The following is a 105,306-nucleotide window of genomic DNA, read 5'->3' on the forward strand; positions in this document are numbered from 1 at the left end:
ATCGGGGCGACCCTCCGCCTTGCGATCGCACGCACCAGACGCCGCCGGGCCTGCCCTTCGGGCAGACGACGCTACTTTCGAAACACGCCCTAGGGGTTCACCCGGTTGCCGCACTACGATCAGTGGAACCGAACGACTCGAACAACGCCCGGACACCGCGAGCACTCGCAGGCCCCGCGCGCACCGCACACCCCGACCGTTCCGCCCCCTTTCCCAGAAGGACAGGCCCCATGGGTTCCGCCAAGAAGGACATCAGCGCGGCGCGCCAGGCGCGCATAGAGGCGATGCGCCGTGCCGAGCGGTCGCGCGAGCGGCGCAACCGGATCCTGACGATCACGGCGAGCGCCCTCGTGGTGGCCGCCCTCGTCGCCGGCACCGTGTTCCTCGTGCGGTCGCAGTCGGACGACACCCCCTCCGGCGACGCCAAGACCTCGGGCAGCTTCGTCACCGGCTCGGACGGCGTGAAGACGTGGAAGGGCACGCTGGGCCGCACCCACGTCACCAAGTCGGTCAGCTACCCGATGGAGCCGCCGGTCGGCGGTGACCACAACCAGGTGTGGATGAACTGCGACGGCGACGTCTACACCGAGGCCCTGAACAACATGAACGCGGTGCACTCGCTGGAGCACGGCGCGGTCTGGGTGACGTACAACAGCAAGGCGCCGAAGGCCGACGTGGACGCACTGGCGGCGAAGGTGAAGAAGACGCCGTACACGCTGATGAGCCCGGACGACAAGCAGGCCGATCCGATCGTGCTGACCGCGTGGGGGCACCAGCGGACGGTGACCGGGGCGAGCGACCCGAACGTGGACACGTTCTTCGAGAAGTACGTGCAGGGCGAGCAGACGCCGGAGCCGGGCGCCGCGTGCACGGGCGGTCTGTCGAAGTGAGGTACGCGGGAGTCGCCGTGGCCGCCGCCGGCGTGCTGGTCGCGGCCGGGGCGATCAGCTACTCCGTCGCCGGGGACAACGGCTCCGAGGCGCCCTCCGCCGGATCCGCGGACGCCGGTTTCGCCCGGGACATGGCGGTGCACCACCAGCAGGCCGTCGAGATGTCGTACATCGTGCGCGACCGCACGAAGGACGAGGAGGTGCGGCGGCTCGCCTACGACATCGCGCAGACGCAGGCCAACCAGCGCGGCATGCTGATCGGCTGGCTCGACCTGTGGAAGCTGCCCAAGGTGTCCTCGGACGAGCCGATGGCCTGGATGGACATGGCCGGCATGGCCTCCGGCGAGGACGGGGCGCTGATGCCGGGCATGGCCACCGACACCGAGATGAAGAAGCTCGGCACGCTGAACGGCAGGCAGGCCGAGATCTTCTACCTCCAGCTGATGACGGAGCACCACCGGGGCGGCGTCCACATGGCCGAGGGCTGTGCCGACAGGTGCACGGTGGGCGTGGAGAAGCGGCTCGCGCAGGGCATGGTCGAGGCCCAGCAGTCGGAGATCCGGCTGATGGCCGACATGCTCACGGCACGGGGGGCCGCACCGCGTCCGTAGGGCACGGGACCGCCCGGCCCGGAGGCGCGGCTACCGGGGCGTTTCGCGGCAGGGCCTCGGGGGACGCGTGGTGCGTGCGGTACGGACCCCGGAGAACAACACCCAGGGGGCGCGGGAACCCAGGTCCCGCGCCCCCTCGCTGCGCGGCCTCGCACCCCCATCGCGTCGCTCTGACGATTACACTGCCCGTGTGTCCGGACCCCTCCCCGTGCCGACGAGACCCCGCGCGCTCGTCCGCCGTGCCCGCCCCCTTCACCCGAGGAAACTCCGTTGAACTTCTGGTCGATCTACCAGCACGGCTTCGCGCGCGTCGCCGCGTGCACCGGCCACACCGTCATCGCGGACCCGCGCGCCAACGCCGAAGCGGTGCTGCGCCAGGCCCGCCGGTGCGCCGACGAGGGGGTCGCCGTCACCGTGTTCCCCGAGATGGTGCTGTGCGGCTACTCCATCGAGGACCTGCTGCTCCAGGACGCGCTGCTCGACCAGGTCGAGGAGGCGCTGGAGGAGGTGGTGGCGGGATCGGCGGAGCTGCTGCCGGTCCTGGTCGTCGGCGCCCCGCTGCGCCACCGCAACCGGGTCTACAACTGCGCGGTGGTCGTGCACCGCGGACGGGTGCTCGGCGTCGTGCCCAAGTCGTACCCGCCGAACTACCGTGAGTTCTACGAGCGTCGGCAGATCGCCGGGGGCGACGACGAACGCGGCGGGACGATCCGGATCGGCGGCCGGGCCGTGCCGTTCGGCGTGGACCTGCTGTTCGAGGCCGCGGACGTCCCCGGGCTGGTGCTGCACGCCGAGGTCTGCGAGGACATGTGGGTCCCGGTGCCGCCGAGCGCCGAGGCCGCGCTCGCGGGTGCGACCGTCCTCGTCAACCTCTCGGGCAGCCCGATCACGGTCGGCAGGGCCGAGGACCGCAAGCTGCTGTGCCGCTCGGCGTCCTCCCGCTGCCTCGCCGCGTACGTCTACGCGGCGGCCGGGCTCGGCGAGTCGACCACCGACCTGTCCTGGGACGGGCAGACCCTGATCTACGAGAACGGGATGCTGCTGGCGGAGTCCGACCGCTTCGCGCTCGACGAGAGTCACGCGGTGGCCGACGTGGACCTCGACCTGCTGCGGCAGGAGCGGATGCGGATGGGCACGTTCGACGACAACCGGCGTACGCACGGCGCGCGGACCGGGGACTTCAGGACGGTGTCCTTCACGCTCGCCCCGCCGGTCGCCGACCTGGGGCTGCGCCGGCGCGTCGAGCGGTTCCCGTTCGTGCCCGCCGACGCCGAGCGGCTCGCCCTGGACTGCTACGAGGCGTACAACATCCAGGTCGCCGGCCTCCAGCAGCGACTGGCCTCGATCGGCGGTCCGAAGGTCGTCATCGGGGTGTCCGGGGGCCTCGACTCCACGCACGCGCTGATCGTCGCCGCCCGCGCGATGGACCGCGCGGGCCGGCCGCGCAGCGACATCCTGGCCTGGACCCTGCCCGGGTTCGCCACCGGCGACCACACCAAGAACAACGCCCACAAGCTGATGCGGGCCCTCGGAGTCACCTCGGCCGAGCTGGACATCACGCCGACCGCGCGGCTGATGCTCCAGGAGATGGGCCATCCGTTCGCCTCCGGCGAGCCGGTGTACGACGTCACCTTCGAGAACGTGCAGGCGGGCCTGCGCACCGACTACCTGTTCCGGCTCGCCAACCAGCGCGGCGGCATCGTGCTGGGCACCGGCGACCTATCGGAGCTGGCGCTCGGCTGGTCCACGTACGGCGTGGGCGACCAGATGAGCCACTACAACGTCAACTCGGGCGTGCCGAAGACGCTGATGCAGCACCTGATCCGCTGGGTCGTCAGCAGCGGGCAGTTCGACGAGGAGACCGGCGAGGTGCTGACCGCGATCCTCGACACCGAGATCAGTCCGGAACTGGTGCCGGGCGAGGAGATGCAGTCCACCGAGTCCAGGATCGGGCCGTACGCGCTGCACGACTTCACCCTCTTCCAGGTGCTGCGCTACGGCTTCCGGCCCTCGAAGATCGCCTTCCTTGCCTGGCACGCCTGGCACGACCCGGAGGGCGGCGCCTGGCCCCCGAACTTCCCGGAGGCCAAGCGGGTGGCGTACGACCTGCCGGAGATCCGGCGCTGGCTGGAGGTGTTCTGCCGCCGCTTCTTCGCGTTCGCGCAGTTCAAGCGGTCGGCCATGCCGAACGGACCGAAGGTCTCGGCCGGGGGTTCGCTCTCCCCGCGCGGCGACTGGCGCGCACCGTCCGACAGCACGGCCGAGGCCTGGCTGCGCGACCTCGCCCGCATCGACGCGGCGGTGGCGGAAGGCTGACCGCGCCCTGGTGAGGGACCGGGCGCCGGGGACTGCTCCCCGGCGCCCGGTTCAGCCCTTGAGCGTTCAGCCCTTGAGCGACGCGACGAAGAGCGCCCAGGCGGCGGCGCCGAGGAGCAGGGCGGGGCCGTGGGGCACTTTGGAGTCCCGGACGGGGACGAGGCCGGGGATGTTGTCGGCTACCTCGACGCACTCCCCGCCGTCGCCGTTGCTGTAGGTGGACTTGCGCCAGAGGGCGGCGCCGGGGAAGTCGGTGGCTACTTCGACGCAGTCGCCGCCGGTTGCGTTGCTGTAGCTGCTCTTGAGCCACAGCGCTTCACTCAAGTCGACCTGGGCGCTTGCCATTTCGATAGTCCTCTGCCGCTGTCCTGATCATGGCCAGGGACGCCTCCGGTGACAGCGCGACGGCCCTGAGGCGATCGTACGACTTGCAGTAGTCCCCCACGAGAGCCGGATCGTCGATGGTGTCACCGCTGTGCAACGCCTCCGTGTAGAACAGCGGCGGGGCATCAGCAAAGGTCATGATCTTCGCCGAGCCGGTCATGAACGGGTGCGCCACACACTTCCGCGGTAGAACCTGCGAAGTGATCCGGCGACGCTCCGCCAACTCCGCGATCCGGTCGAACTGCTCGGCCATCCCCTCGGCTTCCAGAAGCGGATCGCTGATCAGCGACTCATGCAGGATCACCCAGTACTCCGGAGTGCGGTGATCCGCCTCGAAGAGGTCGGCGCGCGCCATTCGGGCGCTGACCTTCTCTTCCACCTCGGCATCGGCGGACAGCGGGAGACCCGCCAGGATGACGGCCCGTGCGTAGGCCGGAGTTTGCAGCAGTCCCGGGATCAGCATCGGGCACCACTCCTCGATGGTCTTGGCGTGCTTCTCCGCCTCCAGGACCTTCTCGAAGTACTCCGCGTGGCCAGCCCGCCGCGCCTTCCGCACATCCTCACAGTGCCGTTCGAAGAACCCGTCGGTCCCCAGTGCCTGGTCCACGTGCCGTGCCAGGTCCAACGGCATCCGGCGCTCGCCGCGTTCGATGTCGCTGAGGTAGGTCTTGCCGTAGAAGCTGCCCTGGAGCAGTCCCTCCAGGGAGAGTCCCGCCGCTTCCCGTTTCCACCTCAACTCCTTGCCGTAGAACGTCGGAACGCTCATCGAGCCGTCGATGTCCTTGCGCCGTGCCACTCGCACACCTTCCGCCGTACCGGTCGCGAACGCGCGACCTCTTCCACCGTAGCCAGCGCGGCGACATTCTGTGAGGAGTTCGTCACACACCGCACAGAAGGTGGCCTCCCCCATGCCCGACCGCTCCCCCACCGCCTACGACGTCACCCTCTGCGTCGAGAACCTGCGCACCGCCCTCGCCCTGCACGGCGTCACGCTGCCGTCCCTGCGGGCGAACCTGCCGAGTCTCGGCGCTGCGTACCCGCCGCCCGCCGGCCTCGTCGCGCTCGGGAACTGCGACACCGCCACGGCCCACGCGCTCGCGGTCGCCCTGCGCGGGACGGCGACCGGGCGATGACCTTCGAACTCGCCCTGCTCGCCACGCCGAAGTCCGTGCCCGAACTGCGCCACCACCTGCGCGCACTCGACTTCGACGTCCTGCTGTGCGCGACGGAGTTGCTGACGAACGTCATCGACCACCTCGGCGAGGGCACCCCGGTGACGGTGCGCGTCACCGGCACGCCCCACGGGCACACCCGCGTCGAGGTCACCGACCCTGACGCGCGCCTCCTCCCCGTCCTGCTGTCGGCCGCCGGCACCGCCGAGTCCGGCCGCGGTCTGGCCCTGATCGACGCGCTCGCCCGGCGCTGGGGCGTGGACCAGGGAGCGGACCACAAGACGGTCTGGTGCGAACTGGCCGTACCGGGGCGCCGGTCGGAGACACCGATCCCGTAGGGCCCTGCCGGGGCCGCGACTTCGGCGGGGCCCGGGAATTCCCGGAATTGTGGCTTCCACCATGGCGAACGCGTGCTCGACCTGGTGAGATCACCGGATGCTCGGTCTCCTCCTGCGCGTTCTGCCCTTCTGGGTCCGCGAACCCCTGCTCATCGCCCTCGGGTCCGTCCTCGGCGTACGCATCACGTACCTAGCCGTCCACGACCATGACCTGGTCGCGGCCGGTATCGGCGCGGTGTTCCTCGTGTTCACCGCGGTACGCGTTCACATGGTGGTCCGGGCGCTGCGCGCGCGCCGGAACCCGGCTCCGGCGGCGTCCCCGGACGGGCCGGCGACCGACGCCGTCGCTCGGGCCTGGGCACAGGCACAGGTGGCGCCGGCGCCGACTCAGGTACCGGCACCGGCACCGGCTCAAGCCGCGGTCGGCCCGCGTCCCGGTCCGGCCGCCGCGGAGAAGGAGCCCAACCCGTGGGGCCAGGCCGTCGCGGCCGTGGCCGTGTTCGCGGCGATCGCGGCCGCACTGTGGCTGGGCCCCGGCATGCTGCCGGCCGACGACGACACACCGCGGGCCGCCTCGTGTTCGGACACGGAGGACGAGAAGCTGCCGGCGGCCTACGCGAAGACACCCCGGCCCGTGACCGGTGACGAGCTGTGCGAGGCGCTCAACCGGCCCGACCTGGCGCGGCTCCTCGGAACGCCCGCGGAGATCGCGACCTCGGCCTCCGGCACCAGTGGTACCGCCGCCCTGACGGACGGGAAGGTCGCCGAGCCGGAGGCCAAGGTCTCGTTCGACACGTACACCGTGAATCTCTCGGCCACGTACAACGACCTGTCGACCGCCCAGTACGTGAAGCTGGTGAAGATCGCGGGCGACGAGGACGAGAAGGACCTCAGGACGCTCACGGTCCTCGGCCGACCGGCGTTCCTCTCCTCGGAGCACACCATGAAGTTCGAGATCAATCTCGGGGGCGAGGGGGCCAGCGCGCCGGTGCAACAGGGTCCCCTGGCCAGGACGCTGTCCGTGGCGCTCGACGGCAAGGACCGGGGCGGCTCCTACGACCTCACCGTCTGGAGCGAGTCCGGAGCCCTCCCCACCGACCAGGCCCTCCTCGGCATCGCCGGGAAGGTCCTGCCGACGGTCCTCGAACGAGGCGCCCACTGAGACACCCTGCACCGGCGCGGGCTGGTCAGACCGCCGGAGCGCCCTCCGCCCCGGTCCGCCTTCGCCCGGCGGTAACAGCTGCGCGGGGACTCCGGACTCACGCCGAATTCCCACCCGAACTCCGCGGTGTACCGCTTCCCGCGCTTGCTTCCCATCCGCGGCACTTCCTCTGGAACCTCATGCTTTGCTCAGGGAATCCGCGGAAGCCAGCAATCCGCGCCATCACGCTGACATGATCTCGACAGCTGCAGATGGAGGCCTTGACCATCCTCCACCTGCTCCCTCACCAAGGAGAATGTCATGCGTATGAAAAACGGGGCCTTCCTTGTTCCGGCTCTTGCCTTACTCGTCATGGCGGGGGCAAGCCCTGCCTCGGCGGAAAATCCCGCCCCTGCTCTGAGCGAGCCGGTCGTCGAAACCGCTCCCCCCACCCAACCGGAGGAGAACGACCTCGTTGAGGGTGCACCCGAAACGGCCGCCCCCGCACCCTCCGACGGCCCTTCACCGGATGACGATCCCACCACGCCTACGTCCAAGCCGAGTGACAAGCCGAATGCTCAGCCCTGCGAGCCGCATTGGTCCTACTACGCGACGAGCAAGAACAAGGACTATCACAAGGGCGTAGGAGCTGAGCAGGCAAACTACAACGGAACGTCCCGCACCGCCAAGTCGACGTTTGTCTCAGAAATCACCGCCTCGGTCGGCATCGCCTTCACCGGAGAATTCAAAGCCGGGGCCAGCATAGCGATCGCTTCGATCGAGCAGAAGTTCAGCGTGAACGTCTCCGCATCGCTCACCGCAAAACTGGGCAACACCATCAGCGTCGACACTCCCGCTCGCAAGACGACCTTCGCTCGCTATGGCGTCTACCGCCTCAAGAGCTACGGCTACAACCAGTACACCTACATCAATTGCACCAAGGGCGTGAAGAAGAACGTCACCATCTATACGCCCCACCGCATCGGCTGGGCCATCTGGGAGAAGTGACATGACTCGCCGGACTCTTGTGGGCATGGGCGTCGCCTGCGTCATGCTGCTCTCCCCACTCACCGCTTGCACTTCGGACGACACCGAGCAGCCCGCGCAGCGCACGCACTCTTCCGAGCCGGGAACACCGACTGCGACTGCATCACCAGCAACGGCTGAGCCTCCTGTTCGGCAACCGCCCGAACTGGACGCTGATGAGACCCTCGCCGGTCAGCAGAGAGCGACCAGCGGGAATGCCGACGTCGAGTTCATCAAGGGTAAGAAGGGCGACGCCCTTGTCGTCGCAGTGCGCTGTCAGGGCCGAGGGAAAATGAACGTTTCGGTGCCCTCGGTTCATGTCTCCTTCCCCCTGGAATGCCTCGCCGGCGAGGTCAGCACCACCTACAACCAGGTTGCTGTGACAGGAGTCGACCGCAGCGGCAACGTCTCCGTCCATGCCCCTTCCTCCGTCCGCTGGTCCATGACCATCGGACGCGGTGCGCCCGTGGCAGAGGAATCACCCGACACTCCGTGAGGCATGTGACCTCGATCCTCATGGCCTCGGCATTCCCGCCGTCCTGAGTTCGGGCTGAGACACAGCGGCAAGCGGTGAAACTGCCGTGTGCACGGCAGTACGGGGCTCCCGACGACCAGTCGGGAGCCCCTGCGCATCGATCGGGTGATGGTGCCGCTGAGGGCGAGGGACTGCAACGCACGAAGCTCCCGTGTCGTTGGAGGAGGTGTTCGAAGACTCAACCCGTCGGCGCAGGAGCCTCGTTGGTTCCCTGTCCTGGCCCACTCAACCTGCCTCACGCCCTGGCCGAGTGGGCCACGATGCTCATCGTCGCCCGTGAAAGCGACCGGCGGTGCAAGCTCCCGCCGCACCAGCATGCACTGGCAGCCCTGGCACACCTGCACCGTCACGACATGCTCACCAGAGCGCCGCCCCCTGGGTCACCTCAGGACTTGAACGACTACCCGGCGGCGAACTCACTCCCACAGCGCACCGTCAACCACGCGCTGCCCAGTCCTGAGTTCCCGTCGAACGCGGCATGGCACGGCTGAAATTCTGGCAGATCTTCCGCAGAGCCCGGATGAGCTTCAACTCCATGACCGTCATCGCCAAGGCCGTCCTCCCCCTGGAGAAGCAACGCTGCAAACGCTCAGTGGTGCAGTACGCCCGACCGCGCGGGCGTGTGAGCGGCGACCACGCGGCCCGTCCGGGCGGAGTCCCGCCGCCGGTCCACCGCGTACGCCACTGCGGCCACCCCGAGGCCCAGGGCCGCCAGTACCGCGCCCGCCAGTGCGGGCGACGTCACGCCGAAGCCCGCCGCGAGGGCCAGGCCACCGATCCAGGCGCCGCCGGCGTTGGCCAGGTTGAACGCGGCCTGGTTGGCGGAGGAGGCCAGTGACGGGCCCGCGGCCGCCTTCTCCATCACCATCATGTTGAGCGGCGAACCCGTCACGAACGCCGCCACGCCCAGCAGGAGCACGGCCAGCGCACCGCCCCACGCCGTCGTCATCAGCAGCGGGAACAGGGCCAGGACGACCACCAGGGACGTCAGGCCGCCGAACAGGGTCGGACGCATCGCGTGGTCGGCGAGCCGTCCGCCCAGCAGGTTGCCGATCGTCGCGCCGACGCCGAACAGCGCCAGCAGCAGGGTCACGCCGGAGGCGGCGTAGCCGGCGCCGTCCGTCAGCATCGGCGTGACGTAGCTGTAGGCGGAGAACAGCGCGCCGAACCCGGCGACCGTCGTGCCGAGCGCCAGCCACACCGGCAGCGAGCGCAGGGCGGCCAGTTCGCCGCGCAGGCCGGTCGTGGGGGCGGCGGCCCGGTCGCGCGGGATCAGCAGGGCCAGCGACGCCGTCGCCACCACGCCGATCGCGCTCACGCCCAGGAAGGTCGCCCGCCAGCCGAGGTGCTGGCCCATGAGGGTGGCGACCGGGACGCCCGCCACGTTGGCCACCGTCAGGCCGAGGAACATCAGCGACACCGAGCGCGCCTTGCGCTCGGGCGCGACCATGTTCGTGGCGACCACCGCGCCCACGCCGAAGAAGGCGCCGTGCGGGAGGCCGCTGAGGAAGCGGGCGGCGAGCAGGGATTCGTTGCCGGGCGCGAACGCGGACAGCGCGTTGCCGGCCACGAACATCCCCATCAGGGACATGAGGACCGTGCGGCGGGACATCCGCGCGGTGACGGCCGCGAGCAGCGGGGCGCCGATGACGACGCCGAGCGCGTAGGCGGAGACCAGGTGCCCGGCGGCCGGGAGGGAGATGCCGAGGTCGTCGGCGACGTCGGGCAGCAAACCCATCATCACGAACTCGGTGGTGCCGATGCCGAAGGCACCCACGGCGAGGGCGAGCAGGGCCAGGGGCATGGAAGATCCTGTGCCTTTCGGGAGAGAGTCCGTCCATCTTATGTTCAAGTACGGAACAAACTCTCTCCCGCCCGGTATTCCGGCAGGTTACGGTGTGGTGACCGTCACGCGAGCCGCGACCGGCAGGTGGTCGCTGGCCGTCCGCGGCAGCGTCCACGAGGTGACCGGCTCCACTCCCGTCACCATGATCTGGTCGATCCGCGCCATCGGGAACGACGCGGGCCAGCTGAAGCCGAACCCGCTGCCCGCGGCGCCCTGCGCGGAGCGCATCTGCGACGTCACGGCGTTGAGCGAGCGGTCGTTCATCGTGCCGTTGAGGTCGCCGAGCAGGACCTTGCGGCTCAGCGGGTCGGCGGCGATCGCCTCGCCCAGCGCGTCCGCGCTCTTGTCGCGCTGCCGGGCGGTGAACCCGGCCTGGAGCTTCACGCGGACCGAGGGGAGGTGGGCGACGTAGAAGCCGACCGGCCCCTCCGGCGTGGTCACCGTGGCGCGCATCGCGCGGACCCAGCCCAGCTTGATGTCGACGGCCGCCACACCGCTCAGCGGGTACCTGCTCCACAGCCCGACCGTGCCCTGCACGGAGTGGTAGCGGTACGTCGCCGCGAGCGCCTTCTCGTACACCGGCACCGCCGACTCGGTCAGCTCCTCCAGGGCCACCACGTCCGCGCCGGAGGCGGCCACGTCGTGCGCGGTGCCGGAGGGGTCGGCGTTGTCGGCGTTGACGTTGTGCGTGGCCACCGTGAGGTCGCCGCCGCCGCCGGTCTTGTCGCCGATCAGCCCGCCGAAGAGGTTCAGCCAGACCACGGCAGGCAGCACCAGGGCGATCAGCGCGGTCGCCGACCTGCGCACGACCGCCAGCAGCAACAGCAGCGGGACGAAGACGCCGAGCCACGGCAGGAACGTCTCGATGAGGCTGCCGAGGTTGCCGAACCGGTTGGGGATGCGCGCGTGCAGCAGCATCACCAGGGCGAGCAGCAGCGCGAGCGCGGCGACGACGAGGCCGCGGCGCCAGATCCGCGGATCACCGCGCCAGCCGGCCGACAGGCGCCCGGCCAGCCGTACGAACAGGCGCCGGCGCCGGGCTCCCGGACGCTCGGGACCCGAGCCGCCGTTGTCCGTCTCCGTCACATACGCCTGCTGCGCCATACCGTCGCCTCACTACCTGCCGTGCACACCGTCTCTCCCCCGTGCGTACGACCCTAGGGGATGAACGGCTCGGTTCCCGCCGTCCCGTGACGGCCCGACGGGCACGAGGACGAACGGAGTGCCGCCGGGGGTTCCGATCGCGGCCCGTCAGGGGTGGTCTGTGACGAAACGCGCACATTCGGGCGAGACCGGCGGGGAACTGACGGACCGTGCGCCGGTGGGGGAACCGCCGGACCGCGGGCGGGTGAGGGCGCCGGCGGGCCGCAGGCCTTCGAGCAGCGTGTCGACGATCCGTTCCGGGAGTCCCTCGGTGAGGTCGGCGTCGGGACGCAGGACGGAACGGACCAGCATGGGCCCGATGAACAGGTCGTTGGCCAGCTCGACGTCGAGGTCGGCGCGGAGTTCACCGGCGCGCTGACCGCGCCGCAGCACCTCGACGCCCAGTCGGCGCCGGGGCGCGATGACCGCGTTGTGGTACGCCTCCCAGATCCTGGGGCTGCTCTTCATCTGGGCCTGGGCGGTGCGCAGGATCGCCGAGGAACGGCTGGCCAGTCCGCGCCGGCGCAGCCACTCCAGCAGCGCCACGAGGTCGTCGCGCATGGAGGTGCCGGGGAGTTCGGGCTCGTCCGGCTCGATGGTCCGCAGGGCGTCGACGAACAGCTCCTCCTTGCCGCTCCACCGGCGGTAGATGGCCGCCTTGCCGACCCCGGCGGTGCGGGCGATCCGCTCGATGGACAGTTCACCGAGCGGCACCCCCTCCTCCAGCAGCCTCATCGTCCCCTCGAGGATGGCCCGTTCGACGGCCTCGCTGCGCGGCCGTCCCCTGGCGGGCTGCGCGGGCCGCCGCGCGGCGGCCCCGTCGTCGGCAGAGGTCTCGGCAGAACTCACGACCGTCCTTTCGTCACGCTCGCAGCATTCTCGCCCAGGGGGTCCGGGAAACGGCCGCGCCCCCGCACGGCCGCCCGCGGCCTACGAGTCGGTGCGCACCAGCTCGCCCTCGTCCGCCGCCGCCTCCGGCTCCTTCGACCGGCCCGGCAGGAACACCGCCACGACGACCGCGCCGACGAGCGCGATCCCGGCCCCGCACAGCGCGGTGACGTGCATGGCGTGCAGGAACGCGTCGTTGGCCGGGCCGACCAGGGCCTCGCCGCGCGGGCCGAGCTTCGCCGCGACGCCCAGGGTCGCCTCGATGGACTCCCCCGCCGTGTCGCGCAGCCCGGCCGGCACCGCGCCGAGGTCGTCCTCGATGCCGGTGCGGTACGCCGTCGACAGCACGGAGCCGAGAACGGCGATGCCGAGCGCGCCGCCGACCTGGCGGAAGGTGTTGCTGAGCGCGGACGCGGACCCGGCCTTCTCGCGGGGCAGCGCCTGCATGATCACGACGCTGGTCGGGGTCATGATGTGGGCCATTCCGGCGCCCATGAGGAAGAAGACGACCTCCAGCAGCCAGATCGGCGTGTCCCGGTCCAGCGTGGCGAACGCGACCAGGGTCGCCACGATGAGGAGCATGCCGCCCGTGGTCGTGGCCTTGTTGCCGAAGCGGTCCACGACCAGCCGGGCCCGCGGCGCGAAGACCAGCTGGGCGACGGCCAGCGGCAGCATCAGCAGGCCGGTCTGGAGCGGGGAGTAGCCGCGCACGCTCTGGGTGTAGAAGACGGAGAAGAAGGTCACGCCCATCAGCGCGAAGAAGACCAGCGCGATGACGCCGATCGCGGCCGAGAACACCTTGTTGCGGAAGTAGCCGATGTCGATGGACGGATGGTCGCTGCGCTTCTCGAACACCACGAACGCGGCGAGGACGACGAGTCCGGCGGCGATCGTCGCCAGCACGGTCGGATCGGTGAAGTCGGCCAGCTCGCCGCCCTTGATGATGCCGTAGACGAGCAGGACCAGGCCGACGACGGACAGGACGACGCCGACGGGGTCGATCCGGCCGGGGGCGGGGTCGCGCGAGTCCGGCACCAGCCACACCATCAGCACGATGGCGGTGATCACGATCGGCACGTTGACGAGGAAGACCGACCCCCACCAGAAGTGGTCGAGGAGGAGGCCGCCGGTGATGGGCCCGATGGCGATGGCGAGGCCGACGCCGCCGGCCCAGATGCCGATCGCCTTGGGCTGCTCCTCGCGCTCGAAGACGTTCATCAGGACGGCGAGGGTCGCGGGCATCACGAAGGCGGCGCCGAGGGCCATCAGGGCGCGGAAGGCGATGAGCTGGGCGGGTGAGCCGGACTCCGCGGCGAGCGCGGAGCCGATGCCGAACACCGCGAGGCCGCCGAGCAGGACCTTCTTGCGGCCCAGCCGGTCGCCCAGCAGACCGGCGGAGAACAGCAGGCCCGCGAAGACGAGCGTGTAGGAGTTGATGGCCCACTCCAGCTCGCTCTGGGTGGCGCCGAGGCCGACCGGGGCCGGGGTGGAGATGGTCTTGATCGCGACGTTCAGGATCGAGTTGTCGAGCACCACGATCAGCAGGCTCAGCATCAGCACGCCGAGGATCGCCCAGCGACGCCGGTGCACCGCTTCCGGTATCCGGGGGGTCGTGGGGACGGCAGGAGTGGTCATGTGCCCGAGGGTAGGCCCATTTCGATACGGGACCGTCTCGTATCGCATTCTCTTACTGAGGTTTTACCCACAGGGGGTGCTCTGGCCCTCCCTGGCACGAGGTGCCACCATGGACGTGGTCCGGGGACGCCGTGAGGGCGCCTCGAGATGACATGAGGAGCCGTTGCAATGACGCAGCTTTCGGCTGCCCAGACGAAGCCTTCCGACGGCAGCAAGGCGCTGTACGGGGGCAAGGGCACACGCCGTATCACCGTCCGCGACATCGCCGCCGCCAAGGAGCGGGGCGAGAAGTGGCCCATGCTCACCGCGTACGACGCGATGACCGCGTCCGTCTTCGACGAGGCCGGGATCCCCGTGATGCTCGTCGGCGACTCGGCCGGCAACTGCCACCTCGGGTACGAGACCACCGTGCCCGTCACCCTCGACGAGATGACCGTGCTCTCGGCGGCCGTCGTCCGGGGCACCCGGCGCGCCCTCATCGTCGGCGACCTGCCCTTCGGGTCGTACCAGGAGGGCCCCGTGCAGGCGCTGCGCAGCGCGACCCGGCTGGTCAAGGAGGCCGGGGTCGGTGCCGTGAAGCTGGAGGGCGGCGAGCGGTCGCACCGGCAGATCGAGCTGCTCGTGGAGTCCGGCATCCCGGTCATGGCCCACATCGGGCTCACCCCGCAGTCCGTGAACGCCATGGGGTACCGCGTCCAGGGCCGCGGCGAGGAGGCCGCCGCACAGCTGCTGCGGGACGCGAAGGCCGTCCAGGACGCGGGGGCGTTCGCCGTCGTGCTGGAGCTGGTGCCGGCGGAGCTGGCGGCCGAGGTCACGCGCGTGCTGCACATCCCCACGGTCGGGATCGGGGCCGGGGCGGAGACGGACGCGCAGGTGCTGGTCTGGACGGACATGATGGGGCTGACCGGCGGCCGCGTGCCGAAGTTCGTGAAGCAGTACGCCGACCTGCGCAAGGTCATGGGCGACGCGGCGAAGGCGTTCGCGGAGGACGTCGTCGGCGGCACGTTCCCGCTGGAGGAGCACTCCGTCCACTGAGCCGTCTTCCGGCCACCGAGCCATCTCCGCACCACGGGCAGCCCGCCGATCGTCCCCCGTCGGCGGGCTGCCTGCTTTTGCGCCTGAGCCGGCGCCGCTCTCGCGGACCTGGTTGCTCCCCGTCGTGGTGGCTCAATCGACGGTCGCCGTGATCGTCAGGAGATTTCCTGTCGGTGATGTCGGTGGCGCGTAGGTGGCTGTCGGTCGGGTGTAGGTCGTCTGTCGGTGGGGGCTGACACCTTCGCTGGCATGACACGCATCGACATGAACCCCGGCGGCGCGGACCACGCCGTCACCGTGCGGGGACTGGTCAAGCACTACGGGGAGACCAAGGCACTGGACGGGGTCGACCTCGACGTGCGGGAGGGCACCGTCATGGGGGTGCTCGGGCCGAACGGCGCCGGCAAGACCACCCTCGTGCGGATCCTGTCCACGCTGCTCGCCCCCGACGCCGGCCGGGCGACCGTCGCCGGCCACGACGTCGTCCGCCAGCCCCGCCGGCTCCGCCGCGTCATCGGGCTGACCGGCCAGTACGCCTCCGTGGACGAGAAGCTCGCCGGCTGGGAGAACCTGTACCTCATCGGCCGACTGCTCGACCTGCCCCGCAAGGAGGCCCGGTCCCGCGCCGACGAGCTGCTGGAGCGGTTCTCGCTCACGGAGGCGGCCCGGCGCCCGGCGGGGACGTACTCCGGCGGCATGCGGCGGCGGCTCGACCTCGCCGCGTCGATGATCGGCCGGCCCGCCGTCCTCTTCCTCGACGAGCCGACCACCGGCCTCGACCCCCGCACCCGCAACGAGGTGTGGACCGAGGTGAAGTCGATGGTCGGCGAGGGGGTGACCGTGCTGCTGACCACCCAGTACATGGAGGAGGCCGAGCAGCTCGCCTCCGAACTGACCGTCGTCGACCGAGGCAAGGTCATCGCCACGGGCGGCATCGAGGAGCTGAAGGCCCGCGTGGGCGGCCGGACCCTGCGGGTGCGCCCGGCCGATCCGGTGCACCTGCGCCCGCTGGCCCGCGCGCTGGACGAGATGGGCGTCACCGGCCTCGCCTCGACCGTCGTGGACACCGAGCGCGGCTCGGTGCTAGTGCCGGTGCTCAGCGACGAGCAGCTCACCGCCGTGGTCGGCGCGGTCACCGCGCGCGGCTTCACGCTCTCCTCCATCACCACCGAACTGCCCAGCCTGGACGAGGTGTTCCTGTCCCTCACCGGTCACCGTGCCGGTGCGCCGCAGGGCACCGTCCCCGCCGACAAGCCCCTCGAGGAGGTCGCCGTATGAGCGCCGCCACCCCACTCGCCCCGGCCGGTCTCCAGGGCGCCGACGCGCCCGTCCCGCTGCGGGCCCACCTGCGGCACACCGGCGCGCTGGTCCGCCGCAACCTGTTGTGGATCCGGCAGGACCCGGAGTCGATGTTCGACGCGATCCTGTTCCCGGTCGTCTTCACCCTGCTGTTCGTGTACGTCTTCGGCGGCTCCATCGGCCGGTCGCTGGGCGGCGGGCAGGAGGAGTACGTCCAGTACGTCATCCCCGGCCTGCTGGCCATGATGGGGATGAACATGGCGCAGGGCGTGGGCACCGGGTTCAACCAGGACTTCAACTCCGGTGTCATGGACCGCTTCCGGTCCCTGCCGATCGGGCGTGGCTCGGTGCTGTTCGCGAAGATCGCGGTCGAGCTGATGCGGATGCTGTTCGCGACGGTGGTGCTGGTGGTCGTCGCGGTGCTGGTCGGCTTCGAGATCACCAGCTGGCCCGGACTGCTGGCCTCCGTGGCGCTGTCCGCGGCCTTCGGGTTCGCGCTGATGTGGGTGTTCCTCACGCTCGGCGTGGTGATGAAGAACGCGCAGTCCGTGCAGGCGATGGGCTTCCTGGTGCTGATGCCCCTCCAGTTCGGCTCGTCGATCTTCGCGCCGACCGCCTCGATGCCGGGCTGGCTGCGCAACTTCACCGAGTTCAATCCCCTGTCGGGCCTCGCGGACGCCGCGCGCGGGCTGATGATCGGCGGTCCGGTCGCGCACGGTCTGTGGGTGACGCTGGCCTGGTCGGCGGGGCTCACCGCGGTGATGGCGCCGGTCGCGATCCACAAGTTCCGCACCAAGAGCTGACCGGTGTCTCACACCAGGGCGGCGGCCTCCTCGTAGGAGAGGCCGCCGCCCTCGGCGTGGGCGGCGGTGTACGCCTCCTCTCCGAGCACGGCACGGACCCGGGCGTGGGCCAGCTCCCGGCACGCGGACTCCAGGCGCGGCGAGACGTGCCGGGGCGGCAGCAGGGCGTCGGCGGCGCCGAGGCAGCGGGCGGCGGCCTCGGCGCGGGCGCCGGCGTCGTCGGCCTCGTCATCGGTCCGCCCGGTGCCGGTGAGGGCGATCGCGGCGATGGTCAGGTAGAAGGGGCGCAGGTACGGGGCGATGGCCGTGGACAGCGGGTCGTTCGCCCGGCCCAGGGCGTCGCGAACGGTGACCAGGGCCTGTTCGTACCGCTCGTCCACCGTGTCCAGCCAGGCCTCCGCGCCGAGGATCAGGGCGTCGAAGACGACGAAGTGCGCGAGGGCGAACTCCTTCCGCAACAGCCGTAGCTGCTCGCGGGCCTCGGGGGTGCGGCCGGTCAGGGCGAGATGGCCGGAGAGGAAGAGCCGGGCGGCGGGCATGGCCTCGTTGACGGTGCCGTCGACGCGGTCGATGACCTCGCGCAGGACGCGTTCGCCGCGCTCCTCCTCGCCGGCCTCCAGCAGCGCGCTGCCCAGCCGGGCCGCCAGGACCGCCGACTGGCTGCGGGCGTCGAGTTCCTCGGCGTGGACCATGGCCGCCTCGTAGTCGGCGGCGGCCAGCCGGTAGGCGCCCATCCGCTCATGGGCCTCGGCGCGCGCGGAGAGGGCCTCGGCGGTGCCCCAGGCGTCCCCGAGGCGGCGGAAGATCTCCAGGGACTCGTCGGCGTCCCGGGTCGCTTCGCCCGCCCAGTCGGAGCGGTTGGCCAGTACGTTGGCGCGCATCTGGAGGCAGACGGCCAGCTCCCACGCGTAGCCGGGGGTCTCGCGGGCGGTGCGGATGTTGGCGTCGACGATGACGCGGATGCGTTCCATGTCGCCGGTGAGCATGACGGCGTAGAACCAGAGCAGGCCGGGGGTGCGGCAGGTCTGCGGGAGGCCGGGGACGTAGGTGTCGACGATCGCCCGCAGTTTGGCCTGGGCCGCCGGGGTCTGCCAGGCGTCCAGCTCGGTGTCCATGCAGGCGAGATGGGCGAGGTGGACACCGCGCCGGGCCTCCGCGAGGACCTCGCCGGTCATCGGCGGCGGGGCCTCGGTGCAGGGTTTCCAGAGCGGGGCGGCGGGACGCACCGGAGCGGCGAAGGGGTCGGGGCCGAGGGACATCACCTCGCGGCACCAGGTGCGGGCCTCGATGCGCAGGTCGCGCATCTGCCAGTACGTGACGAGGGACAGGACGAGGCAGAGCGCCTCCTGCTCGTCGCGCTCGGCGACGGCCCGGCGCAGCGCGGTGCGCAGGTTCTCGTACTCGAGCTGGAACCGGTCGATGGCGGCGCGCTGTCCCCGGCCGCGCAGCGACGGCTCGGTGGTGCGGGCGAGTTCGCGGTAGTACGTCAGATGCGCGCGCTCGGCGCGGGGGCGGGCGCCGGACTCGTCGAGGCGGGCGGCGGAGTACTCGGCGACGGTCTCCAGGAGCCGGTAGCGCATGGCGCCGTCGGGGGCCGGGGCGGCCACGACGAGGGACTTGTCGACGAGGGAGCCGAGCGCGTCGAGGGCGGCCGGACCGCAGACGGCCTCGGCGGCGGCGAGGTCGCAGCCGCGGGCGAAGACCGACAGCCGGCCGAGGACCTCGCGCTCGTCCTCGTCGAGCAGGTCCCAGGACCAGTCGACGACGGCCCGCAGGGTCTGCTGACGGGGCAGGACGGTACGGCTGCCGGAGGTCAGCAGCCGGAAGCGGTCGTCGAGCCGGTCCGCGATCTGGCGCGGCGACAGCATGCGCAGCCGGGCGGCGGCCAGCTCGATGGCGAGCGGCAGGCCGTCCAGGCGGCGGCAGATCTCGGCACAGGCCTCGGGGTCGTCGTCGACGCGGAAGCCGGGACGGGCGGCCGCTCCGCGCTCGGCGAGCAGCCGCAGCGCGGCCGGCTCGGGCAGCGGCTCCACGGGGCGCAGCAACTCGCCGGGCACGCCGAGGGGTTCGCGGCTGGTGGCGAGGACGGTCAGCTCCGGGCAGCGCTTGAGCAGGTGCTCGACCAGGCGGGCGGCGCTCTCGACGACGTGCTCGCAGTTGTCGAGGACGATCAGCATGCGGCGGCGCGCGCAGTGCTCGACGAGGCGTTCCACAGGGTCGTCGTGCCGTTCGGCGACCGCCACCCGCAGTTCCTCGGCACCGGCGCCGTAGAGCACGGTCTCGCGGGCTCCGACGGCGGTGAGGACGGCCTGGGGTACGGCGTCGGGGTCGGCGACCGGTGCCAGTTCGGCGAGCCACACCCCGTCCCGGGCGGTCTCCCCCGCGGTCTCGGCGGCCTCCTGCGACAGCCGCGTCTTGCCGGCCCCGCCGGGCCCGAGCAGTGTGACCAGCCGGGCTCCGTCCAGGTCCCCGTGGATGGCCGCGATGTCTTCTTCCCGCCCGACGAAGGAGGTGAGCCGGGCGCGGAGGTTGCCGGGGGGCGGGGCGGGATGGACGGGGGCCGGGCCGGGATCGGCGGCGGCCGGGGCCGGAGAGGCGGCGGCCGGAGCCGGGCGGGTCGCCGGGGGCGGGGGTTCGGCCGGGGTGAGGAGTTCCGCGTGGAGGGCGCGGAGTTCGGGGCCGGGGTCGGAGCCGAGGCGGGTGGCGAGCAGGCGTCGTACGGACTCGTAGGCGGCCAGGGCCTCGGCGGTGCGGCCCGCGTCGCGCAGGGCGCGCAGGCGCAGGGCCTGGAGGGGCTCGTCCAGGGGGTGGACGTCGCACAGGGCGGTCAGCTCGGGCAGGGACTGCCTGGCGTGACCGAGGGCGAGGGCCGCGGTGTGACGGGCGCGTATCGCGTCCAGGCGGCGGGCCTGGCGGCGGACCGCCTCGGCGGTGCGGTCGGGCAGGTCGGCGAGGGCCGGATCCTGCCAGAGGGCGAGGGCGTCGTCGAGCAGCGCGGCCGCCCCGGCGGGGTCGCCGTCGGCGAGCGCGCGCAGTCCTTCGGCGGTCAGCCGCTCGAAACGGTGCAGGTCGATGGCGTCGGGCGGGGCGGTGAGCCGGTAGCCGCCGTCCGCCGAGGCGACGGCGTCCGCGCCGAGTGCCCGGCGCAGCCGGCCGACCAGCGCCTGCAGCGCGGCGGGCGCGTCGGCGGGCGGCTCACCGCCGGCCCAGACCTCCTCCACCAGCAGTCCCGCGGGCACGCTGCGGCCGGCCCGCAGCGCCAGCACGGTCAGCAGGGCGCGCAGCCGCGCCCCGCCGACGGCGACGGGGGTGCCGTCGGTCCGGAGTGCCTGGGTGGTGCCGAGGATGCGGTAGCGCACGGGGTCATTCTCTCCGGTGGGGGCGGCCGGGGTCACGGCGCCCGGGCCGGTGGTGCGCCCGGGAGGATCGCCCCGCTCCGCCCGGAACCGACGACCGGTCGCGAGACGTTTCCCCCTTGCGCCCGGTACGGTCGGGCAGCCGGACACCCGGTCCCGACATCGCACCCCAGGAGCGTCCGCCGATGACCACCGCCCTCTCCCGCCACAGCGACCGGCGGATCAGCCCCGTCTTCCTCGGGATACTGGCCGTCACGGCGGTCACCGGCTGGGCCACCTGGACCGGTTTCGCCGAACAGCCCGGTGTGGCCGTGTTCCTGTTCGTGACCGGCGCCTGGATCGTCTCGCTCTGCCTGCACGAGTACGCGCACGCGCGCACCGCCCTGCACAGCGGTGACATCTCGGTCGGCACGAAGGGGTACCTGACGCTCAATCCCCTCAAGTACACGCACGCGCTGCTGAGCGTCGTGCTGCCGGTGCTGTTCGTGATCATGGGCGGGATCGGCCTGCCGGGCGGCGCCGTCTTCATCGAGCGCGGCCGGATCCGGGGGCGCTGGCGGCACAGCCTGATCTCGGCGGCGGGCCCGCTGACGAACGTGCTGTTCGCCGTCGTGTGCACCGCCCCGTTCTGGCTGGACGCGCTGGACGGCGTGCCGGCCGACTTCCGGTTCGCGCTCGCGTTCCTCGCCCTCCTCCAGGTCACGGCGGCGATCCTGAACTTCCTGCCGGTGCCGGGCCTGGACGGCTACGGCGTCATCGAGCCCTGGCTGTCGTACGGCGTGAAGCGGCAGGTGGAGCCGTTCGCGCCGTTCGGCCTGCTGTTCGTGTTCGCGCTGCTGTGGGTGCCGGCGGTCAACGGCGCGTTCTTCGACGTGGTCGACTCGGTGCTGGGCGGTCTCGGCATCGGTGACTTCGAGACCTACTGCGGCCAGGCGCTGTACCGCTTCTGGGAGGGCACCCCGGAGATCTGCTCCGTCAGCCCGTGACGGACCGGCGGATCTTCTCGCGCTTGACGTAGTACCAGGTCATGTTGGACGACAGGCCGGCCAGCAGCACCCACACGACGCCCAGGAAGCTGCCCTGGACGAACGAGACGACCGCCGCCGCGACCGCGAGGACGCAGACGATCAGGGAGTAGACGGCGAGACGGGGCATGGGGCTGGCTCCTGTCGGGGGACACTGCTGCACTGCGGGTACGGCCGGTCGCGTGGCGGGCCGTACGGCCGGTGCCGTCCAGTGTCCCCCATCCGCTCAGACGTCGGTGACGCGGAGCCCGGCGTGCGCCTTGTAGCGGCGGTTGACGGAGATCAGGTTGGCGACCAGGGCCTCGACCTGGTGGGCGTTGCGCAGCCGCCCGGCGAAGACGCCCCGCATGCCGGGGATGCGGCCGGCCAGGGCCTGCACGATCTCCACGTCGGCGCGCTCCTCGCCCAGCACCATCACGTCGGTGTCGATCTCGTCGATGTCCGGGTCCTGGAGGAGGACCGCCGACAGGTGGTGGAAGGCGGCCGTGACCCGCGAGCCGGGCAGCAGGGCGGCGGCCTGCTCGGCGGCGCTGCCCTCCTCCGGCTTCAGCGCGTAGGCGCCCTTCTTGTCGAAGCCGAGCGGGTTGACGCAGTCGACGACGAGCTTGCCCGTCAGTTCCTCGCGCAGCGACTCCAGGGTCTTGCCGTGGCCCTCCCACGGCACGGCGACGATGACGATGTCGCTGCGGCGGGCGGTCTCGGCGTTGTCGGCGCCCTCGACGCCGTGCCCGAGCTCCTCGGCGGCGGCCCGCGCGCGGTCGGCGGCACGCGAGCCGATGATCACCTTCTGGCCTGCCCTGGCGAGGCGGTGGGCGAGCCCCTTGCCCTGCGGCCCGGTCCCGCCGAGGACGCCGACGACCAGCCCCGAGACGTCGGGAAGGTCCCACGGGTCCTTGGCGGGTGCCTTCGCGGGGGCGTTGTGTGCACTGTCGCTAGAGGTCATGGGCCGACTTTACGTCCGCGGGGGCCGTCCCACCGGGCGGGGTGGCGGCCCCCGCGGCCGCCGGGCGGGTCCCCGGTTCGGGGGAATCGGCGGCGAACGCCCGGCCGCGGGCGCCCGGTTGGGGCAGGATGCGGTCGCATGGACGCCGTACGGGTCGCGCTGCTGCGCGACGTGCTCGCCGGGACGCAGTGGCTCGGGGCCACCCGCAGGTTCGCCGGGGTGCTGCGGGGGTCGGTGGTGTCGCACGGGGGCGGGCTGCTGCTGGTGGGCACCGCCGCGTACGAACCGTGGCACCTGGCCGCCCACCTGGTCGACGAGGCCGCCTGGTCCGGTACGCCGGAGCTGGCCCCCACGCTGGTGCGGCACGGCGCCCGTCCCTCGGACCCGGCGCACCTCGCGGTGGGCCTCGGCCGCATCGAGGCGGCCCGGCGGGGCGAGACCCTGCTGGTGGTGGCGCCGGAGGGGGACGCACCCCTGCTGGAGCGGATGTCGGACGCCCGGCGGACCGGGGTGACCGTGCTGGCCCTGGGCCCCGTCGAGGGCGAGCTGACGGACCTGGCCCACGAGACGCTGGCCGTGCCGGACGGCTCGGAGCTGGACCTGGACACGGTGCAGCACCTGGTGAGCGCGGCGGCGGGCGAGCAGACGGTGCCCTCCCCGAGGGGCCCCCGCCGCCTGCGCGACCGGCTGTCCCGGCTGGCGGAGTCCCTGACGGCGCCGCCCCCGGCTCCCTGGTGAGGCGAGGGGGCCGGGGGCGGGGCGGGCGCGGTCAGTCGTCGTCCGCGGCGCCCGCCGGGGCGTCGTGCCACTTGGGGTCGTTCTCCCACTGCAGGTTGCGCTCCCGGGCCGTCTGCATGGCGTGCTCGGCCTCCGCGCGGGTGGCGTAGGGGCCGAACCGGTCCTTGGCCGGGCACTCGGGCCCTTCCTCGACCTTCTTGTGCTCCAGGCAGTAGTACCACTCGCCCGGCTTGCCGACCGTGCGCTTCTTGAACAGGGCCATGACCAGCTCCTCTCGCCACCGTCATGTTCCCCCATGGCCGCTGGTTAGACTCGCTGGCATGTCTGGCCAGTCGCTGCTTGCGCCCGGGGAGCTGTCCCCCACCCGTTCCGTGCCCGGAAACATCCGCCGTCCCGAGTACGTCGGCAAGCCCGCGCCGACCCCGTACACCGGGCCCGAGGTGCAGACCCCCGAGACGGTGGAGGCGATGCGCGTCGCCGGCCGGATCGCCGCGCGGGCGATGGCGGCGGCCGCCGAGCGGATCGCGCCGGGCGTCACCACCGACGAACTGGACAGGGTGGCGCACGAGTACCTGTGCGACCACGGCGCCTACCCCTCGACGCTGGGCTACCGCGGTTTCCCCAAGTCCCTGTGCACGTCCGTCAACGAGGTGATCTGCCACGGCATCCCGGACTCGACGGTGCTGCGGGACGGCGACATCGTCAACCTGGACGTGACGGCGTACATCGGCGGGGTGCACGGCGACAACAACGCGACGTACCTGGTGGGTGACGTCGACGAGGAGAGCCGGCTGCTGGTGGAACGGACCCGGGAGTCGCTGGACCGGGCGATCAAGGCGGTGCGGCCGGGCCGGCAGATCAACATCATCGGCCGGGTCATCGAGTCGTACGCCAAGCGGTTCGGGTACGGCGTCGTGCGGGACTTCACGGGGCACGGCATCAACTCGTCGTTCCACTCCGGGCTGATCGTCCCCCACTACGACAGCCCGCACGCGACGACCGTGATCCAGCCCGGCATGACGTTCACGATCGAGCCGATGCTGACGCTCGGGACGCACGAGTACGACATGTGGGACGACGGCTGGACGGTCGTGACGAAGGACCGCAGGCGGACGGCCCAGTTCGAGCACACGCTGGTGGTGACGGACACCGGGGCGGAGATCCTCACGCTGCCCTGAGCCCGCCGCCCCCTGCCCGCGAAGCCCGCCCTCTCCCCGGAGGGCGGGCTTCCCGCCGTCCGGGCGGGTTTTTTACCGACGGACTGTCGGAAAAGTTGCCGACAGGAGGTCGGCAAAACATTGACTCAGGTATGCCTCACCACGAGACTCGCCCCATGGACTCCTTCTCGACAGTCATCCGGACCGCGTCCCACGAGCAGCACGTGGAGGCGGAGACCTCCACGTTCATGAGCGACCTGCTCGGCGGCGGGCTCGGCGTCGACGCGTACGCGCGCTACACCGAACAGCTGTGGTTCGTGTACGAGGCGCTGGAGGACGGGGCCGGGCGGCTGGCGTCGGATCCGGTGGCGGGGCCGTTCATACGGCCGGAGCTGTTCCGGCGGGACGCGCTGGAGCGGGACCTGACGCATCTGCGGGGTGCCGGATGGCGGGCGGGGCTCTCCGCGCTGCCGGCGACGCTGGCGTACGCGGAGCGGGTGCGCGCGTGCGCGCGGTCCTGGCCGGGCGGGTACGTCGCCCACCACTACACGCGCTACCTCGGCGACCTCTCCGGCGGGCAGATCATCCGCGACCGGGCCGAGAAGGCGTGGGGCTTCGAGAAGAAGGGAGACGGCGTCCGCTTCTACGTCTTCGAGGAGGTCGGCAACCCGGCCGCCTTCAAGCGGGAGTACCGGGAGCTGCTGGACGCGGTGCGCGCGGACGACCTGGAGAAGCAGCGGATCGTGGCGGAGTGCAGGAAGGCGTTCGCCCTGAACACGGGCATGTTCCGGGCGCTGGGCGAGGAGTTCCCGCTGTCGGCGTGAGGTCCCCGGTCACGTGCACGGGGCCGGGCCCGCCCCCCGGTCACGAGGAGGGCGGGCCCGGGAGCCGTGTCAGTCGTCGTCGCCGTCCGAGTGGTCGTGACCGACGGCGTACTCCGAGCACTGGGCGCCGCCCCAGAAGAGCTTGCTGGTGACCGTCTCGATCCCGCCGAGGTACGGGCTGCAGACGGCGTGGTCGTCACCCTCGAAGTGCTTGCCCTCGTCGGCGGTGGCGGTCGCGGCGCCGACGGCGCTCAGGGCGACGCCCAGGACGGCTGCGGCCAGGGCAGAACGGATGCGCATGATGCTCCTCTCGCGGTGACTGAACAGTCACCGTGAGTAATCCCCGTTCGTCGCCGCGCCACACGCGGGACCACCCGTACGGAGGGCGCGGGCGCCCGGGGACGTCCGCCGGTTCAGCGCTCCAGGAGGACCCGGCCGCCGATCTCCACCCAGCCGTGCGGCTGCGGCGCGGTCAGGATCTGCGATCCCGCCCCCTGCGTGATGTTCAGGGCCCGGCCGAGGAGGTCGGTGAGGAGCAGGGCCGCCGCGCCGGTGGCCTCGTCCTCGTCGATGCCGTCGTCGCGGCCGGGGAAGGCGCGGGCCCGCACGCGTCCCGCGGGCTCGTCCTCCCAGGCCCAGGCGTAGATCCACTCGCCGGGCGGCGGCACGGGCAGGTCGTCGACCTCCGCGGCGGCGGGGTACTGCCGGAGCGTGCGCGGCGGGACCCATTCGGCCCGCGCCTCGATCCAGCTGAACTCCCCGTCCAGGCGGGCGCCCACCACTCCGGCGGGGGTGACGAGTTCGGGCACGTCGAGCAGCCAGGCCGTGCCCACGCAGGGGTGTCCGGCGAACGGCAGCCGCAGGGTCGGTGTGTAGATGTCGACGACGCCGCGCTCGGGGTCGTCCACGAACACGGTCTCGCTGAAGCCGAGCTTCGCCGCGAGGGCCTGCCGGTCCTCCCGGTCGGGCAGCACCGATCCCTCGCGGATGACGCCCAGTTCGTTGCCGTATCCGCCGTTCGGTGCGCAGAACACGCGGAGCACGTCGTAATCAGTCACCGGGGAATTGAAGCACTGCCTCCGCCCGCGGCGTCGGCCCCGGCCGGGTGGTGGACGGGAACCCGGGGCGGCGGACGGGAACCCGGGGGGGGCGGGAACGAAGGTCCGCGGCCGCGCGAGCAGCGACCTTCGGGCACGCTTCGGCTTCCCTGTGGACGGATTTGACCGATTCTTGGGGCATCTTTTGAGCCACCGTGATCGGACCGTGCTCTTACAGCGTCCATGAGAGCTGAATCACGGTCCGGACGGGCATGACGCAGGTAAGCCTTCGATAAGTTAGGTAAGCCTCACTGAAACCTGTGACCCTGTCACGTAATTTTTCAGCCACGCTGGGAGCCCTCATGCGCGCCGCCAGACTCTCCGTCGCCACAGCCGCCGCTGCCGTCGCGGCCCTGACCGCCGTCACGGGCTGCACCGAGAAGAGCGACGCCGCCGCCGGCGACCGGGTGATCGGCGTGACCGCGACCGACGACACGTGCAAGACCTCCACCGAGGAGATCGCCGCCGGACACGTCGAACTCGCCATCGAGAACAAGGGCTCCAAGGTCACCGAGGTCTACCTGCTGTTCCCGGACGACCGGGTGGTGGCCGAGCGCGAGAACATCGGCCCCGGCACCAAGCAGCGGGTCACCGCTGAGGTGAAGGCCGGCGACTACCTGATCGCCTGCAAGCCGGGCATGAAGGGCGACGGCATCCGCCAGGACCTCAAGGTCACCGGCGGCGGCACGACCGCCGAGCGCGACCCGCGCCTGGACAAGGCCGTCGCCGCCTACCGGGCCTACACGCAGCAGCAGGCCGACGAGACGCTGCCCAAGGTCCAGGCCTTCGTGAAGGCGGTGAAGGCCGGTGACCTGGAGGCGGCGAAGAAGGCGTACGCGCTCTCCCGCATCGGCTGGGAACGCACGGAGCCGGTCGCGGAGTCCTTCGGCGACATCGACCCGAAGGTCGACGTCCGCGAGGACGGCCTGGAGGACGGGCAGAAGTTCACCGGCTGGCACCGCCTGGAGAAGGCCCTCTGGCAGGACAAGAAGATCACCGCCGAGGAGAAGGCCCTCGCCGGCCGGCTCGTCACCGATCTGACCGACTGGCAGAAGCGGGTCGGCAAGGCCGAGATCACCCCGACCTCCATGGCCAACGGCGCCAAGGAACTCCTCGACGAGGTCGCCACCGGCAAGGTCACCGGTGAGGAGGAGCGCTACTCGCACACCGACCTGGTCGACTTCAAGGCCAACGTCGAGGGCGCCGAGAAGGCGTTCGAGCTGCTCGAGCCGGTCGCCAAGGAGAACGACGCGGCGCTGGTCACCGAACTGGACAAGCAGTTCACGACCCTGAACACGCTGCTCGACAAGTACCGCCCGAACGCGTCCTCCTACGCGTTCACCTCGTACGACAAGGTCGGCGCCGCCGACCGCAAGGAGCTGTCGGACGCGGTGAACGCACTCGCGGAGCCGCTCTCCAAGCTCGCCGCCGCAGTGGCCAAGTAGCCGGAGGCTCACCGACATGACGGACACGGACCACACCTCGACCGCGCCCACCCGGCGGGCCCTGATCGGCTGGGGCGGAGCAGGCCTCGCGCTCGGCGCCGCCGCGGCCGGCGGCGCGGCCGCGATGACCCGCGCCGGGAACGACGTGGACCCGGCCGGCGCCGCGGCGGGTGCCGCGATCGCCTTCCACGGCACCCACCAGGCGGGCATCGCCACGCCCGTGCAGGACCGGCTGCACTTCGCCGCGTTCGACGTGAAGACCACCGACCGGGCCGCGTTCGTCCAGCTGCTGAAGGACTGGACGCGGGCCGCCCGGCAGATGACCGAGGGCAAGCCGGTCGGGGAGGGCGCGTACGGCGGGCTCGCCGAGGCGCCGCCGGACGACACCGGCGAGGCGCTGGGCCTCAAGCCGTCCCGGCTGACGCTGACGATCGGCTTCGGGCCGTCCCTGTTCGGAAAGTTCGGGCTCGCCGGGCAGCGGCCCGAGGCGCTGGTGGACCTGCCGAAGTTCGCGGGGGACAACCTGGACGCGAACCGCAGCGGCGGCGACCTGTGCGTGCAGGCCTGCGCGGACGACCCGCAGGTCGCGGTGCACGCGATCCGCAACCTGGCCCGCATCGGCATGGGCAAGGCCGTCATCCGCTGGTCGCAGCTCGGCTTCGGCAAGACCTCCTCCACGACGCCCGACGCGCAGACCCCGCGCAACCTGATGGGCTTCAAGGACGGCACCCGCAACATCGCGGGCACCGAGCAGGACCGCCTGGAGAAGTTCGTCTGGGTCGGCGAGAAGGACGGTCCCGCCTGGATGGCGGGCGGCTCCTACCTCGTCGCCCGCCGCATCCGCATGCACATCGAGACCTGGGACCGCACCTCGCTCCAGGAGCAGGAGGACGTCTTCGGCCGCGACAAGGGCGAGGGCGCCCCGGTCGGCAAGGCCAAGGAGCGCGACGAACCGTTCCTGAAGGCCATGAAGCCCGACGCGCACGTGCGGCTCGCCCACCCCGACTCCAACCACGGGGCGACGCTGCTGCGCCGCGGCTACTCCTTCACCGACGGCACCGACGGCCTGGGCCGGCTGGACGCGGGCCTGTTCTTCCTCGCCTACCAGCGCGACGTGCGCAAGGGGTTCATCCCCGTCCAGCGCAACCTCGCGACGGACGCGCTCAACGAGTACATCCAGCACGTGGGTTCGGCCGTCTTCGCGATCCCGCCCGGCGTCCGGGACGCGGACGACTGGTGGGGCCGCACCCTGTTCGCCGAGGAGGCCTAGCCCGTGTTCTCCAACTACCTGATCGGACTGCGCGAGGGCCTGGAGGCCAGTCTCGTCGTCTGCATCCTCATCGCCTACCTGGTGAAGACCGGGCGGCGCGACGCCCTGAAGCCGGTCTGGACGGGCATCGCCGTCGCGGTGCTGCTCGCGCTGGGCTTCGGCTCCGCCCTCGAATTCGGCTCCCAGGAGCTGACGTTCGAGGCGCAGGAGGCGCTGGGCGGCTCGCTGTCGATCCTCGCCGTCGTCCTGGTGACGTGGATGGTGTTCTGGATGCGGCGCACCGCGCGGCACCTGAAGTCGGAGCTGCACGGCAAGCTGGACGCGGCCCTCGCCATGGGCACCGGCGCGCTGGTCGCCACCGCGTTCCTCGCGGTGGGCCGCGAGGGCCTGGAGACGGCCCTGTTCGTGTGGGCGTCCGTGCACGCCGCCGGTGACGGCACCCCGCGCCCGCTGATCGGCGTGGCGCTCGGCCTGGCCACGGCGGTCCTGTTGGGCTGGCTGTTCTACCGCGGCGCGCTGCGCATCAACCTGGCGAAGTTCTTCACCTGGACGGGTGGCATGCTGGTCGTCGTCGCGGCCGGTGTGCTGGCGTACGGCGTCCACGACCTCCAGGAGGCCGACTGGGTGCCGGGCCTGACGGACAAGGCCTTCGACATCAGCGACACGATCCCGCCGGACAGCTGGTACGGCACGCTGCTGAAGGGCGTGTTCAACTTCCAGCCCGACCCGACGGTCCTGCAAGTCACGGTGTGGCTGCTGTACCTGGTCCCGGCCCTCGCGTTCTTCCTCGCCCCGGTAGGGTTCGCCTCCGGGAAGGGGAGGGTGAACGCACCTGATGAGCAGGGAACGCAGCCTGACGACCGGCCGTCCACGGCGCCGCGGGCGTGACCGGGACGCACTGATCGCCGTCTCGCTCACCGTCGTGACACTGACGGCGAGCGGATGTGTCGTGGTGCACGGGGAGCGCACGGTGCTCCCCGCGGCCACGAAGGCGGAAGCCGCCAAGGCGGTCGAGCAGTTCACGACCGCCTACAACAAGGCCGACGCGGCGTACGACCCCTCCCTCGACGCCGCGTACACCACCGGGGCGCTCGGCGCGATCGACGCGGCACGGCTGAAGGCGGGGCGCGTCAATCACCCGGACGGCAACCCGCAGCACAAACCGCTGACGCTGACCGACGTCCACTACACCATCCCCGAGAAGCCCGGCTGGCCCCGCTGGTTCGTCGCCGACGCCCGGGCCAACAAGGGCGGGGACGCGCGCTGGGTGCTGGTCTTCACCCGCGGCGGCCGGTCCGAGCCGTGGCAGGCGGCGTACCTCACGCTGGTGGCGCCGGGCGCACTGCCGGAGTTCCCCAAGGACAAGGACGGCTGGGCCGAGGCCGTGCCGGTGGACAGCGCCGGGCTGACGCGCTCGCCCGCCGGACTGAGCGGTGACTACGCGACGTACCTCAAGGACGGCGGGGACACGTTCGCGGACGGTCCGTACACCAGCGGGCTGCGCTCCACGCGGGCGAAGAACTCCAGCAAGCCGGGCCTGGCCACGCAGTACATCGACGAGCCGCTGACGACCGGCGACTTCGCGCCGCTGGCGCTGCGCACGGCGGACGGCGGGGCGGTGGTGTTCTTCTCCACGCACCACTTCGTGAAGCAGACCGCGGCGGTGGGGGCGGCGGTGCCGGCGCCCAACAAGGACGTCCGGGCGCTGACCACCGGGGAGATCAAGCAGGCGCTGACGATGGAGTTCGTGGCCAACGAGATGGCCGTGGTGCCGGGCGCCTCCGGCGGGGGGAAGGTGTCGTTGGTGAGCCGGGTCGAAGGGCTCACGGCGGCCAAGGGGGAGTAGCGGCGCCAGCCCGGCTCAGTGGCGGGTGGGCCAGTTCGCCGTCGCCTGGTCCTCGCCCGCGAACTTGGCGCAGGCGTCCGTCAGGGGCTCCAGCAGGGTCAGCGGGTCGGGCAGCGGGTGTTCGGGGCCGCGGAGCCAGTGCACGGACTGGCCGTCGTCGCCGGGGAGGCGGGACGGGGGGACCAGGACGTAGGAGCCCCGGCAGTGCCAGCGCAGGCCGGGGTGCTCGTCCATCGTCTCGGGGTGGCAGTCCAGCTCGCAGGGCCACCACTCGTCCTCGTCCTCGGGGGTGCCGCGGGTGAGGGTGAAGAACAGCATGCGGCCGTCGTCGCTCTCGGCGACCGGGCCGACCTCGACGCCTGCGCCGAGCAGCCGCTCCAGGGCCTCGCGGCCGGCTTCCAGAGGGACGTCGAGGACGTCGTGGGTCGTGCCGGTCGCGGTGACGAAGTTGGCCTCGGGCTGGTGCCGGGCCCAGCGCTCGATCTGGGCGCGGTCGGTGGTGGACTGCGTGTGCCAGGCGAAGGAGAGGGGGTGCCGGCCGGGCGTCGGGCAGCCGACGCGGTCGCAGGAGCAGCGGTAGCCGGAGACGGGGTGGGCGGCGGGCGCGAGCGGCAGTCCCGCCCCGGCGGCGGCGAGCAGCAGGCCCTCACGGCCGCCGTCGCCGGCGGCCTCCTTGGAGCGGCGTCCCCTCAGCCACTGGGAGATCCTGCCCTGCCTGCCGGTCCGGCCGCCGAACTCCGCGCTCATCTATCCCCTCGCCTCGCTGTGGTGCGGACAGCATGCCCTATGGTCCCACCTTCCGGCGCATCGGGGGTCCCGACCCCCAAAAGGGGCAGGTGGGACGAGCGGTACCGATGTCGCCCATGGGGACGGACGGGGTCAGCGGGGCGCGAGGCCGTACAGCGCGTAGTCGACGAGGGTGTCGGTGTACTCGTAGGAGATCGGGCCCGTGTACTGGAGCCAGCGCTGGGCCAGCGGCGAGACGAAGAACTCCAGGGCGATGCGCGGATCGATCTCGGGACGGACCTGGCCGGCCCGCTGGGCGGCGCGCAGCCGGTCGGCGTACAGCTGGAGGTTGGGTTCCAGGAGCTGGGCGGTGAACCGGCGGCCGACCTCCTCGTCGACCACGCCCTCGGCGGCGAGGGCCCGGGACGGCGCCTCGAAGCGGGGGTCCGTCAGCTGGTCGACGGTGGCCCGCAGCACGGCCTTCAGGTCGGCGGCGAGGTCGCCGGTGTCCGGGATGGCGTACGGTTCCCCGCCCGCCTCCCGGGAGGCCTGTGAGCCGAGGTCGAGGAACGCCTCCAGCAGGACGTCGGCCTTCGAGTCCCACCAGCGGTAGATGGTCTGCTTGCCGACGCCGGCCCGGGCGGCGATGCCCTCGACGGTGGTCCTGGGATAGCCGACCTCCGCCACCAGGGCGAGCGCGGCGTCGTAGATCGCGCGCCGGGACCGCTCGCTGCGGCGGGTGGTGTCGGGGGCCGGCTTTCCGGGCTGGGTGACCATGGGACGACCGTACCAAGAGCATGAGACGGGCCGTCTCGCCTGCCGGTCCCGTCGGCTCCGCCCGCGGGGCCGCTACTCCCCCGGGTACCGCACGCCGATCCGCTCGCGGACGGTGTCCAGGGTCCGCATCACGGCGAGGGTGCCGTCGAGCGGGACGAGCGGGGACTCGGTCTCCCCGGCCCGCAGCGCCCGCATCACCTCGCGTGCCTCGTGCTGCATCGTCGTACGGGGTCCGTCGGCCGGGTCGGCGGTGAACTCCTCCGGGTCGCGGCCGGCCCGGTGCAGGACGAAGCGGTCGGGATGGAAGAAACCCGCGGGGATGTCGATGCGGCCCCGCGAGCCGGTGACCGAGGCGGTGGTGCCGGTGCCGCCGGCCAGGGAGCAGTGCAGTGCGGCCAGCGCGCCCGAGTCCCAGGACAGGGCGGCCGCCGTCTGGAGGTCGACGCCCTCGGCGGAGAGCACGGCCTGCGCGGAGACGCCCGAGGGCTCGCCCAGCAGCAGGTGGGCGAAGGAGACCGGGTAGACGCCCAGGTCGAGGAGCGCGCCGCCGCCCTGCGCGGGATCGCGCAGCCGGTGCGAGGGCGGGAAGGGGCCCTCCAGGCCGAAGTCGGCCTGCACGGTCCGCACCTCGCCGATCGCGCCGTCGTCGACGAGGTCCTTCAGGCGGCGGACCATGGGGTTGCAGTACATCCACATGGCTTCCATCAGGAAGCGCCCGTTGTCGCGGGCCAGCTCGACGAGTTCGGCGGCCTCGCGCAGGTTCAGCGTGAACGGCTTCTCGCACAGCACGTTGCGGCCGGCCTCCAGGCAGAGCCCGGCGGCGGCGCGGTGCGCGGAGTGCGGGGTGGCCACGTAGACGACATCGATGTCCGCGTCCTTGGCCAGCGTCTCCCAGTCGCCGTACGCCCGGGATATCCCGAAGCGCTCGGCGAACGCCCGCGCCGAGTCCTCGGTGCGGGACGCGACCGCGACCACCTCTGCGTCCGGCAGATCGATCAGGTCCGCGGTGAACGCGGCGGCTATCCCGCCGGTCGCCAGAATCCCCCACCGCACCGTGTCCGTCGTCATGCGCCCACCCTCGTGCCGTCCCAGCAGTCCGTACGAGCTGAGAGCATAGGTGGCGCAGACGTCGCAGAGGGAGGGGCCACATGCCCGAGGGTGGGGCGATACCGGACGTGTCGAGGGCGGCCGGGGCCGGGCGGGGGGCGCCGCCGCGGGCGCGGCGTCGGGCGGGGCTGCTGGTCACCCTGCTGCTGGGCGGGCTGACCGCCACTCCCCCGCTGGCCATGGACATGTACCTGCCCTCGCTGCCGGAGGTCACCGACGCGCTGCGCGCGCCCGCCGCGACCGTGCAGCTCACGCTGACCGCGTGCCTGGCCGGGATGGCGCTGGGGCAGCTGGTGGTCGGCCCGATGAGCGACCGCTGGGGCCGCCGCCGCCCGCTGCTCGCGGGGCTCGCCGTGTACGTCGTGGCGACCGCGCTGTGCGCGCTGGCGCCGACCGTGGAACTGCTGGTCGTCTTCCGGCTGGCGCAGGGCCTGGCGGGCGCGGCCGGGATCGTGATCGCGCGGGCCATGGTGCGCGACCTGTACGACGGCGTGGCCATGGCCCGCTTCTTCTCCACCCTGATGCTGATCTCGGGCACCGCCCCGGTGGTGGCGCCGCTGATCGGCGGGCAGATCCTGCGCGTGACGGACTGGCGGGGGGTGTTCGTGGTCCTGACCGCCGTGGGCGTCCTGCTGGCCGCCGTCGTCGCGGCGAGGCTGCCCGAGACGCTCCCGGCCCCCGCGCGTCACTCCGGCGGTGTCGGGGAGGCCCTGCGCTCGATGCGCGGGCTGCTCGCCGACCGGCTCTTCGCCGGTTATCTGCTGACCGGCGGCTTCGCGTTCGCCGCGCTGTTCGCGTACATCTCGGCGTCGCCGTTCGTGATCCAGGAGATCTACGGCGCGTCGCCGCAGACGTTCAGTCTGCTGTTCGGCGTGAACTCGATCGGGCTGGTCGTCGTCGGGCAGGTCAACGGCAGGGTGCTGGTCGGACGGGTCCGGCTGGAGCGGGTGCTGGCCGCCGGTCTCGGGGTCGTCGTGCTGGCGGCGACCGCGCTGCTGCTGATGGCGACGGGCGTGTTCGGCGCGGTGGGGCTGGTGCCGGTGGCGGCCGCCCTGTTCGTGCTCATGTCCGCGATGGGCGTCGCCCTGCCCAACGCGCAGACCCTCGCGCTGCTGCGGGTCCGTCACTCCGCCGGGTCCGCCTCCGCGCTCCTGGGGACCACCTCCTTCGCGATCGGCGCGGTCGCCTCCCCGCTCGTCGGTGTCGCCGGCGAGGAGACGGCGGTCCCGATGGCCGTGGTCCAGCTGGTGGCCGCGGTGGTGGCGGTGGCCTGCTTCGTGGGAATGTGCCGTCCCTGGAACAACACGCAGGACACGCAGGACACGCAGGAGGCGGGGGCACCGGACGAAGGTCCCGGCACGGGGCTTTCCGCCCGTACGGGGCCGGAAGTGGGAGAGGACAGCTGAGCGCGCCGAGACTGCGGGTCGACACCCCGGAACGAGCCGGGCTCGACCCCGAGGAGCTGCGTCGCCTCGTGCGCGAGGTCCACGGACTGACCACCGGGAAACGGCCCTGGGCGGCCGGTGTCGTCGTGGTCGCCGGGCGCGGGCCCGTCATCGCCGTGCAGGAGGCGGCGGGCTGGGCGGTCCGCTACGCCGGCTACGACCGGGAGGCCGACGCCGGTGTGGAACTGCCGCCCGCGTCCCGCGTCCCGATGACCGTCGACACGCCCTTCGACCTGGCGTCCCTCACCAAGCTGTTCACGGCCGTGGCCGCGGTGCAGCAGATCGAGCGCGGCACGCTGGGCATCGACGCGCGCGTGGGGGCGTACCTGCCCGACTTCCGGGCGGCCGCCGCCCACGACATCACCGTGCGCAGGCTCCTCACCCACACCTCGGGGCTGCGGCCCGAGCTGCCCCTGTACGACTGCGCCGACGACGCCGGGCGGCTGGAGCTGCTGCGGGAGGAGGCGCCGGCGGGCGAGCCCGGTGCGTACGTCTACTCGGACCTGAACATGCTGCTCCTGCAGCAGCTCCTCGAACGGCTCACCGGCCGGACGCTCGACGTCCTGATCCACGACGGGATCACCCGTCCGCTGGGCATGGCGGCCACGCGCTTCGGGCCGTGCCCCGGCGCGGCCGCCACGGAGGACCAGCGGCGGCCGTGGGGAAAGGTGGACCGGGGGCCGCTGCGGGGCGAGGTGCACGACGAGAACGCGTGGGCGCTGGGCGGCGTGGCGGGTCACGCGGGGCTGTTCTCGACCGGGCGTGATCTCGCGGTGTTCTGCCGGGCGTTGCTGGCGGGGGGCGCGTACGGGCCCGCGCGGATCCTCGGGCCCGACTTCGTGGAGCTGCTGCTGACGCCGCCCGGCCTGGGCTTCGCGGTGGACCAGGCGTGGTTCATGGGGGAGCTGGCGGGGAGGGGGGCGGCGGGGCACACGGGGTTCACCGGGACGTCGCTGGTGCTCGACCCGGCGACGGACACGTTCCTCGTGCTGCTGGCCAACACGGTGCATCCGCGGCGACGGGAGCCGGACAGCGCGCCCCGCGCGGCGGCGGGCACGCGTCTCAAGCGCGCGGTTCTCGAGTGACCGAGCCGGGTGGCGGGTGGGCGTGAGCCGGGAGTCCGGGGGCGGAGTCCCCCGGCGGGGTCCGGGGCGGAGCCCCGGGTGGGCGTCCGGACAAGTGGGCCGCGCTTAGAATTCGTGGGTGAACGACCCCGTATCTCCGGCGGACGCCCTCCGTGAGCTGCTCGACGGGCTTCCGGCCCGGCAGGCCGGTCAGGCCGTGGAGCGGCTCATCGCGAACTACCGCGGGGCGACCCCGACCGACGCCCCCATCCTCCGCGACCGCGCGGACGTCGCCGCGTACGCCGCGTACCGCATGCCGGCCACCTTCGAGGCGGTCCGCTCCGCGCTCGGGGCGTTCGCGGACGCCGTGCCGGACTGGACGCCCGGCAGCCATGTCGACGTGGGCGGCGGGACGGGCGCGGCGACCTGGGCGGTCGGCGCGACCTGGCCGGGCCGGCGTCCGGTGACGGTGCTGGACTGGGCGGAGCCCGCCCTGGCCGTCGGCCGCGAGCTCGCGGCGTCGAACCCGGCCCTGGAGCAGGTGCGCTGGCAGCGGGCCCGGATCGGCTCGGCGCTGACCCTGGAGGCGACCGACCTGGTCACCGTCTCGTACGTGCTCAACGAGCTGCCCGCCGCCGACCGTGCCGCCCTGGTGGACGCCGCCGCCTCGGCCGCGCAGGCGGTGGTGATCGTCGAGCCGGGCACGCCGGACGGCTACGCCAGGATCATCGAGGCCCGGGACCGGCTGATCGCGGCCGGCTTCCGGATCGCCGCCCCCTGCCCGCACAGCGCCGCCTGCCCGATCGTCCCCGGCCAGGACTGGTGCCACTTCTCGGCGCGGGTGAGCCGTTCGTCCCTGCACCGGCAGGTCAAGGGCGGCTCACTGCCGTACGAGGACGAGAAGTTCGGCTATGTGGCGGCCGCGCGTTTCCCCGTCGCCCCGGCTCCGTCCCGGGTGGTGCGGCGGCCCCAGATCCGCAAGGGCCAGGTGCTCCTCGACCTGTGCGAGGCCGAGGAGCGGCTGACGCGGACGACGGTGACGAAGCGGCACGGCGACCTCTACAAGGCGGCGCGGGACGCCGACTGGGGTGACGCCTGGCCGCCGCCGGCCTCCTGACTCAGGCGGGCTTGAGCCCCTGGTCGCCGACCTCGGTGACGAAGGAGGCGGCGGTGGTGACCGGGGCGCCCGGCCGGGTGACGTAGGGGACGGTCTTGAAGTCGGCGCGGGCGAGGTCGCGGCCGAGGGCGACGGTCACGTAGCCGCGCCGGCCGTTGTAGAACCGCAGGTGCGGGTTGGCGGTGGTGTAGGTGGTCCAGTTGGCGGGCCGGTCGGCGCCGTCCCGGCCGCTGGTGATCGACGTGGCGACGATCTCCGTGCCGAGGGTGCGGGAGGCCTGGTCGTCGAAGTCGTCCTTGATGTCGAAGGCGTACCCGACGTGCACGTCGCCGGTGAGGACCATGAGGTTGTCGACGCCGGCGGCCTTCGCACCGTCCAGGACGCGGCGGCGGGAGGCGCGGTAGCCGTCCCAGGCGTCCATGGACAGCTTGGCGACCGGGTTCAGGTCGAGCTTGCGCTGGGAGAAGGTGACCTGCTGGGGGACCACGTTCCAGCGTGCCCGGGAGGCCTGCCAGCCGTCGAGCAGCCACCGTTCCTGCGTCGCGCCGGTCATCGTGCGGGCGGGGTCGTCGATGTCGGGGCCGGGGAGCTGGGCGCCGTCGCCGTAGGCCTGGTCCGAGCGGTACTGGCGGGTGTCGAGGACGTCGAACTGCGCGAGGTCGCCCCAGTGCAGGCGGCGGTACAGCCGCATGTCGGGTCCGTCGGGGAGCTGGGGGCGGCGCAGCGGCTGGTTCTCCCAGTAGGCGCGGTAGGCGGAGGCGCGGCGCAGCAGGAACTCCTCCGGCGGGACGGTGTTCTCGGGGGTGTCGCCGGCGTAGTTGTTCTCGGTCTCGTGGTCGTCCCAGGTGACGACGAAGGGGTGGGCGGCGTGCGCGGCGATGAGGTCGGGGTCGGACTTGTAGAGGGCGTACCGCAGGCGGTAGTCCTCCAGGGTCACCGTCTCGTGGTCGAACAGGGCGGGCAGGGTGCGGTCGGTGTAGTTGCGGTGGTTGCCGGTCGCGTTGACGGCGTACTCGTAGAGGTAGTCCCCGAGGTGGAAGACGACGTCGACGTCGTCCTGGGCGAGGTGGGCGTAGGGGGTGTAGTAGCCGTCGGCGTACGCCTGGCAGGAGACGGCGGCGAGTTTCAGCTCCGACACCCGGGCGCGGGAGACGGGCGCGGTGCGGGTGCGGCCGGCCGGGCTGGTCCAGTCGCCGACGCGGAAGCGGTAGTGGAAGACGCGGTCCGGGGCGAGGTGGGGGACCTCGACGTGGACGGTGTGGTGGAACTCGGGGTGGGCGGTGACGGTGCCGCGTCTGACGACGCGCCGGAAGTTCTCGTCGTGGGCCAGTTCCCAGCGGACGGCGACGCGTCGGGCGGGCAGTCCGCCGTCGGGCTGGTAGGGGGCGGGCGCGAGGCGCGTCCACAGGAGTACGGAGCCGGGCAGGGGATCGCCGGAGGCGACGCCGAGGGTGAAGGGGTCGTCGGTGATCCGGGCGGGTTCGAGTTCGGCGGCGGCCGCGGTGCCCGCGGTCGGCAGGTTCACGGCGAAGGCGAGCGCGGCGGCGGCGCCGGTCACGGTGAGGAAGCGGCGGCGGCCGAGCCGGCGGGCGGCCTCGCGGAACTCGGGGGCGTGCTGGGACGGGTGTGCTGCGGGTGTCATCCGGTCCTCCCCTGACGGTGTGTCCAGGAGGCATTGGAGTGGCCGGGGACGACCGGGGAGCGGCCTCAGGTGGGCAGGTACACGACAGTCGGATGACGGAGGGAGGCATTCCGGACGGCGGGCCGCGCGACGGGCCGCACGACGGTCCGTCAGGGTCCGCCCGCGCGCACCGCGGGACGCCGGACTCCGCACGACCGCCGACGGCCGTGGCCCCCGGGAGGCGAGTGAACCCTCAACCTGCACAAATGGACTTGAGCATTCCGCACCATAAGCGCCGGTAGGAGAAGTAGGCTCGGCATCTCCTCCACAAGAGCTTCACAGTTGGGGGACCGGACTCCCGCCGACCACACCGAGGGGGGACGGCAGCCGTTCCGCGGCACCGGAGGGGGGTGGACCTCGCGTGATACCCGCGAGGTGCGCACCGGACCGCGGAACGGCTGCCACACCACGGGGTCACCGCACCACGAGGTCACCGCACCACGGCGGTCCGGATGAAGATTCGGTCTCGGAAGCGTTTTCCCAGCTTCCCCACATCCCCCACCCAGGGTCGCTCAAAGGTTCCTCCCTAGTTTGAGGCCGCGCCCACAGCGGGCGCCAAGAACCTCTGAGGAACGGGATGTTTGGCATCTATCTCAAGCGCGAGCTGGGCCGGCGCAAGAAGGCCGCCCTGGTCATCGCCCTGGGTCTGGCGCTCGGTATCGCCCTGGTCATCACCGTCAACTCGGTGTCGGCCGGCATGACGCAGGCACAGGACAAGGTCCTCCAGTCGCTGTACGGCCTCGGCACCGACATGACCGTCACCAAGGCCCGGACGGCGCCCACCGGGGACAGCTCCGGCGGCCCCAGATTCGAGTTCGACGCGAAGTCCGACGACGACGAGGACTCCGAGCAGAGTTCGGACCGGGTGATGACGCAGGGAGGTCAGGCCCTGAAGTCCTCGCTGGTGGCCGAGGTCGCCGGACAGAAGGGGGTGGCGAGCGCGGTCGGCGCCCTCACCCTGAACGTCACCAAGGTCGACGGCTCCTTCACACAGGGCAAGGCGGAGAGTTCGGCCGGCGGCCAGGCCCAGGGGCAGGGCGGCCCCGGCGGGGGCGGCGGCAGCACCGCCGCACCCCAGGTGCAGGGCGGCGGCGCCTCCTTCGACGTCAACTCCTACTCCGTCGCCGGCGTCGACGTGGGCGAACAGGACCTCGGCCCGCTGGCCGGCTCCGCGATCAGTTCCGGCGTGACCTTCACCTCGGCGCAGAGCAACGCCAAGGTCGCGGTCGTCAGCACGTCGTACGCCAAGGAGAACGCGTACGAGGTCGGCTCGACGCTGACCATCTCCGGGACGAAGTACAAGGTCATCGGCCTCGCCACCCCCGAGAGCAGCGAGTCCACGACCGATGTCTACCTGCCGCTGAAGCAGGCCCAGACGCTCGCCGACGCGGCCGGCCAGGTCACCACGATCTACGTCAAGGCGACCGACTCGCAGCAGATCGATTCCGTCAAGGCGGCCATCCAGAAGAACATCTCCGGTACGACCGTGACGACCTCCGCCGACCTCGCCGACACCGTCTCCGGCTCCCTCTCCACCGCCTCGGACCTGGCGGCCGGCGTCGGCAAGTGGCTGTCGGTCGCGGTGCTGGCCGCGGCGTTCCTGGTGGCCGCGCTGCTCACCTCCTCCGCCGTGTCCCGGCGCGTGCGGGAGTTCGGCACGCTGAAGGCACTGGGCTGGCCGAGCCGCCGGGTCACCCGGCAGGTGGTCGGCGAGTCCATGGTCAACGGCCTGCTGGGCGGCGTCCTCGGCATCGCGCTCGGCCTCGCGGCGGCGTACACGGTGACCGCGATCAGCCCGACGCTGACGGCGGAACTCGGCGGCACCGGCGGCGGGATGGGCGGCGGCCCCGGAGGCGGCGGCCCCGGCGGGCAGGCCGCCGGCGGCACGATGGAGATCGCGCTGTCCGCGCCCGTCTCCCTCACCACGGTCGCCCTCGCGGTGGGCCTCGCGGTCGCCGGCGGACTGATCGCCGGCGCCATGGGCGGCTGGCGCGCCTCCCGGATGCGCCCGGCGGACGCCCTGCGCAGCGTTTCCTGACCCGCCGACGTCTTCGTCATCTTCCCTACGGAGAAACCCTCATGTACCAGCTCACCGGCGTCACCAAGCGCTACACACGCGGCAAGGAGACGGTCGAGGCACTGCGTGGCGTCGACCTGACCATCGAGGACGGCGACCAGCTCGTCATCCAGGGCCCCACCGGCGGCGGCAAGTCGACGCTGCTCCAGATGATCGGCGCGCTCGACCGGCCGACCGAGGGCAGCGTCGAACTGGACGGCGTGGACCTCGCCCGCATCAGCGAGGCGAAGCTGACCCGGATGCGCGCCGAGAAGATCGGCATCATCTTCCAGTCGTTCAACCTCATCCCCACGCTGACCGCGCAGGAGAACGTGGAGACGGCCCTGGTGCCGCTCGGGGTCGGACCCGCGGAGCGGCGCGAGCGGGCGGCGGAGGCGCTGCGCTCGGTCGGGCTCGGCGAGCGTCTCGGCCACGCCCCCGCCGAACTCTCCGGTGGCCAGCAGCAGCGCGTGGCGATCGCCCGCGCGCTGGTCAAGAAGCCGAAGGTGCTGCTCGCCGACGAGCCCACCGGCAACCTCGACGAGGGCACCCGCGACGACATCATGGGCCTGCTGGAAGGGCTGTGGCACGAGTACGGGCTGACCTTCGTCATGGTCACCCACGACTCGTCGATCGCCCGGCGGGCACCGCGGCTGGCGACGATCGACGCGGGGAGGATCACGCTGACGGAACGGGCGGCGACCGCCACCTGGTGAGGGACACCGCGCCCGACCGCCCCGCCACCCGAACGGCCGCCGGGGCGGGGCGGTCGGGTGTGCGGGGTGCCACGGTGGATACGCGGAAGGGGGTCGTTCCCGTCGTCCGCCCGCCGCCCGTGCGCCCACCCCCTCGTCCGCTCATCTCTCCGGGAGTCATCGTGACCTGCTACGACCGACGTGATCTGGGCCTGCTGCTGCTCCGGCTGGGAACCGGCGGGGTGCTGATGGCGCACGGCGCGCAGAAGCTGTTCGGCTGGTTCGGCGGCCACGGCCTGGAAGGGACCGGCCAGTTCATGGAGTCCGTCGGGTACGCGCCGGGCAAGGCGAGCGCCACGGCGGCGGGCCTGGCGGAGGCCGGCGGCGGCGCGCTCCTCGCGCTGGGCCTGGCCACCCCCGCGGCGGGAGCCGCGGCGGCCGGCGCGATGACCGGCGCCTCCGCGGTCCACGTGCCCAACGGCTTCTTCGCGCAGAGCGGCGGCTACGAGCACGCGGCCTCCCTCGGCCTGACCGCCGCCGGCCTCGCCGTCACGGGCCCCGGCCGCCTCTCCCTGGACCACACCCTCGGCCACACGGTCAACCGGAGCTGGATGGTCCCGGCGGCCCTGGGCGTGACGGCGGCGGCCACCGCGGTCGTCGTGGGCCTGCGCACCAAGCGGCTGCGGCGGCGCGAGGAGGGCGAGCAGGAGGCGTTGTTCGAGGAGTGAACGCCCGGACCGGCGCCGTTGTTCGGGAGAAGACCGTGCTGGGCAGGCTGCGTCCATGGACGACAGTCACCCGGACGCCCCGCGGCCCCCGCACCCGCCCGCCTCCGCCTCCCCCTCGGCCGGCGCCTCCCCCTCCGCCGGGACGGATCTCTGGGGCACCGTCGACGCCCTGTGGGCCTGGCTCGACGCCACTCAGCCGGTCACCGGCCGGGAGGCCGTGCTGCTGCGCGTCCTGAAGCTGTCGGAGGAGGTCGGCGAGGCCGCGCAGGCGGTCATCGGCGCGACCGGCCAGAACCCCCGCAAGGGCGTCAGCCACACGTGGGAGGACGTGCGGGGCGAACTGTGCGACGTGGCCATCACGGCGCTGGTGGCGCTGCGGACGCTGACCCCGCAGGCGGAGGCGGTGTTCGCGGGGCACCTGGCGCGGGTGGCGAAACGGTCGTCGGGACGTGTCGGCGGGGCCGGGCCCGACGCGCGCTGACTCCGCGCCCCTGCTGTCCCGTGTTGTTCCCCGCTGTTCCCCGCTGTTCCCCGCTGTTCCCCGCTGTTCGCGGAACCGCCCGCCGCGACCGTATGTCCCTCTGTACGATCACCGCACGCGAGGCGGGGGCCGGCGAAGGGGGCGGGATGGACAGCAACTGCGTTGGGCGCAGGGCAGCTTGGCCATGGCGGGTCGGAGCGGCGATGGCCGGGGCGGCCCTCGTGCTCGGCGGCTGCGGTTCCGGGGCCGACGACGAGGCGGCCGAGCCGAGCCCCTCGGCGTCCTCCCGGTCCGCGGCCGCGTCCGGCGCCGCCTCGGCCGCCGCGTCTCCGTCCTCCTCGGGTGGCGACACGACGTCGCTGACGCCGTTCGAGGCGGACCCCGCCCGGGTGCCCCGGACGAAACGGCAGGCCGAGGCGCTGGCGGAGGCGGTCGCGCTGGAGCCGGAGGCGTGGGGCGCGGGCTTCCGGGCCCAGCGGCCGGCGGCGAGCGCCCCGGGCACCGTCGCCGTGCTCGACGAACGGTGCCGGTGGGAGCGGCGGGCGCTCCCCGGGGATGTCCTGGCCTCCCGGTCCCGCTACAGCGAGCTTCCCGGCACCGCGGGCAAGGGCGAGATCAAGGTGACCGCGGCGGTCACCGTGCACGCCACGGTCCGCGACGCCGACGAGCAGCTGGCCGTCACGCTGGAGGAGCCGTTGCGCTGCCGGGAGCAGCAGGTCCGTACCGATGAGCGGATCTCCGGACTCATGTCCGCCGCCATTCCCTACGGCCAGGGCGACAACACCTACGCCGACGACCAGGTCGTGGAGATCGGTTCGTATGTCACCGGGGGCAACGAGCAGCCGTACCGCTGGTACGTCACCCGGCTCGGCACGGTGACCCTGGCGGTGTCGGTGAAGGGCGCCGCGGGTTACTCGAACGCCGAGTTGAACCAGTACGCGTCGCACGCCACCGCCGCGATGCTCGACCGCGTGAAGTTCGAGCTCGGGGGGAAGAGCTGATGGAGCCGCTGCGTTCGTCCGATCCCGCACGTATCGCGGACCACCGCCTGCTCGGGCGGCTCGGCGCCGGAGGCATGGGCGTGGTCTACCTGGCGCGCACGCCCGGCGGCGTGCTGGTGGCGCTGAAGGTCCTGCTCGCGGAGTACGCCGAGGAGCCGGGCTTCAAGGAGCGGTTCCGCCGCGAGGTCGAGGTGGCCCGGCGGGTGGACAGTCCCTGGGCGGTGCCGCTGGTGGACGCCGACCCGGACGCCGAGGCACCGTGGCTGGCGACGGCCTTCGTGCCCGGCCCGTCGCTGGGCGAGGCGGTGACGGCGTACGGGCCCCTGGCGGAGCGCGGGCTGCGGCTGCTCGGCGCCCGGCTGGCCGAGGCGCTGGGCGAGGTGCACCGGGCCGGGCTGGTCCACCGGGACCTGAAGCCGGGCAATGTGCTGATCGCCCACGACGGGCCGCGGCTCATCGACTTCGGCATCGCCCGGGCCCCGGAGGACCGGTCGCTGACGGCGACCGGGATGGTGGTCGGCACGCCCGGCTACCTGTCGCCCGAGCAGGCCGGGGGCGGCGGCGGGGACGGCATCGGCCCGGCGAGCGACGTGTTCTCCCTCGGGTGCGTCCTGGCGTTCGCGGCGACCGGCCGGGCGCCGTTCGGCAGCGGGACGGTCGACGCCCTGCTGTACCGGGCCGTGCACGATCCGGCGGACCTCGACGGGGTGCCCGCGGGCCTGCTCGGGGTGCTGGGCCGCTGCCTGGAGAAGGATCCGGACCGGCGGCCGGCCGCCGGGGAACTGGTGCGGGAACTGGCGGCCGACGACGCTCCCCGGGACGGGGAGGCGGCCGACTGGCTGCCCGAGCCGGTCGCCCGGATGATCGCCGAGCGCTCGGCCGCCGCGCTCGCGCTGCCGGACATCGAGCACACGCTGGCGCCGGCCGACGCGTCGGCCGCCCCGGGGTCGGAGGAGCCCGACACGCGTGAGACGTCCGGCGCGCCGGAGCCGCAGGACGCCCGTCCGGCCGGCCGGCGCCGCTTCCTGCTGCTCGCCGGTGGGGTCGTGGCGCTGGCGGCGGGCGGGGGCGGAGCGTGGTGGACGGCCGCCCGGGACGGCCGTCCGGGAAGCGACGGCCCTGCCGGCACCGCGTCCTCGCGCCGCCCGGTGCACACCGTCGTGCTGCACGGTGACCTCAGTGGCCCGCAGCGGGAGACGGGCAAGGCCCAGGAGCGCGGACTGCGGCTGGCCGTCGCGGAGTTCAACGCGCGCGACGACGCCCCGTTCACCGTGAAGGTCAGGGCCGTCGACGACGCGGGCGATCCGGCGGCCTCGGCCCGGCTCGCCGCGGAGCTCACGGACGATCCGGCGGTCCTCGCCGTGGTCGGCCCGACCACCGACGCCACGGCGCAGGCGGCGCTCGCGAAGTACGATGCCGCACTGCTGCCGGTCGTCGCCGTGTCCCCCGGCAGTGTCAGCCTCGTCCTCCAGGGGTACCGCTCGTTCCTGCTCGGACGGCTGCCCGACTCGGTGCTCGCCGTGTACGCGAGCAACTACCTTCGCGGAAGAGCCGGTTCGCGCAAGGTCGGCCTCGTCGTCGACCGTCCGGCCGGCAACTACGCCACGGACCTGGGCACTTCCCTCAGCACGCAGCTCGGCAACGCGCGGCAGCCGCCGGTTCCGGAAGTGGTCAGCGCGATGCGCCGCGACTTCGGCAACGCCGTGGACGGGGTGCTCTCCGCCGGCGCCGACTCCGTGTTCTTCGCCGGCCTGCCCGACCGGGGGGCGTTGATCGCCGCGACACTGCGGGAACGCGCCTTCGCGGGTGCGCGGGTGTCCGGCCCGGCGCTGCTCGACGCGCGGTTCCTGACGCAGGCCCAGGAGGCGGCCGAGGGCTGGGTGATGGTGGCCCCGGTCATCGACGCGGCCCGCAAGCCCGAGGCGAGGAAGTTCGCCGCCGCCTATCGCGAGCGCTTCGAGGAGGCTCCGCCCCGGTACGCGGCGGAGGCCTACGACGTGACCGGGATGCTGCTGAAGGCCCTGTCCGGGCTGCCGGCGAAGAAGCGCACCCGGGCGAACCTGCTCGCGGCCGTGCGGGCGGGGAAGTACGAGGGCATCACGAAACCGTTCGCCTTCGAGCAGAAGGGCCTGATCGGCCTGGTGGTCATCGACGGCAACGGCGGCTACCTCTGGCGGGTCGCGCAGGGCGACTTCGTGTACGACGGTCCCGCGCCGCTCACCGTCTGATGGAGCCCGTCTGATGGAGCCGCTGCGGACCGGCGACCCGTCCCGGATCGGCCGCTACCGCCTGCTGCGCCGACTGGGCGCCGGCGGCATGGGCGTGGTCTTCCTGGCCCGCGCGCCGGGCGGGGCGATCGCCGCGGTGAAGACGGTCCGTTCCTCGTACGCCGACGGGACGGGCTTCCGGGCCCGTTTCCACCGTGAGGTGGAGGCCGCCCGGCAGGTGGACAGCCGCTGGGTGGTCCCGTTGCTGGACGCGGACGCCGACGCGGAGACGCCGTGGCTGGCGACCCCGTACGTACCGGGGCCCTCGCTCGCCGAGACGGTGGACACCTTCGGGCCGCTGCCGCTCGCCTCGGTGCGGGTGCTGGGCGTGCGGCTCGCCGAGGCGCTGGAGGCGGTGCACGGGGCCGGTCTCGTGCACCGCGACGTGAAGCCGGGCAACGTCCTGCTGGCCCCGGACGGGCCACGGCTGATCGACTTCGGGATCGCCCGCGCGCCGGAGGCCACCGCGCTCACCTCCAGCGGCGTGATCGTCGGCTCGCCCGGCTTCCTGTCGCCGGAGCAGGCACGGGCCCGGGGCGGCGAGATCGGCCCGCCCAGCGACGTGTTCTCGCTGGGGTGCGTGCTGGCGTTCGCCGCGACCGGGGTACGGCCGTTCGGCGACGGCGCGGCGGCCGGCATGCTGCTGCGCACGGTCTACGACGAACCGGACCCGGCGGCGGTCCCGGACGCTCTGGCACCCGTGCTGAGAGCCTGTCTGCACAAGGATCCGTCCGGCCGTCCCGGTCTCGCGCGCCTGCGCGAGGCGCTCGGGGAAGGAGCGGGAGGGACGGAAGCCGGTTCCGCCGAGCGGTCGGACTGGTTGCCCTCGCCGGTCACCCGGTTGATCAACGACCGTTCCGCCGCCGTGCTCGCCATCGGCGCGATCGAGCCGACCCGGGTGCCGCTGGCCGTGCCGCCGCCGGACACGGTGTCACCCTCACCGGAGGCCGCGACGCTGACGGCCGTCACGGCCCCCCGGCCCCCCGCCCGCGCCGTCGGCCGCCGCCGCTTCCTGCTCCTCGGATCGACGGCGGGCGTGCTGGCGGCGGGCGGTGGCGGGGCCTGGTGGTGGAGCACCCGGCCGGCGTCGGGGCCGTCCGGGACCGTCCGTCCGCGTCCCGAGCTGGTCGTGGCGTTCCACGGCGATCTGACCGGCGCCCGGAAGGAGACCGGGAAGGCCCAGTTGGAGGCGGCCCGGCTGGCCGTCGAGCAGATCAACGCCGGGAGCGACCACCCCTTCCGGCTGAAGCTGCGGACGTACGACGACGGCGGCGACCCGAAGCGGGCCGATGAGCTGGCCGGTCGGCTGGCGAAGGACGCCGACGTCCTCGCCGTGCTGGGCCCCACCACCGACGCCTGCTTCCTCGCGTCCGAGGTCACGTACACCAAGGCGGTGATGCCCGTCGTGTCGGTGTCGGTGGGCGTCGACACGCAGCGCGCGACGACCGACACGAGCGTGTTCCACTGCCATGCGGCGCTGAGCGTCACGAACGGGCTCCTCGCCGCCCCCTGCATCCGCTACCTCAGCAACCACGTCGACGCCCGCAGGGCGTTCCTCGTGGACGACCGGGCGCAGGGCGACTTCGCCTGGGCCCTGTGCGACCAGACCGGGCAGGCGCTGCGGCGGAACGGCCGCGACGCGACGGTGACCGGTGTCGCCGCCGGCAGGATCGACCACGCCGCTCTCGCCGCCGCGGTGGTGTCCGCCCGCGCGGACGCGGTCGTCTTCACCGGCGACGCGGACCGGGCCGCCGGACTCGCGTCGGCGCTGCGCAGCGCCCGGTTCACCGGCGCCCGGCTGGCGACGGAACGCGCCTTCGCCCCGCGGTTCCTCACCTCGGCCGGCGCCGCCGCGACCGGCTGGGTCTTCGTCACCTCCTTCACCGACCCGACGGCCCGCCCGGCCGCCCGCGCCTTCACGAAGGCCTACCGCGCCCGCTACGGCACCGACCCCGGCTGGTACGCGGCGGAGGCCCACGACGCCGTCATGTTCCTGGCGCAGGCCTGCACCGAGGACGGCTCGGCGCTGACGGAACGGGGCGCGATCGCCCGCCGGATGCCCGAGATCACGTACCGGGGCATCACCAGGACCGTCCGGTTCGAGCAGGGGTACGGCTACAACCACGACGCGATGTTCCTGTTCCGCGCCGCGGACGGGGCGTTCCGGTACCTGGGGCAGTACCAGGAGGCGGCGGTCTCCTGAGGGGGAACGGCCGCGACCGGCCCCCAGCGGGAACACGCCGCACGACACCGTTCGCTGTCGACCGCACAGCGCGGGGCAGTTCCTGCGCGTCCCCGGACTCGACGCGCGCGCCGCACGGTCTCCTCGGCCGTCACCCACGCCCTTGCCCCGGCCGGGGCTTCGAGGCACGTCTCTCCCCCGCCACGACCCAGGTCCGCGTGGAGGTCTGCGGCACCCGCCCGGACCGGCCGCCCCCGGTGCCCGACGGGACAACCCCTGCCGCATCGCCGCCGCCGGGCACGGCGACGAGCGGCCGTGGCCCCGCCGGAGGCGCCGCGTCTCCGGCGGACGCGCCTCACGGGGTGCGCGCCCAGGCGCCCGACGCGGCGGCCTCCCTCACGTAGGTCTCGAACGTCTTCGGATGCCGGCCGGTGACCCGGTGGACCGTGTCCGACGGCCGGGCGTCGCCCAGGGCGGCCAGGGACGTGTACGCGCCGATCTCGCGCTCCACGGTCTCGGCCGACCTGCCCTCTGCCAGGCGGGCGGCGCGGTAGGTGTCGTTGTCGCCGTGGAAGACCTGGGGGAGGCCGGTGGCGTGCCCGATGACGGCCAGAGCGTCCGCGAAGGACAGGGCGTCGGGTCCTGTCACCTCGTACGTCCTGCCGGCGTGGCCCTTCTCGGTCAGGGCGGCGGCGGCCACGGCGGCGATGTCGTCCGCGTCGACGAACGTCTGGCGGCACTCCCCCAACGGCAGTGCCAGCGTGCCGTCGAGCACCGCCTGGCGGAAGACGCCCTCGTCGAAGTTCTGGTTGAACCAGTCCGCCCGTACGACGGTCCAGTCCGCCTCGGCGTCGCGCACCATCCGCTCGGCCGCCATCAGACGGTCGTCCCCCATCTCCTCGACGGCACGGCTGGAGAGCAGGACCAGCCGCCGTACGCCCGCCGTGACCGCGCACCGGATGAAGTCCTGCCTGAGCGGCAGTTCGTGCGGGAGCATCAGGTAGACGCGCTCGGTCCCGGCCAGCACCGGCTCCCAGGTGGTGTCGTCGTTCCAGTCGAACGGGATGCCGGTACCGCGGGAGGCCGGCCGCACCGGCCAGTGGGCGTCCCGCAAGCGGGCGAGGACCCTGCGGCCGGTCGAACCGCGGGCACCGAGAACGAGAATGGGTGCGTTGCTCATACTCGGCGCAACGAGAGACCCGCCGGGCGGCAATGGCGCGCCGGGCGGGAGTCACCGTACGGGTGCGGTGGAAGTCACCGTACGGGTGCGGTGGAAGTCACCGTACGGGTTCCGCCTCCATGGCCGCGGCCACCTTCTCGCAGAGCTCCGCGAACAGGGCGCCCTCGCCCTCGGTCAGAACGGAGGCGGCGAGCTGGCCGATGTCCTGGCGGCCCCGGGCGATCCGCGTGAGGAACGCCTCTCCCTCCGGGGTGAGCGAGGTGCTCAGTTCGCGCCGGTCCTCCCCCGAGGCCCTCTGGGTCACCAGGTTCAGGTCCTTGAGCACCCGCAGGGCCTTCGACGTGGACTGCCGGGAGACGTCGAGCGCGGCGCTCAGTTCGGAGGGCCTCATGGAGCCCCGCACCCGCAGCAGTTCCAGGACGTCGTACTGGTGCCAGTTGACACCCTCGGGGTTGGCGCGTGACCGCCGTGCGACCAGAAGGCACTGCAGGTGGGTCAGGGCCGCCTCCAGACGGCTGGGTTCCGAGGACCAGGGGGACATCGAGCCGTCTTGTGGAGTCATGGGTGCTTTCCGGTACGGGGTTACCGGTGGGGGGGGTTCCACGATATCAAGCGGCCACGCCGATGACACGACCGAACGCCGCCGGACCGCGCCGGGCAGCGCCGCCGTGCCGTCGGACGGGCCACCGGTCGGAGACGGTGCCGCAGTCGTGGTCGCAGTCGGCGGCAGGTCCGGAAAAATGGTTGCCCTGAGGACACCATCAGGGGCGTGGGCCTCCGAACCGGGGGTACCGGAGTCCATGGCCGGTGGGGAGCCGGCCGACCGTAACGCTTCGATGGCATCGAAGCGGCTTCCGCAGGGGAGCCGTCGCACCAAGCAATCGCACCAGCCCGGCCTGCGCCAGGGGAGGGAAAGCGTCTCCTGCCTCGATTCCTTCCGGCCGGGACCGCGGACGGCGTACCCGAATTGTTCGCCCAACTCGGCCCGAACCAGAGGAGTTTGACATCGTCGCCAACTTGTGATTAGCATCGGTTTCCATGCGGAAACCATATTTCCGTACCGTACGCTGAAGAATTCACCACCCCGGCTCGCGTTTCTCGCAGAACGCACCAGTGAGATCGCTGAAGCCATTCCTTCGGACAGCACGCCGAGGAGATCAGCGATAATGGAAAATAATCCCTCCCATTTATCATCGGGCCCCCCACTCGTCCTTACCGCCCTGTTCGAGGAAGCGGTCCGTGACAACAGCGGGGCCATAGCCCTGGCGCAGGGCACGCAACGTGTCACGTACGACCAGCTCAACCGGCGGGCCAACCGCATGGCACGTCATCTCGTCGACCAGGGGGTGGCGAGAGGCGACCGCATCGGTGTGCACATGCGCCGGTCTTTGGACCTCTACGCCGTCCTGCTCGCGGCCCTCAAGGCCGGCGGCTGCGTGGTGCCGCTCGATCCCGGGCATCCCACGGAGTTCGTCGGCCGCATCCTGCACGAAGCCGGAACGTCACTGGTGGTCTGCGACGACCCGGGCGGCCTTCCCCACAGCGCCCGCGAGGGCGCACTCGCACTGCACGACCTGGTGCGGCGGAGCGAGGGCCTGAACGACGGCGACGCGGACCTCGGCATCGGGCCGGAGGACACCGCGTTCCTCATGTACACCTCCGGTTCCACGGGGAAGCCCAAGGGCGTCCGGATCGCGCACCGCGGACTGGCGCGGCTGGGCCCCCACAACGGCGCCCTCGACATCACCCCGCAGGACGGTCTGACCCAGTCGGCCGCTTTCTCCTTCGCCGCCTCGACCATCGAGATCTGGCTCGCCCTCCTGCACGGCGCCACGCTGCTGCCGATGCCACCCGGGCTGCCGTCCCTCCCCGTGCTGCGCGAGGCCGTGGAGGAACGGGGCGCGACCGTGCTCAGTCTTCCGTGCGGCCTGTTCAACGCGCTGGTCGACCACGAGCCGGAGTGTCTGAGGAACGTCCGGATCGTACTGCTCAGCGGCGACTTCCCCTCCCCCGCCCACCTGCGCAAGGCCATGGCGCACACCGACGCGACCCTCTACAACGGCTACGGCTGCACGGAGAACTCCTCGATCACCGCCCTGTACCCGATGACGTCGGCCGACGAGGTGGACAGCCGGGGCACGGTGCCGATCGGCAAGCCGCTCCCGACGGTCACGCTGGAGGTGTACGACCCGGCGATGCGCCCCTGCGGCACCGACGAGGTGGGGGAACTGTGCGTGGGCGGGACCGGCGTGGCCCAGGGGTACGCCGGCCGGCCGGAGCTGACCGCCGAGAAGTTCACCCCGGCACCCGACGGCGGGCTGCTCTACCACACGGGCGACCTGGCACGGCGGACCGCGGACGGCGACATCGTGCTGGTCGGGCGGTCCGACAGCATGGTGAAGATCCGCGGGTTCCGGGTGGAGACCAGTGCCGTGACCCTGGCGATGCGCTCCCTCGACGGGATCGGGGAAGCGGCGGTGAAGGCATTCGAGGACGACACCCGCGAAAAGCGTCTCGTCGCCTTCTACACCACCCGTGACGGCACGCCGGCCGACCCCTCGGACCTGGTCCGCCGGCTCTCCGAGCAGTTGCCCTCCTACATGGTCCCCTCCTCCTTTCGTCATCTCGAGAAGATGCCGACGAACGTGAACGGAAAGATCGACCGCACCGCGCTCACCCTCCCCGGGCCATCCGGTTCCCCGAAGCGGAAGTCCACCGAAGAGAAAGGCGGAACAGCCATGCAGAACCCGCTCGAAGCAGTCGTCCTGCAGTCCTGGATCGAGATTTCCGGAATGGACGACTTCTCGACCACCGATTCCTTCCTCGGTCATGGCGGGAACTCCCTCCACTTCGTGCAGCTCGCCTCCCGCCTGCAGAAGATATTCGGAATCGAGATCACCACCGAGTCGGTTTTCCGGCACGGCACGGTGGAGCAACTGGCGCGTTTCATCGAGGAGACCCGTGACCAGGCGCGGAGCACCTCGACGTCCAGCGGCTGACGGAGTTCCCGACAGCGACCGGCACACGCGCTGCCCCGGTCGCGTTACGTCTGCGGAGGGCGACGGAACCGTGAACAACCCTTTGACCTCAGCAATACTGGAATTGGCGCGGAGCACGCTCCAGGCGCCCGGCCTCGGGCCGGACCAGGAATTCTCCGAGTGCTGCGACGATCCCGAGCGGCTGGACGAGCTGAGCGCGGTGCTGCGGGCCGTGTTCGCCGTCGACCTGCCGGCCGCCGAACTCCGCCGTGAGGGCACCGCGGCAGCGGTGGCCGAGCGCACCGCGCGGGGGCGCCCCCGTACCCGCGGGCACGAGGTGGAAGCCGGATCCGCGCCGCGGACCGGCAACGCGACGGAGGCTTCGTTCGGCCAGCGCGGTATCTGGCTCATCGACCAGTACCTCCCCACACCGGAGGCGTACAACGGGCCGTTCCTGGTCCGCCTGCCGTTCCGGGTCGACGGGGAGCGGCTGCGCCGCTCCGTCGCCGGGGTGCTGCGCCGGCAGGAAGTGCTGCGCACCACCTACGCGTTGCGCGACGCCCGGCTCCTCCAGATCGTCTCGGACGACGACACGGCCTTCCACTACCGCGTCGAGCACTACGGCAGCGAGAAGGAACTGGACGCCATCGCCCAGCGGGTGGCGAACATCCGCTTCGACCTGGAGCACGGGCCGGTGACCTCGGTGACCTGTGCGCTCGGGCCGGGCGAGGAGAGCGCGATCGTCTGCAACATCCACCACATCGCCTCGGACGCCGCCTCGGCCGGTGTCTTCCTGCGGGAACTCCTCGACGCCTACGACCGGATCGGGCGGGGCATGCCCGTGGAGGCGGTGCCCGGCCGTCCGCACTACGCGGACTTCGCGCACTGGCACCGCGAGCACCTGACGCCGGAGAGGACCGCGGAACTGCTCGACGAGTGGGCCGACCGGCTGGCCGGGGAACTGCCCGTGCTCGACCTGCCGGCGGACCGCCCCCGGCCCGCGGCGCAGGAACACCGGGGAGCCACCGTCCCCCTGCGTGTTCCGGCCGAGGTGACCGAGCGGCTGGAGCGGCTGGCGGAACGCGAGGGCGTGACGCTGTTCATGGCCCTGCTCGCGGTGTACGGCGTGTTCCTCGGCAAGCTGACGCGTCAGGAACGCGTGCTCGTCGGTTCCCCGGTCTCGCTGCGCGACGACCCGCAGACCCGGGATCTCATCGGCTACTTCGTCAACATGGTCGTCCTGCGCCAGGACGTCACGGGCTCGATGAGCGTGCGCGAGGTCCTGCGGCAGGCACGCGAGGAGGTCACCGACGCGCTGCGGCTGAAGTGGGCCCCCTTCGACAAGGTCGTCGAGCGCCTGAAGCCCGAGCGCAACAGCGGTCACACCCCCGTCGTCCAGACGATGCTCGTGCTGACCGATCCGGGTTCCGCGCAGTGCACCCGCGACGGCACCCCGCTGTCCGTCCGGCGCGGCATGGCGCACGGCGCGAAGTACGACCTGTCCGTGGTGTTCGCGCGCGAGGAGGAAGGGCTGCACGGCACGCTCGAGTACGACTCGCACCTCTTCGACGAGGCCACGGCGAGGAGCATGAGCGAGCGTCTGGGCCGGCTGGTGGGCCGGTTCGCGGCGGCCGGGCCGGACGCCCTCGTCCGCGATCTCGGCCTGCAGGCCGCCGACGAGGAGCGGGATCTGCTGGCCCGCAACGACCTGGTGGACGAAAGCGCGCGCCCCGTGCCGGTGGGCGAGCTGTTCGAGCGACAGGTGTCGGCCACGCCGGACGCCGTCGCGGTGACGGACGGCGTCCGCTCGTGGACGTACCGGGAACTGGACGAACGGGCCAACCGGCTCGCCCACGTCCTGCGCGAGGAGGGGGCGGGGGCGGGCCGCCGGGTGGGCATCAGCCTGCCCCGCTCGTTCGACATGATCGTCGGGCTGCTCGGCGTCGTGAAGTCGGGGGCCTCCTACGTCCCGGTGGATCCGTCCTACCCGCCGGAGCGGGTGGCGTACATGCTCGACGACGCCGACGTCTTCCTCGTCCTCACCGACAGCACGGTCAGCGCGGAACTCCCTTCCGGAACAAGACGGTTCGAGATCGACCGGGAAGCGGACCGGACGGCTGCGGCCGATCCCGCGACGCCGGGCCGGACCAGGACGCCCGACGACGAGATCTACGTGGTCTACACCTCCGGGTCGACCGGTGCCCCGAAGGGCGTGGTCATCCGGGACCGCACGGTGGGCAATCTGGTCCGCGCCCAGCACCGGATCTCCCCCTGCGGGGCCGAGGGCACCACTTTGCAGTACATGACGCTCTCCTTCGACGTCTCCGTGATGGAGATCCTGGGGACACTCTGCGTCGGCGGGACGCTCGCCCTGATACCCGGGGAGCTGCAGAAGGACCTGCACCGACTGGCCGCGTTCGTCGCCGAGCACGACGTCACGCGCCTGTACCTGCCCTACATCGCGCTCCAGCGGTTCGCCGCGATAGCGGTCGCGGAGGGCCTGCGGTGCGAGGGGCTGCGCGAGGTCGCCTCCGTGGGCGAGGCCCTGGTCGTCTCCCCGCAGATCCGGGAGTTCTTCGCCCGGCACCCCCGGGCCCGGCTGCTGAACATGTACGGCCCCTCCGAGACCCATCTGGCCACCTGGCACGAGCTGTCCGGCGACCCCGGCGAGTGGCCCGAGGCCCCGGCCATCGGCCGTCCGGTCGAGGGCATGCGGCTGCTCGTCCTCGGCCCCGACCGTGAACTCCTCCCGCCCGGCGTCACGGGCGAGCTGTACATCGGCGGTCCGCACCTCTCACCCGGCTACCACGCCAGGCCCGAGGAGACGGCGCTGCGCTTCGTCGCCGATCCGTACGGCGGGGCCGGCGACCTCCTCTACCGCACGGGCGACCTCGTACGGTGGAACGGGCGCGGTGACCTGGAGTACCTGGGCCGCGCCGACGACCAGGTCAAGATCCGCGGCTACCGCATCGAACCCACCGAGGTCGAGGCCGCCCTCGACGCCCTCGACGGGGTGAAGAGCTCGGCGGTGGTGACGGTCGGGTTCGGAGCGGGCGACCGGCGGCTGGTCGCCGCGGTCACGGGGGACGGCACCGGGGACGACGGGCGGCTGCGGACCGCTCTGGCCGCACGGCTGCCGGACTACATGCTGCCCGCGCACATCGTCCGCCTGGACCGGCTCCCCACCACCCCGAGCGGGAAGATCGACCGCGGTGGACTGGCCGTCAGGCTGGCCGGCGAACTGCGCGACCGGCGCGCGGACGACCGTGCCGGGGCGGCGGAACGGCCGAGGGCCGGGACCGAACGCGAGATCGCCGACCAGTGGTCGGACGTGCTGGGAACCGGGTCCATGGGGCGGAACGACGACTTCTTCACGCTGGGCGGCAACAGCATCATCGCCACCGAACTGGTGTACCGCCTGCGGCGGCTGTTCGACATCGACATACCGCTGCGGACCCTGTTCGACAACCCCACCGTCGCCGGCATGGCCGCGCGGATCGAGGAACGACGCGCCGGCGACACCACGGCGTTCACCGCGCCCGCGGCCGACCTGCGCGGCGATGTGACCCTGCCGGACACGGTACGGGCCGGCGACCGCGAAACAGTCCCGGTGGCCGCCGCGACCGGGGTCCTGCTGACCGGCGCGACCGGCTTCCTCGGCAGCTACCTTCTGCGGGACCTGACAGCCGTCCCCGGCACCACGGTCACCTGCCTGGTGCGCGCGGCCGATCCGCAGGCCGCCCTGGAACGGCTGCGCGCCACGGCGACCGTGTACGGCATCGCGGACGACATCGCCTGGGAGCGGGTGCGCGCCGTCCCCGGAGACCTCACCCGCGCGCGCATGGGGCTGTCCGACACGGACCACGTGGAGCTGACCGGTTCGGTCCAGGTGGTCTACCACGCGGCGGCGCACATCAACTTCGTCCTCCCGTACGCCTCGGTGAAGCCGACCAACGTCGACGGTCTGCGGTCCGTGCTGGAGTTCGCCGCCACGGGGCGGCTCAAGCCGGTGCACCACATGTCGACCATCGCGGTGTTCGCCCCCGGCCGGGGAGCCGGGCCGATCACCGAGGAGGCGGTGCCCGAAACGTGCGAGGGGCTCGGTATCGGTTACACCCGGAGCAAGTGGGTGGCCGAGGGGATCGCACGGCTGGCGCGTGAACGCGGTATGCCGGTGACCGTCTACCGCATCGGCCGGATCTCCGGGGACAGCGTCAGCGGCGCCTGCCAGGCCGACGACTTCCTGTGGCGCCAGATCAAGAGCTTCATCGAACTCGGTTCGGCCCCGCCCGCCGAGGAGCTGACGACGGACCTGCTGCCGGTGGACTTCGTCAGCCGGGCCGTCGTCGCCCTCTCCCGCGATCCCTCCGCCGACGGCGCGACGTTCCACCTCTTCCACCCGCGCGGCTCCGACTTCACCCCGGTGCACGCCGCCGTCCGCGAGTGCGGCTACCCGCTGGAGACGGTGCCGGCCGACGAGTGGCTGACGCGCCTGGAGGAATCGGCCCGCCTTCCCGGGGGCAACGCCCTCGCGGCGGCCGTCCCGCTGTTCCGGGAAGGCGCGCTGGAACTCGGCGAGAACACGTACGGCAACGAGAAGACGTCCCGGCTGCTCGAACGTCTGGGGCTGCGCTACCCCGACATCGACCGCCGGTCCCTCTCCCGCATGATCCGCTACTTCGGCTCGACCGGGCAGCTGACCGGCCCGCACCACGCGCGGCAGAGTGCGTAGGGCAGCGGTTCAGCGGCTCTCCCCTTCCAGACATCCGCAGGCGTCCACCCCACTGGCCGCCTCATAGCGAAGGCCGACAGCATGTCTCGAAACTCCCTGCCGGGCGCCGAACACGATCCGTTGATCGCCTCGATGGTGGCCGGACTGCCCGCCCGTCAACAGCCCCAGTGGCCCGACCGCTCCCTCCTCCCCCAGGTGCACGAACGCCTGGCCGGTGAGCCGCCCCTGGTCTCGTACGACAGCGTCAAGGCCCTCGGCGGACTGCTCGCCCGGGCCGCCGAAGGCGAGTTCTGCCTGCTCCAGGCCGGCGACTGCGTGGAGTTGACCACCGAGTGCGAACCGCGCGACATCGCCCGCAAGGTGGAGATGCTCGACGTGCTCGGGGACATCATGTGCACGAGTTCCGGGCTGCCCGTCCTGCGCGTCGGACGGATGGCCGGCCAGTTCTCGAAGCCCCGTTCCCAGGACTGGGAGACCGTGCACGAGGACCGGCTCCCGGTGTTCCGGGGCCCGCTCGTCAACGCACCGGACCCGCACCGGGCGGCCCGCACACCCGACCCTTCCCGCATCCTCGCGGGGATGAAGGCCGCCCGTTGCGCCGTCACCGCCATCGACCGGCTCGGGCGAGGCGAGGGCGCCCCGCCGCAGACGCGGGTGTGGACCAGCCACGAGGCACTCCTGCTGGACTACGAACTGCCCCAGGTCCGGCGGCACGGGGAGGGCGGCAGCTACCTGGCCTCCACGCACTGGCCCTGGATCGGCGAGCGCACCCGCCAGGCGGACAACGCGCACGTGCGGCTGATGGCCGAACTGGACAACCCGGTGGCGTGCAAGATCGGCCCGGAAGCGACGACGGACGAGGTGCTGGCCGTGTGTGCGGTGCTCGACCCGCACCGCACGCCCGGCAGGCTCACCCTCATCGCCCGGTTCGGCGCGGGGCAGGTCGCCCGGTTGGCACCGCTGGTGCGGGCCGTGAAGCAGGCCGGGCACCCCGTGCTGTGGATGTGCGACCCCATGCACGGGAACACCGTCAAGACGCCCGACGGGCTCAAGACGCGCAAGCTCGACGCGATCATGTCCGAGATCAGGCAGTGCATCGATGTGGTGTCGGAGAACTCCGGGCGGTGCGCCGGGCTCCATCTGGAGGCGTCCCCCGACGACATCTCCGAATGCGACGGAGCGGGCCGGTCCCCGGTGCCGGGTCCCGGCTACCGGAGCCTGTGCGACCCCCGGCTCAGCCTCGTCCAGGCCGTGGCCGCCGCGGCTCACTGGCGTCTTCCGGTGGGAGCGGCGGCATGAGCGCGGACCCCGAGCCCGCCGTACGGGCCTGGGCACCCGACGCGCTGCTGCCGCCGCCGGGCCGGCCCTTCGCGGTGCTGCACCGGCCCGGGGCCGACCGCGCGGCATCCGTCGAGATCCTGAGCGGTCCGGTCCGCCGCGCGGACGACCTCGATGCCCTGGGCCTGGACCGCCCCGGCCCGGCGGCCCGGGGGGCGGACGGGACGGGCACCCTGGTACTGGCCCCCTACCGGCAGATCCGCGAGCGCGGTTTCGCGTACCCCGACGACTGCGAGCCTCTGCTGGCCATGGAGGTGCGGGAGCAGCGGCGGGTACCGCTGGACCGCCTGCTGGACTGCCTGCCGGACCGGGCGCCGCGGGTGGAGGACCCCCGCTTCGACGTCGACGACGACGGGTACGCGGCCGCGGTGGACAGCATCGTCCACCGCGAGATCCACCGCGGCGAGGGCTCCAACTTCGTGCTGGCCCGCAGTCTGCACGGCCGGATCCGCGACTTCGACCGGGCCGCCGCGCTCGCGGTGCTGCGCGGGCTGGTGACGGCGGAGACCGGCGCGTACTGGACGTTCCTGGTGTTCACCGGGGACCGGTACCTGATCGGCAGCACCCCGGAGCAGCAGGTGCGCGTCCGCGGTGACCGGGTGGACATGAATCCGATCAGCGGGACCTACCGGTACCCGGGGACGGGCGTGGATCTGCCGGGGCTGCTGCGTTTCCTGCGGGACCCCAAGGAGACCGACGAGCTCTACATGGTGGTGGACGAAGAGCTCAAGATGATGACGTCCCTGTGCGGCCGGGACGTGCGGGTCAGCGGCCCGTCCCTGAAGTGGATGTCCCGGCTCGCGCACACCGAGTACTACCTTTCGGGGCGCTCGGAGCGTCCGCTCACCGAGATCCTGCGCACCACCATGCCGGCGCCGACGGTGACGGGCAGCCCGGTGGAGAACGCCTGCCGGGTGATCGAGCGCTACGAACCGCAGGGACGCGGCTACTACAGCGGGGTCATCGCGCTGTCGGGCCACGAGGGCGGGCAGCGCCGGCTGGACGCCGCCATCATGCTGCGCACGGCGGACCTCGGTGCGGACGGCACGGTCCGGCTTACGGCGGGATCCACCGTGGTGCGGGAATCGGTGCCCGCCAACGAGACGGCGGAGACCACCGCCAAGCTGTCCGGCCTGCTCGACGCGCTGTCCGGACGGCGGACGGCGAAGGCTCCCGTCCGGGCCCCCGCCGCCGGGCTGACCGACGCCCCTGCGGTGCGCGGCGCGCTGGCCGCGCGCAACGAGGGGCTGGCGGACTTCTGGCTCGGCGGCACCGGTCCGGCGGGTGCCGTGGGCGCCGAGGTCACGATCGTCGACGCCGAGGACGGCTTCACCTCCATGCTCGCCTACCAGTTGCGGTCGCTGAGGTGCGCGGTGCGGCTGGTGCCGTGGTACCGCGCGGAGGAACCCGCCGGGGCCGGTGGCGCCTTCGGCGCCCGGGGCGTCGTCCTGCTCGGCCCGGGGCCCGGTGATCCGCGGGACTCCGCGAACCCGCGGGTGCTCGCCCTGCGGGCGGTGGCCGCCGAACGGCTCGCGGGCGGTCTGCCGCTCGCCGCGGTCTGCCTCGGGCACCAGGTGGTGTGCACCCTTCTGGGACTGCCCGTCGCCAGGCTGCCCGATCCGGCGCAGGGCAGGAGGCTGCGAGTCCCGCTGTGGGGCAGGGCGCGCACGGCCGGCTTCTACAACAGTTTCACCGCGCGCGCGGACGACGACTGGCTGCGTCCGCCCCTGTCCGGCTCGACCGTCCAGGTGCAGCGCCTCGGCGACGAGGTCATCGCCCTGCGCGGACCGGCCCTGTCCACCATCCAGTTCCACGCGGAGTCGTTCCTGACCGAGGACGGCCCCGGCATCCTGGCCGATCTGCTGACCGGTGCGCTGGCACCGGCCGGGACGGGCCGGGAGTCCGTCCACGAGAGCAGGGGGACCCATGAACATGCCTGACGGGGGCGTACGCACCGCGCCCCGCCCGATCGACCCGCGCGCACTGCGCAGTTGTATGGGCCAGTTCGCCACCGGGGTCACCGTGATCACCTGCCGGCGGGGCGACATCGTCCACGGCACGACGGTCAACGCGTTCACCTCGGTGTCGCTGGACCCGCCCCTGGCCCTGGTGGCCCTGGACCGGCGCAGCCGTGCGGGTGCGCTGCTGCTGGAGGACGGCGGGTACGTCGTCAACATCCTCGACGAGACGCAACGCGACCTCGCCCTGCACTTCGCCGGCCGCCCCATGCCGGGCCCGGTGCCGTGGGTGGACGAGAGCGGACCGCATCCGCGGCTGGCCGGCACGGTGGCCCATCTCGTCTGTCGCCCCTGGCAGGTGCACGACGGAGGCGACCACACGCTGCACATAGGCAGCGTCGAGAAGTTCGAGAGCCGTCCGGGACGGCCGCTGCTGTTCCATCGCGGCTCCTTTCCGGCCCTGGCACCGGACGAGTCCGGCGGCGCCTGGTCGCTGTGCCTGGACGGCATGGACCCGGTGGAGCACTTCCACGCCTGCGACGAGACACACGAGACAAGGGACTGACGCACATGACGGAGAGGGACGATGTGACCGGCACGGCGGCGGACTCCGGCGACCGGACGGACGCGGCACCGCGCCGCGTGACCCGGCCGATGACCGGTGACGAGTATCTGGAGAGCATCCGGGACGGCCGGGAGATCTGGGCGTACGGGGAACGGGTCGACGACGTCACCAAACACCCGGCGTTCCGCAACACGGCGCGGATGACGGCGCGCCTGTACGACGCCCTGCACGACCCCGAGCACCACGACACGCTGACCACGTCCACCGACACGGGCAGCGACGGCTTCACGCACAAGTTCTACCGGGTGCCGCGCAGTGTGGAGGACATGGTCGGGGACCGGGACGCGATCGCCCGGTGGGCCCGGCTCACCTACGGCTGGATGGGGCGGAGCCCGGACTACAAGGCGAGCTTCCTGGTGACGCTGGGCGCGAACCCGGAGTACTACGGGGAGTTCGCGGACAACGCCCGGCGCTGGTACGCCGAGGCGCAGGAGCGGGTGCTGTTCTGGAACCACGCGGTGATCAACCCGCCCGTGGACCGCCACCGGGCGCCGGACGAGGTCGACGACGTGTTCGTGCACGTCGAGAAGGAGTGCGACGACGGCCTCGTGGTCAGCGGGGCGAAGGTGGTGGCCACGGGGTCGGCCCTGACCCACTTCAACTTCGTGGCGCACTACGGCCTGCCGGTGAAGAAGAAGGAGTTCGCCCTGGTGGCCACGCTGCCGATGGACGCGCCGGGGGTGAAGCTGATCTGCCGTCAGTCGTACGAGCTGGCCGCCAACCGCATGGGCAGCCCGTTCGACTATCCGCTGTCGAGCCGGCTGGACGAGAACGACACCGTCTTCATCCTGGACAAGGTGAAGATCCCCTGGGAGAACGTCTTCATCTACGGGGACACGGCGAAGGCCGGCACCTTCCTGAACACGTCCGGGTTCACGCACCGGCTGACGTTCCACGGTGTCACCCGGCTCGCGGTCAAGCTGGATTTCCTGGCCGGTCTGCTGCTCAAGGGACTGGACGTGACCGGAACGAAGGATTTCCGGGGAATTCAGACGCGGGTCGGCGAGGTACTCGCCTGGCGCAACATGTTCTGGGGCCTCAGTGACGCGATGGCGCACAATCCGAATGCGTGGCACGACGGCGGGCTGCTGCCGAACCTGGATTACGGCATGGCGTACCGCTGGTTCATGACCATCGGATATCCGCGCGTACGCGAGATCATCCTGCAGGATCTCAGCAGCGGTCTCATCTATTTGAACTCGCACGCCAAGGATTTCCAGAACCCCGAGCTGCGACCGTATCTGGACCGGTACATGCGGGGTTCGAACGGATACGACTCGGTGGAGCGGGTCAAGCTGATGAAGCTGATCTGGGATTCGGTGGGCACGGAGTTCGCGGGGCGGCACGAACTGTACGAGCGCAACTACTCGGGCAACCACGAGAACGTGCGCATCGAGCTCCTGATGGCCCAGACGGCCTCCGGCCTGGTCGACGGCTACCGGGGTTTCGCGGAGGAGTGCATGGCGGAGTACGACCTGGACGGCTGGACCGCTCCCGACCTGATCGGGCCCGACCAGGCATGAGTGCCGGGGCGGACCGCCTTCGGGGGCGGCTTGCGGCCGGTGTCCGGTCCGCCGCCGCCCCCGAGGGCCCTGCGGTGCGTCAGGGCAGGATCAGTGCCAGGGTGAACCCGTCGTACCCCTTGCCTCCCACCGTCTGGATCGAGGTGGCGCTGACCCGGGGCTCGGCGGCCAGCATCTCGTGGAACCGCCGCATTCCCCGGACACCTCCGTCCGGGTCGCCGGCTTCGGCGACCGCTCCGCCGAGCACCACGTTGTCGACGACGATCACTCCGCCCGGGCGGGAGAGTTCGAGCGCCCAGGTGAAGTACTCCGGGGTGTCGGGCTTGTTGGCGTCGATGAAGACCAGGTCGAACGGCGGGCCGCCGGCCTTCGCGAGGGTGGGCAGGATGTCGAGCGCCCTGCCCACGTGCTGTTCGACGACGCCGGCGACGCCGGCCTGTTCCAGGTGGCCGGCGGCGGCCTCGGCGAACGTGCGCTCCCACTCGATGGTGACCAGCCGCCCGCCGGGGGGCAGCGCCCGGGCGAGCCAGATGGTGCTGTATCCGCCGAAGGTGCCTATCTCGAGAATGCGCTCGGCACCCTGGATGCGGGCCAGCAGATGCAGCAGTTTCCCCTGGGTCCGGGAGACCCCGATATCGGGGAGATCGAATGCGATGTGCGCCTGGGCGGCGGCCGCCAGTGCGGGGTCCTCGTCGCCGAGAACCGCATCGAAGTAGTCGTCCACCGCGCTCCACTGATTCTGTGTCATGACACCAGTATTCCCCGGAAAGGAGGGGACCGGACAAGCATTCAAGGAAATTTTCGCAAGAATTGACGACGCCGACGGATGCCCGACGCGTCGATTCGAGCTGCCCTGAAATTCTCCTCCATAACACCTCCCCCATCGGATCGGAAAACTCCAGGAATTCCCCTTCGTTACTTGACCGGATTTCTGGGCAATCGCTAGCCTGAACCAGAATGAGGAAAAGAAGAATATTCGATCTCTCTCGGAACGAGAGGAGCGCAGTACCTTGCCTCGAACCCGGACCGCGACCGAGCGACCGACGGGCCTCGACCTCGTACCGAAGCTTCACCACGTGGGAGTGCAGACGGGCGACCTCGACAACTGCGTCGCCTGGTACCAGGAGTTCTTCGGCTGCCGGCCGAACTGGACCCTGGACACGTTTTCCGACCTCACCCTGAGCCGTCTGCCCGGCATCACCCGGCTGACCGAGCTGGTGGTGGCCGGGCTGCGCTTCCACCTCTTCGAACGCACCGGGCACGACGACGCCGTCCCCGGCGGCAACACCCGCCAGTTCCAGCACATCTGCCTGTCCACCGGATCGGCCGAGGAGCTGCGGGCCTGGCGTGACCGCTGGTTCCACCTGTACGAGTCCGGCCGCTACACCTTCGCCGGCGAGGAACGACCCACCGACATCGTCACCGACGCGGACGGCGTGCAGAGCTGTTACGTCCTGGACGTCAACGGGCTGGAGTTCGAGTTCACCTACGTCCCGCCAGGAGGAGACCGATGAACACGCGTGTCCACCGCACCGTGACCGAACTGCCCGTGCCCGACGGCTGGGACTTCGGGGACTTCCCGTACGGCCTGGAACCGCTGACCCTGCCCGAGCCGCCGACGCCCGGGGCCGGGTACGACATACCCGACGTGCTGCCGGCCGACGAGTCCCTCGTGGACCGGAGCACGGTCTGCCCGCGGGCGGGTGCGGCCCTCTCCACGACCGACTTCTCCCACCAGCTCTTCTGGTTCCGCTGGATCACGGGGCACCAGGCCACCTTCGCCGTCTGGCAGCTGACCGCGCACGCCCTGCACCAGGCCCGCACCCGGACCGATCCCACCCCGTCCCTGCGCGCGATGACGGACCTCACCGACGCCTACACCTCGATGCTGCTCTACACCAGCTCCTGCCCGGCCGAGGTCTACGGCACGGTCATCCGCCCCAGCATGTACCTCCAGCACCGCAGCTTCAGCGGCACCTGGGCCCCGGACTTCGTGCCCGTACGGGGGCTGCTGAGGGGCAAGAAGACGGAGTGGGACAGCACGCCCGAGGGCGAGAAGCTCAAGCAGGCCGTCCGGACGTACCACACGGTGCACGCGGGGGTGGCGGCCAAACTGGTGCCCGGCGGCCGGTCACTGCTCCAGGAGTCCGCCGCGGAGACCACGCCGACGCACCCCGAGACACAGGCGCTGCTCTACGACCACTACTTCCTGACCCTGCGGGCGCCGGTCGGCGCGGTGGAGCTGGTCGACCAGTTACGGAGCCGGCTGCGCGCGATCTCGCTCGACGTCGCGACCAACGGGCTCTACCCGGGCCTCACGCCTGAGGAGGACGCGGCCTTCCCCGACGAACTGCGGAGCGCGGAGGTGGGGCGCTACGAAAGGGACTTCCACACGACCCTGAGCCGGATCGACATCGCCGCCCGGCAGCTCAAGCCGAAGGTGCTGCACAGCACCGCACCCTGACCGGCCGTCACCGCAGGGAGACGCCCGACACGGAACGGAGTGAGGAACGAGTGCGTCACGGAGTGGTGATCCTGCCCGAACGGCGCTGGTCGCAGGCCCGCGATCAGTGGGTCCTGGCCGAGCGCCTCGGCTTCGACCACGCCTGGACCTACGACCAGTTGATGTGGCGGTGGCTGCGTGACGAACCCTGGTTCGCCTGTGTGCCCACACTGGCCGCCGCCGCCGCCGTCACCTCGCGGATCACGCTGGGCACGATGGTCGCCACCCCCACCTACCGCCATCCTGTGACGCTGGCGAAGGAGCTGATGTCGCTGGAGGACATCGCCGGGGGGCGGTTCGTCTGCGGCCTGGGTGCCGGGGCGGGCGGCCTGGACGACCGGGTGGTGGACCCTGCCGAACGCACCCCGCGGCAACGCGCCGACCGCTTCGCCGAGTTCGTCGAGGCGCTGGACCGGCTGCTCACCGACCGGGTCTCCTCGTACGCGGGCACCCACTACGACTTCCGCGACGTACCCGTGAACCCGGGATGCCTGACGCGTCCCCGGGCGCCGTTCGCCGTCGCCGCGACCGGGCCACGCGGCATGCGGCTGGCGGCCCGGCAGGCGGACACCTGGATCACCGCGGGACCGCCGGGCCGCTTCGACGCCCTGCCCTACGAGAAGGCGCTGCCCGACATCGCACGCCAGCTGGACCGCCTGGACGCCGCCTGCGCCGCGACCGGACGCGACCCGGCCACGCTGAACCGGCTCCTGCTGACCGGTGCCCTGGTCGGCGGAGTGCTCGACTCCGTCGAGTCCTACCGGGACGCGGTGGGCCGGTTCGGCGAGCTGGGCATCACCGACCTGGTCGTGCACTGGCCGCGCGCGTCCTTCCCGTACCAGGGCGATCCGCGCGTGCTGGAGGCCGTCGCGGAGGAGGTGCTCCTCCCCCGCCCGCGGACCACGGGCGCCACCGCACGGCACAACACCGCAGGAGGCGGACGATGATCGGATACGAGATCGTCGACATGTTCACCGACGTCCCGTTCAACGGCTGCGCCCTCGGTGTCGTACCCGACGCGCAGGGGCTCTCGGAGGCGGACATGCTCGCCGTCGCCCGGGAGATCGCCCTGACCGAGACGGCGTTCGTCCTGCCGCCCGACCTGCCGGGATCCGCCTACCGGGTCCGGGTGATGACGCCGGCCGGGGAGTCGCCGTTCGGGGGCCACAGCGCGGTGGGCACGGCCAGCGTGCTGGTCCGCACCGGACGGCTGGCGCCCGGCGAGGCGGTACAGGAGTGCGGCGGCCGGCAGCTCACCGTGACGGCCGGGTCCGACGGCTCCGCCCTGGCCGTCGGGGGTACGCCGCTGTCGCGGCCCGAGTGGGATCACCGTCCGCTCCTGGCGGCGTGCGGCCTGTCCGGCTCCGACCTCTCCGCGACACCGCACCTGACCGGCTTCGGACCGGCCTTCCACTTCCTGCCGGTACGCGGGGAGGCGCTGGCCGGGGCATCGGCCGACCTGACCGACCCGGTCTGGGAGGACTGCCCCGACGCGGTGCTCGTCGCGTACGACCACGAGAGCCGGACGGCCCGCGTCCGGGTGTTCGCGCCCGGATACGGCATGCCCGAGGACCCGGCCTGCGCCTCCGCCGCCCTGGGGCTCGGCGCCTGGCTGGCCATGGAGAAGGCGTTGCCCGGCACGGACGGCCGGTACGCCTACCGGGTTCTCCAGGGCGAGGGCCTTGGCCGGCCGGCCACCCTCTCCTGCACCGTGGACCTGCGGGAGGGGCGGGCCACGGCCGCCACGGTCCACGGCCGGGTCACCGCCACCGCGTCCGGCCGGCTGGCCGCACCGGGACGGCTCTGACCGCCGGACCCGCCCGCCGAGACCTCGTACGAGTACGAAGAGAAAGGGAGTTCCCCAGGTGCTTTTCCGACCGGAACTGCACGGCACCCGCGGTGCCGTGGCGTCCACTCACTGGCTGGCCTCCACCGCGGGAATGTCGATGCTCGATCGCGGCGGCAACGCCTTCGACGCCGCGGCCGCCGCCGCCTTCGTCATCCAGGTGGTGGAACCGCACCTCAACGGGCCGGGCGGCGACGTGCCCATCCTCGCCCACCGTTCCGGGTCCGGCCGGGTCGACGTCATCTGCGGGCAGGGACCGATGCCCGCGGCGGCGACCGTGGACGCCTTCACCGAGCGGGGCCTGGCCGTGATCCCCGGTTCCGGACTGCTGCCGGCCGTCGTCCCGGGGGCCTTCGGCGCCTGGCTCCGGCTGCTCAAGGAGTACGGCACGCTGCCTCTGGAGGTCGTACTGGAGCCCGCCATCGGGTACGCGGAACGGGGCTACCCCCTGCTGCCCAAGGCGGCGGCCATGATCGGCGCGCTGTCCGAACTCTTCCGCGACACCTGGACGGAGTCGGGCCGCACGTACCTGAGGCGAGGCGTCGCTCCGCGGGCCGGGGAGCGGGTCACCAATCCCGTCCTGGCCCGGACCTTCCGGCGCATCGTCAGCGAGGCGAAGGCGTCGGGGCGGGACCGCGAGGGCCGGATCGACGCGGCGACGGAGGTGTTCTACACCGGCTTCGTGGCGGAGGCGATCGACACCTATCTGGCCAAGGCCGAGGAGATGGACTCCACCGGGCGGCGCAACGGCGGGTTGCTGACCGGGGCGGACATGGCCGCGTGGCGGCCGGGGCTGGAACGGCCACTGAGCCTGGAGTACCGGGGCCGTACGGTGCACAAGGCGGGCCCGTGGTCGCAGGGGCCGGTCTTCCTCCAGCAACTGGCGCTGCTGGAGGGCTTCGACCTGGCCGGAATGGGGCCGGGCAGTGCCGCATACGTGCACACGGTGGTCGAGGCCGCCAAGCTCGCGTTCGCCGACCGCGAGGCGTGGTACGGCGACCCGGCCTGCGCGGACGTGCCGATGCGGGCCCTGCTGGACCCCGCGTACACCGCCGAACGGCGCGCGCTCATCGGGTCCGAGGCCTCCGGCGAGCTGCGGCCGGGCCGGCCCGACGGGCGCGAGCCCCTGCTCCCGCCGCTGCACGACGAGAGTGCCGCACCGGCGGACCCGGCCTGGCTCGGTGAGCTGGAACAGGGTATTCCGGCCATCATGAAGCTGACCGCCGCCACCGGCGACACCTGCTGCGTCACCGCCACCGACGCCTTGGGCAACATGGTGGTGGCGACGCCCAGCGGCGGCTGGCTCAAGAGCTCTCCGGTGATACCGGGGCTGGGCTTCCCCCTCGGTACCCGCGGGCAGATGGCGACGCTGATGCCGGGTCACACCAACACGCTGGCGCCGGGCAAGCGCCCGCGCACCACGCTCAGCCCGACCATGGTCCTGCGGGACGGACAGCCGCAGCTGGCGTTCGGCACACCGGGCGGCGACCAGCAGGACCAGTGGACCCTGGGCTTCTTCCTGAACCACGTGGAGCACGGCATGGGCCCGCAGGCGGCGATCGAGGCGCGGACCTTCCACACCGACCACGTGCCCACGTCGTTCGCCCCGCGCCGGTTCCGCCCCGGGACCGTGGTGCTGGAGAGCGGCTGGCCGGCCGAGGAGCTGGAGCTGCTGCGGCGGCGGGGCCACGAGGTGGGGCTGGCGCCCGACTACTCGCTGAGCAAGGTGTGCGCCACCGGTCTGACGGGCGACGGCCTGGTGCTCGGAGCGGCCAGCCCGCGCGGCGCGCAGGCCTACGCGGTCGCCGGGTAGAAGGAGAGCACATGAAATGGTTTCCCCGTGGAAACCACCCGTTCAGTTGCGGAAGGGGCTGACATGGCGGCTCACCGGAAGACCGACCCCGAGGACTTCATCGTTCTGGGCGAGGCCCGGCAGAACAATCTCAAGGGCGTCGACCTGCACATCCCGAAGGGGAAACTGACCGTTTTCACCGGGGTCTCCGGATCGGGGAAGTCGTCGGTGGTGTTCGACACCATCGCGGTCGAGTCCCAGCGGCAGCTCAACGAGACCCTGCCGGCCTTCGTCCGCAACCGGATGCCCAAGTACGAGCGGCCGGACGCCGAGGTGATGGAGAACCTCTCCACGGCGATCGTCATCGACCAGCGGCAGGTCGGCGGCAACGCCCGCTCCACGGTCGGCACGATGACCGAGATCCTGCCCATGCTGCGGGTGCTCTTCTCCCGAGCGGGCAGCCCCAGTGCGGGCCCCTCCCATCTGTACTCCTACAACGACCCGCGCGGCATGTGCGAGGCGTGCCAGGGGCTCGGCACGACGGTGCGGCTGGAACTCGACCGGCTGCTCGACGAGAGCAAGAGCCTCAACGAGGGGGCCATCGGCTTCCCGTCGTTCGCGGTCGGCACCTTCCAGTGGCAGCTCTACGGCGAGTCCGGGCTCTTCGACCCGGACCTGCCGTTACGCGATTTCTCCGCGAAGGACCGCGAACTGCTGCTGCACGGCAAGGGGTTCACCGTCGACCGGGTCGGCCGCAACGGCGTGTACAAGAACGAGTACGAGGGGATCGTCGAGCGCTTCACCCGCCGGTACATCAAACCCGGCCTCGACCACGCGAAGGGCAAGGAGCGCGAGGCGATCGAACGGGTGGTGACCCAGGGCCCCTGCGCCGTCTGCCACGGCGGCCGGCTCAACCAGGCGGCCCTCGCCTCACGCATCGACGGGGACAACATCGCGGACTTCACCGCGATGGAGATCACCGAGCTGATCGAGCGGCTCGCCCGCGTGGACACGCCGTCCGTCAAGCCGGTGGTGGCGGGCGCGCGGGCCGCGCTGGAGCGCATCCAGTCCGTCGGGCTCGGCTATCTGTCCCTCGGGCGGCAGACCACGTCCCTGTCCGGCGGCGAGGCTCAACGACTCAAGATGGTGCGGCACCTGAGCAGCAGCCTGACCGGTCTCACGTACATCTTCGACGAGCCCAGTGTCGGCCTCCATCCGCGAGACGTGCGCCGCATGAACGAGATCCTGCTCGCGCTGCGCGACAAGGGGAACACCGTGCTGGTCGTGGAGCACGACCGGGACGTCATCGCGATCGCCGACCACGTCATCGACATGGGTCCCGGGGCCGGCCGGGACGGCGGCGAGGTGACGTTCGAGGGCACCCCGGCGGGTCTGCGCGGGTCCCGCACGGTGACCGGCAAGCAGCTGAGGAGCATTCCCGGGCTCAAGAAGCGGTACCGCTCCCCCACCGGCGCCCTGACCGTTCGCGACGCCGACCTGCACAATCTGCGCGGTGTCACGGTCGACATCCCCACCGGGGTGCTGACCGCGGTGACCGGTGTGGCCGGTTCCGGCAAGAGCACCCTCATCTCCAAGGTGTTCATCGCGCAGCACCCCGGGACCATCGTGATCGACCAGTCGTCGGTCGGCATCTCCCTGCGCTCCAACCCGGCCACGTACACCGACATCATGGACACCCTGCGGCGGCGGTTCGCCCGCGCCTCGGGCGAGAAACCGGGCCTGTTCAGCTTCAACTCGGAAGGCGCCTGCCCGGAGTGCAAGGGCAAGGGTGTCATCGAGACGGACCTGGCCTTCATGGACCCGGTCACCACCGTGTGCGAGCGCTGCGACGGCCGGCGGTTCAACGACGAGGCCCTGCGCCACACCGTGGACGGCAGGACCGTCGTCGACGTCCTGGACATGACGGTCGAGGAGGCGGCGGGCTTCTTCGACGACGCGCCCGCCCTGCGGAAGCTGGCCCTCCTCACCGAGGTCGGGCTCGGCTACCTGACCCTGGGCCAGCCGCTGTCCACGCTCTCCGGCGGCGAGCGGCAACGGCTCAAGCTGGCGCACCGCCTCAAGGAGACAGGCAGCGTCTACGTCTTCGACGAGCCGACCACCGGCCTGCACATGAGCGACGTCGGCCGGCTGCTGGAACTCTTCGACCGGCTCGTGGACAGCGACAACACCGTGATCGTGATCGAGCACGACCTCGACGTGGTCAAGCACGCCGACTGGGTGGTCGACCTCGGTCCGGAGGCCGGCACCCACGGGGGGCGTGTGGTGTTCGAGGGCACGCCCGCCGAGCTGGTCCGGAAGAAGGACTCGCACACGGGCCGCAGTCTCGCCGCGGACCTGCGCGACCGGAAGGACACGTCGTCCTGAAGCACGTCCCACCCGCAGCACGTCCCTGCCGGAAGGAGTCAGGCATGCCTCTCATCCACGTCACTCTGCTGGAGGGACGGTCGCCGCAGGAGCTGGCGTCCCTCGGCCGGGCGCTCACCGCCGCGGTGCACGAGACCCTCGGCACCCCGGCGGACGCCGTGCGGGTGATCGTGGAGGAGTCGTCGCCGACGCACTGGTTCGTGGGCGGCAGGTCAGTGGCCGAGCGGCGCTCCGCCCCCTCGTGACCCGGTGCCGGGGAACAGGGCGACGGGCCCCTCCGCCACTTCGGCCGAGGGGCCCGTCGCGGTGACCGCCCGGTCAGCGGGCGGCGGTGCCGCGAAGCCGGCTGTCGGCGCGGGCGAAACGGTCGCGGATCAGCTCGACGCGGTCTGGGGACCAGGACGGCAGGTCGTCCTGGGTGAGCCGCCCGCTGCGGGTGATCAGGTGGGCGTTGAACGCCTCCAGGCCGAGGTCCGTGTACCGGTCCAGTTCCTCGAACCACTCCTGGCTGATCCGCGCGGTGCGCTGCATGGACTCCACGTCCGGCCTGCGCTCCGTCTCGTAGGCGGTGAGGGCCTCGGGCACCGCTCCGTGTTCGTCCACCGCCAGGGCGAGGGCCAGGGCGTCCTCCATGGCCAGCCTGGTCCCCGATCCGATGGAGAAGTGCGTGGTGTGCGCGCTGTCCCCGAGGAGGGCGATGGTGCCGTGGCTCCAACGCCGGTTGCGGACCACGGTGAAGCGCCCCCACCTGGACCTGTTCGTCCGCAGCCGGTGGCCCTCCAGCACGTCGGCGAAGAATCCGGCGATCCGGTCGACGTCGGCCCCGCCGCCGACCGGGCCGCCGCCCGGCGCGCCGGCGTCCCGCCCGGTGAACCCGGCGGCCTCCCAGACGCGGTCGTCGACCTCGGCGATGAACGTGCTGAGCCCGGGGGCGTAGGGATAGGCGTGTGCGTGCATCGAGCCGAACTCCGTGTCGGCGACGGCGAAGGTCAGGGCGGTGAAGGTCCGGTCGGTGCCGAGCCACAGGTACCGCGATCCGCGCTTGCCCCCTTCGGTGCCGAACTCCTCGCAGTGGGCTTCGCGCGTCGAGGAGTTGACGCCGTCGGCCGCCACCACCAGGTCGTACGTCCCGGCCAGCAGGGCCGCTTCGGGGGCGCGCTTACCGTAGCGGATGGTCACACCCAGTTCCGTGCAGCGCGTGCGCAGCATGCCCAGCAGGACGCGCCGGCCGATCGCCGAGAAGCGGTAGCCTCCGTTGCGCATGATCCGGCCACGGTGGTGGACGTCGATCCTGGACCACTGCGCGCATTCGGCGGCGAGGCGGGCGAACAGCCGGGGGTCGGCCGCCTCGATGCCGCCGAGCGCCCCCTCGGAGAAGACCACGCCGAAGCCGAAGGTCTCGTCGGGGGCGTTGGCCTCCCAGACGTCGATCTCGCATCCGGGCCGGAGCCGCTTGACGAGTGCGGCCGTGTAGAGGCCGCCGGGGCCGGCTCCGATGATCGCGATACGCATGACACCTCACTGGGACTCGGTCGAGTGACTCGGTGGCGCGCGGGGCAGACCTGGCGTCCGGCCTGCGGAATCGGCTCGGCCGGAGCAAGTGGCCCTTCTGACGGGCGACTTGAAGCATGTCAGACCATAAATACTATCCGTTGGGAAACCAGTTGAATCAGACGGATCTGCGGACCACCGTCCGGCGGAGCGAGAAGGGAGACCGGCCCATGGGACCGACGGACGTCGACGTCACCGGCATGAGCCGCGTTCGCGTACTGGAACGTCTGTACGGGGCGGCCCCGCCGCCCTTCGCCCTGGTGCGCAGGCATCGCGCCGGAGCGCACGGGCCGGGCCCGGTGGAGGTGCTGTTCGGAGAGATGGAGACCGTCCGCTCGCTGGAGGAGACCGCAGCGGCCGACGCCTCGCGGGGCCCCGGCGCGCTGGTCCTGGTGCCCTTCCGGCAGGTGGCCGCGCACGGCCTGCGATGCCACGACGACCACACCCCCCTGCGCGTCCTGCGGATCTCCGAGCACCACGTGCTGCCGGAGGAGGCGCTCACCGGCCGCGGCGGCGGGCCGGTGCGGTGGCAGGACGCGGGTTTCACGACGGACGACGCCCACTACGAGGGGCTGGTACGCGAGTTCGCCGCCTCGGACGCGGCCCGCGGGGGGCTGAACGTCCTGCTCCGGCGCGACTACACCGCCCGACTGCCCGGCTTCCGCCCGGCGGTCGCGGTGGAGCTGTTCAGGCGGTTGCTGACCACCGAATCGGGAGCGTACTGGACGTTCCTGGTGCACACCGGGGGCGAGCGGCCCACCACCCTGGTGGGGGCGACCCCGCAGGGCCACGTGGTCATCGAGGACCACCGGGTGGTGATGAACCCCCTGTGCGGTACGTACCGCTATCCGCCTCGCGGGCCGCGCACCGGGGAACTGCTCGCCTTCCTCGCCGACCGCAAGGAGTCCGAGGAACTGGCGACCACGCTGGACGCGGAGCTGACGGTGCTGTGCGCGCTGGCCGGCCCGGGGGTGCGGGTGGAGGGGCCGTTCCTGCGGAGGATGGCCCATCTGCTGCACACGCAGTGCCGAATCAGCGGACCCGCGGTGGCGAGTGCCCGCGAGACCCTGTCGCGGGCGCTGTTCGCCTCCACGGCGGTGGGAAGCCCGTATGCCGAGGCGTGCCGTGCCATCCAGCGTTACGAGACGACCGGCCGGGGGTACTACGGCGGGCTCCTCGCACTGATCGGCCGCGACGACCGGGGCGGCGAGGAGCTGGACTCCGCGGCGGTGCTGCGCACCCTGGACATCGATCACCTGGGCCGTGCCCGGTTGTCGGTGGGGGCGACCATCGGCAGCCGGTCGTCACCGGAGTCGGAGGCGGCCGAGACGCGGACCAAGGCACGTGCCCTGCTGACGGCTCTCACGACGCAGCCGCCCCCGGGGGCCTCCCCCCTGCGCCGCGGGCCTGACGGCACCGCCCCCGGTGCGGGCGGGCCGGGCGGCGACGGCCCGGACGCCCACGGGCCCGTCCGGGACGCCCTGGTCCGGCGGCACGCGGCGTTCTCGTCGTTCTGGACGAACGGCGGGAGGGCGCCGACGGCGCGTGCCGGCCGGGTGCTGGTGCTCGACACGGGCGGGGAGGACCTGACCGCCCTGGTCCACATGGTGGCCTCGGTGCACGGGCCGGTCGAGGTGGTCCGGTACGGGGATCCCGACGCGGGCGACGCCCTGTCACGGCACCGGGGGCCCGTGCTGCTGGCCTCCGGGCCGGGCCGGCCCGACGACCCCGACAGCCCCCGGATGGCGGTGCTCCGACAGGTGAGCGCGTCCCTCGTACGAGGGCGGCCGCAGGGCTGCGCCCCGGTGGCCGGGGTGGGGCTCGGCTTCCAGTTGCTCGCACTCGCCGCCGTACCGGACGCGCGGGTCACGGCCAGGACCGGCTCCGGACTCGGCAGGGACGTCGAGGTCTTCGGCCGGCTGGTCACGGCCGCATTCCGCAACACCTACGCGGTCACGTCCGACCCGGCCGGCGCCGTGCCCGCGCGCCACGATCCGTCCACCCTGTGCCTGGGCCCGGACGGGCGGGAGCTGATCGCGATGCACGGCGCGGCCGTCCGGGGCGTGCAGTTCCGCCCCGAGTCGGTCATGACCACCTGCGGGGCCGACGTGCTGCGCTCGCTCCTGAGCTGAACCCGACCGGCCCTGCCGGACCGTCCTCAGGGGGTACCGGTCAGACCGAGCTCCAGGACGGTGCGGGCCGCGGACTCCAGGGCGAAGGTCATCGAGCCGCCGTTGGGTTCGAAGCCGGCGTGGTCCCCGGCGAAGTGGACGCGCCCCTCCGGCCTGCGGATCACCGGCAGCAGAGCGCTGTGCCCGCGTTCGGGAAGGATGTACGCCCCTTCCGCGTACGGCCGTTCGTCCCAGCAGACGGACGCGCCGGTCTCGAAGTGGTCGCGGGCGCCGGGGAGCATCCGGTCGAGTTCGGTGAGCACGAAGTTCTGGCGCTCCTCCTCCGTCATGACGGAGACCGCCCTGGCACGCCAGCCCGTCATCAGGCACTCCATGATCTTCCTGGGTCCCGGCAGCCGGGGCGTCGCGTCGCGTATCCAGCGTATGGGCAGGTCGGTGGAGAAACTCGCGTTCCGCTGCGGCCAGAACTGGCGGCGCATCTGGAGGTACACCCGGACGACGGACGAGTACTTCACCCGGCGCATCGCGTCGTGCTTCGCGTCGGAGAGACCCGCCTCGGTGAAGTCGATGTGCCGGATCGCGCTGAACGGGACGGTGACGACGACCCGTTCGGCTTCCATGGTCCGCAGGCGGCCGTGGTCGAGGCAGGTGACCCGGACCCACTCCTCGTCCTGTTCGACGCGGACCACGGGACGGCGGTAGTGGATCCTGCTCTTGAGCCGCTCCGCGAACGCCTGCGGGAACCGGTCGGTGCCGCCCTTCACCTTCGCCCAGCGGGGGTCGGCGTTGCCGAGCGAGTGCGGGCTCGCCTCGTGGCGCAGCCAGGAAAGCGCGGACGCCGTCTTCAGGTCGCCTCCGCGCATCTCCAGGAACATGGGTTCCATGAGATCGATGGCCGCCTGGGAGGCGCCGCGGTCCGTGAGGACCTGGTGCACGGATCGCCGGTCGTAGGGGGCGAGCAGCTCGGTGGCCTCCCAGTCGGGGGCGCTGAGGTCCGGCTGGAGGCTGTCGGCGACGGCGGTCACGTACCGCTCGATCATGCCCGCGACGCCGAGTTTCTCCTCGTGCGGGTGGAGTGCCAGTCCCGCTGCCGCCACCGCCTCCGGGTCGGGGGTGAAGAACCGCCCCTGGGCGAAGTAGGAGAAGGTGGTGTCGAAGAGATCGGCGGTCTCCGTCTCCACACCGAGTTCGCGCAGGTAGTGCATCGCGTAGTGACAGTGCGGCGTCAGCGTCATCGCCCCCGCCTCCGCGTGCAGTCCGTCGGCGAACGGAGCCCGTAACGTGTAGGCGCGCCCGCCGGGCCGGGTGTCCGCTTCCAGGACGGTCACCTCGCAGTCCCGCGCGGCGAGTTCGTAGGCGACGGCCAGGCCGGCGAGGCCGGCGCCGATGACGATCACGGACCGCGGGGGCCGTAGACCCGGCATGCCGCTGTCGAAGGCGCGGCGTACTTCCGTCTGCGTGGCTTCACGCATGGGCGTTCTCCGTTCCGGTCAACCGAACAGCAGTGCTCCTCGTGCTCCTGGCCCGTGTACCACCTGCCGACCGACCCATGTCCACACAACACACCTGTGAAGCAGGCCAGTTGGGTGGGGGAAGACCGCGTCCCGGCAGGCCGCTCGCACACCTTGACGAGACGGCTCCCGACCTCTTCGCCGAGGGACCGCTCAGGGACTTCCGGCGCTGCCCGTGGGACCTCCGAGAGACTGTTCGCCCCCCCCTGCCGTGGCGGGGCCTGGAAAGTCCGAAGGGGCCCGCGACGCGGATCAAGGGCCCCTTCGGAGCGAAAGCCGCAGGCAGCGGCAGACGAGTCGGGCTGTACGCCGGGTTCTGTCACCCGGTCGCCTCGCGGCGGCCGGGGAGACGGCCATCCATCTAGGACCGGCGTTGCCGCCGGCCTCGTGCGGTCTACCCGCGGACTCGGGCGGGCAGCCCTCGAACGTCCGCGCAGAGCGCTTTTCACGGCGCTCCTTTTGACCTTGCTCCGGGTGGGGTTTACCTAGCTGCCCAGGTCGCCCTGGGCACTGGTGGTCTCTTACACCACCGTTTCACCCTTACCGGGGACCGAAGCCCCTGGCGGTCTGTTTTCTGTGGCACTGTCCCGCGGGTCACCCCGGGTGGCCGTTAGCCATCACCCTGCCCTGTGGAGCCCGGACGTTCCTCGGGAAGCCCTGGGGGCTTCACGCGGCCGTCCGCCCGGCTCGTCTGCCGTGCGGACCATGGTACCGGGCGACGGCTCGGAGGAAGTCCGCGGTCTCCAGGTCGAAGGCGAAGGGCTCGGGGAGGGTGAGGGGTCTGCCGAAGGGGAGTGTGGTGTGCTCCCGGTGGTCGTCGCGCCTCGGGTCGCCGAAGATCGTGACCTGGAAGGTGTCGCGGTCGACGAGGAGGTGATGGGGGATGCCTGCGCGGGCGTGGCAGCGGCGTTTGGCCTCGCGGTCAGCGGTGTGGGCTTCGTGGACGTCACCTCCAGCACCATGGCGATGCCGTCACAGGGCATCCAGGGGCCGGCGTTCCCGATGACGTCGAGATCCAGGGGCGCGAAGTGGGCCATGGCAGTCACGTCACGCCCCTCCTTCGGTCGCTCGCCGGACCGGGGCATCGGTGGATCACCCGTCCGTGGGATCGGGCACCGTTCCCACGACCGTGGCACACGAGCGCCGTTGCCGTCGGGACACCGCTCGCTCGGCCCCGCCGTGACGCGAACCGGCACCCCTTACGCTGGCGTGGAGTTCTGTCCGAAGGAGAAACGCGCGTGCTGGTCCTGCTGCCCCCGTCCGAAGGAAAGGCCGCTCCCGGCCGTGGCGCCCCGCTGAAGCCGGAGTCGCTGTCGCTGCCGGGGCTCGCCGCCGCGCGGGAGGCGGTGCTGGGCGAGCTGGTCGAGCTGTGCGCCGGGGACGAGGAGAAGGCGCGCGAGGTGCTCGGGCTGAGCGAGGGGCTGCGGGGCGAGATCGCGAAGAACGCCGGGCTGCGCACCGCGGGCACGCGGCCGGCCGGGGAGGTCTACACGGGCGTGCTGTACGACGCCCTCGACCTGGCGTCGCTCGACGCGGCCGCCCAGCGCCGGGCGGCTCGTTCGCTGCTGGTGTTCTCGGGGCTGTGGGGTGCCGTGCGGGTGACGGACCGCATCCCGTCGTACCGCTGCTCGATGGGGGTGCGGCTGCCGGGGCTGGGGGCGCTGGGCGCGCACTGGCGGGCGCCGATGGCTCAGGTGCTGCCCGAGGCGGCCGGGGACGGGCTGGTGCTGGACCTGCGGTCGGCGGCGTACGCGGCGGCGTGGAGGCCGAAGGGGGAGGTGGCCGCGCGGACGGCGAGCGTGCGGGTGCTGCACGCGCCGACCCGGAAGGTGGTCAGCCACTTCAACAAGGCGACGAAGGGCCGGATCGTGCGGAGCCTGCTGACGGCGGGCATCACCCCCGAGGACCCGGCAGCCCTGGTGGTGGCGCTGCGGGATCTCGGTCACACGGTGGAGGAGCAGGCGCCCGCGCGGGCGGGGGCGACCTGGACGCTGGACGTGCTGGTGGACGAGATCCACTGACACCGACCGGCCTCGTTGCACCATCTGCAACGACCTTTGCGTGGAGTGCACCCCAAGGGCAGGATGAGGCGCATGAGCTCACCCCCGCCCTCCCCTTCGGCCGCCTCGGTACTGGATCTCGCCCCCGTCGTGCCCGTGGTGGTCGTGGCGGACGTCGTCGACGCGGTGCCGTTGGCCCGTGCACTGGTCGCGGGCGGGCTGCCGGCGATCGAGGTGACCCTGCGCACCCCGGCCGCCCTCGACGCGATCCGCGAGATCGCCGGCGCGGTGCCGGACGCGGTGGTGGGGGCCGGGACGGTGCTCACGCAGGAACAGGTGACGGACTGCCGGGCGGCCGGGGCGCGGTTCCTCGTCAGCCCCGGCTGGACGGACGCGCTCCTGACGGCGATGCGGGCGTCCGGGCTGCCCTTCCTGCCCGGGGTGTCGACCACCTCGGAGGTCGTGGCGCTGCTGGAACGCGGGGTGCGGGAGATGAAGTTCTTCCCCGCGCAGGCGGCGGGCGGTACGCCCTACCTGCGGTCGCTGGCCGGCCCGTTGCCGCAGGCCCGCTTCTGCCCGACCGGCGGCATCGGCCCCGACAACGCCGCGGAGTACCTGTCCCTGCCCAACGTCGGCTGTGTCGGCGGCAGCTGGATGGTGCCGGCGGACGCGGTGGCGGCGCGGGACTGGACGCGGGTGACGGACCTGGCGCGGGCCGCCTCGCGGCTCACCCGCGCAGGTGGGACGTGTCGTTGAGGAGACGGACGCTGGCGTTGCCGTCCGCGTAGTACGCGACGACCGACAGTGAGGCCGCCGACAGCTCCATCCGGAACAGCGACTCCGGCGGGGCGCCCAGGGCGAGCCGGACAAGGGTCTTGATCGGGGTCACGTGGGTGACCAGCAGGACCGTACGCCCCGCGTACGCCGCGACCAGCCGGTCACGGGTGGCGGCGATCCGGGTCGCCGTCGCCGCGAAGCTCTCGCCGCCGCCGGTCGGTTCGGCCTCCGGGTCGGCCAGCCAGGCGTTCAGGTCGTCGGGGTGGCGCTCGCGGACCTCACCGAAGGTGAGCCCCTCCCAGGCGCCGAAGTCCGTCTCGCGCAGCCCGTCGTCGACGGCGACCTCCAGCCCCAGCCGGGCCGCGACGGCGGCGGCGGTCTCCCGCGTCCGCGCGAGCGGCGAGGCGACGATGTGCTGGACCGTGCCCCGCCGGGCCAGCGCCGCCGCGACCCGCTCGGCCTGCTCCCGCCCGACGGCCGAGAGCGCGGGATCGCTCCCCCCGCTCCCGGAGAACCGCTTCTCGGGCGTGAGCGGCGTCTCGCCGTGCCGGAGCAGTACGAGGGTGGCGGGCGCCCCGAGGTCGGGGGCGGACCCCCAGCCGACCGTGGGCTGCGCCTGCCCGGCCGCGGCAGCGGGAGTGGCGGCGGCGGCGGTGGAGGCGGACGCGAGGGTGCGGGCGGCGCGGCGGTCCGCGTCGGAAGGGATGGTGGCGGGAAGGGCGTTGACGGCCGCGGTCACGTCGCCGGACTGCCCGGCGGAAGGCGAGGGCCTCGCCGCGTCCCCCGTGGCAGCCACTGCCCCGTCCACCCCCTCAGCAGGGGTCGAGGCGCCGGCCGTACGTCCCCTCGCCAGGGCCTGGCGGGCCCTCGCCGCGCCGGCGGCCGCGTCTCCGGGCGGCCCCGGGGGCGGGAGGTCGGCCGGGGCGGTCCAGGACCGGCCGGCAGAGGTGGCGAGCGCCGCCCCGGACGCCCCGGCGTCCCACTGCTCGCCCCGCTTGCCGGCGTCCATCGCCTCGTTGGCCAGGCGGTCGGCGTGCTTGTTCCGTTCCCGGGGGATCCACTCGTAGGTGACCTGGCCCGGTGGGTGGATCCGGGCGGCCTCCGCGGCCAGGGGCTTCATGTCGGGGTGCTTGATCTTCCAGCGGCCCGACATCTGCTCGACGACGAGCTTGGAGTCCATGCGGACGCGCACCGGGGCGGCGGGGTCCAGTTCGCGGGCGGCGCGCAGGCCGGCCAGCAGCCCCCGGTACTCGGCGACGTTGTTGGTGGCGATGCCGATGTACTCGGCCCGCTCGACGAGGGTCTCCCCCGTCGCCGCGTCGATGACCACGCTGCCGTAGCCCGCAGGCCCCGGGTTGCCCCGGGACCCCCCGTCGGCCTCGACGATGAACTCCCGCACCCCGGCCGCCCCTACAGGCCGGACTCGGAGGTCCGCACCAGGATCCGGCGGCAGTTCTCGCACCGCACGACGGTGTCGGGGGCGGCCTTGCGGATGTCGTTGATGTCGGTGATCGCCAGCTCCTGGCGGCAGCCCTGGCAGGTGCGCTGGTAGAGCTTGGCCGCGCCGACGCCGCCCTGCTGCCCGCGCAGCTTGTCGTAGAGCTTGAGCAGGTCGGCGGGGACGGTGGCGGCGATGACCTCGCGCTCCTTGGTCACGGAGGCGATCTCGCCGTCGATCGTCTCGAACGCGGCGTCGCGGCGGGCGGTCGCGTCGTCGATCCGGCCCTGGACGGAGCCGACGCGCTCGGTCAGCTCGGCGGCCCGCTCCTGGGCGGCCTCGCGGCGTTCCATGACCTCCAGGACGACGTCCTCGAGGTCGCCCTGGCGCTTGGCGAGGGAGACGATCTCGCGCTGGAGGTTCTCCAGGTCCTTCGGGGAGGTGACGGCGCCGGAGTCGAGGCGCTGCTGGTCGCGGGCGGCGCGCTGACGGACCTGGTCGACGTCCTGCTCGGCCTTGGTCTGCTCGCGGGCGGTGTCGCTCTCCTCCGTCTGCGCGGCCACCAGGAGGTCGCGCAGTTGCGTGAGGTCCTTGGTCAGCGACTCGATCTCGGCGTGCTCGGGCAGCGAGCGGCGCCTGTGCGCGAGCTGCTGGAGGCGGACGTCGAGGTCCTGGACGTCGAGGAGTCGGATCTGGTCGGCGGGCGCGGCGTTCAGTTGGGGGCTCCAGGTGAAGGGAATCGGCTGGTCCAGGGGTCGGTGACCGTCTTCGAGACGTGGACCCGCAGACCCCAGCCGTGGCGGTCGGAGATCTCGTCGAGCTGGGCTGCGGCCAGCTCGCACCAGGGCCACTCGGTGGCCCAGTGCGCCGCGTCGAGCAGCGCGAGAGGTGTGTGGGCGCCGTGGGCGCCGTGCTCGCGGGCCTCGGACACCGGGTGGTGGCGCAGGTCCGCGGTGAGGAAGGCGTCGACGCCCGCGGCGCGGACGTGGTCGAAGAGGCTGTCGCCGGACCCGCCGCTGACCGCGACGGTCCGTACGGTCGCGTCCGGGTCGCCCGCCACCCGGACGCCCTGCACGGTGGCGGGCAGCCGCTCGGCGGCGCGGGCGGCGAACTCGCGGACGGTGAGCGGGTGGTCGAGTTCGCAGATGCGGCCGAGGCCGCGGCGCCCGTCGGGGTCGCCGGGGTCGGGCACGAGGGGTCCCACGACGCGCAGGTCGAGGGCGCCGGCGAGGGCGTCGCTGACACCGGGGTCGGCGGTGTCGGCGTTGGTGTGGGCGACGTGCAGGGCGATGTCGTGCTTGATGAGGGTGTGCACGACACGGCCCTTGAAGGTGGAGGCCGCGACGGTCGTCGTCCCGCGGAGGTAGAGCGGGTGATGGGTGACGATCAGGTCGGCGCCCAGCTCCACCGCCTCGTCGACGATCTCCTGGACGGGGTCGACGGCGAAGAGGACCCGCTCGACGTCCTGACCGGGTTCGCCCACGACGGTGCCGACCGCGTCCCAGGACTCGGCCCGCTCGGCGGGCCACAGGTTCTCCAGCGCGGCGATGACTTCAGACAGACGGGGCACGGGGAAAGGCTACCTGGCCGCCCCGCGCCCCTGAACCGCCGCCGGTCGGCGGGCGGGCGGGGGGACACACCGCCCCAAGCCCATGCACACCCCCCACAACACCCGGAGCAGAATCGCTTCTGCGCCACTCGTACGAGCGAAGTCCCCGCCCGCCGACGCCCCGCCCGCGCGTACGAAAACTAGCTTCGTCGCCGGAGGTGACCGAACGATGACGGCCTGTGCGATCGAACCCACCGCGGAGACCGGGGACGACGACCCGACGCCGCACGCGCCCTGCGCGATCACGGCGGACGGCACCTACGCCGCACGTCTCGCCCGCGACGGCGATTCCTGGTTCCCGGAGCGCTGGACACTGGACGGCCCCGAGCCGTACGCCGTACCGCTGCCCTCCCACCAGCCGGAGGAGCCCGGCACGGAGGTGCAGCCGATGGCCGACGGGCGGGTCCTGATCCGCCGGCTGTCGCAGGGGCGGCACGCCTTCTCCCTGCTGTACCCGACCGGCCCCGGCACGGGTGAGCTGCCGCTGGGCACGGTCGAGTGCCCGGACGGGGACACCGTCCTGCGGCTGCTGCCCCCGGCGCCGGGCGGGCAGCGGGCGTACGCCGCCGCCGTGGGCCGGCGTTCGACGGCGCTGTGGCTGGTGGCGGGCGGCGCCTTCGGCCCCGAGCACCTCGCCGAGATCCCGGGCCGCTGCTCGGGCGGGGTGTGGCTGGACCGGACCGGCCGCATGCTGGCCCTGGACCGTGAGACGGAGGGCCGCACCAAGACGGTCGTGGTGGACCTGGAGCGGGGCGGCGAGGTGTCCCCGCTGCTCCAGATCACCGCCGGCAGCGACGACCGGCTGCTGCTCGCCGCCCCGGACAGCGGACTGCTCCTGATCAGCTCGGACGCGCCGTCGCCCGGTGAGCCCCGGCTCGGCTGGGGGGTGCTGGGCAGCACCCTGCCGGTGCGTTTCCCCCGGTCGCTGCGGCTCACCGGCCGCGCGCTGACGCCGTTCGCGGTCCAGCCGGGTCAGGTGCTGGTGCCGGAGAACTGTGCGGTGGCCCTGCGCGTCGACGGCCCGTTCGGGAGCTGGGTCGGGGTGTGGCGTCCGGCGGACCGGCGGTTGCGCGAGTTCGCGGCGCCGCGGGGCTGGCTGGCGGGCAGCGGCCTGTGGACGGAGGACGGGGTGCTGCGGCTGCCGTACGCGACGGAGGCGGAGCCCTGCGGGGTCGCGCGGGTGGCGGTGCCGGCCGCGCGCGCGGAACAGCGCCCGGACGACACCGCCGAGGGCGTCCCCGACACCGGCGCCGAGGCGCTGGAACCGGAACCTCCGGAACCTGTCGCACCCCGGCCCGTACCGCTCCAACAGGCGCCCCTGGCACGGCTTGTAACGAAGTAGCGGCGGTCGGCGTGGCCGCCTGGATCCACCCCGAGGTCCGCCGGATAAACTCTCCCGGCTGAAAAAGATCATGTTGACGGGGTGAACACTTCCGATGAGCGACACAAGCACGATGCAGCCGTGGTCCACCGACACGCAGGAGGACACCGGTCACGGCAGGCACCGGGGCCCGGTCTCGTCCCACGACGGCGAGTCCGCTCCCCTCGGCCGGCACCGCAAGCCGGCCGAGGAGAAGGCCGACGCCGCTGTCTGACGGTCACGCCTGTGGGCCCGGTCCGCCGTTCGGCGGGCCGGGCCCACAGCTGTTGTCGTCACCCCTTCCGCCGCGGCGCCCGTACCTCCGTCGCCGCGGACGTCTCCCCCCTCGGGCCCCCTCTGCCCTCGGACGCCGGCCGGTTCAGCGGTGTTCGACGACCGTGTCGGCGAGCACGGGCGCGTCGCCCCGCTCCACGGCACTCACGGCGACCCGGACCGCCCCCTCACCGCGCCACATGCGGATGCGGAGGGTCTCTCCCGGGAAGACCACCCCGGCGAACCGGGTGGCGTAGGCGCGCACCCGCGTCACGTCCCCGTCGAGCAGGGTGTCGACGACCGCCTTGAGGGTCACCCCGTAGGTGCACAGGCCGTGCAGGACGGGCCGGTCGAAGCCGGCCGCCCTCGCGAAGCGGGGGTCGGCGTGCAACGGGTTCCAGTCGCCGGAGAGGCGGTAGAGGAGGGCCTGGTCCTCGCGAAGGTGCCGTTCGACGGTCCGGTCCGGGTCGCCGGCCGGCGGGTCGAGCCGGGCCGAGGGGCCCCGGTCGCCGCCCCAGCCGCCCTCGCCCCGGACGAAGATCCGGGCGTCGCTCGTCCACAGCGGCCCGTTCGCGTCGGTGACCTCGGTGCGCGTGACGAGGACGGCGGCCTCGCCCTTGTCGTGGACGGCGGTGATGCGGTCGGCGGCGGTGGCGGTGCCCTCGGCGGGCAGCGGACGGTGCAGGGTGAGCGACTGGCCGCCGTGCAGGACGCGGGCGAGGTCGACGTCGACGCCGGGCAGGGACAGTGCGCCGATCACGCCGGGTGGGCCGCCGCCCGCGACGGTGGCGAAGCTCGGCAGGACGTGCAGCCGGGACTCCAGCGTGTAGCGCAGTTCGCCGGGGTCGGTGGCGGGGACGCCGGCGCCGATGCCGAGGTGGTAGAGCAGGACGTCCTTGTGGTCCCAGGCGATCCCGCCGGTCCGGGGTGCGGCGGCGAGCGCCTTGGCTGCGTCGATGGGCATGGGGCTCCTGGCGGGTCTCGAGACCTCGGCGCGACCGTCCGCGCCGTCGGCCGCGCCGAGGTCGTCACGGGCGGATCCGGAACGCGTTCCGGTCCGGCGCCCTCTGTATAGCCCGGCGCCCGACAGGCGTGCAGGATGCCGACGGCTCGTCAGTTCGGCGTGCCGGGACATTTGTCCTGCCCGGGTCGGTACAACCGCATCTGTCCTTGGGCCGGGGTGGATGCGTAGCGTCGGAGCGGTGGGCGAGGACCCGTGGAGGGGCGACGAAGCGGGAGCGGGATGCGCGGGAAGCAGTGGGTGGCCTGTCGGTGGCAGGAGCACGTGCGGCACAAGGCCGAGCGCGCCCGCGACCGGGAGGCGATGCGGGAGTGGCGCAGGACGGGTGAGGTGCCGGATCATCCGGGCCCGCCGCCGTCCGGCTACTCCCTGCTGCCGTGGCTGCTGCTCGGCATGGGCGCCTTCTCGAACCTCCTTCAGGGCGAGGCCAACCCGTGGATCGGCGGCCTCGGAGTGCTGACCTTCAACTCCCTCTACGTCTACGTCGTGTTCCGCAGCTTCGTCCGGGAGAAGCGCGAGGCGCTCTCGACACGGCTGGCCCTGGTGCTCATGGCGCTCGTCACCTGCGCTCTGGCGCTCGGCTACGGCGGCAGCTGGCTGAGCTTCTTCCCCCTGCTGGGGCTGGCCGTCGGCGCGAGCACGCGAGGGCCCTGGTTGGGGCCGGTCGGCATCGGACTGGCGCTGGCCGCCGGTGCCGCCGCCGTGTACCGCAACGGCTGGAGCGACGCGGTGAACGTCGCGTACGGCACCCTCCTGTCGACGATGGTGACGGCGGCGATCCTGTCCCTGGCCGAGGCGGTCCGGCAGTTGCGGGCCGCCCGTGAGGAACTGGCCCGGCGGGCGGTCGAGGAGGAGCGGCTGCGGTTCTCCCGCGATCTGCACGACCTGCTCGGGCACACCCTGTCGGTGATCGTGGTGAAGTCGGAGGCGGTCCGGCGGCTCGCGGAGCGCGATCTCGACGCGGCCCTCGCCCAGGTCATGGACATAGAGGCGGTGGGCCGCCAGGCACTGACGGAGATCCGCGAGGCGGTCACCGGGTACCGCGAGGGCAGTCTCGCCACCGAACTGGACCGGGCCCGTTCGGTCCTGACGGCGGCGGGCGTCGAGCCGGTGATCGGCCGGTCGGGCCCTCCGCCGGCCCCGCGGACGGCGGCCCTGCTGGGCTGGGTGGTGCGCGAGGCGGTCACCAACGTGGTCCGCCACAGCGGGGCCGGGCGCTGCGAGATCACCGTGTCGGGCACGGCGGAGCGGGCGCGGCTGACGGTCACCGACGACGGCACGGGTGTGGGCGGCAGGGGTGCGGGCGGTCCCGGCACGGGCGGCTCCGGCGGTGAGGGCGGCTCCGGCCCTGCCCACCGGCCGCTGCGGCAGCCCGGCACCTGGGCGGCGATCGGCGCGGGCGTCCTGGCGGTGGCGGCGGGGGTGACCGTGTACCGGCGGCGCCGGGCGAGGACGTAGGGCCGGGGCGAAGCCGTAGGGCCGGGCGCGGCCCGAGGCGCCGGGCGGGAGGCCGGAGCCGGGCGTGCCCGGCGAGGGGTCGGGCCCGGCGTGCCCTCCCCTCAGAGGCGGGGCACGCCCCGCGGCGGCCAGGCGCCCCGCGGAGGCCGGACACCGTTCTAGAGGCCGGGGCCCGTGCGGCGCAGGACGCGCAGGGAGCCGGTGTCCGAGACCTCCGTGAAGGCGCCGGACTCCAGGGCGCGCAGGTAGACGCGGTAGGGGGCCTGGCCGGTGAACTCGTCGGCCGGGTCCGGGAAGACGTCGTGGATGACGAGCAGGCCGCCCTCGGCGACGTGCGGGGCCCAGCCCTCGTAGTCGGAGCCGGCGTGCTCGTCGGTGTGGCCGCCGTCGACGAAGACCAGGCCGAGGGGCGAGTTCCAGAAGGCGGCGATCTGCGGGGACCGGCCGACCAGTGCCACCACGTGCTCCTCGAGGCCGGCCCGGTGCAGGGTGCGGCGGAAGGCGGGCAGGGTGTCCATCAGACCGATCTCGGGGTCGACGGTCTCCGGGTCGTGGTACTCCCAGCCCGGCTGCTGCTCCTCGCTGCCCCGGTGGTGGTCGAGGGTGAGCGCGGTGACCCCGGCCCGCCGGGCGGCGTCCGCGAGCAGGATCGTCGAACGGCCGCAGTAGGTGCCGACCTCCAGCAGCGGCAGCCCCAGGCCGGACGCCTCCACGGCGGCGGCGTACAGCGCGAGTCCCTCGTCGAGGGGCATGAACCCCTTGGCGGCCTCGAACGCGGCCAGGATCTCGGGCTCGGGTGCCGCGGGCATGGGGGGTCCTTCCGGTCGTGCGTGCGTCTGGGCCCGCCCATGGTGCCGCACCCCCCGTCGGAGGAGCGACGGGGGGTGCGGGGGTGCGGGTCAGGCGGTGACCGTCTCGCCCGGCAGCGCCAGGTCCAGGTCGACCGGGCGTTCGTCGCCGGTGTGGGTCGCGGCGGACGCGAGGGGGCCGTGGCCGCCGGCCCTGGCGGCGAGGACGTAGGAGCCCCGGGCCGGGACGGCGACGGCGTAGCTGCCGTCGGCCTGCGAGAGGGTGGCGCCGGCCTGACGGCCGCGGTGGTCGATGAGGGTGACCTTGGCGTGGGCGACCGGGGCGCCGTCGGCGTCCAGGACCCGGCCCCTGAAGCCCCGCAGGACCGCCTCGGCGTGCGCCAGGTTGGCGTCCTCCTCGCTGCTGGCACGCAGCTGCGGCGTCGCCGCGGGGGTGCGGCGGGGCAGGAACAGGGCAAGGAGCAGGCCCACGGCGACGGCTCCGGTGGCGATCAGGAAGGAGACCCGGAAGCCGTGCATGGTCGGGACGGCCACGCCGCCCACGTCGTTCGCGGTGTTGGCCAGCACCATGCCGATGACGGCGCTGGACACCGACGTGCCGATGGACCGCATCAGGGTGTTGAGGCCGTTGGCGGCGCCCGTCTCCGAGGCCGGGACCGCGCCGACGATCAGCGCGGGGAGCGAGGAGTAGGCGAGGCCGATGCCCGCACCCAGGACGACCGCGATGACGAGGCTCTGCCAGGCGGCGCTCATCAGGCCGAGGCCGGCGCCGTAGCCGATCGCGATGATCAGCAGGCCGAGGATCAGGGTGACCTTGGGGCCGTACTTCGCGGAGAGGCGGGCGTAGACCGGTGCGGTGATCATCATTGTCAGTCCGAGCGGTGCCACCAGGAGGCCGGCGGTGACCATCGACTGGCCGAGGCCGTAGCCGGTGCTCCTGGGCAGCTGGAGGAGCTGGGGCAGGACGAGGGAGACGACGTAGAAGGAGACGCCGACCATGATCGAGGCGAGGTTGGTGAACAGGACCGCCGGGCGGGCGCTGGTGCGCAGGTCGACCAGCGGCGCCTTGACGCGCAGCTCCATCAGGCCCCACAGCAGGAGCACGACGACGGAGGCGGCGAACAGTCCGAGCGTGAGGCCCGAGGACCAGCCCCAGTCGCTGCCCTTGGTGATCGGCAGGAGGAACAGGACGAGGCCGGCGGAGAGGCCGAGCGCGCCCGGCAGGTCGAAGGAGCCCTCGGCGCGGGCCGGGGACTCGGGGACGACGAGCAGGGTGAGGACGATGGCGAGGACGCCGAGACCGGCGGCGCCGTAGAAGAGGGCGTGCCAGTCGGCGTGCTGGGCGACGAGGGCCGCGGCGGGCAGGGCGAGGCCGCCGCCGACGCCGATGGAGGAGCTCATCAGCGCCATCGCCGAGCCGAGCTTCTCGCGGGGCAGCATGTCGCGCATCAGGCCGATGCCGAGCGGTATCGCACCCATCGCGAAGCCCTGGAGGGTACGGCCGACGATCATGGTGAGCAGGTCGCTGGTGACGGCGCTGACCAGGGCGCCGACGACCATCACCGCGAGGCTGAGGATCAGCGTGCGCCGCTTGCCGTACAGGTCGCCGAGACGGCCCATGATCGGCGTGGCGACGGCGCCGGACAGCAGGGTCGAGGTGAGGACCCAGGTGGCGTTGCTGGGGGCGGCGTCCAGCAGCTGCGGCAGGTCCTTGATGACCGGTACCAGCAGGGTCTGCATCACCGCGACGACGATGCCCGCGAAGGCGAGCACCGGGACGACGGCACCGCCCGGCCTGCGTCCGGGCCGGTCGGTCGACGTGTGCGTCATGAAGCGAGGCCTCCAGGCCTGGGAGTGGACGGGTGAACGGCTGAGCCGTGCGGGTACGTGCAACTTGAACCTCGTATGCACGAGCAACTATTCCGATGCTTCGGCACACTAACGAAATCTTGACCTTCTCTTGGGAAAGGAAGACGCGCCCGGCCCGGGGCGGGCGCGAGACCTCGGGCCCAGGTCGATGTCCCGATGCCGGGGTGCGGGGCGGTTGAGACCATGGCACCCATGCCCTCCGCCGCACGCCCAGCCCGCTCCCCCGTCACCCCCCTCCCTGCCGCCCCCGCCCGGCTCGTCGTGGCGCTCGCCTGCGCCGGACAGTTCCTCGTCGTCCTCGACGTCTCCGTGGTCAACGTGGCACTGCCCTCCGTGCGGGCCGAACTGGGCATGAGCGCGGCCGGCCTGCAGTGGGTGGTCAACGCCTACGCCATCGCCTTCGCCGGTTTCCTGCTGCTCGGCGGCCGGGCCGGCGACCTCTACGGCCGCAAGCGGATGTTCCTCGTCGGGCTCGCCCTGTTCACGCTGGCCTCGCTGGCCGGCGGGCTGGCGCGGGACGACTGGCAGCTGCTGCTCGCCCGGGCCGCGCAGGGACTGGGCGCCGCCGTGCTGGCGCCCTCGACACTGACGATCGTCACCGCCGCCGTGCCGGACGGCGCGGCGCGGGCGCGGGCGATCGCCACCTGGACGGCGGTCGGCGCGGGCGGCGGCGCCGCGGGCGGACTCGTCGGCGGGGTGCTGGTCGAACTGCTGTCGTGGCGCTGGGTGCTCCTGATCAACGTGCCGGTCGGCGCGGTCGTCCTCGCCGGCGCCCTCGCCCTGCTCCCCGAGAGCCGTGCCGGGGACCGCCGCCGTCCGGACCTGCCGGGCGCCCTCCTCGTCACGGCGGGTCTGGCCGGCCTCGCGTACGGCATCTCGCGGACGGAGGCCGAGGGGTGGACCGCGGCGGCGGCCCTGGTGCCGCTGGCCGCCGGGCTCGTCCTGATCGCGCTGTTCCTCGCCGTCGAGGCCCGCACGACGGCCCCGCTGATGCCGCTCGGCCTGCTGAGGCGGCGGTCGGTGTCCTCGGCGAACGTGGCGATGCTGCTGTGCGGCTCGGCGATGTTCTCCATGTGGTACTTCATGACGCTGTACGCGCAGAACGTGCTGGGCTACTCCCCGCTGGAGGCCGGCCTGGCGCTGATGCCCAGCTCCCTGGCCGTCGTCCTCGGCTCCAAGCTCGCGCCGCGGCTGATGCGGGGGCACGGGGCGCGCACGGTGGCGGCGCTGGGCGCGCTCACGGCGACGGCCGGCTTCGGCTGGCAGTCGACGATGACCGCCGACGGAGCCTATGTCACCGCGATCATGCTGCCGGGCGTGCTGATGATGCTGGGCGCGGGCCTGTCGGCCACGCCGCTCGCCTCGCTGGCCACGGCCGGGGTGGCGCCGGGTGAGGCGGGACTGGTGTCGGGCCTGGTCAACACCTCCCGCACGATGGGCGGTTCGCTGGGCCTGGCGGTGCTGTCCACGCTGGCGGCGGGACGCACGGCGGGACGGGGGACGCCCGAGGCGCTGACGGCCGGGTACGCGCTGGCGTTCCGTACGGGGGCGGTGGTGCTGCTCGCGGGGGTGGCGCTGATGCTGGTGTGGCTGCCGCGGCGGGTGGAACGGGCGGGGAAGACCGAGCAGCCCGGGCCCGCGGCGCGGCGGGATCCGGCGGAGCAGCCAGGGCGGGACGTCGTGGACGCGGACCCCTCGACCTCGGCGGCCCGGGCCGGTTCGGCGGATTCCGAGGCGTAACGGGAGGGGCGGCGGGGCCCGGAGGGCACCGGAACGACAGGGACGCCGCCCGAGCCCCGTCCGTCCCGCAGCCGCCTTTCGCCTGGCAGTCACCCGCCCCCCGGCGGCCGTCGCCCTTCCCGCGGCCTGCCGGTGGCCTCCCGGCCGCGTCGGGGGCGTCCCGCTAGGGTGGCAGGCGTGTCGTACGTAGGCCCTGACTTCGATCCCCCGCGTCCCCGCCGCTCCCCGCTGCGGCGCACGCTCACCGTGTTGCTCGCCGTGCTCGTGCCGGGCGCGCTGCTCGGCTGGCTGGCGTGGGAGGCGCTGGGCGGGTCGGAGGGGAGCGGACCCGGCCGGGTCACGGCCTCCGGCTCCGGAGGGACCGCCTCGGCCGGCGGTGACCCGGACGACAAGCCGGGCGCCTCGGCCGCGCAGTCCCCGACGGCGTCCGCCCCCGGCGGCGCCGGGAGCCTCGCGGGGAAGGTCGTCGTCATCGACCCGGGACACAATCCCGCCAACTCCACGCACACGGCCGAGATCAGCCGCCGGGTGGACATCGGCACCAACAAGAAGGAGTGCGACACCACCGGCACCGCCACCAACTCCGGTTACAGCGAGGCCGCGTTCACGCTCGACGTGGCGCACCGGCTGCGCGCCCTGCTGGAACAGCGGGGCGCCACCGTGAAGTTGACGCAGGACGCCGACCGGCCCTACGGGCCCTGTATCGACGAGCGGGCCCGGATCGGCAACTCGGCCCGCGCGGACGCCGTCGTGTCGGTGCACGCCGACGGAGCGGGCGCCGGGCAGCGCGGCTTCCACGTGATCCTGCCGGGCGCGGTGCACGAGGGCGTCGCCGACACCCGTGCCCTCGTGGCTCCTTCGCGAAAACTCGGTGAACTGATCGCCGGCGACTTCGCGGACGCCACGGACACCTCGCCCTCCAACTACGTCGGCGACGGCACCGGTCTCGTCACGCGTGAGGACCTGGGCGGTCTCAATCTGTCAACGGTTCCCAAGGTGTTCATCGAGTGCGGGAACATGCGCGACAGCAAGGACGCGGCACTGCTCACCAGCGGCGCCTGGCGGCAGAAGGCGGCGCAGGGGATCTCTGAGGGAATCGTGAGTTTCCTGCGCGGGCGGTGACCGACCCGCTGATCCCCGGGGACAGCCCGATCGTGTGGACGATAGTGTCGTCCACACGATGAGGGGCCACCCCCGCGCTTCCCACCCGGGCCTGAGGGCGACATGGTGACAGCGACGCCTCTACCGATGCGTGTACCGATGACGAGACGACTGACGAAGGACCTGAAGTGAATATCCGCTCCCTCACTCGAGGCGACGGCGTGGTGATCGGAGCAGCGGTATTGCTGTTCATCGCGTCGTTCTTCGATCTCTACTCGATCGACGGGATCCCCGACAGCTACGACCTGCCGAACCTCTGGAACAGCGGGCCGGTGATGTTCAGTGTCGTTCTCGCAGGGATCATCGGCGCCGCACTCATGGTCATCAGCCGGGCACTGCCGCAGGTGCCCAAGGTGGCCGGACTCGACCTCCGTCAGTTCGGCGCGGCCTTCGCAGTCTTCGCCGCGTGGAGCGCGCTCGGCAACATCTTCGACCCCTCCGGCGGTTACGACAACGTCGGCGATACTTCGAACAGCCCCGACGCCGGTACGGGCCTGATCCTGGCCCTCATCGCCGCGCTGCTGCTGGCCGCCGCCGCCGTCGCCACCCCTCTCGTCCCGGCCCTCCAGGGTGCGCTGATCCCGGCCCCGAAGCCGCCGGCGCCGCTGCCCTACGGCGCGCAGCCGCCCGGTGGCTACGGCTACCCGGGTGCGCAGCAGCAGCCGTCGCCGTTCGGCGGGCAGCCGCAGCAGGGTCAGCAGCCGGGCCAGCCGCCGTTCGCGGGCGGTCAGCCGGCTCCGGCGCAGCCGCCGGCCGCCGACTTCTCGCCGTTCTGGTTCGCCGTGCCGGTGCCGCGTCCGCTGTACGCGGAGGACGGCGCGCCCATGCCGATCGCCGAACTGGCTCCGGGCACCTGGTACCTGGCCGTCGAGCAGGGCGCCCAGGGTCTGGTGGCGCAGACCCAGGACGGCCGTCGCGGCGTGCTGCGGGACACCTCCGGCATCCAGCGCGGCTGATTCCGCGCCCGCGTCTCGCGGCCCCTCGTCCTCCGGGCGGGGGGCCGTTGTCGTGCAGTCACCCCTCCGCGGAGTCTGACGTTGCGTCAGGAGGCATGCGTGCGAATCGGGTTGACGACACCGGTGGCGGGGCCGGTCGCCGCGACGACGTCCCCGGAAGGCACAACTCCGAGTCGTGACAGGGCACATGGAGAAGTCGTGAACAGGCCGTGTTTCATCCCGTCACGAACGGCAAGCCGGACTGCATGTCCCCTCGATACCGTAACGGTGCGCATTCGGCAGGCACGGTCATCGCCGTCGTCGCCGACGTGATGGCCTTCATCCTGGGCCTCTGGATCGTCATGTATCTGCTGGACGCCAACCGCGGCAACGAACTCGTGCAGTTCGTGCACGACGTGGCCCGCTGGCTGGCGGGCTGGTCGTACGACCTGTTCACGTTCGACGAGGCGTGGGCGAGGGTCGTGGCGGGCTACGGCCTGGCGGCGGTCGTGTACCTGTTCGTCGGGCACGCGATCGCCAACCGGGTCCGCCACTGACCTCCCGCAGACGTCATCGGCGACCGTCTCAGCCGCAGCAGTCGGGATCCAGTCCCGTCGGCAGGCGGTCGCCGCCGAACACCGCGCAGGTGGCCTCGTGCCCGCCCAGCGCGGCGACCGCGAGCAGCAGCGACCCGGCGGTCCACGTCGTCAACTCCTGCGGCCACAGGGCCGCGTCCTCGAAGACGTACCCCGTCCAGTACAGCCCGGACTCCGGGTCGCGCAGCCGCTGGATCCACTGGAGGATCTCCAGCGCGCGGTCGGACTCGCCCACCGCCCAGAGGGCCAGGGCGAGTTCGGCCGACTCCCCGCCGGTCACCCACGGGTTGGGCACGACGCAGCGCACGCCGAGCCCCGGCACGACGAACTGGTCCCACATCTCCTCGATGCGGACCTTGGCCTCCGTGCCGGTGAGCGCGCCGCCGAGGACCGGGTAGTACCAGTCCATGGAGTAGCGGGTCTTGTCCAGGAACCGCTCCGGGTGCCGGCGGATGGCGTGCCGCAGCGCGCCCGCCGCCAACTCCCAGTCCGGCTGCGGTTCTTCGCGCTGCTCGGCGATGGCCAGGGCGCAGCACAGCGCGTGGTGGACGGAGGAGGAGCCGGTCAGCAGCGCGTCCGCGGCGGGCGTGCCGTCGTCGTCGCGGCGCCAGCCGATCTGCCCGCCGCTCTGCTGGAGCCGCAGCACGTACTCGACCGCCGCGTGGACGACCGGCCACATGCGGTCCAGGAAGGTGTCGTCGCCGGTGGACAGGTAGTGGTGCCAGACGCCGACGGCGACGTAGGCGACGAAGTTCGTCTCCCGGCCGCGGTCGGTGACGTCGGCGAAGTCGCCGTCGGCGTAGGCCGCGTACCAGGAGCCGTCCTCGTTCTGGTGCCGGGCGAGCCACTCGTACGCCCGCTCGGCGGCCTCGTGCTCGCCCGCCGCGTCCAGCGCCATCGCGGCCTCGGTGTGGTCCCACGGGTCGAGGTGGTGCCCGCGGAACCACGGGATCGCGCCGTCCTCCCGCTGTTCGGCCAGGATGCCGCGGACGGTCTCGACGGCCTGCTCGGCGGTCAGGACCCCGGGCAGGACGAGGTGTTCCGTCCGGGGAGTCGTCACTTGGCGTCCACCCGGGGCAGGTGCGGCTTGGTCGCGTACGCCACGAAGCTCTTGCCGATCAGCGGGTTCAGCGCCTGTTCGGCGACCCGGGTCGCCAGCGGCTTCTTCATGATGTCCCAGACCAGCAGCTTGTGGTACGCCCGCACCGGCAGCGCCTTGTCGTTGTCGACGCCGAACGCGCACTTCAGCCACCAGTACGGCGAGTGCAGCGCGTGGGCGTGGTGGCTGCCGTAGGGCCGCAGGCCGGCCTCGCGGATCTTGGCGAGCAGTTCGTCCGCCTTGTAGATGCGGATGTGGCCGCCCTCGACCTCGTGGTAGGCGTCGGACAGGGTCCAGCAGACCTTCTCGGGGCCGTAGCGCGGGACGGTGACGGCGATGCGGCCGCCGGACCGCAGGACCCGCACCATCTCGGCGAGGACGCCTTTGTCGTCGGGGATGTGCTCCATCACCTCGGAGATGATGACGACGTCGAAGGACTCGTCGGGGAAGGGCAGCGCGAGGGCGTCGCCCTCCATCGCGGTGGCGGTGGCACCCTCGGGGGCCTCGCCCGCCTCCTTCATCGCCGCGAACCACTTGGCGACCTCGCGGATCTCCTCGCCGTTCTGGTCCAGCGCCACGACCTGGGCACCGCGCCGGTAACACTCGAAGGCGTGGCGTCCCGCCCCGCAGCCGAGGTCCAGGACACGGTCGCCCGGGGCGAGCGGGAACCGGGAGAAGTCGACGGTCAGCACGTGGCCCTGCTTTCGCGATCGGATGCGACGTCGGCATCGGGGACGACGTCCGCGGAGGGGGATGCGGAGGGGGATACGGAGGCGGAGGGAGAGACGGAGGCGGAGGTACGGGGTGCCGGCCGCGCGCCGGAGGGGCGGGATCGTCCGCCGCCGGCCCGTTCGACGGCCTCGCGGTACCGCTCGACGGTGCCCTCGGCGGCGCGCGCCCAGGTGAACCGCTCCAGCACCCGCCGACGTCCGGCCGCGCCCAGCCGGGCCCGCAGCGCCGGGTCGCCGAGCAGCCGGCCCAGCGCGGTGGCCAGCGCTCCCGCGTCGCCCGGCGGTACGGCCAGGCAGGTCTCCCCGTCGGGTCCGGCGACCTCGGGGGTGGCGCCGCCGGTGGTGGCGACGAGCGGGGTGCCGGTCGCCATGGCCTCCGCGGCCGGCAGCGAGAAGCCCTCGTAGAGGGAGGGCACGCAGGCGACCTCCGCCGAGCGCACCAGGTCGACGAGTTCGGCGTCGGAGATGCCCTTGACGAACTCGATGGCGCCGTCGAGACCGTAGCGCTCCACCGCGGCGGCGACGGGGCCCTCCTGCGGGCGCTTGCCGACGACGACGAGGTGGGCGTCCGGCTGCTCGGTACGGACCTTGGCCAGCGCCTCGACGAGGAAGACCAGGCCCTTGAGCGGCACGTCCGCGCTGGACGTCGTGACGATGCGGCCCGGCACGACGGGCACCGACGGGTCGGGCGCGAACAGGTCGGTGTCGGCGCCGATGTGGACGACGTGGATGCGGTCGTCGCGGACCTTGAGGTGGTCGACGATCTCCTGGCGGGAGGTCCCGGAGACGGTGAGCACGGACGGCAGGCGGCGGGCGACGCGCTTCTGCATGCGGGTGAAGGCGTACCAGCGGCGCACCGAGGCGCGCCGCTTCCAGCCCTCGGCCGCGTCCAGCTCCAACTGCCGGTCGACGGTGATGGGGTGGTGGATGGTGGTGACCAGGGGTGCGCCGACGTCGCCCAACAGGCCGTAGCCGAGGGTCTGGTTGTCGTGCACGACGTCGAACTCGCCGCGGCGGCCCCGCAGGTGGCGGCGGGCGCGCAGGGAGAAGGTCAGCGGTTCGGGGAAACCGCCGGTCCACATCGTCGCCACTTCGAGGGCGTCGATCCAGTCGCGGTACTCGTCGCGCTTCGGGGTGCGGAAGGGGTCGGGCTGACGGTAGAGGTCCAGGCTGGGCAGCTCGGTGAGGGACAGCCGGCCGTCGTGGCCCCCGTCGAGGACCGGGTAGGGCTGGGAGCCGATGACCTCGACGCGGTGGCCGAGCCGGACCAGTTCGCGCGAGAGGTGGCGGACGTAGACGCCCTGGCCGCCGCAGAACGGGTTCCCCTTGTAGGTGAGGAGCGCGATGTCGAGCGGTCGCCCGCCGTCCGCGGCGAGGTCCTGGGACCCCGCCTGACTGGCCTCAGCGGTCACTCCGGGCCCCCTTCTGCCTGCACTGTCCCGCGAGACTACGACGGGACGTTAATCTAGAACAAGTTTCAGACTTGATCGTCCGGGAGGCTCCGAATCTACCGGCAGGTAAGGACACTGTGAGCAGTGGATCAGGTGATTCACGCCACGGCCCGGCGCCCTGTGTCCGCTGAGCGATCCCACGCCCTCACCGACCGTCACGGAACGGGACCCATGCCCGCGCAAGCCAAGGGGGACAAGGTGGACACCAGCGGCCGGCGCCCCTCCGCCGCCCCCCTCACCGAGCGGCAGGAGGCCCGCCGCCGCCGCATCCTGCACACGAGCGCGCGACTGGCGAGCCGGGGCGGGTTCGACGCGGTGCAGATGCGGGAGGTCGCCGAGTCCTCCCAGGTGGCCCTGGGCACGCTCTACCGCTACTTCCCGTCCAAGGTGCACCTGCTGGTCGCCACCATGCAGGACCAGTTGGAGCGCATGCACGGCACGCTGCGGAAGAAGCCCCCGGCGGGCGACACCCCGGCCGCCCGCGTCGCGGAGACCCTGATGCGCGCCTTCCGGGCCCTCCAGCGTGAGCCCCACCTCGCCGACGCGATGGTCCGCGCCCTCACCTTCGCCGACCGCAGCGTCTCGCCCGAGGTCGACCAGGTCTCCCGCCAGACCACCGCGATCATCCTCGACGCGACGGGCCTGACCGATCCCACCCCGCACCAGCTCTCCGCGGTCCGCGTCATCGAACACACCTGGCACTCGGCCCTCATCACCTGGCTCTCGGGCCGCGCCTCCATCGCCCAGGTCCGCATCGACATCGAGACGGCCTGCCGCCTGATCGACGTGCCGGAACCGGGGGCGCGGGAGTAGCACTCCCCCAGGGCCCACCACCGCTCCTCCCGGCGCCCGCCCGTGCTCACAGGCGGCCCTCAGGGCCTTTCCTACGGCCGAGTACAGTGGCCCAGTCGTCATCACACCCGTACGGGGGAAAGCCGGTGCAATTCCGGCGCTGACCCGCAACCGTGAGCCATCCAGAACCACCCCGTGGCCAGCCGGACTGCCCCGGACGGGACGTGACCGGCTCACGTGCGTCGGCGCCGCCGCCGCACGGGCACCGTCGAGGTATGCGGAGCCGAGCCGCCGGGGTGTCCCGCGCCGCCCGGCTCCCTGACAGGGAGAGGCACCCGCCGATCATGAACGTCCGCCGCAGCGCCGCCGTCCTGGCCGCCACCGCAGTGATCGGCGCCGCCACGCCCGCCGTGGCCGCGTCCCCGTCGCCGACCCCGTCCGTGGCGATCCCGTCCGGCCTGTACGGCACCACCGACCCCACGTACGACGGTGTCTGGCGCCAGTCGCTCGCGCTGCTCGCCCAGGACACGGTCGGGGTGAAGCCGGCGGAGAAGGCCGTGGACTGGCTGACCGGCCAGCAGTGCGCGAACGGCTCCTTCGCCGCGTTCCGCGCCGATCCCGCCCGAGCCTGCGACGCCAAGCTGACGGTCGACACCAACAGCACCGCCGCCGCCGTACAGGCCCTCGCGGCTCTCGGCGGTCACGAGGCCGCGGCGGAGAAGGCCGTCGGCTGGCTGAAGTCCGTGCAGAACGCGGACGGCGGCTGGGGGTACGCCCCCGGCGGCGCCAGCGACACCAACTCGACGGCCGTCGTCGTCGGCGCGCTGGCCGCGGCCGGGGAGAAGCCCGCGGAGGTCGTGAAGGGCGGGAAGTCGCCGTACGACGCGCTGGTCCGGCTCGCGCTGCCCTGTGACGACGGCGGCGCCTTCGCCTATCAGCCCGACAAGAAGGGCACGTTGACGGCCAACGCGGACGCGACGGCAGCGGGCGTCCTCGGCGCGCTCGGCGAGGGCCTGGCGGCCGGGGCCGGGAAGAAGGCGGACGACGCCGTCTGCGCCGACGCCGGTTATCCCGGCCCGCGGCAGGCCGCCGCCAACGGTGCCGCCTACCTGGCGAAGGCCGTCGCGAAGAACGGGTACCTGACCTCGGTGCTCCCCGGCGCCGAGAACCAGCCGGACTACGGCAACACCGCCGACGCCGTGGTCGCGCTCGCCGCGCAGGGCGGCGCCGGGCAGGCGGGCAAGCCGCTGGCCTGGCTCCAGCGCAACGGCGCCGCCTGGGCGCAGCAGAGCGGCCCCGCCGCCTACGCCCAACTGGTCCTCGCCGCGCACGCGACGGGCACCGACCCGCGCGCGTTCGGCGGCACGGACCTGGTCGCCGCCCTGAACGCGACGGGTCCGGCCCCGCAGACCACCGGCTCCGCGAAGCAGGACGACGCGAACGAGGCCGACGAGGCGGGGGAGGACTCCGAGGACGGCTTCGGCGTCTGGTGGACCGTCGGCGTCTTCCTCGTCGCCGGTATCGGCATCGGCTTCCTGATCAGCGGCCGCAGGAAGCAGCAGCCGTGATACGCCGTCTCACCGTCCTGCTCGTCGCCGCGCTGTTCCTGGGTCTGGCCGGCACCGGCCCGGCGCAGGCGGCCGGTTACCGCTACTGGTCGTTCTGGGACCGCGACGGCGACCGCTGGGTCTACGCCACCGAGGGCCCCGCCACGGCCCGCCCCTCCGACGGCGCCGTGCAGGGCTTCCGCTTCGCGGTCAGCGAGGACTCGCAGGACGCGTCGCGGCCGCGCGGTACGGCCTTGTTCGCATCGATCTGCGCGCGGACCCCGGAGCGGGACGGCATGAAGCGGGTCGCCCTGGTCCTCGACTTCGGCACCGCCGCGGACGCGCCGTCCGGCGAGAGGCCGCCCGCCGCCCGCACGGCCTGCGCCCGCGTCCCGGACGACGCGACCACGGCCGAGGCCCTCGCCTCGACCGCGAAACCCCTGCGCTACGACGCGAACGCGCTGCTGTGCGCGATCGCGGGCTACCCGCGGAAGGGCTGCGGGGACCAGGTGACGACGGGCGAGGGCGAGCAGCGGGACGACTCCGCTGCGGAGCCGCCGGCTTCGCCGGACTCCCCGTCGTCCGCCGCGGACGGCGGCGGCCCGTCCGTGGGCGTCTACGCGGGCGGTGCGCTGGTCGCCGCCCTGGCCGCGGCGGCGGTGTGGCAGGCCCGGCGGCGCGGGAATGACTGAGGGCTCCCGCCCCGTCGAGAGCGGCACCCGTCCCACCGGGAACCGTCTCCGTCCCACCGGGAACCGCACCCGGCCGACACCGGCGAGCGCACCCGCGCCTCAACTCCACCCCGGCGCCTGGTGGCTGTGGGCCCTCGGTCTGGGCACGGCCGCGACCCGCACCACCAACCCGCTCCTGCTCGCCCTCCTCCTCACCACCTCCGCCCACGTCGTCCTCACCTGCCGTCCCCGCACCCCCTGGTCCCGCTCCTACTCCGCCTTCCTCCACCTCGCCCTGGCCGTCCTCGCCGTCCGTCTCTTCTTCGTCGTGGTCCTCGGTTCCCCCGTCCCCGGCACGCACGTGATCCTGACCCTCCCCGAAATCCCGCTCCCGGACTGGGCGCAGGGCATCCGGCTGGGCGGCAGGGTCACCGCCGAGGGGGTCGTGTTCGCGCTGTACGACGGTCTGCGCCTGGCCACCCTCCTCGTCTGCGTCGGCGCCGCGAACGCCCTGGCGAGCCCCTCCCGTCTCCTGAAGGCCCTCCCCGGTGCCCTGTACGAGGCGGGGGTCGCCGTCGTCGTGGCGCTCACCTTCGCGCCGTACCTCATCGCCGACGTCCAGCGGCTGCGGGCCGCCCGCCGGCTGCGCGGCCGCCCGGACCGGGGCCTGCGCGGCCTGTCCCAGGTGGCGCTCCCGGTCCTGGAGGGCGCCCTGGAACGTTCCGTCGCCCTCGCCGCCGCCATGGACGCCCGCGGCTACGGCCGTACCGCCGACGTCCCGTCCCGCGTCCGCCGTACGACGGCCGTCCTCACCCTGGGCGGCCTGCTCGGCGTCTGCGCGGGGACGTACGGCCTGCTCACCGCGGCGGGCGGCACGTACGGGCTGCCGGTGCTCGTCGTGGGCGTCGCCGCCGCGCTCGCCGGTCTGCGGCTGGGCGGGCGCCGCTCACCGCGCACCCGCTACCGCCCGGACCGCTGGACCCCGCGGGCCTGTCTGGTCGCCGGGTCCGGTGCCGCGGTCGCCGCGCTGCTGACGCTCGCCGCCTCCGCCGACCCGGCGGCCCTGCACCCCGGCGTGATCCCGCTCACGGCGCCCACCCTCCCCCTGTGGCCCGCCGCGGCCGTGCTCGTCGGCCTGCTGCCCACCCTGCTGTCCGCCCCGCTCCCGAAGGAGCCGTCGCCGTGATCCGCTTCGAGAACGTCTCCGTGACGTACGACGGCTGCCCCGAAGCCACCGTGCGGGACGTCGACTTCGAGATCCCGGAAGGGGAACTGGTGCTGCTCGCCGGTCCGTCCGGGGTCGGCAAGTCGACGCTGCTCGGCACGGTCGGCGGTCTCGTCCCGCACTTCACGGGCGGCACCCTGCGCGGCCGGGTGACGGTCGCCGGCCGCGACACCCGCACCCACAAGCCGCGTGAACTCGCCGACGTGGTGGGGACGGTGGGCCAGGACCCGCTGTCCCACTTCGTCACGGACACCGTGGAGGAGGAACTCGCCTACGGCATGGAGTCGTTGGGCCTGCCTCCGGCGGTGATGCGCCGCCGCGTCGAGGAGACCCTCGACCTGCTCGGCCTGGCCGCCCTGCGCGACCGTCCGATCGTCACGCTCTCCGGGGGCCAGCAGCAGCGCGTCGCGATCGGCTCGGTCCTCACCCCGCACCCCCGCGTCCTCGTCCTGGACGAGCCGACCTCCGCGCTCGACCCGGCCGCCGCCGAGGAGGTCCTCGCCGTCCTGCTCCGCCTGGTCCACGACCTCGGCACGACCGTCCTGCTCGCGGAACACCGTCTGGAACGCGTCCTGCAGTACGCCGACCAGGTCGCCCTGCTGCCCGCGCCCGGTGCCGCCCCGGTGCTGGGCACCCCGGCCGAGATCATGGCCGTGTCCCCGGTGTGTCCGCCGGTGGTGGATCTGGGCCGGCTGGCGGGCTGGTCCCCGCTGCCGCTGACCGTCCGCGACGCCCGGCGCATGGCGGGTGACCTGCGCGAACGGCTGGCCGGGCGGGAGCCGGAGCACACCCCGCCCGCCGTCGCCGAGCCACCGCCGCCGCGCCCGGCGCTCCCCCGGTGGCGCCGGCGCACCGCACCCGCCCCGGCCGCGTCCGCGCCCCCGGCGGAGGTCCGTTCCCTCTGCGTGCGCCGCGCCCGGCTGCAGGCGCTGCGCGACGTCGACCTCGCGGTGTCCCCCGGCGAGACCATCGCCCTGATGGGCCGCAACGGCGCCGGCAAGTCCACCCTGCTCAACACTCTCGTGGGCCTGGTCGAGCCGTCCTCCGGCACGGTCCGGACGGGCGGCGCGCTCCCCCACCGCACCGCGCCCCGCGACCTCGTCCGCCGGGTCGGCCTCGTCCCGCAGGAACCCCGCGACCTGCTGTACGCCGACACGGTCGCCGCCGAGTGCGCGGCCGCCGACCGGGACGCGCAGGCCGCCCCCGGCACGTGCCGCGCCCTCGTCCGCGACCTGCTCCCCGGCATCCCCGACGGCACCCATCCCCGCGACCTGTCCGAGGGCCAGCGTCTGACGCTGGCGCTGGCGATCGTGCTGGCCGCCCGTCCGCCGCTGCTCCTGCTCGACGAGCCGACCCGCGGCCTGGACTACGCGGCGAAGACCCGCCTGGTCGGCGTGGTGCGCGAGCTGGCCGCCGCCGGGCACGCGGTAGTGCTGGCCACGCACGACGTGGAGCTGGCGGCGGAGCTGGCCCACCGGGTGGTGCTGCTGGCCGAGGGCGAGGTGATCGCGGACGGTCCGACGGCCGAGGTGATCGTCTCCTCCCCGTCCTTCGCCCCGCAGGTGACGAAGATCCTGGCCCCGCAGGAGTGGCTGACCGTCGCCCAGGTGCGGGAGGCGCTGCGGTGACCGCGACCGGCCGGCCGGCCCCGGCCGGGCAGGCGCGAGCGGTCCGTCTGGGCCCCCGTTCCGTGGCCGCGCTCGGGCTCGTCGGCGCGGTCGGGGTGGTCGCCTTCGCCTGGCCGTTCCTGGCCCCGCCGGCCTCGGCACTGAACGCGCACGCGCAGGACGCCCCCTGGCTGTTCGCGGGGCTGCTGGTCCTGCTGGTCGCGGTGGTGGCGGCGACCATCTCGGAGTCGGGACTCGGTGCGAAGGCGGTCGCGATGCTCGGCGTGCTGGCGGCGACCGGCGCCGCCCTGCGTCCGATCGGGGCCGGTACGGCGGGCATCGAGCCGATGTTCTTCCTGATGGTGCTCAGCGGCCGGGTCCTCGGCCCCGGCTTCGGCTTCGTGCTGGGCTCGGTCACGATGTTCGCGTCCGCCCTGCTCACGGGCGGGGTGGGCCCGTGGATGCCGTTCCAGATGCTGTCCATGGGCTGGTTCACGATGGGCGCCGGCCTGCTGCCGGGCCCGGACCGGCTGCGGGGCCGGGGCGAACTGGCCCTGCTCGCGCTCTACGGCTTCCTGGCCGCCTTCGCCTACGGCACGGCGATGAACATGGCGGGCTGGCCGTTCCTGGGTGAGCTGGCCTCGCGCATCTCCTTCGATCCGGACGCGGCCGTACCGGAGAACCTGGCCCGTTTCCTCGCGTACTGCGCGGCCACCTCGCTGGGCTGGGACCTGGGCCGGGCCGTCGTCACCGTCGTGCTGACCCTGACGCTGGGTCCGCCCGTGCTCAGGGCGCTACGCAGAGCCACCCGGCGCGCGGCCTTCGAGACCGCGGTCACATTCGAGGACCCTCGTCCGGTGAAGCACCCCACATGACCCACATCACCTACTACCTGGCCTAGTGGGATATTTCGGACGCCATGTCCATGCAGATCACTGTCCTGACCTGCACGTTGAGAGCCGGGTCACACGGGCGACCTTCACCCCACATGCGGCCACAACTAGTAAAAGGGGTCATTGCGGACCCCTGCCGAGCCTGTTTCTCTGGAGGACGTCGCACGGCGCCGACGAGCCCCCGGGCCCCCGGCGCCGACGCATGCAGCCCCCCGCCGCACATCACGCGGTGCGGCCACGCACCGCGTGACTCCGGCATGCACCGCGACGCCTCTGCCCCCGAAGGAAAAAGGTTCTCCGTGTCCGTCTCCGTCATCCGCCGCATCGCTTCCCCGAAGAAGGCCCTCACCGCCGCCGCCCTGGCCGCCGCGACCGCCGGCATGGCGCTGTCCGCGGCTCCCGCCCAGGCCTCGACCGTGACCTCCGCCTCCCAGGCCAAGGCGATCGCGCACCAGATGATCCCGGACGCCGCGCAGTTCAACGCGTTCAGCAAGATCGTGCAGCACGAGAGCAACTGGGACGTCGACGCCACCAACTCCTCGTCCGGCGCCTACGGCCTGGTCCAGGCCCTGCCGGGCAACAAGATGGCCTCGGCCGGCTCCGACTGGAAGACCAACGCCAAGACCCAGATCAAGTGGGGTCTCGACTACATGAACTCCCGCTACGGCAGCCCGGCCGGCGCCTGGTCCTTCTGGCAGGCCAACGGCTGGTACTGAGCCACGCCGACCCCGCACGCGTGAGGCGGCGGCCCCCCGATCCCCGGGGGCCGCCGCCTCACGCCTTTCCCGGGACCACCGAGGCCCCGTCGGCAGGGCGATATCCTCGCTCCTTCGTTCGGGTCGGAGTCACCGCCCCGCCGCCCCGACCGTCGAAGGACCGTTCGTGACCCCTGTACCGGCGCCCGGCCGCGATCGGCTGCCCTCGCTGACCGGGCTCCGCTTCTGGGCTGCGCTGCTGGTCGTCCTGTACCACCTGTCCCGGCAGGTGGGCACCGTGCCGGGGCTCAGCGACGCGGTCTGGTACGGCCGCAGCGGGGTGACGTTCTTCTTCGTGCTGTCGGGGGTCGTCCTGGCCTGGACGTACGACGGCGTGCGGGTGCCCGTCCGGATCTTCCTGTGGCGCCGGTTCGCCCGCATCTGGCCGCTGCTCGCCTTCAGCGTGGCGGCGTCCGTCGCCGTGTACGTGCTGATGGACCGTGCCGTGTCCCTCAAGGCGGTGGTCGCGAACCTGCTGCTGGTGCACGCCTGGTTCCCCGAGCCGGTCGTCTTCAAGGGCGGCAACCCCGCGGCCTGGTCGCTCAGCGACGAGGCCTGGTTCTACCTGGTCTTCCCGGTGCTGCTGGCCCTGCTCACGGGCCGCGGGGCGAGGGCCCGGGCGTGGACCGCCGCCGGCGTCGTCTGCGCCACCCTCGTCCTGTGGCCGGCGTTGTCCGGCCTGTCGCCGGTCACCCGCCTGTGGGCGCTCGACTACCTGCCGCTGACGCGCGGCCTGCAGTTCGTGCTGGGCGTGGTGGCGGGGCTCGCGCTGAAGCGCGGCTGGCGTCCTCCCGTGCCCCTGCCCGTGGCCGCCGGACTCGTCGTCGCCTGGCACCTCGCGCTGATCCCCTGGCACCACGCCGTGCCCGACGCCCTCTGGTACAGCCCGTACACGGCCTCCCAGTGGCTCTCGGCGCCGGTCTTCGCGGTCCTCATCTGCGCCGCCGCCCGGGCCGACCTCGACGGCCGCCGCACCGGACTGGGCGGACCGTGGATGATCCGGCTCGGCCACTGGTCGTTCGCCTGGTACCTCATCCATGAGATCGTCCTGCGCACAGCCGTCTTCCACTGGGGCAGGCCCGCCCCCGGCGGCGCCACCCTCCTCTTCTGGGCCGGCGTCCTCCTGGCCAGCCAGGCCGCCGCGGGCGCCGCCTACCACTGGCTGGAGCACCCGGCCGAACGCCGGCTCCGGAGCCGGGTGGGCCGCCCCGCCACGCCCTCCGTCCACCCGCCCGCCGAGGTGGGCGGGCGCTAGGGCGTGTTTCGAAAGTCCCGTCTGCCCGGCGACGCCTGGCACGCACGCTCGCCGCGTTGTCGGGATCGCCCCGATACAACCAGTATCGGG

At 72.8% G+C, this 105,306-nt stretch carries 90 protein-coding genes, 1 other RNA gene, 2 pseudogenes and 1 riboswitch; of the genes and pseudogenes, 61 read left to right on the forward strand and 32 right to left on the reverse strand.

Annotation, left to right across the window (positions count from 1 at the left end; translation table 11 throughout):
- The first annotated feature begins 230 nt into the window (after nucleotides 1-230).
- From AB0N31_RS21870 to AB0N31_RS21880, 3 genes are all read left to right on the forward strand, one after another.
- Entirely contained in the window at nucleotides 231-890 is a 660-nt protein-coding gene (locus AB0N31_RS21870; protein WP_366060056.1) for a DUF3105 domain-containing protein, read from the forward strand.
- Complete coding sequence (locus tag AB0N31_RS21875; RefSeq protein ID WP_366060057.1) at nucleotides 887-1,501, forward strand: DUF305 domain-containing protein; 615 nt, start codon at nucleotides 887-889, stop codon at nucleotides 1,499-1,501. Before AB0N31_RS21870 ends, AB0N31_RS21875 begins: the two co-directional genes overlap by 4 nt.
- A gap of 270 nt (nucleotides 1,502-1,771) precedes the next feature.
- Complete coding sequence (locus AB0N31_RS21880; RefSeq protein WP_366060058.1) at nucleotides 1,772-3,817, forward strand: NAD(+) synthase; 2,046 nt, start codon at nucleotides 1,772-1,774, stop codon at nucleotides 3,815-3,817.
- A 66-nt stretch (nucleotides 3,818-3,883) separates the two neighbouring features.
- Here the strand turns inward: AB0N31_RS21880 and AB0N31_RS21885 are convergent, their stop codons facing one another.
- Nucleotides 3,884-4,162, reverse strand: a complete 279-nt coding sequence (locus AB0N31_RS21885) for a DUF397 domain-containing protein (RefSeq protein ID WP_366060059.1) — start codon at nucleotides 4,160-4,162, stop codon at nucleotides 3,884-3,886.
- The gene (locus AB0N31_RS21890; RefSeq protein ID WP_366060060.1) at nucleotides 4,134-4,997 is read right to left on the reverse strand and encodes a helix-turn-helix transcriptional regulator; all 864 of its coding nucleotides are present in this window, start codon (nucleotides 4,995-4,997) and stop codon (nucleotides 4,134-4,136) included. Before AB0N31_RS21890 ends, AB0N31_RS21885 begins: the two co-directional genes overlap by 29 nt.
- A 112-nt stretch (nucleotides 4,998-5,109) precedes the next feature.
- On the opposite strand from AB0N31_RS21890, the gene AB0N31_RS21895 reads away from it, so the two are divergent.
- The 6 genes and pseudogenes from AB0N31_RS21895 to AB0N31_RS21920 form a co-directional block, all read left to right on the forward strand.
- Nucleotides 5,110-5,334 (forward strand): hypothetical protein, encoded by a 225-nt coding sequence (locus AB0N31_RS21895; protein WP_366060061.1) that lies wholly within the window; start codon nucleotides 5,110-5,112, stop codon nucleotides 5,332-5,334.
- Complete coding sequence (locus AB0N31_RS21900; RefSeq protein WP_366060062.1) at nucleotides 5,331-5,711, forward strand: ATP-binding protein; 381 nt, start codon at nucleotides 5,331-5,333, stop codon at nucleotides 5,709-5,711. The genes AB0N31_RS21895 and AB0N31_RS21900 overlap by 4 nt, the downstream gene beginning before the upstream one ends.
- A 97-nt stretch (nucleotides 5,712-5,808) precedes the next feature.
- The gene (locus AB0N31_RS21905; RefSeq protein ID WP_366060063.1) at nucleotides 5,809-6,873 is read left to right on the forward strand and encodes a DUF6215 domain-containing protein; all 1,065 of its coding nucleotides are present in this window, start codon (nucleotides 5,809-5,811) and stop codon (nucleotides 6,871-6,873) included.
- Between the two features lie 300 nt (nucleotides 6,874-7,173).
- Nucleotides 7,174-7,860 carry a hypothetical protein gene (locus AB0N31_RS21910; RefSeq protein ID WP_366060064.1) on the forward strand — a complete coding sequence of 229 codons (687 nt, stop codon included), beginning with the start codon at nucleotides 7,174-7,176 and terminating at the stop codon, nucleotides 7,858-7,860.
- Nucleotides 7,861-7,885: 25 nt separating this feature from the next.
- Nucleotides 7,886-8,374, forward strand: a complete 489-nt coding sequence (locus AB0N31_RS21915; RefSeq protein WP_366060065.1) for a hypothetical protein — start codon at nucleotides 7,886-7,888, stop codon at nucleotides 8,372-8,374.
- A 242-nt stretch (nucleotides 8,375-8,616) separates the two neighbouring features.
- Nucleotides 8,617-8,993, forward strand: a pseudogene (locus AB0N31_RS21920) (hypothetical protein); the annotation flags it as partial.
- Between the two features lie 9 nt (nucleotides 8,994-9,002).
- On the opposite strand, the gene AB0N31_RS21925 reads toward AB0N31_RS21920, so the two are convergent.
- The 4 genes from AB0N31_RS21925 to AB0N31_RS21940 form a co-directional block, all read right to left on the reverse strand.
- Nucleotides 9,003-10,217, reverse strand: a complete 1,215-nt coding sequence (locus AB0N31_RS21925) for an MFS transporter (RefSeq protein WP_366060066.1) — start codon at nucleotides 10,215-10,217, stop codon at nucleotides 9,003-9,005.
- An 87-nt stretch (nucleotides 10,218-10,304) separates the two neighbouring features.
- Nucleotides 10,305-11,363, reverse strand: a complete 1,059-nt coding sequence (locus tag AB0N31_RS21930; RefSeq protein WP_366060067.1) for an endonuclease/exonuclease/phosphatase family protein — start codon at nucleotides 11,361-11,363, stop codon at nucleotides 10,305-10,307.
- A gap of 147 nt (nucleotides 11,364-11,510) precedes the next feature.
- The gene (locus AB0N31_RS21935) at nucleotides 11,511-12,251 is read right to left on the reverse strand and encodes a TetR/AcrR family transcriptional regulator (protein WP_366060068.1); all 741 of its coding nucleotides are present in this window, start codon (nucleotides 12,249-12,251) and stop codon (nucleotides 11,511-11,513) included.
- Between the two features lie 81 nt (nucleotides 12,252-12,332).
- Nucleotides 12,333-13,925 carry an MFS transporter gene (locus AB0N31_RS21940; RefSeq protein WP_366060069.1) on the reverse strand — a complete coding sequence of 531 codons (1,593 nt, stop codon included), beginning with the start codon at nucleotides 13,923-13,925 and terminating at the stop codon, nucleotides 12,333-12,335.
- 168 nt (nucleotides 13,926-14,093) lie between these two features.
- Between AB0N31_RS21940 and panB the strand changes: the two genes are divergently transcribed.
- From panB to AB0N31_RS21955, 3 genes are all read left to right on the forward strand, one after another.
- The gene (gene panB, locus AB0N31_RS21945; RefSeq protein ID WP_366060070.1) at nucleotides 14,094-14,960 is read left to right on the forward strand and encodes a 3-methyl-2-oxobutanoate hydroxymethyltransferase; all 867 of its coding nucleotides are present in this window, start codon (nucleotides 14,094-14,096) and stop codon (nucleotides 14,958-14,960) included.
- Nucleotides 14,961-15,209: 249 nt separating this feature from the next.
- A complete protein-coding gene (locus AB0N31_RS21950) occupies nucleotides 15,210-16,238 on the forward strand; it encodes an ATP-binding cassette domain-containing protein (protein WP_366060071.1) in 1,029 nt (342 codons plus the stop codon).
- Nucleotides 16,235-17,062 carry an ABC transporter permease gene (locus AB0N31_RS21955; protein WP_366060072.1) on the forward strand — a complete coding sequence of 276 codons (828 nt, stop codon included), beginning with the start codon at nucleotides 16,235-16,237 and terminating at the stop codon, nucleotides 17,060-17,062. The genes AB0N31_RS21950 and AB0N31_RS21955 overlap by 4 nt, the downstream gene beginning before the upstream one ends.
- Before the next feature lie 8 nt (nucleotides 17,063-17,070).
- Here the strand turns inward: AB0N31_RS21955 and AB0N31_RS21960 are convergent, their stop codons facing one another.
- Nucleotides 17,071-20,421, reverse strand: coding sequence for a BTAD domain-containing putative transcriptional regulator (locus AB0N31_RS21960; RefSeq protein ID WP_366060073.1), 3,351 nt, complete (start codon nucleotides 20,419-20,421; stop codon nucleotides 17,071-17,073).
- 182 nt (nucleotides 20,422-20,603) lie between these two features.
- Between AB0N31_RS21960 and AB0N31_RS21965 the strand changes: the two genes are divergently transcribed.
- Nucleotides 20,604-21,404 carry a site-2 protease family protein gene (locus tag AB0N31_RS21965; protein WP_366060075.1) on the forward strand — a complete coding sequence of 267 codons (801 nt, stop codon included), beginning with the start codon at nucleotides 20,604-20,606 and terminating at the stop codon, nucleotides 21,402-21,404.
- Here AB0N31_RS21965 and AB0N31_RS21970 read toward each other — a convergent pair.
- Entirely contained in the window at nucleotides 21,394-21,573 is a 180-nt protein-coding gene (locus AB0N31_RS21970; RefSeq protein ID WP_366060076.1) for a hypothetical protein, read from the reverse strand. The two genes, AB0N31_RS21965 and AB0N31_RS21970, sit on opposite strands and share 11 nt — an antisense overlap.
- Nucleotides 21,574-21,669: 96 nt before the next feature.
- Nucleotides 21,670-22,386, reverse strand: coding sequence for an NADPH-dependent F420 reductase (gene npdG / locus AB0N31_RS21975; RefSeq protein WP_366060077.1), 717 nt, complete (start codon nucleotides 22,384-22,386; stop codon nucleotides 21,670-21,672).
- Nucleotides 22,387-22,524: 138 nt separating this feature from the next.
- Here npdG and AB0N31_RS21980 point away from each other — a divergent pair, with 138 nt between their 5' ends.
- A complete protein-coding gene (locus AB0N31_RS21980) occupies nucleotides 22,525-23,124 on the forward strand; it encodes a hypothetical protein (protein WP_366060079.1) in 600 nt (199 codons plus the stop codon).
- 31 nt (nucleotides 23,125-23,155) lie between these two features.
- Here AB0N31_RS21980 and AB0N31_RS21985 read toward each other — a convergent pair whose 3' ends face one another.
- Nucleotides 23,156-23,386 carry a hypothetical protein gene (locus AB0N31_RS21985; protein ID WP_366060080.1) on the reverse strand — a complete coding sequence of 77 codons (231 nt, stop codon included), beginning with the start codon at nucleotides 23,384-23,386 and terminating at the stop codon, nucleotides 23,156-23,158.
- 58 nt (nucleotides 23,387-23,444) lie between these two features.
- Here AB0N31_RS21985 and map point away from each other — a divergent pair, with 58 nt between their 5' ends.
- Entirely contained in the window at nucleotides 23,445-24,302 is an 858-nt protein-coding gene (gene map / locus AB0N31_RS21990; protein ID WP_366060081.1) for a type I methionyl aminopeptidase, read from the forward strand.
- A 155-nt stretch (nucleotides 24,303-24,457) separates the two neighbouring features.
- A complete protein-coding gene (locus tag AB0N31_RS21995; protein ID WP_366060082.1) occupies nucleotides 24,458-25,105 on the forward strand; it encodes a biliverdin-producing heme oxygenase in 648 nt (215 codons plus the stop codon).
- A gap of 69 nt (nucleotides 25,106-25,174) precedes the next feature.
- Here AB0N31_RS21995 and AB0N31_RS22000 read toward each other — a convergent pair whose 3' ends face one another.
- Both AB0N31_RS22000 and AB0N31_RS22005 read right to left on the reverse strand, forming a co-directional pair.
- Nucleotides 25,175-25,405, reverse strand: a complete 231-nt coding sequence (locus AB0N31_RS22000) for a hypothetical protein (RefSeq protein ID WP_366060083.1) — start codon at nucleotides 25,403-25,405, stop codon at nucleotides 25,175-25,177.
- 113 nt (nucleotides 25,406-25,518) lie between these two features.
- Nucleotides 25,519-26,163 carry a PhzF family phenazine biosynthesis protein gene (locus AB0N31_RS22005; protein WP_366060084.1) on the reverse strand — a complete coding sequence of 215 codons (645 nt, stop codon included), beginning with the start codon at nucleotides 26,161-26,163 and terminating at the stop codon, nucleotides 25,519-25,521.
- Between the two features lie 341 nt (nucleotides 26,164-26,504).
- Between AB0N31_RS22005 and efeO the strand changes: the two genes are divergently transcribed.
- From efeO to AB0N31_RS22025, 4 genes are read left to right on the forward strand one after another with little or no spacing between them, the layout of a single operon-like run.
- Entirely contained in the window at nucleotides 26,505-27,647 is a 1,143-nt protein-coding gene (gene efeO / locus AB0N31_RS22010; RefSeq protein ID WP_366060085.1) for an iron uptake system protein EfeO, read from the forward strand.
- A gap of 16 nt (nucleotides 27,648-27,663) precedes the next feature.
- Nucleotides 27,664-28,917 (forward strand): iron uptake transporter deferrochelatase/peroxidase subunit, encoded by a 1,254-nt coding sequence (gene efeB / locus AB0N31_RS22015; RefSeq protein ID WP_366060086.1) that lies wholly within the window; start codon nucleotides 27,664-27,666, stop codon nucleotides 28,915-28,917.
- 3 nt (nucleotides 28,918-28,920) lie between these two features.
- Nucleotides 28,921-29,805, forward strand: a complete 885-nt coding sequence (gene efeU / locus AB0N31_RS22020; RefSeq protein WP_366060087.1) for an iron uptake transporter permease EfeU — start codon at nucleotides 28,921-28,923, stop codon at nucleotides 29,803-29,805.
- Entirely contained in the window at nucleotides 29,753-30,763 is a 1,011-nt protein-coding gene (locus AB0N31_RS22025; protein WP_366060088.1) for a hypothetical protein, read from the forward strand. The genes efeU and AB0N31_RS22025 overlap by 53 nt, the downstream gene beginning before the upstream one ends.
- 15 nt (nucleotides 30,764-30,778) lie before the next feature.
- On the opposite strand, the gene AB0N31_RS22030 is transcribed toward AB0N31_RS22025, so the two are convergent.
- The 3 genes from AB0N31_RS22030 to AB0N31_RS22040 all read right to left on the reverse strand — a co-directional run bounded on the left by AB0N31_RS22030 (nucleotide 30,779) and on the right by AB0N31_RS22040 (nucleotide 33,334).
- Nucleotides 30,779-31,510, reverse strand: a complete 732-nt coding sequence (locus AB0N31_RS22030; protein ID WP_366060089.1) for a bifunctional DNA primase/polymerase — start codon at nucleotides 31,508-31,510, stop codon at nucleotides 30,779-30,781.
- 132 nt (nucleotides 31,511-31,642) lie between these two features.
- Complete coding sequence (locus AB0N31_RS22035; RefSeq protein ID WP_366060090.1) at nucleotides 31,643-32,266, reverse strand: TetR/AcrR family transcriptional regulator; 624 nt, start codon at nucleotides 32,264-32,266, stop codon at nucleotides 31,643-31,645.
- A gap of 72 nt (nucleotides 32,267-32,338) precedes the next feature.
- A complete protein-coding gene (locus tag AB0N31_RS22040) occupies nucleotides 32,339-33,334 on the reverse strand; it encodes a Gfo/Idh/MocA family oxidoreductase (protein ID WP_366060091.1) in 996 nt (331 codons plus the stop codon).
- A gap of 80 nt (nucleotides 33,335-33,414) precedes the next feature.
- On the opposite strand from AB0N31_RS22040, the gene AB0N31_RS22045 reads away from it, so the two are divergent.
- The 3 genes from AB0N31_RS22045 (at nucleotide 33,415) to AB0N31_RS22055 (ending at nucleotide 36,999) form a co-directional block, all read left to right on the forward strand.
- The gene (locus AB0N31_RS22045; protein WP_366060092.1) at nucleotides 33,415-34,779 is read left to right on the forward strand and encodes a multidrug effflux MFS transporter; all 1,365 of its coding nucleotides are present in this window, start codon (nucleotides 33,415-33,417) and stop codon (nucleotides 34,777-34,779) included.
- Complete coding sequence (locus AB0N31_RS22050) at nucleotides 34,776-35,903, forward strand: serine hydrolase (RefSeq protein WP_366060147.1); 1,128 nt, start codon at nucleotides 34,776-34,778, stop codon at nucleotides 35,901-35,903. The genes AB0N31_RS22045 and AB0N31_RS22050 overlap by 4 nt, the downstream gene beginning before the upstream one ends.
- 118 nt (nucleotides 35,904-36,021) lie before the next feature.
- The gene (locus AB0N31_RS22055) at nucleotides 36,022-36,999 is read left to right on the forward strand and encodes a small ribosomal subunit Rsm22 family protein (RefSeq protein WP_366060094.1); all 978 of its coding nucleotides are present in this window, start codon (nucleotides 36,022-36,024) and stop codon (nucleotides 36,997-36,999) included.
- Nucleotide 37,000: 1 nt separating this feature from the next.
- Here the strand turns inward: AB0N31_RS22055 and AB0N31_RS22060 are convergent, their stop codons facing one another.
- Nucleotides 37,001-38,641, reverse strand: a complete 1,641-nt coding sequence (locus AB0N31_RS22060; RefSeq protein WP_366060095.1) for an alkaline phosphatase D family protein — start codon at nucleotides 38,639-38,641, stop codon at nucleotides 37,001-37,003.
- A gap of 616 nt (nucleotides 38,642-39,257) precedes the next feature.
- On the opposite strand from AB0N31_RS22060, the gene AB0N31_RS22065 reads away from it, so the two are divergent.
- The 7 genes from AB0N31_RS22065 (at nucleotide 39,258) to AB0N31_RS22095 (ending at nucleotide 48,111) form a co-directional block, all read left to right on the forward strand.
- The gene (locus AB0N31_RS22065) at nucleotides 39,258-40,718 is read left to right on the forward strand and encodes an ABC transporter permease (protein WP_366060096.1); all 1,461 of its coding nucleotides are present in this window, start codon (nucleotides 39,258-39,260) and stop codon (nucleotides 40,716-40,718) included.
- Between the two features lie 41 nt (nucleotides 40,719-40,759).
- Entirely contained in the window at nucleotides 40,760-41,452 is a 693-nt protein-coding gene (locus AB0N31_RS22070; protein ID WP_366060097.1) for an ABC transporter ATP-binding protein, read from the forward strand.
- A gap of 161 nt (nucleotides 41,453-41,613) precedes the next feature.
- Entirely contained in the window at nucleotides 41,614-42,159 is a 546-nt protein-coding gene (locus AB0N31_RS22075; protein WP_366060098.1) for a DoxX family membrane protein, read from the forward strand.
- A 55-nt stretch (nucleotides 42,160-42,214) separates the two neighbouring features.
- The gene (locus AB0N31_RS22080) at nucleotides 42,215-42,640 is read left to right on the forward strand and encodes a MazG-like family protein (RefSeq protein WP_366060099.1); all 426 of its coding nucleotides are present in this window, start codon (nucleotides 42,215-42,217) and stop codon (nucleotides 42,638-42,640) included.
- Nucleotides 42,641-42,843: 203 nt separating this feature from the next.
- Nucleotides 42,844-43,641, forward strand: coding sequence for a hypothetical protein (locus AB0N31_RS22085; protein ID WP_366060100.1), 798 nt, complete (start codon nucleotides 42,844-42,846; stop codon nucleotides 43,639-43,641).
- Nucleotides 43,641-45,869 carry a bifunctional serine/threonine-protein kinase/ABC transporter substrate-binding protein gene (locus tag AB0N31_RS22090; protein WP_366060101.1) on the forward strand — a complete coding sequence of 743 codons (2,229 nt, stop codon included), beginning with the start codon at nucleotides 43,641-43,643 and terminating at the stop codon, nucleotides 45,867-45,869. Before AB0N31_RS22085 ends, AB0N31_RS22090 begins: the two co-directional genes overlap by 1 nt.
- Before the next feature lie 13 nt (nucleotides 45,870-45,882).
- Complete coding sequence (locus AB0N31_RS22095; RefSeq protein WP_366060102.1) at nucleotides 45,883-48,111, forward strand: bifunctional serine/threonine-protein kinase/ABC transporter substrate-binding protein; 2,229 nt, start codon at nucleotides 45,883-45,885, stop codon at nucleotides 48,109-48,111.
- A 334-nt stretch (nucleotides 48,112-48,445) separates the two neighbouring features.
- On the opposite strand, the gene AB0N31_RS22100 is transcribed toward AB0N31_RS22095, so the two are convergent.
- Entirely contained in the window at nucleotides 48,446-49,270 is an 825-nt protein-coding gene (locus AB0N31_RS22100) for an NAD(P)H-binding protein (RefSeq protein WP_366060104.1), read from the reverse strand.
- A gap of 97 nt (nucleotides 49,271-49,367) precedes the next feature.
- Nucleotides 49,368-49,832 (reverse strand): MarR family transcriptional regulator, encoded by a 465-nt coding sequence (locus AB0N31_RS22105; RefSeq protein ID WP_366060105.1) that lies wholly within the window; start codon nucleotides 49,830-49,832, stop codon nucleotides 49,368-49,370.
- Between the two features lie 604 nt (nucleotides 49,833-50,436).
- On the opposite strand from AB0N31_RS22105, the gene AB0N31_RS22110 reads away from it, so the two are divergent.
- The 6 genes from AB0N31_RS22110 (at nucleotide 50,437) to AB0N31_RS22135 (ending at nucleotide 62,424) form a co-directional block, all read left to right on the forward strand.
- Nucleotides 50,437-52,269 carry a non-ribosomal peptide synthetase gene (locus AB0N31_RS22110; protein ID WP_366060106.1) on the forward strand — a complete coding sequence of 611 codons (1,833 nt, stop codon included), beginning with the start codon at nucleotides 50,437-50,439 and terminating at the stop codon, nucleotides 52,267-52,269.
- Nucleotides 52,270-52,372: 103 nt separating this feature from the next.
- Nucleotides 52,373-56,980: an amino acid adenylation domain-containing protein gene (locus AB0N31_RS22115; protein ID WP_366060107.1), complete on the forward strand. Its 4,608-nt coding sequence runs from the start codon at nucleotides 52,373-52,375 to the stop codon at nucleotides 56,978-56,980.
- A gap of 81 nt (nucleotides 56,981-57,061) precedes the next feature.
- The gene (locus tag AB0N31_RS22120; RefSeq protein ID WP_366060108.1) at nucleotides 57,062-58,279 is read left to right on the forward strand and encodes a 3-deoxy-7-phosphoheptulonate synthase; all 1,218 of its coding nucleotides are present in this window, start codon (nucleotides 57,062-57,064) and stop codon (nucleotides 58,277-58,279) included.
- A complete protein-coding gene (locus AB0N31_RS22125) occupies nucleotides 58,276-60,258 on the forward strand; it encodes an anthranilate synthase family protein (RefSeq protein ID WP_366060109.1) in 1,983 nt (660 codons plus the stop codon). The genes AB0N31_RS22120 and AB0N31_RS22125 overlap by 4 nt, the downstream gene beginning before the upstream one ends.
- Nucleotides 60,245-60,841 (forward strand): flavin reductase family protein, encoded by a 597-nt coding sequence (locus AB0N31_RS22130; RefSeq protein WP_366060110.1) that lies wholly within the window; start codon nucleotides 60,245-60,247, stop codon nucleotides 60,839-60,841. Before AB0N31_RS22125 ends, AB0N31_RS22130 begins: the two co-directional genes overlap by 14 nt.
- 89 nt (nucleotides 60,842-60,930) lie before the next feature.
- Nucleotides 60,931-62,424, forward strand: coding sequence for a 4-hydroxyphenylacetate 3-hydroxylase N-terminal domain-containing protein (locus AB0N31_RS22135; protein ID WP_366060148.1), 1,494 nt, complete (start codon nucleotides 60,931-60,933; stop codon nucleotides 62,422-62,424).
- A 79-nt stretch (nucleotides 62,425-62,503) separates the two neighbouring features.
- On the opposite strand, the gene AB0N31_RS22140 is transcribed toward AB0N31_RS22135, so the two are convergent.
- The gene (locus tag AB0N31_RS22140; protein ID WP_366060111.1) at nucleotides 62,504-63,172 is read right to left on the reverse strand and encodes an O-methyltransferase; all 669 of its coding nucleotides are present in this window, start codon (nucleotides 63,170-63,172) and stop codon (nucleotides 62,504-62,506) included.
- A gap of 328 nt (nucleotides 63,173-63,500) precedes the next feature.
- Here AB0N31_RS22140 and AB0N31_RS22145 point away from each other — a divergent pair, with 328 nt between their 5' ends.
- The 7 genes from AB0N31_RS22145 to AB0N31_RS22175 all read left to right on the forward strand — a co-directional run bounded on the left by AB0N31_RS22145 (nucleotide 63,501) and on the right by AB0N31_RS22175 (nucleotide 71,195).
- Nucleotides 63,501-63,938: a VOC family protein gene (locus tag AB0N31_RS22145; RefSeq protein WP_366060112.1), complete on the forward strand. Its 438-nt coding sequence runs from the start codon at nucleotides 63,501-63,503 to the stop codon at nucleotides 63,936-63,938.
- A complete protein-coding gene (locus AB0N31_RS22150) occupies nucleotides 63,935-64,888 on the forward strand; it encodes a hypothetical protein (RefSeq protein ID WP_366060113.1) in 954 nt (317 codons plus the stop codon). The genes AB0N31_RS22145 and AB0N31_RS22150 overlap by 4 nt, the downstream gene beginning before the upstream one ends.
- A gap of 50 nt (nucleotides 64,889-64,938) precedes the next feature.
- The gene (locus AB0N31_RS22155) at nucleotides 64,939-65,874 is read left to right on the forward strand and encodes an LLM class flavin-dependent oxidoreductase (protein WP_366060114.1); all 936 of its coding nucleotides are present in this window, start codon (nucleotides 64,939-64,941) and stop codon (nucleotides 65,872-65,874) included.
- Nucleotides 65,871-66,734: a PhzF family phenazine biosynthesis protein gene (locus AB0N31_RS22160; RefSeq protein WP_366060115.1), complete on the forward strand. Its 864-nt coding sequence runs from the start codon at nucleotides 65,871-65,873 to the stop codon at nucleotides 66,732-66,734. The genes AB0N31_RS22155 and AB0N31_RS22160 overlap by 4 nt, the downstream gene beginning before the upstream one ends.
- Nucleotides 66,735-66,792: 58 nt before the next feature.
- Nucleotides 66,793-68,586, forward strand: coding sequence for a gamma-glutamyltransferase family protein (locus tag AB0N31_RS22165; protein ID WP_366060116.1), 1,794 nt, complete (start codon nucleotides 66,793-66,795; stop codon nucleotides 68,584-68,586).
- A gap of 63 nt (nucleotides 68,587-68,649) precedes the next feature.
- Complete coding sequence (locus AB0N31_RS22170) at nucleotides 68,650-70,950, forward strand: excinuclease ABC subunit UvrA (RefSeq protein ID WP_366060117.1); 2,301 nt, start codon at nucleotides 68,650-68,652, stop codon at nucleotides 70,948-70,950.
- A gap of 44 nt (nucleotides 70,951-70,994) precedes the next feature.
- A complete protein-coding gene (locus tag AB0N31_RS22175) occupies nucleotides 70,995-71,195 on the forward strand; it encodes a 2-hydroxymuconate tautomerase (RefSeq protein WP_366060118.1) in 201 nt (66 codons plus the stop codon).
- Nucleotides 71,196-71,268: 73 nt separating this feature from the next.
- Here the strand turns inward: AB0N31_RS22175 and AB0N31_RS22180 are convergent, their stop codons facing one another.
- On the reverse strand, nucleotides 71,269-72,462 hold the full coding sequence (locus AB0N31_RS22180; protein ID WP_366060119.1) for an FAD-dependent monooxygenase: 1,194 nt from the start codon (nucleotides 72,460-72,462) through the stop codon (nucleotides 71,269-71,271).
- Between the two features lie 209 nt (nucleotides 72,463-72,671).
- On the opposite strand from AB0N31_RS22180, the gene AB0N31_RS22185 reads away from it, so the two are divergent.
- Nucleotides 72,672-74,633: a chorismate-binding protein gene (locus AB0N31_RS22185; RefSeq protein ID WP_366060120.1), complete on the forward strand. Its 1,962-nt coding sequence runs from the start codon at nucleotides 72,672-72,674 to the stop codon at nucleotides 74,631-74,633.
- 26 nt (nucleotides 74,634-74,659) lie between these two features.
- Here the strand turns inward: AB0N31_RS22185 and AB0N31_RS22190 are convergent, their stop codons facing one another.
- From AB0N31_RS22190 to AB0N31_RS22200, 3 genes and pseudogenes are all read right to left on the reverse strand, one after another.
- Nucleotides 74,660-76,105, reverse strand: coding sequence for an NAD(P)/FAD-dependent oxidoreductase (locus AB0N31_RS22190; protein WP_366060121.1), 1,446 nt, complete (start codon nucleotides 76,103-76,105; stop codon nucleotides 74,660-74,662).
- A gap of 328 nt (nucleotides 76,106-76,433) precedes the next feature.
- An RNA gene (gene rnpB / locus AB0N31_RS22195) (RNase P RNA component class A) lies at nucleotides 76,434-76,834 on the reverse strand.
- A gap of 39 nt (nucleotides 76,835-76,873) precedes the next feature.
- Nucleotides 76,874-77,169, reverse strand: a pseudogene (locus AB0N31_RS22200) (Uma2 family endonuclease); the annotation flags it as partial.
- A gap of 213 nt (nucleotides 77,170-77,382) precedes the next feature.
- Between AB0N31_RS22200 and yaaA the strand changes: the two are divergent.
- Together yaaA and eda are read left to right on the forward strand one after the other, a co-directional pair.
- Nucleotides 77,383-78,165, forward strand: coding sequence for a peroxide stress protein YaaA (gene yaaA, locus AB0N31_RS22205; RefSeq protein ID WP_366060122.1), 783 nt, complete (start codon nucleotides 77,383-77,385; stop codon nucleotides 78,163-78,165).
- A gap of 72 nt (nucleotides 78,166-78,237) precedes the next feature.
- Nucleotides 78,238-78,900, forward strand: coding sequence for a bifunctional 4-hydroxy-2-oxoglutarate aldolase/2-dehydro-3-deoxy-phosphogluconate aldolase (gene eda / locus AB0N31_RS22210; RefSeq protein ID WP_366060124.1), 663 nt, complete (start codon nucleotides 78,238-78,240; stop codon nucleotides 78,898-78,900).
- On the opposite strand, the gene AB0N31_RS22215 is transcribed toward eda, so the two are convergent.
- Genes AB0N31_RS22215 through AB0N31_RS22225 form a run of 3 tightly spaced genes read right to left on the reverse strand, consistent with a single transcriptional unit; the run spans nucleotide 78,872 to nucleotide 81,929 of the window.
- Complete coding sequence (locus tag AB0N31_RS22215) at nucleotides 78,872-80,320, reverse strand: bifunctional RNase H/acid phosphatase (protein WP_366060125.1); 1,449 nt, start codon at nucleotides 80,318-80,320, stop codon at nucleotides 78,872-78,874. The genes eda and AB0N31_RS22215 overlap by 29 nt on opposite strands.
- A gap of 11 nt (nucleotides 80,321-80,331) precedes the next feature.
- On the reverse strand, nucleotides 80,332-81,075 hold the full coding sequence (locus AB0N31_RS22220) for a C4-type zinc ribbon domain-containing protein (RefSeq protein ID WP_366060149.1): 744 nt from the start codon (nucleotides 81,073-81,075) through the stop codon (nucleotides 80,332-80,334).
- A complete protein-coding gene (locus AB0N31_RS22225; RefSeq protein WP_366060127.1) occupies nucleotides 81,072-81,929 on the reverse strand; it encodes a Nif3-like dinuclear metal center hexameric protein in 858 nt (285 codons plus the stop codon). Before AB0N31_RS22225 ends, AB0N31_RS22220 begins: the two co-directional genes overlap by 4 nt.
- Nucleotides 81,930-82,137: 208 nt before the next feature.
- Here AB0N31_RS22225 and AB0N31_RS22230 point away from each other — a divergent pair, with 208 nt between their 5' ends.
- Nucleotides 82,138-83,310 carry a hypothetical protein gene (locus tag AB0N31_RS22230; RefSeq protein ID WP_366060128.1) on the forward strand — a complete coding sequence of 391 codons (1,173 nt, stop codon included), beginning with the start codon at nucleotides 82,138-82,140 and terminating at the stop codon, nucleotides 83,308-83,310.
- Nucleotides 83,311-83,404: 94 nt separating this feature from the next.
- Nucleotides 83,405-83,563 (forward strand): hypothetical protein, encoded by a 159-nt coding sequence (locus AB0N31_RS22235; protein ID WP_366060129.1) that lies wholly within the window; start codon nucleotides 83,405-83,407, stop codon nucleotides 83,561-83,563.
- Between the two features lie 144 nt (nucleotides 83,564-83,707).
- On the opposite strand, the gene AB0N31_RS22240 is transcribed toward AB0N31_RS22235, so the two are convergent.
- A complete protein-coding gene (locus AB0N31_RS22240; protein ID WP_366060130.1) occupies nucleotides 83,708-84,565 on the reverse strand; it encodes a MaoC/PaaZ C-terminal domain-containing protein in 858 nt (285 codons plus the stop codon).
- Between the two features lie 360 nt (nucleotides 84,566-84,925).
- On the opposite strand from AB0N31_RS22240, the gene AB0N31_RS22245 reads away from it, so the two are divergent.
- On the forward strand, nucleotides 84,926-86,080 hold the full coding sequence (locus AB0N31_RS22245; RefSeq protein WP_366060150.1) for a histidine kinase: 1,155 nt from the start codon (nucleotides 84,926-84,928) through the stop codon (nucleotides 86,078-86,080).
- A gap of 158 nt (nucleotides 86,081-86,238) precedes the next feature.
- On the opposite strand, the gene AB0N31_RS22250 is transcribed toward AB0N31_RS22245, so the two are convergent.
- Nucleotides 86,239-86,889, reverse strand: a complete 651-nt coding sequence (locus AB0N31_RS22250) for a class I SAM-dependent methyltransferase (RefSeq protein WP_363087025.1) — start codon at nucleotides 86,887-86,889, stop codon at nucleotides 86,239-86,241.
- 90 nt (nucleotides 86,890-86,979) lie between these two features.
- The gene (locus tag AB0N31_RS22255; RefSeq protein WP_366060131.1) at nucleotides 86,980-88,719 is read right to left on the reverse strand and encodes an MFS transporter; all 1,740 of its coding nucleotides are present in this window, start codon (nucleotides 88,717-88,719) and stop codon (nucleotides 86,980-86,982) included.
- Between the two features lie 222 nt (nucleotides 88,720-88,941).
- Between AB0N31_RS22255 and AB0N31_RS22260 the strand changes: the two genes are divergently transcribed.
- The 4 genes from AB0N31_RS22260 (at nucleotide 88,942) to AB0N31_RS22275 (ending at nucleotide 93,151) form a co-directional block, all read left to right on the forward strand.
- Nucleotides 88,942-90,498 (forward strand): MFS transporter, encoded by a 1,557-nt coding sequence (locus AB0N31_RS22260; RefSeq protein ID WP_366060132.1) that lies wholly within the window; start codon nucleotides 88,942-88,944, stop codon nucleotides 90,496-90,498.
- 177 nt (nucleotides 90,499-90,675) lie between these two features.
- Entirely contained in the window at nucleotides 90,676-91,620 is a 945-nt protein-coding gene (locus AB0N31_RS22265) for an N-acetylmuramoyl-L-alanine amidase (protein WP_366060133.1), read from the forward strand.
- A gap of 167 nt (nucleotides 91,621-91,787) precedes the next feature.
- Complete coding sequence (locus tag AB0N31_RS22270) at nucleotides 91,788-92,615, forward strand: DUF5336 domain-containing protein (protein WP_366060134.1); 828 nt, start codon at nucleotides 91,788-91,790, stop codon at nucleotides 92,613-92,615.
- Nucleotides 92,616-92,860: 245 nt separating this feature from the next.
- Nucleotides 92,861-93,151 (forward strand): hypothetical protein, encoded by a 291-nt coding sequence (locus AB0N31_RS22275; RefSeq protein ID WP_366060135.1) that lies wholly within the window; start codon nucleotides 92,861-92,863, stop codon nucleotides 93,149-93,151.
- 28 nt (nucleotides 93,152-93,179) lie between these two features.
- On the opposite strand, the gene AB0N31_RS22280 is transcribed toward AB0N31_RS22275, so the two are convergent.
- The 3 genes from AB0N31_RS22280 to AB0N31_RS22290 are packed head-to-tail and all read right to left on the reverse strand — an operon-like array spanning nucleotide 93,180 to nucleotide 96,432.
- Nucleotides 93,180-94,250 (reverse strand): prenyltransferase/squalene oxidase repeat-containing protein, encoded by a 1,071-nt coding sequence (locus tag AB0N31_RS22280; RefSeq protein WP_366060136.1) that lies wholly within the window; start codon nucleotides 94,248-94,250, stop codon nucleotides 93,180-93,182.
- Nucleotides 94,247-94,981, reverse strand: coding sequence for a class I SAM-dependent methyltransferase (locus tag AB0N31_RS22285; RefSeq protein ID WP_366060137.1), 735 nt, complete (start codon nucleotides 94,979-94,981; stop codon nucleotides 94,247-94,249). Before AB0N31_RS22285 ends, AB0N31_RS22280 begins: the two co-directional genes overlap by 4 nt.
- Nucleotides 94,975-96,432 (reverse strand): glycosyltransferase family 4 protein, encoded by a 1,458-nt coding sequence (locus AB0N31_RS22290; RefSeq protein WP_366060138.1) that lies wholly within the window; start codon nucleotides 96,430-96,432, stop codon nucleotides 94,975-94,977. Before AB0N31_RS22290 ends, AB0N31_RS22285 begins: the two co-directional genes overlap by 7 nt.
- A 210-nt stretch (nucleotides 96,433-96,642) precedes the next feature.
- On the opposite strand from AB0N31_RS22290, the gene AB0N31_RS22295 reads away from it, so the two are divergent.
- From AB0N31_RS22295 to AB0N31_RS22330, 8 genes are all read left to right on the forward strand, one after another.
- Nucleotides 96,643-97,284 carry a TetR family transcriptional regulator gene (locus tag AB0N31_RS22295; RefSeq protein WP_366060139.1) on the forward strand — a complete coding sequence of 214 codons (642 nt, stop codon included), beginning with the start codon at nucleotides 96,643-96,645 and terminating at the stop codon, nucleotides 97,282-97,284.
- 121 nt (nucleotides 97,285-97,405) lie between these two features.
- A riboswitch (cobalamin riboswitch) is annotated at nucleotides 97,406-97,471 on the forward strand.
- 136 nt (nucleotides 97,472-97,607) lie between these two features.
- Nucleotides 97,608-98,831, forward strand: a complete 1,224-nt coding sequence (locus tag AB0N31_RS22300) for a prenyltransferase/squalene oxidase repeat-containing protein (RefSeq protein ID WP_366060140.1) — start codon at nucleotides 97,608-97,610, stop codon at nucleotides 98,829-98,831.
- Nucleotides 98,828-99,502, forward strand: a complete 675-nt coding sequence (locus AB0N31_RS22305) for an SCO2322 family protein (RefSeq protein WP_366060141.1) — start codon at nucleotides 98,828-98,830, stop codon at nucleotides 99,500-99,502. The genes AB0N31_RS22300 and AB0N31_RS22305 overlap by 4 nt, the downstream gene beginning before the upstream one ends.
- Complete coding sequence (locus AB0N31_RS22310; RefSeq protein ID WP_366060142.1) at nucleotides 99,495-100,667, forward strand: energy-coupling factor transporter transmembrane component T; 1,173 nt, start codon at nucleotides 99,495-99,497, stop codon at nucleotides 100,665-100,667. The genes AB0N31_RS22305 and AB0N31_RS22310 overlap by 8 nt, the downstream gene beginning before the upstream one ends.
- Entirely contained in the window at nucleotides 100,664-102,334 is a 1,671-nt protein-coding gene (locus tag AB0N31_RS22315) for an ATP-binding cassette domain-containing protein (RefSeq protein ID WP_366060143.1), read from the forward strand. Before AB0N31_RS22310 ends, AB0N31_RS22315 begins: the two co-directional genes overlap by 4 nt.
- Complete coding sequence (locus tag AB0N31_RS22320) at nucleotides 102,331-103,188, forward strand: ECF transporter S component (protein ID WP_366060144.1); 858 nt, start codon at nucleotides 102,331-102,333, stop codon at nucleotides 103,186-103,188. Before AB0N31_RS22315 ends, AB0N31_RS22320 begins: the two co-directional genes overlap by 4 nt.
- A gap of 317 nt (nucleotides 103,189-103,505) precedes the next feature.
- Complete coding sequence (locus AB0N31_RS22325; protein WP_366060145.1) at nucleotides 103,506-103,922, forward strand: transglycosylase SLT domain-containing protein; 417 nt, start codon at nucleotides 103,506-103,508, stop codon at nucleotides 103,920-103,922.
- Between the two features lie 166 nt (nucleotides 103,923-104,088).
- A complete protein-coding gene (locus AB0N31_RS22330; RefSeq protein ID WP_366060146.1) occupies nucleotides 104,089-105,216 on the forward strand; it encodes an acyltransferase in 1,128 nt (375 codons plus the stop codon).
- Nucleotides 105,217-105,306 lie beyond the last annotated feature (90 nt).

This window comes from Streptomyces sp. NPDC051051 (genome assembly GCF_040682975.1).
Lineage (GTDB): Bacteria > Actinomycetota > Actinomycetes > Streptomycetales > Streptomycetaceae > Streptomyces.

Excerpts from the sequence above, each read along its gene's own strand:
- AB0N31_RS21870 (WP_366060056.1), top strand. The coding sequence starts at position 231 with ATGGGTTCCGCCAAGAAGGACATCAGCGCGGCGCGCCAGGCGCGCATA.
- AB0N31_RS21885 (WP_366060059.1), bottom strand. The coding sequence starts at position 4,162 with ATGGCAAGCGCCCAGGTCGACTTGAGTGAAGCGCTGTGGCTCAAGAGC.
- AB0N31_RS21895 (WP_366060061.1), top strand. The coding sequence starts at position 5,110 with ATGCCCGACCGCTCCCCCACCGCCTACGACGTCACCCTCTGCGTCGAG.
- AB0N31_RS21900 (WP_366060062.1), top strand. The coding sequence starts at position 5,331 with ATGACCTTCGAACTCGCCCTGCTCGCCACGCCGAAGTCCGTGCCCGAA.
- AB0N31_RS21905 (WP_366060063.1), top strand. The coding sequence starts at position 5,809 with ATGCTCGGTCTCCTCCTGCGCGTTCTGCCCTTCTGGGTCCGCGAACCC.
- AB0N31_RS21910 (WP_366060064.1), top strand. The coding sequence starts at position 7,174 with ATGCGTATGAAAAACGGGGCCTTCCTTGTTCCGGCTCTTGCCTTACTC.
- AB0N31_RS21915 (WP_366060065.1), top strand. The coding sequence starts at position 7,886 with ATGGGCGTCGCCTGCGTCATGCTGCTCTCCCCACTCACCGCTTGCACT.
- AB0N31_RS21925 (WP_366060066.1), bottom strand. The coding sequence starts at position 10,217 with ATGCCCCTGGCCCTGCTCGCCCTCGCCGTGGGTGCCTTCGGCATCGGC.
- AB0N31_RS21930 (WP_366060067.1), bottom strand. The coding sequence starts at position 11,363 with ATGGCGCAGCAGGCGTATGTGACGGAGACGGACAACGGCGGCTCGGGT.
- AB0N31_RS21940 (WP_366060069.1), bottom strand. The coding sequence starts at position 13,925 with ATGACCACTCCTGCCGTCCCCACGACCCCCCGGATACCGGAAGCGGTG.
- panB (WP_366060070.1), top strand. The coding sequence starts at position 14,094 with ATGACGCAGCTTTCGGCTGCCCAGACGAAGCCTTCCGACGGCAGCAAG.
- AB0N31_RS21950 (WP_366060071.1), top strand. The coding sequence starts at position 15,210 with ATGACACGCATCGACATGAACCCCGGCGGCGCGGACCACGCCGTCACC.
- AB0N31_RS21955 (WP_366060072.1), top strand. The coding sequence starts at position 16,235 with ATGAGCGCCGCCACCCCACTCGCCCCGGCCGGTCTCCAGGGCGCCGAC.
- AB0N31_RS21965 (WP_366060075.1), top strand. The coding sequence starts at position 20,604 with ATGACCACCGCCCTCTCCCGCCACAGCGACCGGCGGATCAGCCCCGTC.
- AB0N31_RS21970 (WP_366060076.1), bottom strand. The coding sequence starts at position 21,573 with ATGCCCCGTCTCGCCGTCTACTCCCTGATCGTCTGCGTCCTCGCGGTC.
- npdG (WP_366060077.1), bottom strand. The coding sequence starts at position 22,386 with ATGACCTCTAGCGACAGTGCACACAACGCCCCCGCGAAGGCACCCGCC.
- AB0N31_RS21980 (WP_366060079.1), top strand. The coding sequence starts at position 22,525 with ATGGACGCCGTACGGGTCGCGCTGCTGCGCGACGTGCTCGCCGGGACG.
- AB0N31_RS21985 (WP_366060080.1), bottom strand. The coding sequence starts at position 23,386 with ATGGCCCTGTTCAAGAAGCGCACGGTCGGCAAGCCGGGCGAGTGGTAC.
- map (WP_366060081.1), top strand. The coding sequence starts at position 23,445 with ATGTCTGGCCAGTCGCTGCTTGCGCCCGGGGAGCTGTCCCCCACCCGT.
- AB0N31_RS21995 (WP_366060082.1), top strand. The coding sequence starts at position 24,458 with ATGGACTCCTTCTCGACAGTCATCCGGACCGCGTCCCACGAGCAGCAC.
- AB0N31_RS22000 (WP_366060083.1), bottom strand. The coding sequence starts at position 25,405 with ATGCGCATCCGTTCTGCCCTGGCCGCAGCCGTCCTGGGCGTCGCCCTG.
- efeO (WP_366060085.1), top strand. The coding sequence starts at position 26,505 with ATGCGCGCCGCCAGACTCTCCGTCGCCACAGCCGCCGCTGCCGTCGCG.
- efeB (WP_366060086.1), top strand. The coding sequence starts at position 27,664 with ATGACGGACACGGACCACACCTCGACCGCGCCCACCCGGCGGGCCCTG.
- AB0N31_RS22025 (WP_366060088.1), top strand. The coding sequence starts at position 29,753 with ATGAGCAGGGAACGCAGCCTGACGACCGGCCGTCCACGGCGCCGCGGG.
- AB0N31_RS22030 (WP_366060089.1), bottom strand. The coding sequence starts at position 31,510 with ATGAGCGCGGAGTTCGGCGGCCGGACCGGCAGGCAGGGCAGGATCTCC.
- AB0N31_RS22035 (WP_366060090.1), bottom strand. The coding sequence starts at position 32,266 with ATGGTCACCCAGCCCGGAAAGCCGGCCCCCGACACCACCCGCCGCAGC.
- AB0N31_RS22040 (WP_366060091.1), bottom strand. The coding sequence starts at position 33,334 with ATGACGACGGACACGGTGCGGTGGGGGATTCTGGCGACCGGCGGGATA.
- AB0N31_RS22045 (WP_366060092.1), top strand. The coding sequence starts at position 33,415 with ATGCCCGAGGGTGGGGCGATACCGGACGTGTCGAGGGCGGCCGGGGCC.
- AB0N31_RS22060 (WP_366060095.1), bottom strand. The coding sequence starts at position 38,641 with ATGACACCCGCAGCACACCCGTCCCAGCACGCCCCCGAGTTCCGCGAG.
- AB0N31_RS22065 (WP_366060096.1), top strand. The coding sequence starts at position 39,258 with ATGTTTGGCATCTATCTCAAGCGCGAGCTGGGCCGGCGCAAGAAGGCC.
- AB0N31_RS22070 (WP_366060097.1), top strand. The coding sequence starts at position 40,760 with ATGTACCAGCTCACCGGCGTCACCAAGCGCTACACACGCGGCAAGGAG.
- AB0N31_RS22080 (WP_366060099.1), top strand. The coding sequence starts at position 42,215 with ATGGACGACAGTCACCCGGACGCCCCGCGGCCCCCGCACCCGCCCGCC.
- AB0N31_RS22085 (WP_366060100.1), top strand. The coding sequence starts at position 42,844 with ATGGCCGGGGCGGCCCTCGTGCTCGGCGGCTGCGGTTCCGGGGCCGAC.
- AB0N31_RS22090 (WP_366060101.1), top strand. The coding sequence starts at position 43,641 with ATGGAGCCGCTGCGTTCGTCCGATCCCGCACGTATCGCGGACCACCGC.
- AB0N31_RS22095 (WP_366060102.1), top strand. The coding sequence starts at position 45,883 with ATGGAGCCGCTGCGGACCGGCGACCCGTCCCGGATCGGCCGCTACCGC.
- AB0N31_RS22100 (WP_366060104.1), bottom strand. The coding sequence starts at position 49,270 with ATGAGCAACGCACCCATTCTCGTTCTCGGTGCCCGCGGTTCGACCGGC.
- AB0N31_RS22105 (WP_366060105.1), bottom strand. The coding sequence starts at position 49,832 with ATGACTCCACAAGACGGCTCGATGTCCCCCTGGTCCTCGGAACCCAGC.
- AB0N31_RS22110 (WP_366060106.1), top strand. The coding sequence starts at position 50,437 with ATGGAAAATAATCCCTCCCATTTATCATCGGGCCCCCCACTCGTCCTT.
- AB0N31_RS22120 (WP_366060108.1), top strand. The coding sequence starts at position 57,062 with ATGTCTCGAAACTCCCTGCCGGGCGCCGAACACGATCCGTTGATCGCC.
- AB0N31_RS22125 (WP_366060109.1), top strand. The coding sequence starts at position 58,276 with ATGAGCGCGGACCCCGAGCCCGCCGTACGGGCCTGGGCACCCGACGCG.
- AB0N31_RS22130 (WP_366060110.1), top strand. The coding sequence starts at position 60,245 with ATGAACATGCCTGACGGGGGCGTACGCACCGCGCCCCGCCCGATCGAC.
- AB0N31_RS22135 (WP_366060148.1), top strand. The coding sequence starts at position 60,931 with ATGACCGGTGACGAGTATCTGGAGAGCATCCGGGACGGCCGGGAGATC.
- AB0N31_RS22140 (WP_366060111.1), bottom strand. The coding sequence starts at position 63,172 with ATGACACAGAATCAGTGGAGCGCGGTGGACGACTACTTCGATGCGGTT.
- AB0N31_RS22150 (WP_366060113.1), top strand. The coding sequence starts at position 63,935 with ATGAACACGCGTGTCCACCGCACCGTGACCGAACTGCCCGTGCCCGAC.
- AB0N31_RS22160 (WP_366060115.1), top strand. The coding sequence starts at position 65,871 with ATGATCGGATACGAGATCGTCGACATGTTCACCGACGTCCCGTTCAAC.
- AB0N31_RS22170 (WP_366060117.1), top strand. The coding sequence starts at position 68,650 with ATGGCGGCTCACCGGAAGACCGACCCCGAGGACTTCATCGTTCTGGGC.
- AB0N31_RS22175 (WP_366060118.1), top strand. The coding sequence starts at position 70,995 with ATGCCTCTCATCCACGTCACTCTGCTGGAGGGACGGTCGCCGCAGGAG.
- AB0N31_RS22180 (WP_366060119.1), bottom strand. The coding sequence starts at position 72,462 with ATGCGTATCGCGATCATCGGAGCCGGCCCCGGCGGCCTCTACACGGCC.
- AB0N31_RS22185 (WP_366060120.1), top strand. The coding sequence starts at position 72,672 with ATGGGACCGACGGACGTCGACGTCACCGGCATGAGCCGCGTTCGCGTA.
- AB0N31_RS22190 (WP_366060121.1), bottom strand. The coding sequence starts at position 76,105 with ATGCGTGAAGCCACGCAGACGGAAGTACGCCGCGCCTTCGACAGCGGC.
- eda (WP_366060124.1), top strand. The coding sequence starts at position 78,238 with ATGAGCTCACCCCCGCCCTCCCCTTCGGCCGCCTCGGTACTGGATCTC.
- AB0N31_RS22230 (WP_366060128.1), top strand. The coding sequence starts at position 82,138 with ATGACGGCCTGTGCGATCGAACCCACCGCGGAGACCGGGGACGACGAC.
- AB0N31_RS22235 (WP_366060129.1), top strand. The coding sequence starts at position 83,405 with ATGAGCGACACAAGCACGATGCAGCCGTGGTCCACCGACACGCAGGAG.
- AB0N31_RS22240 (WP_366060130.1), bottom strand. The coding sequence starts at position 84,565 with ATGCCCATCGACGCAGCCAAGGCGCTCGCCGCCGCACCCCGGACCGGC.
- AB0N31_RS22245 (WP_366060150.1), top strand. The coding sequence starts at position 84,926 with ATGCGGGAGTGGCGCAGGACGGGTGAGGTGCCGGATCATCCGGGCCCG.
- AB0N31_RS22250 (WP_363087025.1), bottom strand. The coding sequence starts at position 86,889 with ATGCCCGCGGCACCCGAGCCCGAGATCCTGGCCGCGTTCGAGGCCGCC.
- AB0N31_RS22255 (WP_366060131.1), bottom strand. The coding sequence starts at position 88,719 with ATGACGCACACGTCGACCGACCGGCCCGGACGCAGGCCGGGCGGTGCC.
- AB0N31_RS22260 (WP_366060132.1), top strand. The coding sequence starts at position 88,942 with ATGGCACCCATGCCCTCCGCCGCACGCCCAGCCCGCTCCCCCGTCACC.
- AB0N31_RS22275 (WP_366060135.1), top strand. The coding sequence starts at position 92,861 with ATGTCCCCTCGATACCGTAACGGTGCGCATTCGGCAGGCACGGTCATC.
- AB0N31_RS22295 (WP_366060139.1), top strand. The coding sequence starts at position 96,643 with ATGCCCGCGCAAGCCAAGGGGGACAAGGTGGACACCAGCGGCCGGCGC.
- AB0N31_RS22300 (WP_366060140.1), top strand. The coding sequence starts at position 97,608 with ATGAACGTCCGCCGCAGCGCCGCCGTCCTGGCCGCCACCGCAGTGATC.
- AB0N31_RS22310 (WP_366060142.1), top strand. The coding sequence starts at position 99,495 with ATGACTGAGGGCTCCCGCCCCGTCGAGAGCGGCACCCGTCCCACCGGG.